This is a genomic window from Neomegalonema sp., from assembly GCF_028688855.1.
Classification (GTDB): domain Bacteria; phylum Pseudomonadota; class Alphaproteobacteria; order Rhodobacterales; family Rhodobacteraceae; genus Neomegalonema.
This window is the reverse complement of the sequence record NZ_JAQTXI010000010.1, coordinates 1-109,975: the sequence shown is the minus strand read 5'-3', so window position 1 is coordinate 109,975 and position 109,975 is coordinate 1. Positions and strand designations below refer to the sequence as shown.

At 69.6% G+C, this 109,975-nt stretch carries 107 protein-coding genes and 1 tRNA gene (1 of these 108 cut by a window edge); 46 read left to right on the top strand and 62 right to left on the bottom strand.

Annotated features, from left to right (window positions below):
- Positions 1–695 carry the end of a heparinase II/III family protein gene (locus PHN62_RS09575; RefSeq protein ID WP_300149626.1) on the top strand. The gene continues 1,114 nt to the left of window position 1, outside the view, so 695 of the gene's 1,809 nt are visible here — the last part of the coding sequence; the start codon falls outside the window, past its left edge; it ends in the stop codon at positions 693–695.
- Positions 696–795: 100 nt separating this feature from the next.
- The gene (purH, locus tag PHN62_RS09570; protein ID WP_300149625.1) at positions 796–2,388 is read left to right on the top strand and encodes a bifunctional phosphoribosylaminoimidazolecarboxamide formyltransferase/IMP cyclohydrolase; all 1,593 of its coding nucleotides are present in this window, start codon (positions 796–798) and stop codon (positions 2,386–2,388) included.
- Here purH and PHN62_RS09565 read toward each other — a convergent pair.
- The 11 genes from PHN62_RS09565 to petA all read right to left on the bottom strand — a co-directional run bounded on the left by PHN62_RS09565 (position 2,306) and on the right by petA (position 13,076).
- Complete coding sequence (locus PHN62_RS09565; RefSeq protein ID WP_300149622.1) at positions 2,306–2,929, bottom strand: hypothetical protein; 624 nt, start codon at positions 2,927–2,929, stop codon at positions 2,306–2,308. The genes purH and PHN62_RS09565 overlap by 83 nt on opposite strands.
- A gap of 4 nt (positions 2,930–2,933) precedes the next feature.
- Positions 2,934–3,656: a CDP-alcohol phosphatidyltransferase family protein gene (locus PHN62_RS09560; protein ID WP_300149620.1), complete on the bottom strand. Its 723-nt coding sequence runs from the start codon at positions 3,654–3,656 to the stop codon at positions 2,934–2,936.
- A gap of 177 nt (positions 3,657–3,833) precedes the next feature.
- Complete coding sequence (locus PHN62_RS09555) at positions 3,834–5,471, bottom strand: CAP domain-containing protein (RefSeq protein ID WP_300149618.1); 1,638 nt, start codon at positions 5,469–5,471, stop codon at positions 3,834–3,836.
- A gap of 163 nt (positions 5,472–5,634) precedes the next feature.
- Complete coding sequence (radC, locus tag PHN62_RS09550; RefSeq protein ID WP_300149616.1) at positions 5,635–6,552, bottom strand: DNA repair protein RadC; 918 nt, start codon at positions 6,550–6,552, stop codon at positions 5,635–5,637.
- Between the two features lie 4 nt (positions 6,553–6,556).
- On the bottom strand, positions 6,557–7,378 hold the full coding sequence (gene map / locus PHN62_RS09545; protein WP_300149614.1) for a type I methionyl aminopeptidase: 822 nt from the start codon (positions 7,376–7,378) through the stop codon (positions 6,557–6,559).
- Positions 7,379–7,420: 42 nt separating this feature from the next.
- Entirely contained in the window at positions 7,421–8,506 is a 1,086-nt protein-coding gene (locus PHN62_RS09540; protein WP_300149611.1) for a hypothetical protein, read from the bottom strand.
- Entirely contained in the window at positions 8,497–9,165 is a 669-nt protein-coding gene (locus PHN62_RS09535) for a DUF1007 family protein (protein WP_300149609.1), read from the bottom strand. The genes PHN62_RS09540 and PHN62_RS09535 overlap by 10 nt, the downstream gene beginning before the upstream one ends.
- Positions 9,162–10,265, bottom strand: coding sequence for a chorismate synthase (gene aroC / locus PHN62_RS09530; RefSeq protein ID WP_300149606.1), 1,104 nt, complete (start codon positions 10,263–10,265; stop codon positions 9,162–9,164). Before aroC ends, PHN62_RS09535 begins: the two co-directional genes overlap by 4 nt.
- Before the next feature lie 111 nt (positions 10,266–10,376).
- A complete protein-coding gene (locus tag PHN62_RS09525; RefSeq protein WP_300149604.1) occupies positions 10,377–11,156 on the bottom strand; it encodes a cytochrome c1 in 780 nt (259 codons plus the stop codon).
- Positions 11,157–11,175: 19 nt separating this feature from the next.
- A complete protein-coding gene (locus PHN62_RS09520) occupies positions 11,176–12,483 on the bottom strand; it encodes a cytochrome b N-terminal domain-containing protein (RefSeq protein ID WP_300149601.1) in 1,308 nt (435 codons plus the stop codon).
- Between the two features lie 14 nt (positions 12,484–12,497).
- Positions 12,498–13,076: a ubiquinol-cytochrome c reductase iron-sulfur subunit gene (gene petA, locus PHN62_RS09515; protein ID WP_300149598.1), complete on the bottom strand. Its 579-nt coding sequence runs from the start codon at positions 13,074–13,076 to the stop codon at positions 12,498–12,500.
- 325 nt (positions 13,077–13,401) lie between these two features.
- On the opposite strand from petA, the gene ssb reads away from it, so the two are divergent.
- The 3 genes from ssb (at position 13,402) to PHN62_RS09500 (ending at position 16,077) form a co-directional block, all read left to right on the top strand.
- On the top strand, positions 13,402–13,977 hold the full coding sequence (gene ssb, locus PHN62_RS09510) for a single-stranded DNA-binding protein (protein ID WP_300149595.1): 576 nt from the start codon (positions 13,402–13,404) through the stop codon (positions 13,975–13,977).
- A 216-nt stretch (positions 13,978–14,193) separates the two neighbouring features.
- Positions 14,194–14,979, top strand: coding sequence for a hypothetical protein (locus tag PHN62_RS09505; protein WP_300149593.1), 786 nt, complete (start codon positions 14,194–14,196; stop codon positions 14,977–14,979).
- 384 nt (positions 14,980–15,363) lie between these two features.
- A complete protein-coding gene (locus tag PHN62_RS09500; protein WP_300149590.1) occupies positions 15,364–16,077 on the top strand; it encodes an aquaporin in 714 nt (237 codons plus the stop codon).
- Between the two features lie 60 nt (positions 16,078–16,137).
- On the opposite strand, the gene purB is transcribed toward PHN62_RS09500, so the two are convergent.
- Positions 16,138–17,442 carry an adenylosuccinate lyase gene (gene purB / locus PHN62_RS09495; RefSeq protein ID WP_300149587.1) on the bottom strand — a complete coding sequence of 435 codons (1,305 nt, stop codon included), beginning with the start codon at positions 17,440–17,442 and terminating at the stop codon, positions 16,138–16,140.
- 168 nt (positions 17,443–17,610) lie between these two features.
- On the opposite strand from purB, the gene PHN62_RS09490 reads away from it, so the two are divergent.
- From PHN62_RS09490 to PHN62_RS09475, 4 genes are all read left to right on the top strand, one after another.
- Entirely contained in the window at positions 17,611–18,036 is a 426-nt protein-coding gene (locus PHN62_RS09490) for an MAPEG family protein (protein ID WP_300149584.1), read from the top strand.
- Complete coding sequence (locus PHN62_RS09485) at positions 18,033–19,247, top strand: RsmB/NOP family class I SAM-dependent RNA methyltransferase (protein ID WP_300149581.1); 1,215 nt, start codon at positions 18,033–18,035, stop codon at positions 19,245–19,247. Before PHN62_RS09490 ends, PHN62_RS09485 begins: the two co-directional genes overlap by 4 nt.
- Positions 19,248–19,324: 77 nt before the next feature.
- Positions 19,325–21,745: a response regulator gene (locus PHN62_RS09480; protein WP_300149577.1), complete on the top strand. Its 2,421-nt coding sequence runs from the start codon at positions 19,325–19,327 to the stop codon at positions 21,743–21,745.
- Between the two features lie 30 nt (positions 21,746–21,775).
- Positions 21,776–22,267, top strand: coding sequence for a DUF2867 domain-containing protein (locus PHN62_RS09475; RefSeq protein ID WP_300149575.1), 492 nt, complete (start codon positions 21,776–21,778; stop codon positions 22,265–22,267).
- Positions 22,268–22,270: 3 nt separating this feature from the next.
- Here PHN62_RS09475 and PHN62_RS09470 read toward each other — a convergent pair whose 3' ends face one another.
- From PHN62_RS09470 to PHN62_RS09445, 6 genes are all read right to left on the bottom strand, one after another.
- A complete protein-coding gene (locus PHN62_RS09470) occupies positions 22,271–22,681 on the bottom strand; it encodes a hypothetical protein (RefSeq protein WP_300149572.1) in 411 nt (136 codons plus the stop codon).
- Positions 22,682–22,738: 57 nt separating this feature from the next.
- Positions 22,739–23,410 carry an SDR family NAD(P)-dependent oxidoreductase gene (locus tag PHN62_RS09465; protein WP_300149569.1) on the bottom strand — a complete coding sequence of 224 codons (672 nt, stop codon included), beginning with the start codon at positions 23,408–23,410 and terminating at the stop codon, positions 22,739–22,741.
- A complete protein-coding gene (gene purF / locus PHN62_RS09460; protein WP_300149567.1) occupies positions 23,407–24,933 on the bottom strand; it encodes an amidophosphoribosyltransferase in 1,527 nt (508 codons plus the stop codon). The genes PHN62_RS09465 and purF overlap by 4 nt, the downstream gene beginning before the upstream one ends.
- A gap of 151 nt (positions 24,934–25,084) precedes the next feature.
- Positions 25,085–25,681: a CvpA family protein gene (locus tag PHN62_RS09455; RefSeq protein WP_300149565.1), complete on the bottom strand. Its 597-nt coding sequence runs from the start codon at positions 25,679–25,681 to the stop codon at positions 25,085–25,087.
- 102 nt (positions 25,682–25,783) lie between these two features.
- The gene (locus PHN62_RS09450) at positions 25,784–26,359 is read right to left on the bottom strand and encodes a GNAT family N-acetyltransferase (RefSeq protein WP_300149562.1); all 576 of its coding nucleotides are present in this window, start codon (positions 26,357–26,359) and stop codon (positions 25,784–25,786) included.
- A complete protein-coding gene (locus PHN62_RS09445; RefSeq protein ID WP_300149559.1) occupies positions 26,356–26,976 on the bottom strand; it encodes a TIGR00730 family Rossman fold protein in 621 nt (206 codons plus the stop codon). Before PHN62_RS09445 ends, PHN62_RS09450 begins: the two co-directional genes overlap by 4 nt.
- Positions 26,977–27,179: 203 nt before the next feature.
- Between PHN62_RS09445 and PHN62_RS09440 the strand changes: the two genes are divergently transcribed.
- A complete protein-coding gene (locus PHN62_RS09440) occupies positions 27,180–27,773 on the top strand; it encodes a hypothetical protein (RefSeq protein WP_300149557.1) in 594 nt (197 codons plus the stop codon).
- A 90-nt stretch (positions 27,774–27,863) separates the two neighbouring features.
- On the opposite strand, the gene PHN62_RS09435 is transcribed toward PHN62_RS09440, so the two are convergent.
- The 8 genes from PHN62_RS09435 to PHN62_RS09400 all read right to left on the bottom strand — a co-directional run bounded on the left by PHN62_RS09435 (position 27,864) and on the right by PHN62_RS09400 (position 36,453).
- Positions 27,864–28,208, bottom strand: coding sequence for an Hpt domain-containing protein (locus PHN62_RS09435; RefSeq protein WP_300149555.1), 345 nt, complete (start codon positions 28,206–28,208; stop codon positions 27,864–27,866).
- Positions 28,209–28,454: 246 nt separating this feature from the next.
- The gene (gene atpC, locus PHN62_RS09430) at positions 28,455–28,859 is read right to left on the bottom strand and encodes an ATP synthase F1 subunit epsilon (protein WP_300149553.1); all 405 of its coding nucleotides are present in this window, start codon (positions 28,857–28,859) and stop codon (positions 28,455–28,457) included.
- 76 nt (positions 28,860–28,935) lie between these two features.
- Positions 28,936–30,363: a F0F1 ATP synthase subunit beta gene (gene atpD, locus PHN62_RS09425; RefSeq protein WP_300149552.1), complete on the bottom strand. Its 1,428-nt coding sequence runs from the start codon at positions 30,361–30,363 to the stop codon at positions 28,936–28,938.
- 34 nt (positions 30,364–30,397) lie between these two features.
- Complete coding sequence (locus tag PHN62_RS09420; protein WP_300149551.1) at positions 30,398–30,940, bottom strand: DUF2939 domain-containing protein; 543 nt, start codon at positions 30,938–30,940, stop codon at positions 30,398–30,400.
- On the bottom strand, positions 30,940–31,830 hold the full coding sequence (locus tag PHN62_RS09415; RefSeq protein ID WP_300149548.1) for a F0F1 ATP synthase subunit gamma: 891 nt from the start codon (positions 31,828–31,830) through the stop codon (positions 30,940–30,942). The genes PHN62_RS09420 and PHN62_RS09415 overlap by 1 nt, the downstream gene beginning before the upstream one ends.
- 28 nt (positions 31,831–31,858) lie before the next feature.
- Complete coding sequence (atpA, locus tag PHN62_RS09410) at positions 31,859–33,397, bottom strand: F0F1 ATP synthase subunit alpha (protein WP_300149546.1); 1,539 nt, start codon at positions 33,395–33,397, stop codon at positions 31,859–31,861.
- Positions 33,394–33,957: a F0F1 ATP synthase subunit delta gene (locus tag PHN62_RS09405; protein WP_300149543.1), complete on the bottom strand. Its 564-nt coding sequence runs from the start codon at positions 33,955–33,957 to the stop codon at positions 33,394–33,396. Before PHN62_RS09405 ends, atpA begins: the two co-directional genes overlap by 4 nt.
- 303 nt (positions 33,958–34,260) lie before the next feature.
- Complete coding sequence (locus PHN62_RS09400; RefSeq protein ID WP_300149541.1) at positions 34,261–36,453, bottom strand: primosomal protein N'; 2,193 nt, start codon at positions 36,451–36,453, stop codon at positions 34,261–34,263.
- 111 nt (positions 36,454–36,564) lie between these two features.
- Here PHN62_RS09400 and fsa point away from each other — a divergent pair, with 111 nt between their 5' ends.
- From fsa to nth, 3 genes are read left to right on the top strand one after another with little or no spacing between them, the layout of a single operon-like run.
- Positions 36,565–37,218 (top strand): fructose-6-phosphate aldolase, encoded by a 654-nt coding sequence (gene fsa, locus PHN62_RS09395; RefSeq protein ID WP_300149539.1) that lies wholly within the window; start codon positions 36,565–36,567, stop codon positions 37,216–37,218.
- Positions 37,219–37,273: 55 nt separating this feature from the next.
- Complete coding sequence (locus PHN62_RS09390) at positions 37,274–38,002, top strand: DUF484 family protein (RefSeq protein WP_300149536.1); 729 nt, start codon at positions 37,274–37,276, stop codon at positions 38,000–38,002.
- Between the two features lie 14 nt (positions 38,003–38,016).
- Positions 38,017–38,649, top strand: a complete 633-nt coding sequence (gene nth, locus PHN62_RS09385; protein WP_300149533.1) for an endonuclease III — start codon at positions 38,017–38,019, stop codon at positions 38,647–38,649.
- On the opposite strand, the gene PHN62_RS09380 is transcribed toward nth, so the two are convergent.
- The 6 genes from PHN62_RS09380 to PHN62_RS09355 all read right to left on the bottom strand — a co-directional run bounded on the left by PHN62_RS09380 (position 38,646) and on the right by PHN62_RS09355 (position 44,862).
- Positions 38,646–39,263, bottom strand: a complete 618-nt coding sequence (locus PHN62_RS09380; protein WP_300149531.1) for a flavin reductase family protein — start codon at positions 39,261–39,263, stop codon at positions 38,646–38,648. The genes nth and PHN62_RS09380 overlap by 4 nt on opposite strands.
- A gap of 56 nt (positions 39,264–39,319) precedes the next feature.
- On the bottom strand, positions 39,320–41,536 hold the full coding sequence (locus PHN62_RS17430) for a prephenate/arogenate dehydrogenase family protein (protein WP_367187022.1): 2,217 nt from the start codon (positions 41,534–41,536) through the stop codon (positions 39,320–39,322).
- Positions 41,533–42,666 (bottom strand): histidinol-phosphate transaminase, encoded by a 1,134-nt coding sequence (gene hisC / locus PHN62_RS09370; protein WP_300149528.1) that lies wholly within the window; start codon positions 42,664–42,666, stop codon positions 41,533–41,535. Before hisC ends, PHN62_RS17430 begins: the two co-directional genes overlap by 4 nt.
- Positions 42,667–42,807: 141 nt before the next feature.
- Positions 42,808–42,884 (bottom strand) — tRNA-Pro (locus PHN62_RS09365).
- An 88-nt stretch (positions 42,885–42,972) separates the two neighbouring features.
- Positions 42,973–44,226, bottom strand: coding sequence for a tetratricopeptide repeat protein (locus PHN62_RS09360; protein WP_300149525.1), 1,254 nt, complete (start codon positions 44,224–44,226; stop codon positions 42,973–42,975).
- A 63-nt stretch (positions 44,227–44,289) separates the two neighbouring features.
- Positions 44,290–44,862, bottom strand: coding sequence for a hypothetical protein (locus tag PHN62_RS09355; RefSeq protein WP_300149522.1), 573 nt, complete (start codon positions 44,860–44,862; stop codon positions 44,290–44,292).
- A 317-nt stretch (positions 44,863–45,179) separates the two neighbouring features.
- Between PHN62_RS09355 and yajC the strand changes: the two genes are divergently transcribed.
- The 3 genes from yajC to PHN62_RS09340 all read left to right on the top strand — a co-directional run bounded on the left by yajC (position 45,180) and on the right by PHN62_RS09340 (position 48,674).
- Positions 45,180–45,515 (top strand): preprotein translocase subunit YajC, encoded by a 336-nt coding sequence (yajC, locus tag PHN62_RS09350; RefSeq protein ID WP_300149519.1) that lies wholly within the window; start codon positions 45,180–45,182, stop codon positions 45,513–45,515.
- Positions 45,516–45,570: 55 nt separating this feature from the next.
- Positions 45,571–48,153, top strand: a complete 2,583-nt coding sequence (secD, locus tag PHN62_RS09345; RefSeq protein WP_300149515.1) for a protein translocase subunit SecD — start codon at positions 45,571–45,573, stop codon at positions 48,151–48,153.
- Positions 48,154–48,299: 146 nt separating this feature from the next.
- Positions 48,300–48,674 (top strand): Mth938-like domain-containing protein, encoded by a 375-nt coding sequence (locus tag PHN62_RS09340; protein ID WP_300149511.1) that lies wholly within the window; start codon positions 48,300–48,302, stop codon positions 48,672–48,674.
- A 77-nt stretch (positions 48,675–48,751) separates the two neighbouring features.
- On the opposite strand, the gene PHN62_RS09335 is transcribed toward PHN62_RS09340, so the two are convergent.
- Positions 48,752–48,913 (bottom strand): hypothetical protein, encoded by a 162-nt coding sequence (locus tag PHN62_RS09335; protein ID WP_300149508.1) that lies wholly within the window; start codon positions 48,911–48,913, stop codon positions 48,752–48,754.
- A 177-nt stretch (positions 48,914–49,090) separates the two neighbouring features.
- Complete coding sequence (locus tag PHN62_RS09330; RefSeq protein WP_300149506.1) at positions 49,091–49,777, bottom strand: response regulator transcription factor; 687 nt, start codon at positions 49,775–49,777, stop codon at positions 49,091–49,093.
- A gap of 184 nt (positions 49,778–49,961) precedes the next feature.
- Between PHN62_RS09330 and ribA the strand changes: the two genes are divergently transcribed.
- The 3 genes from ribA to dnaE all read left to right on the top strand — a co-directional run bounded on the left by ribA (position 49,962) and on the right by dnaE (position 55,225).
- Positions 49,962–51,080, top strand: a complete 1,119-nt coding sequence (gene ribA / locus PHN62_RS09325) for a GTP cyclohydrolase II (RefSeq protein WP_300149503.1) — start codon at positions 49,962–49,964, stop codon at positions 51,078–51,080.
- An 85-nt stretch (positions 51,081–51,165) separates the two neighbouring features.
- Entirely contained in the window at positions 51,166–51,741 is a 576-nt protein-coding gene (locus PHN62_RS09320) for a DUF2239 family protein (RefSeq protein ID WP_300149500.1), read from the top strand.
- Between the two features lie 58 nt (positions 51,742–51,799).
- On the top strand, positions 51,800–55,225 hold the full coding sequence (gene dnaE, locus PHN62_RS09315) for a DNA polymerase III subunit alpha (RefSeq protein WP_300149451.1): 3,426 nt from the start codon (positions 51,800–51,802) through the stop codon (positions 55,223–55,225).
- 79 nt (positions 55,226–55,304) lie between these two features.
- Here dnaE and PHN62_RS09310 read toward each other — a convergent pair whose 3' ends face one another.
- The 3 genes from PHN62_RS09310 to hflK are packed head-to-tail and all read right to left on the bottom strand — an operon-like array spanning position 55,305 to position 59,242.
- Entirely contained in the window at positions 55,305–56,792 is a 1,488-nt protein-coding gene (locus PHN62_RS09310; RefSeq protein ID WP_300149449.1) for a Do family serine endopeptidase, read from the bottom strand.
- Positions 56,793–56,823: 31 nt separating this feature from the next.
- Entirely contained in the window at positions 56,824–58,029 is a 1,206-nt protein-coding gene (locus PHN62_RS09305) for an SPFH domain-containing protein (RefSeq protein ID WP_300149445.1), read from the bottom strand.
- 1 nt (position 58,030) lies between these two features.
- A complete protein-coding gene (hflK, locus tag PHN62_RS09300) occupies positions 58,031–59,242 on the bottom strand; it encodes an FtsH protease activity modulator HflK (RefSeq protein ID WP_300149442.1) in 1,212 nt (403 codons plus the stop codon).
- A 460-nt stretch (positions 59,243–59,702) separates the two neighbouring features.
- On the opposite strand from hflK, the gene PHN62_RS09295 reads away from it, so the two are divergent.
- From PHN62_RS09295 to PHN62_RS09285, 3 genes are all read left to right on the top strand, one after another.
- On the top strand, positions 59,703–60,191 hold the full coding sequence (locus PHN62_RS09295; RefSeq protein ID WP_300149439.1) for a DUF2799 domain-containing protein: 489 nt from the start codon (positions 59,703–59,705) through the stop codon (positions 60,189–60,191).
- Positions 60,188–60,721 carry a DUF2799 domain-containing protein gene (locus PHN62_RS09290; RefSeq protein ID WP_300149436.1) on the top strand — a complete coding sequence of 178 codons (534 nt, stop codon included), beginning with the start codon at positions 60,188–60,190 and terminating at the stop codon, positions 60,719–60,721. Before PHN62_RS09295 ends, PHN62_RS09290 begins: the two co-directional genes overlap by 4 nt.
- 100 nt (positions 60,722–60,821) lie before the next feature.
- Positions 60,822–61,220, top strand: a complete 399-nt coding sequence (locus PHN62_RS09285) for a hypothetical protein (RefSeq protein ID WP_300149433.1) — start codon at positions 60,822–60,824, stop codon at positions 61,218–61,220.
- 70 nt (positions 61,221–61,290) lie between these two features.
- Here the strand turns inward: PHN62_RS09285 and PHN62_RS09280 are convergent, their stop codons facing one another.
- The gene (locus PHN62_RS09280) at positions 61,291–61,875 is read right to left on the bottom strand and encodes a MarR family winged helix-turn-helix transcriptional regulator (RefSeq protein ID WP_300149431.1); all 585 of its coding nucleotides are present in this window, start codon (positions 61,873–61,875) and stop codon (positions 61,291–61,293) included.
- Between the two features lie 449 nt (positions 61,876–62,324).
- Between PHN62_RS09280 and PHN62_RS09275 the strand changes: the two genes are divergently transcribed.
- The 3 genes from PHN62_RS09275 to PHN62_RS09265 are packed head-to-tail and all read left to right on the top strand — an operon-like array spanning position 62,325 to position 64,860.
- On the top strand, positions 62,325–63,368 hold the full coding sequence (locus tag PHN62_RS09275) for a PilN domain-containing protein (protein ID WP_300149428.1): 1,044 nt from the start codon (positions 62,325–62,327) through the stop codon (positions 63,366–63,368).
- Positions 63,365–63,949, top strand: coding sequence for a GspMb/PilO family protein (locus tag PHN62_RS09270; RefSeq protein WP_300149425.1), 585 nt, complete (start codon positions 63,365–63,367; stop codon positions 63,947–63,949). Before PHN62_RS09275 ends, PHN62_RS09270 begins: the two co-directional genes overlap by 4 nt.
- Positions 63,946–64,860: a hypothetical protein gene (locus tag PHN62_RS09265; RefSeq protein ID WP_300149422.1), complete on the top strand. Its 915-nt coding sequence runs from the start codon at positions 63,946–63,948 to the stop codon at positions 64,858–64,860. Before PHN62_RS09270 ends, PHN62_RS09265 begins: the two co-directional genes overlap by 4 nt.
- A 65-nt stretch (positions 64,861–64,925) precedes the next feature.
- Here PHN62_RS09265 and PHN62_RS09260 read toward each other — a convergent pair whose 3' ends face one another.
- The 6 genes from PHN62_RS09260 to PHN62_RS09235 all read right to left on the bottom strand — a co-directional run bounded on the left by PHN62_RS09260 (position 64,926) and on the right by PHN62_RS09235 (position 72,003).
- Positions 64,926–65,993 (bottom strand): glycosyltransferase family 4 protein, encoded by a 1,068-nt coding sequence (locus PHN62_RS09260; RefSeq protein ID WP_300149419.1) that lies wholly within the window; start codon positions 65,991–65,993, stop codon positions 64,926–64,928.
- Positions 65,994–65,997: 4 nt separating this feature from the next.
- Complete coding sequence (trpA, locus tag PHN62_RS09255) at positions 65,998–66,825, bottom strand: tryptophan synthase subunit alpha (protein ID WP_300149416.1); 828 nt, start codon at positions 66,823–66,825, stop codon at positions 65,998–66,000.
- Positions 66,822–68,045, bottom strand: a complete 1,224-nt coding sequence (trpB, locus tag PHN62_RS09250) for a tryptophan synthase subunit beta (RefSeq protein WP_300149413.1) — start codon at positions 68,043–68,045, stop codon at positions 66,822–66,824. Before trpB ends, trpA begins: the two co-directional genes overlap by 4 nt.
- Before the next feature lie 147 nt (positions 68,046–68,192).
- On the bottom strand, positions 68,193–69,404 hold the full coding sequence (locus PHN62_RS09245; protein WP_300149411.1) for a serine protease: 1,212 nt from the start codon (positions 69,402–69,404) through the stop codon (positions 68,193–68,195).
- 107 nt (positions 69,405–69,511) lie between these two features.
- Complete coding sequence (locus tag PHN62_RS09240; RefSeq protein WP_300149408.1) at positions 69,512–70,000, bottom strand: cytochrome c-type biogenesis protein; 489 nt, start codon at positions 69,998–70,000, stop codon at positions 69,512–69,514.
- Entirely contained in the window at positions 69,997–72,003 is a 2,007-nt protein-coding gene (locus PHN62_RS09235) for a heme lyase CcmF/NrfE family subunit (protein ID WP_300149406.1), read from the bottom strand. The genes PHN62_RS09240 and PHN62_RS09235 overlap by 4 nt, the downstream gene beginning before the upstream one ends.
- A 331-nt stretch (positions 72,004–72,334) precedes the next feature.
- Between PHN62_RS09235 and PHN62_RS09230 the strand changes: the two genes are divergently transcribed.
- The 4 genes from PHN62_RS09230 (at position 72,335) to PHN62_RS09215 (ending at position 76,043) form a co-directional block, all read left to right on the top strand.
- Positions 72,335–73,120, top strand: a complete 786-nt coding sequence (locus PHN62_RS09230) for an enoyl-CoA hydratase-related protein (RefSeq protein ID WP_300149404.1) — start codon at positions 72,335–72,337, stop codon at positions 73,118–73,120.
- Entirely contained in the window at positions 73,107–73,904 is a 798-nt protein-coding gene (locus PHN62_RS09225; protein WP_300149401.1) for a DUF817 family protein, read from the top strand. Before PHN62_RS09230 ends, PHN62_RS09225 begins: the two co-directional genes overlap by 14 nt.
- 60 nt (positions 73,905–73,964) lie before the next feature.
- On the top strand, positions 73,965–74,558 hold the full coding sequence (hisB, locus tag PHN62_RS09220) for an imidazoleglycerol-phosphate dehydratase HisB (protein WP_300149398.1): 594 nt from the start codon (positions 73,965–73,967) through the stop codon (positions 74,556–74,558).
- 114 nt (positions 74,559–74,672) lie between these two features.
- Positions 74,673–76,043 carry a glutamate--cysteine ligase gene (locus PHN62_RS09215; protein WP_300149395.1) on the top strand — a complete coding sequence of 457 codons (1,371 nt, stop codon included), beginning with the start codon at positions 74,673–74,675 and terminating at the stop codon, positions 76,041–76,043.
- 60 nt (positions 76,044–76,103) lie between these two features.
- Here PHN62_RS09215 and PHN62_RS09210 read toward each other — a convergent pair whose 3' ends face one another.
- A complete protein-coding gene (locus PHN62_RS09210) occupies positions 76,104–77,435 on the bottom strand; it encodes a TIGR03013 family XrtA/PEP-CTERM system glycosyltransferase (protein WP_300149392.1) in 1,332 nt (443 codons plus the stop codon).
- Positions 77,436–77,607: 172 nt separating this feature from the next.
- Between PHN62_RS09210 and PHN62_RS09205 the strand changes: the two genes are divergently transcribed.
- The 6 genes from PHN62_RS09205 to PHN62_RS09180 all read left to right on the top strand — a co-directional run bounded on the left by PHN62_RS09205 (position 77,608) and on the right by PHN62_RS09180 (position 84,382).
- Entirely contained in the window at positions 77,608–80,232 is a 2,625-nt protein-coding gene (locus PHN62_RS09205; protein ID WP_300149389.1) for a hypothetical protein, read from the top strand.
- A gap of 219 nt (positions 80,233–80,451) precedes the next feature.
- A complete protein-coding gene (gene murJ / locus PHN62_RS09200; protein ID WP_300149386.1) occupies positions 80,452–81,993 on the top strand; it encodes a murein biosynthesis integral membrane protein MurJ in 1,542 nt (513 codons plus the stop codon).
- Positions 81,994–82,085: 92 nt separating this feature from the next.
- On the top strand, positions 82,086–82,643 hold the full coding sequence (locus PHN62_RS09195; protein ID WP_300149383.1) for a NifU family protein: 558 nt from the start codon (positions 82,086–82,088) through the stop codon (positions 82,641–82,643).
- On the top strand, positions 82,640–83,302 hold the full coding sequence (gene tsaB / locus PHN62_RS09190) for a tRNA (adenosine(37)-N6)-threonylcarbamoyltransferase complex dimerization subunit type 1 TsaB (RefSeq protein ID WP_300149380.1): 663 nt from the start codon (positions 82,640–82,642) through the stop codon (positions 83,300–83,302). Before PHN62_RS09195 ends, tsaB begins: the two co-directional genes overlap by 4 nt.
- On the top strand, positions 83,292–83,768 hold the full coding sequence (locus PHN62_RS09185) for a GNAT family N-acetyltransferase (RefSeq protein WP_300149377.1): 477 nt from the start codon (positions 83,292–83,294) through the stop codon (positions 83,766–83,768). Before tsaB ends, PHN62_RS09185 begins: the two co-directional genes overlap by 11 nt.
- A gap of 182 nt (positions 83,769–83,950) precedes the next feature.
- Positions 83,951–84,382, top strand: a complete 432-nt coding sequence (locus PHN62_RS09180; protein WP_367187018.1) for a MucR family transcriptional regulator — start codon at positions 83,951–83,953, stop codon at positions 84,380–84,382.
- A gap of 90 nt (positions 84,383–84,472) precedes the next feature.
- Here the strand turns inward: PHN62_RS09180 and PHN62_RS09175 are convergent, their stop codons facing one another.
- Positions 84,473–84,658, bottom strand: a complete 186-nt coding sequence (locus PHN62_RS09175; protein ID WP_300149373.1) for a lipoprotein — start codon at positions 84,656–84,658, stop codon at positions 84,473–84,475.
- Positions 84,655–86,094 carry an argininosuccinate lyase gene (gene argH, locus PHN62_RS09170; RefSeq protein ID WP_300149370.1) on the bottom strand — a complete coding sequence of 480 codons (1,440 nt, stop codon included), beginning with the start codon at positions 86,092–86,094 and terminating at the stop codon, positions 84,655–84,657. Before argH ends, PHN62_RS09175 begins: the two co-directional genes overlap by 4 nt.
- Positions 86,095–86,174: 80 nt before the next feature.
- Here argH and PHN62_RS09165 point away from each other — a divergent pair, with 80 nt between their 5' ends.
- On the top strand, positions 86,175–86,867 hold the full coding sequence (locus tag PHN62_RS09165; RefSeq protein WP_300149367.1) for a TlpA disulfide reductase family protein: 693 nt from the start codon (positions 86,175–86,177) through the stop codon (positions 86,865–86,867).
- 6 nt (positions 86,868–86,873) lie between these two features.
- Here the strand turns inward: PHN62_RS09165 and PHN62_RS09160 are convergent, their stop codons facing one another.
- A complete protein-coding gene (locus PHN62_RS09160) occupies positions 86,874–87,137 on the bottom strand; it encodes a hypothetical protein (RefSeq protein WP_300149363.1) in 264 nt (87 codons plus the stop codon).
- A 166-nt stretch (positions 87,138–87,303) separates the two neighbouring features.
- On the opposite strand from PHN62_RS09160, the gene folE reads away from it, so the two are divergent.
- The gene (gene folE / locus PHN62_RS09155) at positions 87,304–87,912 is read left to right on the top strand and encodes a GTP cyclohydrolase I FolE (RefSeq protein ID WP_300149360.1); all 609 of its coding nucleotides are present in this window, start codon (positions 87,304–87,306) and stop codon (positions 87,910–87,912) included.
- Here the strand turns inward: folE and PHN62_RS09150 are convergent, their stop codons facing one another.
- Entirely contained in the window at positions 87,913–88,800 is an 888-nt protein-coding gene (locus tag PHN62_RS09150) for an SDR family oxidoreductase (protein WP_300149357.1), read from the bottom strand.
- A gap of 100 nt (positions 88,801–88,900) precedes the next feature.
- On the opposite strand from PHN62_RS09150, the gene PHN62_RS09145 reads away from it, so the two are divergent.
- Positions 88,901–89,281 (top strand): helix-turn-helix domain-containing protein, encoded by a 381-nt coding sequence (locus PHN62_RS09145; RefSeq protein WP_300149356.1) that lies wholly within the window; start codon positions 88,901–88,903, stop codon positions 89,279–89,281.
- A gap of 140 nt (positions 89,282–89,421) precedes the next feature.
- On the opposite strand, the gene PHN62_RS09140 is transcribed toward PHN62_RS09145, so the two are convergent.
- The 5 genes from PHN62_RS09140 to PHN62_RS09120 all read right to left on the bottom strand — a co-directional run bounded on the left by PHN62_RS09140 (position 89,422) and on the right by PHN62_RS09120 (position 94,552).
- Positions 89,422–90,195, bottom strand: a complete 774-nt coding sequence (locus tag PHN62_RS09140) for an enoyl-CoA hydratase (protein ID WP_300149354.1) — start codon at positions 90,193–90,195, stop codon at positions 89,422–89,424.
- 3 nt (positions 90,196–90,198) lie between these two features.
- Complete coding sequence (gene mmsB, locus PHN62_RS09135) at positions 90,199–91,080, bottom strand: 3-hydroxyisobutyrate dehydrogenase (protein ID WP_300149352.1); 882 nt, start codon at positions 91,078–91,080, stop codon at positions 90,199–90,201.
- 12 nt (positions 91,081–91,092) lie between these two features.
- Positions 91,093–92,241 carry an acyl-CoA dehydrogenase family protein gene (locus tag PHN62_RS09130; protein WP_300149350.1) on the bottom strand — a complete coding sequence of 383 codons (1,149 nt, stop codon included), beginning with the start codon at positions 92,239–92,241 and terminating at the stop codon, positions 91,093–91,095.
- Positions 92,242–92,357: 116 nt separating this feature from the next.
- On the bottom strand, positions 92,358–93,524 hold the full coding sequence (locus PHN62_RS09125; protein WP_300149348.1) for a YeeE/YedE family protein: 1,167 nt from the start codon (positions 93,522–93,524) through the stop codon (positions 92,358–92,360).
- 77 nt (positions 93,525–93,601) lie between these two features.
- Entirely contained in the window at positions 93,602–94,552 is a 951-nt protein-coding gene (locus tag PHN62_RS09120) for a sulfurtransferase (RefSeq protein WP_300149346.1), read from the bottom strand.
- A 263-nt stretch (positions 94,553–94,815) separates the two neighbouring features.
- On the opposite strand from PHN62_RS09120, the gene PHN62_RS09115 reads away from it, so the two are divergent.
- Complete coding sequence (locus PHN62_RS09115; protein WP_300149344.1) at positions 94,816–96,060, top strand: MFS transporter; 1,245 nt, start codon at positions 94,816–94,818, stop codon at positions 96,058–96,060.
- 105 nt (positions 96,061–96,165) lie between these two features.
- Here PHN62_RS09115 and phaR read toward each other — a convergent pair whose 3' ends face one another.
- Complete coding sequence (phaR, locus tag PHN62_RS09110) at positions 96,166–96,777, bottom strand: polyhydroxyalkanoate synthesis repressor PhaR (RefSeq protein WP_300149341.1); 612 nt, start codon at positions 96,775–96,777, stop codon at positions 96,166–96,168.
- 189 nt (positions 96,778–96,966) lie between these two features.
- Here phaR and PHN62_RS09105 point away from each other — a divergent pair, with 189 nt between their 5' ends.
- The 3 genes from PHN62_RS09105 (at position 96,967) to phbB (ending at position 100,365) form a co-directional block, all read left to right on the top strand.
- Positions 96,967–98,364, top strand: a complete 1,398-nt coding sequence (locus PHN62_RS09105; protein WP_300149338.1) for a hypothetical protein — start codon at positions 96,967–96,969, stop codon at positions 98,362–98,364.
- Between the two features lie 29 nt (positions 98,365–98,393).
- Positions 98,394–99,569: an acetyl-CoA C-acetyltransferase gene (locus PHN62_RS09100; protein WP_300149335.1), complete on the top strand. Its 1,176-nt coding sequence runs from the start codon at positions 98,394–98,396 to the stop codon at positions 99,567–99,569.
- Positions 99,570–99,639: 70 nt separating this feature from the next.
- Positions 99,640–100,365, top strand: coding sequence for an acetoacetyl-CoA reductase (gene phbB, locus PHN62_RS09095; RefSeq protein ID WP_300149332.1), 726 nt, complete (start codon positions 99,640–99,642; stop codon positions 100,363–100,365).
- 123 nt (positions 100,366–100,488) lie between these two features.
- Here the strand turns inward: phbB and PHN62_RS09090 are convergent, their stop codons facing one another.
- Positions 100,489–100,968: an iron-sulfur cluster assembly scaffold protein gene (locus PHN62_RS09090; protein WP_300149329.1), complete on the bottom strand. Its 480-nt coding sequence runs from the start codon at positions 100,966–100,968 to the stop codon at positions 100,489–100,491.
- A 73-nt stretch (positions 100,969–101,041) separates the two neighbouring features.
- Positions 101,042–101,488: a hypothetical protein gene (locus tag PHN62_RS09085; protein ID WP_300149327.1), complete on the bottom strand. Its 447-nt coding sequence runs from the start codon at positions 101,486–101,488 to the stop codon at positions 101,042–101,044.
- A gap of 583 nt (positions 101,489–102,071) precedes the next feature.
- Between PHN62_RS09085 and hisI the strand changes: the two genes are divergently transcribed.
- Genes hisI through PHN62_RS09070 form a run of 3 tightly spaced genes read left to right on the top strand, consistent with a single transcriptional unit; the run spans position 102,072 to position 103,837 of the window.
- Positions 102,072–102,437 (top strand): phosphoribosyl-AMP cyclohydrolase, encoded by a 366-nt coding sequence (gene hisI / locus PHN62_RS09080; protein WP_300149326.1) that lies wholly within the window; start codon positions 102,072–102,074, stop codon positions 102,435–102,437.
- A gap of 3 nt (positions 102,438–102,440) precedes the next feature.
- Positions 102,441–103,433, top strand: coding sequence for an Ldh family oxidoreductase (locus PHN62_RS09075; RefSeq protein ID WP_300149323.1), 993 nt, complete (start codon positions 102,441–102,443; stop codon positions 103,431–103,433).
- Positions 103,430–103,837 carry an ACT domain-containing protein gene (locus PHN62_RS09070; RefSeq protein WP_300149321.1) on the top strand — a complete coding sequence of 136 codons (408 nt, stop codon included), beginning with the start codon at positions 103,430–103,432 and terminating at the stop codon, positions 103,835–103,837. The genes PHN62_RS09075 and PHN62_RS09070 overlap by 4 nt, the downstream gene beginning before the upstream one ends.
- A 57-nt stretch (positions 103,838–103,894) precedes the next feature.
- Here the strand turns inward: PHN62_RS09070 and PHN62_RS09065 are convergent, their stop codons facing one another.
- Together PHN62_RS09065 and PHN62_RS09060 are read right to left on the bottom strand one after the other, a co-directional pair.
- Entirely contained in the window at positions 103,895–105,100 is a 1,206-nt protein-coding gene (locus PHN62_RS09065; RefSeq protein ID WP_300149318.1) for a pyridoxal phosphate-dependent aminotransferase, read from the bottom strand.
- Between the two features lie 85 nt (positions 105,101–105,185).
- Complete coding sequence (locus PHN62_RS09060) at positions 105,186–105,776, bottom strand: UbiX family flavin prenyltransferase (protein WP_300149316.1); 591 nt, start codon at positions 105,774–105,776, stop codon at positions 105,186–105,188.
- Between the two features lie 138 nt (positions 105,777–105,914).
- On the opposite strand from PHN62_RS09060, the gene PHN62_RS09055 reads away from it, so the two are divergent.
- Entirely contained in the window at positions 105,915–106,082 is a 168-nt protein-coding gene (locus PHN62_RS09055) for a DUF465 domain-containing protein (RefSeq protein WP_300149314.1), read from the top strand.
- A gap of 3 nt (positions 106,083–106,085) precedes the next feature.
- Here the strand turns inward: PHN62_RS09055 and PHN62_RS09050 are convergent, their stop codons facing one another.
- The 3 genes from PHN62_RS09050 to PHN62_RS09040 all read right to left on the bottom strand — a co-directional run.
- A complete protein-coding gene (locus PHN62_RS09050) occupies positions 106,086–106,997 on the bottom strand; it encodes an EamA family transporter (RefSeq protein WP_300149311.1) in 912 nt (303 codons plus the stop codon).
- Position 106,998: 1 nt separating this feature from the next.
- Positions 106,999–107,727: a gamma-glutamyl-gamma-aminobutyrate hydrolase family protein gene (locus PHN62_RS09045; RefSeq protein WP_300149309.1), complete on the bottom strand. Its 729-nt coding sequence runs from the start codon at positions 107,725–107,727 to the stop codon at positions 106,999–107,001.
- Positions 107,728–108,161: 434 nt separating this feature from the next.
- Positions 108,162–109,975, bottom strand: a 1,814-nt coding sequence (locus PHN62_RS09040; RefSeq protein ID WP_300149305.1) for a DUF4175 family protein, incomplete at its 5' end; no start/stop codon positions are given.

The window sequence follows — 109,975 nt, the reverse complement described above, 5'->3', positions numbered from 1 at the left end:
GCGGCTCGGGCGCGCATATGGATCCGCAATGGGACATCGCCTGCCGGGGCGCCGCGGCCCATTCGACGCTCTGTCTCGACGAAGCCTCGCCCGTGACCTTCTCGCCCGGCGAGAACGAACACAAGCGCCTGATCGTCTCCGGCCCGAGCCGCATGGAGAACGAACGCCGCGACGAATCCGAAGGCTCCTGGGCGTTGGGCGGCCATGACGGCTATCTGGACCGCTTCGGCTATCTGCATTACCGGCGGCTCTTCCTGGCGGCGGACGGCGCCGATCTGCGCGGCGAGGACACCTTGCTGCGTCCCGACGATTCCCGCCACGTCTCGCGCCGCGAGAAGATCCCCTTCGTGATCCGCTTCCATCTGCATCCCGAGGTCGAGAGCGAGCTCGACCCCGAGCGGCGTTTCGCGCTTCTGGCTCTGCCCAGCGGCGACGCCTGGGTGATGCGCCAGCTCGGCGGGCGGCTGGAGATCGAGGACAGCGTCTATATCGGACGCGCCGCCGCGCCGCGTCCCACGCGCCAGATCGCGGTCTACGCCGAGGCGCGCGGCCCCTCGTCTCAGGTGAAGTGGAGCTTCCGGCGCGCTCTGGAGGGCGGAGCCTCGCCGCGCGACTTCACCCCCGTGGACATGCGTTGGGCCGCCGATCCCTCGGAAGAGGCTCTGGCTCTGCCGCCGCCGCCCTTCCGGGGCTGAATTTCCGCGACGGCGCGGCGCTTCGCCCTCTGGCCGGATGCGCCGCGATATGCTTTGTCCGGCGCGACTTGCCGATTCTCAGCCGGGGGGCTTCTCCATCATGACCGACGTCGCGCCTGTGCGCCGCGCGCTGATCTCCGTTTCCGACAAATCCGGGTTGGAGGATTTCGCCCGCGCCCTCGTCGCCAGAGGCGTCGAGATCCTTTCCACGGGCGGCACCGCCAGAGCGCTCGCCGCCGCCGGAATTCCCGTGCGGGACGTCTCGGAGGTCACGGGCTTCCCCGAGATGATGGACGGACGCGTCAAGACGCTCCATCCCAAGGTGCATGGCGGGCTTCTGGCCCTGCGCGGAAACGCCGAGCATGAAGCCAGCATGGCGGCCCACGAGATCGGCCCCATCGACCTTCTGGCGGTGAACCTCTACCCCTTCGAAGCCACGCTGGAGAGCGGCGCGGGCTTCGACGACTGCGTCGAGAACATCGACGTGGGCGGCCCGGCGATGATCCGGGGCGCGGCCAAGAACCATGCGCATGTGGCCGTGGCCGTGGAGCCCGAGGATTACGCCGCCATCCTCGCCGATCTGGAGGCTCTGGGCGGCACCGGCGCGGCGCTGCGTCGGCGTCTGGCGGCCAAGGCCTTCGCCCGCACCGCGAGCTATGACGCGGCCATCGCCACTTGGCTGGAGGCCGAGACGGCCCGGCCCGAGGATCCGGCGCCGCGCTTCGCGGCTCTGGGCGGACGGCTGGCGCAGAGCCTGCGCTATGGCGAGAATCCGCATCAGCGGGCGGCGCTCTACCTCACCGCCGACACGCGCCCCGGCGCGGCGCGGGCCCGGCTGATCCAGGGGAAGGAGCTCTCCTACAACAACCTCAACGACGCCGACGCCGCTTATGAGCTGGTCGCGGAATTCGCGGGCGGAGCTCCGGCCTGCGTGATCGTCAAGCACGCCAATCCCTGCGGCGTGGCTCTGGGGGGCAGCCTGGTCGAGGCCTATGAGCGCGCCCATGATTGCGACCGCACTTCGGCCTTCGGCGGAGTGGTGGCGGTGAATCGTCCGCTGGACCGCGCCGCCGCCGAGGCCATCACCCGGATCTTCACCGAGGTCGTCATCGCGCCCGAGGCGGATGCAGAGGCTCGGGCCGTCTTCGCGGCGAAGAAGAACCTGCGCCTGCTGATCGCCGGGAGCCTGCCCGATCCGAGCGCGCCGGGCTGGGTCTACAAGCCCGTCGCGGGGGGCTTCCTGCGTCAGAACCGCGATTCGGGCCGCCTGATCCTCGCGGATCTGAAGATCGTCACGAAGCGCGCCCCCACCGAGGCCGAATTGCGCGACATGCTCTTCGCCTGGCGGGTGGCGAAACATGTGAAGTCCAACGCCATCGTCTATGCGAAGAACGAGGCGACCGTGGGCGTGGGCGCGGGCCAGATGAGCCGCGTGGACTCGACCCGCATCGCCGCCCGCAAGGCCGAGGACATGGCCGAGGTTCTGGGCCTGAGCGAAGCCCCGACCCGGGGCTCGGTGGTGGCTTCGGACGCCTTCTTCCCCTTCCCCGACGGCCTGCTGACGGCGGCGGCGGCGGGCGCCACGGCGGCGATCCAGCCGGGCGGCTCGGTCAAGGACGCCGAGGTGATCGCGGCGGCCGACGATGCGGGGCTCGCCATGGTCTTTTCGGGAATGCGGCATTTCCGGCACTGAATCCCGAGTCGCGCGCGGGAGGCCCGAGGCTTCTCCGCGCGCGGATCGCCAGAATCTGGAGGATCAGCCAGATCCCCAGAGTTATGACCGCGCCCTCCGCGCCCAGGCCTTTGAGCAAAGGCCATGCGGAGGCCGGACCGAAGATCAGCGCCACGGAGAACATCCCAAGCGCCAGCGGCAAGCCTCCGCTCAAGCCCGGCAGGCCCCCGTAAAATCCGAGGCCGAGCAGGCCCGCGAATCCCACCCCGACGCATTGAGCGCCCAAAAGAACCGCCAGCGGGAAGCTCCAGAGCGCGCGCAGCCAGCCTCGTCCGCCCTCGCGCCCGAAGCCGCCGGACAGCAGGACCCCGGAGGCGAATCCCGCCAGACCGGAGACCAGCGCCAGTTTGCGCAGCTCCTCAGGCCCGGATTCCGCCGCGACTCCCGTCAGAGCGCCGAGGGCGGCGCCCGCCAGAGCGGTCAGCGCGCCCATGGCGAGGCGCAGCCTGAAGCCGCCCTCCTCGCGCCATGGTCCGCCCCAGGCTTCGCGCCGCGACTCCATCGCCTCAGCGCGCCGCGCCCTTGGGCTTCACGCGGAAATAGCCGAGCCCCAGGAAATAGACGCCGATCACACAGAGGATCCACACCACCCAGGGCGCCGGATCCATGTTCTCCCAGATGGCGTAAAGCGCCAGAACCGACCACACCCCCATGAGGCTCAGCGTCAGCCCGCGCAGCATCTTCACCCGGAAGAGATGCACGAACATGTAGCGCGAGAAGGTGAAGACGCTCAGGAAGGCCACCACGACGAAGGTCGCCCAGGACGGCGGATCCAGAAGGAAGACGTAGAAGACCACCAGATTCCAGACCATCGGAAAACCCTGGAACCATCCGTCTTCGGTCTTCATCTCCTGATCGGCCATGTAGAAGGCGCTGGTCAGCAGGATCATGGCGGCGGCTGCGGCGTTCCAGCCCGGCGCGAGGTAGTCGGTCTGCATCAGCGCGAAGACCGGAACGATGGCGTAGGTGAAGTAATCCACGAGGCAGTCGATGGCCTCGCCCGAGAAACGCGGCGCGAAACGCTTCACGTCATAGCGCCGGGCGAGCGACCCGTCCACGCCGTCCACGAAGAGCGCGGCCGCCAGCCACAGGAACATCGCCCGCCAATCCTGACGCGCGGCCGCCAGAAGCGCCATGAAGCCCCAGACCGTTCCCGTGGCGGTGAAGATGTGGATAGCGAGGGCGCGATTGCGTTCGAAGGGCGTCCCCTGAGGCGAAGGCTCGTTCATGGCGCGGCGACCCCCTGTTCTATGGCGAATGGGCCGCGTCATGACATTGAACGCGCGTCGGGCGCAAGACCGCAATTCGGCCTTGCGCCCGCCAGGAGCTCTCCGGGACGCAGGACCGGAGCCCTCCCCGACCGGAAGATCGGGACAGGCTCCGGACCCGCGCCAGAACGCGCAGGATCAGTTGAAGAAGCCGATCAGCCCGCCGCCCGCGTCGCCGCTGGCGACCACGGTGGTGACCCGCCGCGTGACCCAGCCCCGACGCTCGGAGACCGGAGCCTCGAGGCGGCGCTCGACCGCGATCTGCACCGCGGAGCCGTCGTAGACCGGCGTGACGACGCGCGTGGTCGTGGTCGTGGTGGTCGTGACGGAGGGCGAGGCCTGGGCGATCTGGACCGGCTCGTAGAAGGGCGCCGGACGCGGAGTCGGCGACGTCCGGGGCGCCTGGGCGATCTGGACCGGCGCCGGATCATAGACCGGAGCCGCCGCCACGCGGACCGGAGCCGGATCATAGACCGGAGCCGCGACGAAGCCGCGGCTTCCGCGCACGCCCGCGTCGCCCGGCTCGTAGACCGGCAGCGAGGCCACCTGATGCGTGGGCAGGCTCAGCCCGCCGATGGAGCCGGTCTGAAGATCGGAGAAGCCGTTGAAGGCCAGGTCGTAGACCGGCGCGACCGGCGCCTGCGCGAGCTGGATCGGAGCATGGACCGGCGCGGCGGAGGCGAAGCTCGTGGCGGGCTGTCCGGTCCGGGCGGGCGCGCCGACGAAGCCGCCCGCGCCGTCGGTGAAGATCGCGGCGAGGCGCACGCCGCCGTCCACCACCTCCACCCCGAGCCCGACGCTGGCGTAGGAGCCGTCGAGCAGGGCCTGCATGTTGCTGGGCTCGCGGGCCCAGGTGTCGAGCATGGTCTGCGCGAGGTTCTCGGCGGACCAGGCGACGTTGTCGCCCTTCCAGACCGTGGCGGCCACGCGGCGGGCGCCGGTGGCGGCGCTGGCGCGTCCGAGCAGTCCGCCGTCGGCGTCCATGCGTCCGGCGCGGCCCATCTCGCGGCTGCGGTCGCGGGCGAAGCCGGCGAGGCGCTGATCCACCTGGAGCGCCGCAAGCCCGTTGCGGGCCCGCACGGCGTTGATGGCGCTCAGGGCCGAGGCCTCCATGGAGGAGCCGAAGCCCGCCGGCGCGACGACCGGCTGCGCCTGCTGCGGGGCGGCGGCCATGAGCGTCTCGCCCGCGGCTCCGCCGCCGGCGGCGCCGTAGAGCATGGTCACGTAGATGGCGTCGCCGCGCTGGCTGACGCCGACGCCTGCGGCGACGAAGTCGCGCTCGAGCAGGTTGCGGCGATGTCCGGGGCTGTCGAGCCAGTTCTCGACGGTCTGCTGCGAGACGCTGGCGGGGCTCCAGTCGATCTTGCCGCGGGCGGTCCAGAGGTTTTCGGCGGCCCGGCCGAGGCGCTGCATATGTCCGCCAAGACGGCTTTTCAGGGTGGAGCCGTCCGGGGAGACATGGTCGAAGAAGCCTTCCGCCATCATCTTGCGGCTGTATCCGGCCGCGACCGCGTCGAGCGCGGCGTCTCGGCTGAGGGGCCCGAGTCCCTGACGGGCGCGAGCCTGATTGGCCGCAGCCATCACCTCGTCGACCATCCGCGCCTCGAAATTCGCCGTGTCCCTCGGCGGCGGGGCGAAGCGCGCGACTTCCGCTGCGGTCAGCGAAACGGTCTTCGACCAGAGTTGCGGATCCGCCTGCGCCGGAGCGGCCAGGAGACACGCCAGCGTCAGAGCCGCCGTCGCGCCGCCGGTCGTCCTGAGAGAGCCGCAGGTCATGGAGAAGATGACTCTTTTCTGCATCACTGTGCCTATTTTAATCCGAAGTCCTTGACTTCGTTTGGCTCCCGTCCCTAGCGTCGTTTAGGCGAAGTCTTTCGACTCCGTCAAGACCATCCAAAGGGCGCGTCTTCATCCGTAGGAGGCCGAAGACTTGGGGTTTTCAAAGCAAATCCCGGGCCCTCAGGCTGACGTCCGCCTTTTTTCCCACAATAATATGATCGATCAGTTGAACCCCGACCGCTTCGAGCGCTTTTTTTACGTCTTTCGTCGTCCGGACGTCTGCGGCTGAGGGGCTGGGATCGCCTGTGGGGTGATTATGGGCCATGACCACGCCCGAGGCCCGCAACTCGACCGCCCTTTTGGCGACCTCTCTGGGATAGACGGGCGCATGATCCACCGTCCCCCGATTGCGGGCTTCGTCGGCCATGAGGGCGTTCTTCTTGTCGAGAAAGAGCAGCCGGACCTCCTCCACGGGCAGATGCGCCATGCGGGTGCGGCAATAGGCCACGATCTCTGACCATTGTGCGAAGACGGGACGGCCGATGACTTTCGCCTGAGCCAGGCGATGCGCCGCGGCCTCGACGATCTTGAATTCGACGATGGCCGAATCACCCAGACCCTTCACTTCGCGCAGACGGGCGGGCTCCGCCGACAACACGCCCTCCACGTCATGGAAACGTCCGAGCAACGCCTTGGCCAGGGGCTTGACGTCGCGGCGGGGGATCGCCCGGAACAGAAGGAGTTCGAGAAGCTCGTAATCATGCACCGCGTCCAGGCCGCCCTTCAGGAAGCGGGCCCGCAGACGGTCGCGATGTCCGGCGTGGAGCGGGATCTCGGAGGATTTCGTGGAGCGTTGCGGAGATCCGCGCCCGGATTCTCCAGCTTCTTCTCCGGCTTCCGGATCCTCGTCTTCGCCCTCCTCCTCCTCCTCGCGGGAGGCGGCGGAGGCGGGCGCGACGCCCCCGACCCTGGAGGGCGCGGCGTCCTCGAAGCCGGGCGAGGAAGGATCGGAAGGCTCCTCCGTCCCCTCCGCGCCGCCTTGCGGCGGGCCCTTGCGCCTTCCCCCCCTTCCCGTCATGGGTTCAGCGCAGCCAAGGAGGCGTGAAGCGTCCGGCGGGGGAGAGGGTGAATATCTCCACGCCCTGGTCCGTCACGCCGACGCTGTGTTCGTATTGCGCCGAAAGCGACATGTCGCGCGTGACGGCGGTCCAGCCGTCGGAGAGGATCTTGGTCTCGGGGCGGCCGAGGTTCAGCATGGGCTCGATGGTGAAGAACATGCCCGGATGGATCCGCTCGCGCGTTCCGGGCTTGCCGTAATGGAGCACGTTGGGGGAATCATGGAAGACCCGCCCGAGTCCATGACCGCAGAACTCGCGCACCACCGAGCAGCGCCGCGCCTCGGCGTAGGTCTGGATGGCGGCGCCGATGTCGCCGAAATGGCCGCCGGGGCTCACCGCCTCGATTCCGCGCATCAGCCCGTTATAGGTGGTTTCGATCAGGCGCTTCGCCTTCACGCTCGGCTCGCCCGCGACGTACATCCGCGAGGAATCGCCATACCAGCCGTCGACGATCACCGTCACGTCGATGTTGAGGATGTCGCCATCCTTGAGCGCGCGCTCGCCGGGGATGCCGTGGCAGACCACGTGGTTGATCGAGATGCAGCTCGCATGCCTGTAGCCGCGATAGCCGATGGTGGCTGAGGTCGCGCCGCCGGCCCTGACGAACTCCTCGCAGAGCCTGTCGAGCTCCGCCGTCGTGATTCCGGGGCGCACGTGATCCTCGATCATGTCGAGAACCTCCGCGACGGTCCGTCCGGCGCGGCGCATGCCCTCGAAATCCTCGGGCGCGTAGATGCGGACGCCTTCCGGCGAACGGGCGGCTTCGGTCTTCATCGCTTTCTGCATTCTCCTTCACCTGCGGAAGTGTGGTCCAGATCCGGCGGTCGATCAAGTCGTTTGGCGCGCGGCGCCCAGCAGGGCCGGGCCCGAGGGCGGAGCGCTCAGGGCGGCGGCGAGCGTCAGCCCGCCCATCAGCGCCAGAGCCAGCCCGAAGGCCATGGCGAGTCCGCCCGCCCATCTGCGGGCTCCGGCGGCGCGTCGGGCGCCGAGCCTCTCGGCCAGTCCGAGCGCGCCCGCGAAGCCGAGCGCCACGCCGCCCGTCGCGGCCCCCACGCCGAGGCCCATGGCCAGAGCCGCGAGGACGCCCGTCCAGGGCCATCCCATGGCCCAGGCGGCGGTCAGGATCATCAGCGCCCCCGTGCAGGGCCGGACCGCCGTGGCCGCGATCACCGCCAGACGCGCGCGCCATGTGTCGGCGGCGGCGGCCCGGGCGGGGTCGGGACCATGGGCGCAGCCGCATTGCGGGCCATGCTCGTGCGCCTCGGCGACGGCGGGAGGAGGCGCGGCCTGGGCCGCCATATGGGGAGCCTCGGGCGCGAAAGCCAGAGTCAGCGCCCGTCCCGAGACGGCGCCTCCCCGGGGCGCGGCCAGCCGGAAGGCCGCAGCGGGCGCAGGCCGGGCCTCAGGCGCCGATGCTCCCGAGCGCCAGATTCCGCGGCCTCTCCAGGCCAGCCAGAGCCCGAGCCCGATCATCAGCGCGGCGGAGAGCGGCGTGAAGACGCCCTCCACCAGCCCGACGGCCCGACGTCCGCCCCGGTCGAGGATCAGCAGCAGCCCGTAGACCAGGGCCACCGCGAAGACCGCCTGAGCCAGAGCCGCCGTCAGGGCGAGTCCTGCGGCGCGTCGGGCGTCGGCGCGGGTGGCGGCGGCGTAGGCCGCGACGAGCGCCTTGCCATGTCCGGGCCCGAGCGCATGGAGAACGCCGTACAGGAAGCTCGCGCCGACGAGGCTCGCGCGTCCGCCCCAGGGGTCTTCGCGCATCAGCCTCAGCCCCGCGGTGAGGCTCCGGTGGGCCTCCTGCTGGCGCATCTGCAGCCAGAAGGCGGCGTCGCTCCAGCCGAAGGCCGCAGCCGCCGCAGGCGACAGGACCAGAACCCCCGCCGCGCCCAGCGCCAGAAGCCCCCTCATCCGCATGAGAGGCCGATCCGGTCGGCGAAGACGAAGCCCGGCTCCTCCACGCCCTCGATCTCGGGAGTCTCCTCGGCGGCGAACTCCAGCAGGCGCTTCTGCAGGGCGCGGTCGACATGGGCGGGGGCGCGGGTCAGGCGGCAGCCCTCGACGTCTTCGGGTTCGAGCGTCGCGCCGTCCTCGGCGTCGAGCAGCTTGATGGAGGCGTAGAAATAGGGGTCGTAGATCCGCAGCTCGACGCCCTCGCCCTCCAGAGCGGCGGGCTCGGCCAGAGGCGCGACGTAGGAGAGCGCGAAGCGGTCGCCGATCTGCATGGCGTGGGCCTCCTCGGCGGGCCTGAGCGCCAGCTTCGCGCCGCCCCCCGCCGGACGCAGATGCACATACCAGTTCCACATGTCGAGGCCGTTGAGATTCTCCTCGGCGGCGAAGATCTGCTCCTCGTCGGTCCAGACGCCGTCCTTGTCGGCGTCCAGCTCCAGAGCCTCGGCCATGTAGGCGGTGTAGATTTCATCGAAGACCAGATGCAGCCGCACGCCCGTCAGGCGGCGCTGATCGTCGAGGAGAAGCTCCGCCTGGGCGTCCGCGAAGACATGCGGATGCGCCGCCAGAGGCCCCCCCGCCAAAGCCGCCGCCAGAGCCGCAGCCGCTCCCGTCCGCCTGCTCATCCGATCCGCCCTCCGCCGTTCTCGCCGACCTGTCCGCGATGGAGCAGCAGATGGTCGGCCAGAGTCAGGGCCATCATGGCCTCGCCCACCGGCGCGGCCCGGATCCCCACGCAGGGATCATGGCGCCCTTTGGTGATCAGCTCCACCTCCCGTCCGGAGAGGTCGATGCTGCGCCGGGGCGTGAGGATCGAGGAGGTGGGCTTGACCGCGAAGCGCGCGACCACCTCCTGTCCGGTGCTGATCCCCCCGAGGATTCCGCCCGCCCTGTTCGAGAGGAAGACGGGGCCTTCGTTCCCCATGCGCATCTCGTCGGCGTTTTCGGAGCCGGTGAGCGCGGCGGCGGCGAAGCCCTCGCCGATCTCGACGCCCTTGACCGCGTTGATCGACATCAGCGCGGCGGCGAGATCCTGATCGAGCTTGCCGTAGATCGGCGCGCCCCAGCCCGCCGGGACGCCCTCGGCGACCACCTCCAGCACGGCGCCGATGGAATCTCCGGATTTGCGCAGGGCCTCCAGCTTCGTCGCCCAGCGCTCGGCGGCGGCGGCGTCGGGCGACCAGAAGGGATTGCGCTCGGTCTCCTCCCAGTCCCAGGCGGCGCGGTCGACGGCGTCGGCGCCCATGGCGACCATCGCGCCGCGGATCCGCACCCGGGGCGCCAGAGCCGCGAGGATCACGCGCGCCACCCCTCCGGCCGCCACGCGGGCGGCGGTCTCGCGGGCGGAGCTGCGTCCGCCGCCGCGGGGATCGCGGATCCCGTATTTGGCGAAATAGGCGTAATCGGCGTGGCCGGGACGGAACTGCCGCGCGATCTCGCCGTAATCCTTCGAGCGCTGATCCTCATTGCGGATCATCAGGCTGACGGGCGTTCCGGTGGTCTTCCCCTCGAAGACGCCGGAGAGGATCTCGACCTGATCCCCTTCGCGGCGCTGGGTGACGTATTTGCTGGTGCCGGGCTTGCGTCTGTCGAGCCAGGGCTGAAGGTCGGCCTCGCTCAGGGTCAGGCCCGGCGGGCATCCGTCCACCACCGCGCCGAGGGCCGGGCCATGGCTCTCGCCCCAGGTGGTCACGCGCAGCAAGCGGCCGAAGCTGTTGACGGACATTCCGCCTCCCCATCAAACCAAAGAGGCCCGGGACGGCCTGTCAGCCTCCCGCGCCCCCTGTTTCCGAACCCTGGACGCCCCCGGACCAGCCGGAGGCGCGATCCCGCAGGCTCACGCCTCCGGATGCTTGATCTTCTTCCAGATCTTCTTGTTGGTGATCCAGAGGAGCAGGCTGAAGAAGGCCAGGAAGAGCACGTTGCGCAGACCCGCGCTCTTGCGGGCGACCATGTCGGGCTCGGCCGCCCAGGCGAGGAAGACCGAGACGTCATGGGCGTATTGCTCGACCGTGCGCGGCACGCTCTCGTCGGCGTATTCGACCACGTCGTCCGACAGCGGCGGCGACATGCTGAGGGCGCCGCTCTCGAAGGCGTGGTTCTCGTAGAGGATCGAGCCCGCCTGTTCGATCTCCTCGCCGGTGTAGCTGGTGAGGAGCGAATAGATGTAGAGCGGGCCGTTCGGACGGGCCTTGGCCATGAGCGTCAGGTCGGGCGCTCCCGCCGAGGTCACCGCCGGGAAGTTGTCCGAGAGCAGCGCCGTGCGCAGATCGCCCGGCTCGCCTTCGAGGTTGGGCACCTCGTAATGGCCCGCCATGGCCTGAGCCTGGCCGCGCGAGAAGCGCGGACCCTCGGCGTTGCCGAGTCCGGTCTGGTTCTCGTAGGCCATGATGTCGCGGATCGGCAGGTATTTCAGGCCGTGGCAGGCCTTGCACACCACGTCGTAGACTTGGAAGCCGCGCTGGAGCTCGGCCTGGTCGTAATGGCCGAGCGCCCCCTCGAAGGAGAAGCTCTGGTCCTTCAGCTGCGCATGTCCGCCAGCGGCGGAGGCGGCGGAGGCCGCGCCCAGACCGAGCGCAAGGCCCAGGGCCGCCGCGGAGATCGACGCTTTCGTCATTGTCCTGTCCCTCTGGCGCTTAGTGGCTGTGGCTGGGGCTGGCGGCGACCGGGGCCGGAGCCTCCGGCTTGTGGGCCGGCGGATGCTTGGCGGCGAAATCCGCCTCGATGGACTCGGGCAGGGGCTTCGCCTTCTCGATCATCCCGACGACCGGCATGACGATGAGGAAGTGGATGAACCAGTAGGCGGTGGCGAATTGCCCGATCAGGATGTAGGGCTTCTCCGCCGGCTTGCCGCCGACCCACATCAGCAGGAAGAAGTCCAGCGCGAGGAGCACGAAGAACCAGCGGTAGATCGGACGATAGCGCGTGGAGCGCACCCGCGAGGTGTCGAGCCAGGGAATGAAGGCCAGAACCGCGATGGCGCCGAACATGGCCAGCACGCCGCCGACCTGAGAGGGGATCGCGCGCAGGATCGCGTAGAAGGGCAGGAAGTACCACTCCGGCACGATGTGCGCGGGCGTGACCAGCGGGTTGGCCTCGATGTAGTTGTCGGGGTGCCCGAGGTAGTTCGGCGCGAAGAACACGAAGGCCGCGAAGACGGTCAGGAAGACCATGACCGCGAAGAGGTCCTTCACCGTGTAATAGGGGTGGAAGGGAACGGTGTCCTTCTTGACGTTCTCGAGGCTGTCCTTGCGGACCTCGACGCCGGTCGGGTTGCCGTTGCCGACATGGTGGAAGGCCCAGACGTGCAGCACGATCAGGCCGGCCAGCACGAAGGGCAGCAGGTAATGCAGCGCGAAGAAGCGGTTGAGCGTCGGATTGTCGACCGAGAAGCCGCCCCAGAGCAGCGTGCGCGCGTAATCGCCCACCACCGGCAGGGCGCCGACGATGTTGGTGATCACGGTGGCGCCCCAGAAGCTCATCTGGCCCCAGGGCAGCACGTAGCCCATGAAGGCGGTGGCCATCATGATCAGGTAGATCACGACGCCGATGATCCAGACCAGCTCGCGGGGGGCCTTGTAGGATCCGTAGTAGAGCCCGCGGAAGATGTGGGCGTAGACCGCGATGAAGAAGAAGGAGGCGCCGTTCGCATGGGCGTAGCGCAGCAGCCATCCGCCGTTCACGTCGCGCATGATGTGCTCGATGGAGGCGAAGGCCTTGTCGACGTGCGGCGTGTAATGCATGGCGAGGACCACGCCCGTGACGATCTGGTTGACCAGCATCACCACCAGCGCCACGCCGAAGATCCAGGCCCAGTTCAGGTTCTTGGGCGTCGGAAAGGCCATGAAGTCGCGCGCGAATCCGATGATCGGCAGGCGCTGTTCGAGCCAGCCGGCGGCCGAACCGGGCGCGGCTTCGTAATGCTCTTGCGGAATCGTTCCCATCTGGCGGTCCCCCCTCAGCCGAGCTTGATCACGGTGTCGCTCACGAAGATCGCGGGCGGCACGTCGAGATTGCGGGGAGCGGGACCCTTGCGGATGCGTCCGGCGGTGTCGTAATGCGAGCCGTGGCAGGGGCAGAACCAGCCGCCGAAGTCGCCCGCCTCGCCCAGCGGCACGCAGCCGAGATGCGTGCAGACGCCGAGCATCACCAGCCATTCCTCGCGGCCGCCCAGAGAGCGGTTGACGTCGTCGGCGGGGGCGTCGGCGGGCAGGTTCTCGTTGCGCGCGACGCGGTCGGGCAGATCGGCGACCGGCGTGGCCCGCGCGGCGGCGATCTCCTCTGCGGTGCGGCGGCGGATGAACACCGGCTTGCCGCGCCACTTCACGGTGATCTGCTGACCCGGCTCCACGGAGCCGACGTCCACCTCGATGGAGGCGAGCGCCAGCACCGAAGCGGCGGGATTCATCTGGTCGACGACCGGCCAGGCCACCGCTGCGGCGCCCACGACGCCCGTCGCCACCGTCGCCACATAGATGACGTCGCGCCGGGTGGGCTCCGCCCCCTCATGCGCTTTCGCCCCGTGAACATTCGCCATATTCAGCCGGCTCCCTTCCTTGGCCCATTCGATCGGCCTCGGGTCCCTCCCCCGTAGCTCCGTGACGCTTGCGCATGCGCTCGCGCGCGGAGACGGCGGCCCGCTTCCTTTCGCGTTCATAACCAGAAGCGGGGATCGGGTCTAGGGGGCGCGGGAATGAAATGGTCCCGTCGGGCGCGGCTTGCCGCCGCAACGCGCCGCCGCGAGCCGAAGACCGGAGCGAGGGCCGCAGGGCGCCTTTCTTCTGGCTTCCGGGCGCGGGGGAGGCTATCTTTCCTGAGAGAACATTCCAAGCACGCATTTCAAGCACGAGAGAACGGGAATCATGGCCGGCAGCGTCAACAAAGTCATCCTCATCGGGAATCTGGGGGCGGATCCCGAATCCCGGCAGACGCAGAACGGCGGACAGATCGTGCGCCTTCGCCTCGCCACCTCCGAGAGCTGGAAGGACAAGGCCACCGGCGAGAGACGCGAACGCACCGAATGGCACAGCGTGGTGATCTTCTCCGAGGGCCTCGCGCGGGTGGCGACGCAATATCTGCGCAAGGGCAGCAAGGTCTACGTCGAGGGCCAGCTCCAGACCCGCAAGTGGCAGGACAAGGACGGCGCCGACCGCTACAGCACCGAGATCGTCCTCCAGGGCTTCAACGCCACCCTGACCATGCTCGACGGCCCCGGCGGCGGCTCGGGCGGCGGCGGACGCGGCGGCCAGGGCGGCGGCTTCGGCGGCGACGACTTCGGCGGCGGCGGAGGCTCCTTCGGCGGCGGCGACGATTTCGGCGGAGGCGGAGGCGGCTTCGGCGGAGGCTCGGGCGGCGGCGTCCGGGAGGGCGGCGGACGCGGCGGCCAGGGCGGCGGACGCGGCTCGGGCGGCGGGCTCGACGACGAGATCCCCTTCTGAGGACTCCCCCCGGATTCCCGATCCGGCGGAAGCCCGATCCGGCGGAATCCGGATCTCCGGGAAGGCGCGGCGCTCGCGTCCTCCCGGTCGGGCGCGGGTCGGGCGGGTTTTAAAAATACGGCGTTCCACTTCCGCGTTAGATATTTATCCGCCTTTGTCGCGCCACAATCCGCCCGAGGATTCGCAGAAAAACGCGAGCGGGACGGAGCAGAACTCATGAGCGAGAGGGCGGAGGCCTGGCGAGCGGCGAGCGCCGCCGTGGCGGACATGGCGGCCAAGGTCTGCAGGGACGACGCGGGAGAGACTCACTGGCCTTCGGTCGTCGCGGCGCTGGGCGCCCTGACGGGCGAGGCCGCCCTGATCGCCTGCGAACGCGAACTGCCCCTGCAGGGGCCGGTGCTCAGCCAGAGGGCGAACGCGCTGTTCTACGACGAAACCGAATCGCCGGCGACCCTCTCGGGCTATCTGCGTCAGGCGATGATCCTGGGCATGGGCATGCCCGCCGCCGCCGCGCCCGATCCGGTGCATGCGATGCGTCGGGTGGGGGCTTCGATGGGCTCGCGGCCCTTTCCGCCCCTGCCGCCCGACGCCGCCCACTGGCCCCGGTTCTGGCCGCTCAACGCCGGACCGCGCCTGAGGCGCAACGCTCATGCGGCCATGGCCGGCTTCGGGCTCAAGCGCCATGAGGCGATGTTCGCCCTCAACGGCGCGCTGGTGGCGGCGATCCTGCGCGCCCGCGCGAGTCTGCCGCCGACCGCGGCGGCGATGATCGGACTCGAGGCCATGGCGGCGGCCCTGCGCTGGGCGCCCCAGATCGAGGAGGCGCCCGAAGAGGACCTCGCCTATCGGCCCGCCGGAGCTCCGGCGGTGACGGTGCTCTCCACGGACCTGCTCTGGGGCGGCCTCGACGGCCCGGAGGACGGGGCCCTCGGCGCCGAGGCTGGCGCGGAGGCCGATTCCGACGCCGCGCCCAGACGCGCCTTCGGCCGTCGGCGCACCTGAATCCTGCGCCGGAGACGGACGTGATTCGCTCCGGAGCGCGGGCTCCGGGGCTTCCGGGACGGCCCCTTCGCGGAGCGGGATTCCCGCCTTGCGCGACGGTCCTTCGGCGCCTTCTCCCGGGACGGAGCGGCGCGCGGGCGGCGCCTGCGGAGGCCTTCGGGCGCCCTTTTGCTCCGCTTTCATTTCAACCTCATGATCCGGAAGGCGTTTTCCGGGTTTCTCCGCGACAGCGCCCTGCGCCGCGCCCTGTTCCTTCGGCCAAGGGGCTGGCGCCGCAGCATTTTCAAGCTTCCTGAAACGGGACGCTTCGGCGATACTGCCCGCCGCTGAAGACCAAGCCTTCACAAGGCATTGATGAAGGCGTCATCTTTAAGGTTTGCGGACATGCAGAAAACTCTGGCCGAGTTCATCGGCACCTTCACGCTCGTCTTCCTCGCTTGCGGCGCGGCGATCATCGGTTCGGGCTTCGCCGGTCTGGGTCAGGCGGGCATCGGTCTGCCGGGCGTCAGCCTCGCCTTCGGCTTCGCGCTGATCGGCGCGGCCTACGGCATCGGCGCCATCTCGGGCTGCCACATCAACCCGGCCGTGAGCTTCGGCGCCCTGATCGCCGGACGCATGACCGTGGCCGAGTTCATCCAGTACGTCATCGCGCAATGCGCGGGCGCCATCGCGGCGGCCTTCGTGCTCTACGTCATCGTGCAGGGCAAGGACGGCGGCTATGCGGGCGGCTTCGCCACCAACGGCTGGGGCGGCCCGGGCGGCTACAACATGGTTTCGGCCTTCATCTTCGAAGCCGTCGCGACCTTCATCTTCCTGGTGGTGATCCTCGGCTCGACCCATCGCGCTTCGCATGGCGCCGTGGCGGGTCTGGCCATCGGCCTCGTGCTGGTGGCGATCCATCTGGTGGGCATCGGCGTCACGGGCACCTCGGTCAACCCCGCCCGGAGCCTCGGCCCGGCGCTGATCGACGCCCTGCGCGGCAATGGCGCGGCCCTCGGCCAGCTCTGGCTCTTCATCGCGGCTCCGCTGGTCGGCGCGGCGGTGGCGGGCTTCCTGTTCCGCGCCGAGCTGCTCTTCCACCGCGACCTTCCGAAGTAAGCTTCGGTCTTCTCGCGCGAGACATGGCCCGCTCCCGGAAGGGAGCGGGCTTCTTCATGCTCAGGCTTCGCCGAAGACGCGGGCGAAGATGGTCTCGACATGGCGGGTGTGGTGGCCGAGGTCGAAGAAGCCTTCGAGCTCCTCGGGGCTCAGGGCCTTCGTGACCTCGGCGTCGGCCTTGAGTTCGGTGAGGAAGTCCTTGCCCTGCTCCCAGACCTTCATGGCGTTGCGCTGCACGAGGCGATAGGCGTCTTCGCGGCTGACGCCCTTCTGGGTCAGGGCCAGCAGGATCCGCTGCGAATGCACGAGGCCGCGGAACCTGTTGAGGTTCTCCATCATCCGCTCGGGATAGACGATGAGCTTGTCCACCACGCCGGTCAGGCGCGCGAGGGCGAAATCGAGGGTGATGGTGGCGTCCGGCCCGATGAAGCGCTCGACGGAGCTGTGGGAGATGTCGCGCTCATGCCAGAGGGCCACGTTCTCCATGGCCGGAACCACGGCGCTCCGCACCACGCGGGCGAGGCCGGTGAGGTTCTCGGTCAGCACGGGATTGCGCTTGTGGGGCATGGCCGAGCTGCCCTTCTGGCCCGGCGAGAAATATTCCTCGGCCTCCAGAACCTCGGTGCGCTGGAGGTGGCGGATCTCGACGGCCAGCCGCTCGACGGAGGAGGCGATCACGCCCAGGGTCGCGAAGAACATGGCGTGACGGTCGCGCGGAATGACCTGGGTCGAGACCGGTTCGATCTCCAGCCCGAGCTTTTCGGCCACATGGGCCTCCACGCGCGGATCGACGTTGGCGAAGGTGCCCACGGCGCCCGAGATGGCGCAGGTGGCGACTTCGGCGCGCGCTGCCAGAAGGCGGGCCTTCGCCCGCGAGAACTCGGCGTAATAGCCCGCGAGCTTGAGGCCGAAGGTCACCGGCTCGGCGTGGATGCCGTGGCTGCGGCCCATGGTGGGCGTGTCCTTGTGCTCGTAAGCCCGGCGCTTGATCGCGGCCAGCAGGGCGTCGAGATCGGCCAGCAGAAGGTCGCTGGCGCGCACGAGCTGCACGTTGAGGCAGGTGTCCAGCACGTCGGAGCTGGTCAGCCCCTGATGGACGAAACGCGCCTCCGGCCCGACATGCTCGGAGAGATGGGTCAGGAAGGCGATGACGTCATGCTTCACCTCGCGCTCGATCTCGTCGATGCGGGCGACGTCGAATTCGACGTCCTTCGCCTTCCAGACGGCGTCGGCGGCGGATTGCGGCACCACGCCGATCTTCGCCAGGGCCTCGGTGGCGTAGGCCTCGATCTCGAACCAGATGCGGAATTTCGTCGCCGGCTCCCAGAGCGCGGTCATTGCGGGACGGGAATAGCGCGGAACCATGACGAGGCCTTTCAATCAGCGGAGAGGGCGGCGGAGAGGCGGAAGACGCCGCCGCGATAGCAGAGCCGCGCGAAGCCCGCAATCCGCCTCGCCCTCCCCGCGTCTTGCCTTTCGAGCCGGGGAGCGGCATGTTTCCGGCCTCTCGGATCAACCGGAAAGGCGCTCGCCGTGACCGCTCCCGCTCTCGTGCTTCTGCTCTCCGCCGCCTTGCAGGTCGCGCTGACCTTCGCGGTCTACGTCGTGCTCGCCCGACGCCGGAGCGCGGCGATCAAGGCGGGCCTCAAGCTTCAGGACACCGCTCTCGATGCGAGCCTCTGGCCTGCTCCGGCGCGTCAGGCTCAGGCCAATCTGGCCAATCAGTATGAATTGCCGGTGCTCTTCTTCGCGGGGGTGGGGATCGCCTTCGCCATCGGCTCGGCCAACTGGCTGCTGGCGATTCTGGCGCTGGTCTTCGCGCTGACGCGGGTCTGGCACGCCTCCGAGCATCTCGGGGCCAACATCGTGAAGCGTCGGGGTCTGGCCTTCGGACTCGGCTTCGCGGCTCTGGGGCTGTTCTGGGCGGCTCTGGTCCTGCCTGCGCTCTTCTTCGCATGACGCCCGCGGCGCGGCTCTCCGCCGCCATCGAGATCCTCGACCACTGGCTGGAGAGCGGCGGGCTGATCGACCGGATTCTGGTCGACTGGGGCCGCGCCCGCCGCTTCGCCGGATCGCGCGACCGGGCCGCCATCGCGGATCTGGTCTATGGAATCCTGCGGCGTCGGCGCTCTCTGCTCTGGCCGCTCGGGCTGGAGGAGACGGGGCGCAGCCTCGTGCTCGGGCGGGTTCTGGCCGAGGGCGGCGCGCCGGAGAGCCTCTTCACCGGAGAAGGCCACGCGCCCCCTGCCCTGACCGCCGCCGAGACGCGGGCCCTCGCGGCCCTGCGCCCTCTGGCCGAGGCCCCCGCTCCGGTGCGCCTCGACTGGCCGGACGCGCTCTGGCCCGAGGCGCAGGCCTCTCTCGGGGCGGATCTGGAGGCGACTCTCGCGGCCCTGCGCGAGCGGGCCCCGCCGGATCTGCGGGCCAATCTGCTGAAGGCCTCCCGCGAGGAGGCCCGCGAGGCCCTGCGCGAGGAGGGGATCGAGACGGAGCCTCTGGCGATCTGCGCCACGGCCCTGCGCGCGCCGGAGGGCGCGAAGATCCACGCCTCGCAAGCCTATCGGGAGGGGCTGGTGGAGATCCAGGACGCAGGCTCCCAGGCCGTGGCGGCGGCCAGCCTTCCGCTTCCCGGCGAGACCCTCGTGGATTATTGCGCGGGCGGCGGCGGCAAGGCTCTGGCTCTGGCGGCGCTGATGCGGGGCGAGGGCCGGATCTACGCCCATGACGTCGCGCCGCGCCGCATGGCCGAGATCCCCATGCGGGCCGAACGCGCCGGAGCGCGAATCACGCTCCGCCCCGATCTGCGCGGGCTGGAGGGGACGGCGGATCACGTTTTCGTGGACGCCCCCTGTTCGGGTTCGGGCTCCTGGCGGCGCGATCCTGAGGCGAAATGGCGCATGACTCCCGGGAAGCTGGCGGAGGTCTCCCGCCTTCAGCTGCGGATCCTGGAGGAGGCGGCGCGGCTGCTGCGTCCGGGAGGGCGTCTGTCCTATGTGACCTGCTCGCTGTTTCAGGCGGAGAATCAACGCGTGGCCGAGGCCTTTCTCGCCCTGAGGCCCGATCTGCGCGCCCTGCCCTCCGGCCCGGAGGGGGCGTCCTCCGGCTGGAGCCTCGCGCCGGGCGCCCTGAACACGGATGGTTTTTATCTGGCGCGCTTCGGGCATGGTTAAGAGAGCGTTCAGCGATTGGCTTTACGCTCTTCCTTAAGACGCCTCTGACAAATGACTTTCTCCTCAGGGTTTTTCACATGGCCGACTTCCTAGCCAGCCAGCCCCCTTCGCGCCCGGTCGGTCCGGGCGCAGGATGGCGCGTGGCGCTCGCCGCCGCCGCGGCGGGCCTGGGAGCAGGCGCGGCCGTCTGGATCGGCGCCGCCGGCCCCGCCGACCCGAGCCTGCGGGTGCTGCTCATGAGCGGCGCGGCGGCGCTGGGCGCGGCCACGGCGGCGGGCGTGGGCTGGAGCCTCGACCTCGCCCGGCGCGGACAGAACACCCTCGAAGCCATCTACGCCCTCGAAGAGGCCGCCGACGCCTATGTGCTGGTGGACGATCTCGGGGCGGCTCTGGGCGCCAACCGCGCGGGACGGCGGCTCTTCGCCCATGTCGCTTCGGGCCCGGGAGGGCGGCGGCGTCTGGCGGTGATGCTCGGGTCGGATTCCGACGCGGAAGGCCGGATCTATCGTCTGATCCGGGGCGCTCTGGACTCCGGCGCCGCGGAGGACGCCTTTCAGGCGCCCGGCGGCGCGCGGTTCCATGCTTCGGTCTCGCGCCTGGCGCGCGGCAAGGGGGAGACCCTCTGGCGCATCCGCCGCGAGGAGCCCGCTCCGGCGCCCGTCGCCGAACCCGAGGCGGCGGCGGTCGGGGCTCCGCTCTGCGCGGATCTGCCCATCGGCTATTACCGGGCGGATCGCGGCGGCGCCCTGCTGGAGGCCAATCCGGCGCTTCTGGCCCTCGCGGGCCGCGCCCCCGGCGACATGCCCGCCCGTCTCGAAGACCTCTTCGAGGAAGGCGCGGCGGCCCTTTCGCCCGCCCTCGCCCCCGAGAACGAAGAGATCCGCGTGGGGGCCCGTCTGCGCGGCGGCGGCGCGGCGGAGGTGGCCCAGCGCCTCCTGCGCGGCCCCGAAGGCGCCGCCGAGGCTCATGGCTTCGTGATGCGCGCCGCCCGCGCCCAGGCCCGCGCGCCGGGCGCGCCGCGTCTGCCGCAATATTTCGAGGCCGCGCCTCTGGCCATCGCGGTGGCCGACGCCGAGGGCCTGGTCATCGAGTCCAACGACCACATGCTGCGCCTGACTCACGGGGCGCTGAATCCGGGAGCCTCCCTGGCGGCGGCGGTGAAGCTCGAGGACCGGCGCGAATTCGACGCGGCCCTGCGGGCTCTGGCGGCGGGAGAGGCGGTCAAGCCCTTCGAGGCCCATCTCCCCGACCGCGAGGGCCCCCCGCGCATCGCGCAGATCTTCATGGCCCGCGAGGGCGGAGATTCCGGCGCGATCCTCGCCTATTTCATCGACGTCTCGGAGCAGCGTTCGCTGGAGCTGAAATTCGCCCAGTCGCAGAAGATGCAGGCCATCGGACAGCTGGTCGGCAATCTGGCCCATGACTTCAACAATCTGCTGACGGTCATCATCGGCCATTGCGACCTTCTGCTCCAGACCCACGAAGCCGGAGATCCCGGCTTCGCCGACATCAACCAGGTCAAGCAGACCGCCAATCGCGGCGCGGCTCTGGTGCGGCATCTTCTGGCCTTCTCGCGTCAGCAGACGCTGAAGAAGCGCCCCGTGCGGCTGGCGGAGTACTTCTCCGAGAACATCCACATGCTCCACCGCATGAGCAGCGAGCGCATCCGCTTCGAGGCGCCCCATTACGCCCGCGACCTCTGGCCGGTGAACATCGATCCGGACGCCTTCTTTTCGGTGCTGATGAATCTGGTCATCAACGCCCGGGACGCCATGCCTCAGGGGGGCTCCATCGCGATCTCCTCGCGCAACGTGGCCCGCGAGGAGGCCGCGCGGCTCGACAATCCGATCCTGCCGCCCGCCGACTACGTGCTGATCGAGGTGCGCGACACGGGCACCGGCATCCCGCGCGAGAATCTCGGCAAGATCTTCGAGCCCTTCTTCAGCACCAAGGGCGCGAACGGCACGGGGCTCGGGCTGGCGAGCGTCTACGGCGCGGTGAAGCAGATGGACGGCTTCGTCTTCGTCGAGAGCGAGCTCGGCCAGGGCACCTGTTTCCGCATCTTCCTGCCCCGCCACGCCCATGAGGCCGCCGCCGAAGCCGCCCTGGCTCCCGCGACGCGCGATCTCTCCGGCAAGGGGCTGATCCTGCTGGTCGAGGACGAAGCCGCCGTGCGCAGCTTCGCTTCACGGGCTCTGGAGGTGCGGGGCTATCAGGTGCTTCAGGCCGCCTCGGGCGAAGAGGCGCTGGAGCTGCTCGCCGACGAGAGCCAGAAGATCGACCTCATCATCTCGGACGTGGTGATGCCGAACATGGACGGCCCGACCCTGCTCGGGCGCATCCGCGAATTGGGCCGCGACACGCGGATCCTCTTCATCTCGGGCTACGCCGAGGAGGCCTTCCGCAAGAATCTCCGCAGCGGCGAGGAATTCCTCTTCCTGCCCAAGCCCTTTTCGCTGAAGGATCTGGCGCTGAAGGTGAAACAGGCGCTGAGTTAGGATCTCGCGAGGCGCCGGAGGAGTCCGGCCATGATCCTGCATGAAGGCCTGCCCGTCCTGAAGACTCCGGCGGAGCTGTATTACCATGACAGCCGCTCCGCGCTCCTGCCCCGCGCGCTCGCGCCCCTGGAGGCGTGGAATCTCCTCATGGAGCGGCCCCATCCCCTGCTGAAGGCGGCCTTCCGCGTCAGGGACGCGATCTCCGCGCGCTTCGGCGTGAAGCGGATCGGCGGATTCTCGGGCGAGCCCCGGACGCAGGTCGCCGTCGGCGATCATCTGGATTTCTTCCTCGTGGAGCACCTCGACCCGCGGATGCTGGTCCTCACCGAGCGGGACAGGCATCTCGACGTGATGATCTGCCTCTCCGTCGAAGGGCGCAGGCTCACGATCACATCCTCGGTCGTGACCCACAACGCCTTCGGACGCGCCTACATGCTGCCGGTCGGCCCCGCCCACAGACTGATCGTGGGCGGGATGCTCAGGCGCCTGAAACGACGCCTGGAGGCGGAGGCGGGCGGCTGAAGCTCAGAGCCGCCGCAGCGCGCGCCGACGCCACAAGGCCAGAGCCGCCAGAGCCAGAGCCAGAGCCGCAAGGACCACGCCCGTGACGGCGGGATCGGGCGCGCAGCCCTCGGCGCCCATGGCGAAGTCGGCGGCCTCCGTGCGCAGGAAGCGCAGCGCGGCCACGACGGCGCAGAGCCCCGCCGCCAGACCCAGCAGCCAGGCCCTTCCGAACATCAGCGCCACGCAGACCACGATGATCACGCCCAGACCCGGCGGCGTGATGAGGAACTCCACCAGATCCACGCGCCACGGAACCGGCAGGCCGTCCCAGTCGGGCTTGCGCTCGGCGCAGACCTGAGCCCAGGCCGGAGACGCCGTCAGAACGCCCGCCGCAAGACCCGCCGCCCGGGCGCCCCATCCCTTCACGATCATCTCCCCGCGTCTCCCCGCTCCGCATGGAGCTTCTTCAGTCGCACCGGAACCGCGCCCTCAGATGGCGAGCAGCTTGCCCACCACGTCGGCGGCCACCTGACGCGGCTTGGCGAGCTTGCTGCGGTCCTCTCCCGGATAGAACCGGCCGCGCAGGGCGGTCGGCATGGCGGGCGGCGCGTAGATCTCCACCTTGACCGTTCCCGATTCCTTCTCGGCGCGATAGGCCGCCGCGAAGGCCGCCCCCGCCGCCTTGGAGGCCGCATAGGGCCCCCAGTAGGCGCGGCTGGTCTTGTCGTCGGTCATGAAGAGCGCCCGCGCCGAAGGCGCCGCCGAAAGCAGAGGATCGAAGGCCCGCACCATGCGCTGGACCGCCAGGGCGTTCACCCCGAAGGCGCGGTCCACGTCCTTGAAGGAGGCGTGGCCCACCGGAGTCAGCGGCGGCGCATGGGCCGCGCAGTTGACCAGGATGTCCAGACGGCCCCAGCGCTCGAAGATCGCCGCGCCGAGACGGTCCAGAGCGGCGGCGTCCATCAGGTCGAGCGGCGCCTGCACCAGAGGCGGCCCGCCCGCGTCCTTCACCACGTCGTCGAGCTCGTTCAGGGCGCCCACGGTGCGGGCCGAGGCGATCACCTGAGCCCCCGCCTCGCCCAGCTCCTGGGCGATGGCCCGGCCCAATCCGCGCGAGGCCCCGAAGACCAGCGCGACCCTGTCCGCGAAACGCTTGCTCATGAGGCCTTCCTCGTCACCAGGATCGGCCGTTTCGGCGCGCAGCCCGGCCCCGTGAGCCCGGCCTCCGCGTCGCGCGGACGGATCGGATAATCGCCCGAGAAACAGGCGTCGCAGAATTGCGGCGCGGCGGCGCGGCGGCCCTCGGCTTCGCCGCAGGCCCGGTAGAGCCCGTCCAGCGAGATGAAGCCGAGGCTGTCCACGCCGATGAAGCGGCGCATGCCCTCGACGTCGTGATGAGCCGCCAGCAGCTTGTCGCGCTCGGGCGTGTCGACGCCGTAATAGCAGGGCCAGGAGGTCGGCGGCGAGGCGATGCGGAAATGCACCTCCCTGGCGCCTGCGTCGCGGACCATCTGCATGATCTTCAGCGAGGTGGTGCCCCGCACCACGGAATCGTCGACCAGGATCACCCGCTTGCCCTCGACGAGCGCGCGGTTGACGTTCAGCTTGAGCCGCACGCCCATATGCCGGATCTGCTCGCTCGGCTCGATGAAGGTGCGGCCGATGTAGTGATTGCGGATGATGCCGTAATCGAAGGGAATCCCCGACTCCCGGGCGTAGCCGATGGCGGCGGGCACGCCGCTGTCGGGCACGGGACAGACGATGTCGGCGTCCACGGGCTGTTCGCGGGCCAGCTCCTCGCCGATGCGGCGGCGGGTCTCGTAGACGCCGCGCCCGTCCACGAAGCTGTCGGGGCGCGCGAAATAGACGTATTCGAAGATGCAGAAGCGCCGCGCGGCCGGCGGGAAGGGCCGCGAGCTGCGCAGGCCCTCTTCGGTGATGGTGACCATCTCGCCGGGCTCGACGTCGCGCAGATATTCCGCGCCAATGATGTCGAGGGCGCAGGTCTCGGAGGCCAGAACCCAGGCCTCGCCCCGCCGCCCGATCACCAGAGGCCGCATCCCCAGAGGATCGCGCACGCCGATCATCATGCCCCGCGTCAGGGCGACCACCGAGAAGGAGCCCTCCACGGCGCGGAGGGCGTCCTCCATGCGCTCGCGGATCGGGCCCTGAATCGAGCGCGCCATGAGATGGATGATGCATTCCGTGTCCGAATCGGACTGGAAGATCGATCCGCGCTGGGTCAGATAGCGCCGCAGATGCACCGCGTTGGTCAGATTGCCGTTATGAGCCACCGCGCAGCCGCCGGGCTCGAATTCGGCGAAGAGCGGCTGGACGTTGCGCAAGGCCGTCTGGGTGCCCTTGCCGCCCGCCGTGGAGTAGCGGACATGGCCGATGGCCTTGTCTCCGGGCAGGGCCTCGATGGCCTCCTTGCTGGTGAAGTTGTCGCGCACCAGCCCGAGGCGGCGCTCGGCGTGGAATTCGCTGCGGGCCTCGTCGTAGACGACGATTCCTCCCGCCTCCTGTCCGCGATGCTGGAGCGCATGCAGCCCCAGCGCCACCAGAGCCGAAGCGTCGGCGGCTCCGAACACGCCGAAGACGCCGCACTCCTCGCGCGGCGCCTCCCCGTCCAGATTCCCTGTCCCCGAATCCCAGGGAGCGCCTTCGCGCGCATCGCGGGTCATGAGCGTCATCTCCTTGGAGCGCGGCCCCGACCCGAAAGGCGGAAGCGCCGTTCGAAGCGGCCGCGTCGCGTCATTAAGGAAGCGCGCCCCCGGATCCACAAGAGCCGACCCGGGGAATGGAGAGGGACGACCCGAAGGCCGTCCCCGCGCCTCACAGCTGTTCGGCCCCGGTCCCGACCGGAGCGGGGGCGGAGGTCGGCGCGCAGGTCGAGAGCAGCCCGTCCACGCGGCCCGAGGCCCAGCCGGGAACCTCGGTCGGCAGAGCCTTGGCCAGACCGTCGCGCAGATCGTTCAGGAAGCCGCCCGTGCGGGCCTCCTGCAGGGCGAGGCTGTCGGTCAGCCCCAGAGCATGCAGCGCCCAGGCCGCCACCGCCACCAGAAGCACGCCGCGCGCCGCGCCGAAGAGAAAGCCCAGCGCCTTGTCGAGACCCCCGATGGCCGATCCGCGCACCGCGTCGCCGAGCGACGGGGTGAGGATCCCGAGGATCGCCAGAATCACCGCGAAGGCGATCAGGAAGGCCGCCCCGAGCGTGAAGGTGCAATTGCCGGTCAGCATCCCGCCGACCACCGGCAGCCCCGTCATGTAGGGCATCAGCAGAGGCGCGGCCGCCGCGGCGCCCAGGGCGGCCAGAGCCCAGCCCACCAGCCCGAGCGCCTCGCGCGTGAATCCTCGCGACCAGGCGAGGATCGCCGAGACGAAGATCACGCCGATCACGACGCCGTCGATCACATTCGGAGAAATATCCATCAGACCTTATCCTGAAGCGACTCGCCGCTTTCGCGCGCAGAGGCATAACATAAATCGGCCGCTCGCCAAGAGCCGCGGGGCCGCAGGGCGCCCGCCGCCCGCTCAGAACCCGAAGATTTCCGGATCCATGAAGCGACGCGTTCTTTCGGCCCGTCCCGTCGGGACGAAGCCGGCTTTCTGATAGAGCGCCAGCGCGCCCGGATGATCGAGCGTGCAGGTCTCGACCTTCAGGCGGCGGAGCGGCCTCTCCCAGGCGCGCGCCAGAGCCGCTCCCAGAAGCCAGCCGCCCAGACCCAGACCCCGCGCCGACTCCACCAGACCCAGATAGGACAGCTCGCAAGATCCGGGCCCTCCGGCTTCGCCCTCCGGGTCGCGGAAGTCCAGCATGAAGAATCCCGCCGGAACGCCCTCGCGATGCAGGACGAAGGTCTCGACCTGCGGATGGCCCGCGAAGGCCTCGGCCTCGGCGCGCGGACGGGCGAGCCAGTCGCTCCATTGCCAGCGCCCGCCCACCGCCCGGTAGAGATAGAGGAAATAGCTCGCCGGAGGCTGCTCCGCCTTCATCAGCGCGAGACTCCCCACCCGCGCCCCCGCCGGAGCCGGAGCCGAAGGCCGCGCAGGCCGCTCCGTCATCTCCAGGAAGGTCACGACGTAGCTCAGAAGCTCGCCCCCGTTCATCCGCGCGGCTCCCTGCGGCGCGGCGGAGCGGAGGCCCGCAGGGCCTCGGCGCCGCGGATCAGCTCGCGCGCCGCCGTCTCGGGATCGGGCGCGAGGAAGAACCTCTCCCGCGCGCGCGGCGAGACGAAGCCTTCCTCCACGGCGTGATCGAGGAACTTCAGCAGCGGATCCCAGTAGCCCTTGACGTCCACCAGAGCCACGGGCTTGGCGTGAAAGCTCAGATCGCCCCAGACGAGGATCTCGAAGAATTCGTCCAGCGTGCCGATTCCTCCCGGCAGGGCCGCGAATCCCTCGGCGTTGGAGGCCATCACCGATTTGCGCGTATGCATGGATTCGACGATCAGAAGCTGAGTCAGATCCTTCTTGGCCCATTCCCGCCGCACCATGGTCCGGGGGATGACGCCGATGGCCTCGCCTCCGGCCTCCATGCAGGCGGCGGCGGCGGCGCCCATCATGCCGTCTCCGCCTCCGCCGTAGATCAGCCGCGCGCCCGACTCGCCCAGAGCCCGTCCGAACCGACGCGCCGACTCCAGATAGGCGGGGTCCTTCCCGCCGGAGGCGCCGCAATAGAGGCAGATGTTGACCGGAGGCACGGCGTCGGGCTCGGATCGGGACATGGGGCCGCCTTGGGAATCAGCTGGAGAGCATCCGTCTGGGCATAGGAAGCTTGCCCCCGCCGAGGCAAGCGCAAAACCTGCGCCTCCGGATAAGGCCTTGGTCTGACGGCGTCCAGTCCGGCTTTCGGCGCGGAACGCTTTGCAGCCTCGCCCCGAGCCCCTATCTCTCCCTCAGGCGCCTGACGCGCCTTGAGGAGGAATCCATGTCCAAGCTTCCGCGTTTCCTGCTGGCCGCGAGCCTCGCCGCCTTCGCCGCCGGCCCCCTGCGGGCCGAAGAGCCCGCCGCCGCGCCCAGGGTCGAGGCCGGAGCGGCCGAGAAGGCCGCGCCCGAGGCCGCAGAGGCTGAAGCGGCGACGCCCGAGGCCGCAGAGGCCGAAGAGGCCGCGCCCGCCAGCGAGGCCACGGAAGAAAACCGGGCGCTCGCCGCGCGTTACCTCCGCCTGCCCGCCATCCAGAAGATGAACGACGATCTCTACGGCGGCAACGTGATCGATTCGATGATGGCCATGCAGGACACCCTTCCCGAGGAGATCCGCGCGCAGCTCGTGTCGATCCTCACGGAGGAGTTCGCGAAGATCCGCCCCGGCATGGAGGAGGCCATGATCGAGAGCGCCGCCCTCACCTATTCCCCGGCGGAGCTCCAGGCGATGATCGATTTCTACGAATCGCCCGAAGGCGCGGGCGTGGCCGCCAAGACCGCCCCCTTCACCCAGAAGACCTTCGAGATCTTCGGGCCCCAGATGGAGGAGTTCCAGCAGGCGGTCGTCGCGCGCCTGATGGCCGAGATGCCGAAATAGGCTTCCCTGTCCTCCGGAGCGGCCGCTTGCGGGCGATGGGCCGAGGCCCCCGTCCGGAATCCGGCCGCGAAGGCCTCGCCCGGCGAGGCTTCAGGCCGCGCTCTCCTCCAGATAGCGCAGGGCGGCGAGGCGGGACTCCTCCAGCGCCGCCGCCAGAGCCTCCGCCGCCTCGGGTCGGGGCGACGAGGCCTCGGCCTGGGCGGCGCGGCGCGCCAGACGCGTCAGCCCCAGCGCCAGAGAGGCGCCGCGCAAGCCGTGAGCGGCGGCCGTCCAGGCCTCCGCCTCGCGCGCGACGACCGAGTCCCGCAGCATGTCGAGATAATGCGTCGCCTGATCGAAGAAGATCTGGAACAATTCGGCCTGCAGGCCGCGGTCGGACATGGTGTTGTCGTTCAGCGCCTGAGCGTCCAGCACAGGCTGCGCGGATTCGGTCATCTGTATCAGCCCCCGCCGTCAGGATCCTGGGGGCAGGATGGCGCGGGCGCCTTGCGGGGAGATTTATTCGTGCGCCGTCCGTCCGTCGCGCCGGGCGCGAGATGGCTAAAATGCGATCCATTCCCGCAGACCATTCCCCCCGGAAAGCCGGGCGAGGCGGCGGCCTGCGCAGGCCCCTCCCGATGCGAAAACCCCCTCCCGCAGGGCGGAAGGGGGCGAAGGATCGTCGGGGTTCCGGGCGGCGCGTCAGGCGCGGACCAGGATCTCCAGATTGCGCAGGTCGTTGAGCCGGGCCTCGGCGGCGCGGCGGGCGTCGCTGCCGTCCTCCAGCGAGGCCGCGAGCTTCTCCTGCTTCGCCACGAGATCGGCCACCCGGGCGGCGTCGAAGCCCTCGCGGGGTTCAGCCTCCTCGGCCAGCACGGTCACGCTGTCGCCGGAGATCTCGGCGAAGCCGCCGATCACCAGATAGGCCTTTTCGCCCTCGGCGGAGAAGGCCCGCACCAGACCGGGACGCAGCGTCGCCACGGTGGGCGCATGGCCCGGCATGGCGGTCATGTCGCCCGCCGCGGAGGGAATCACCACCTGCGAGACCGGGAAGGAAGCCAGCTTCCTCGCGGGCGAGACCAGATCGAAAGTCAGGCTGTCGGCCATGGGGCGTCCTCTTCGTGAGCGCGCGTCGCGTCGCGGCGAGGCGCCGGAGCGCCCCGCCTCGGGGGTTCAGGACCGGTCAGGCGGCGTCCTTGGCCAGCTTCTGGGCCTTGGCCACGGCGCTGTCGATGTCGCCGACCATGTAGAAGGCGGACTCGGGCAGATGGTCGTATTCGCCGGCCACGAGGCGCTTGAAGCCGTCGATGGTCTTCTCCAGCGGCACCTGCACGCCGGGCGAACCGGTGAAGACGGCGGCCACGTCGAAGGGCTGCGACAGGAAGCGCTGCACCTTGCGGGCGCGCGACACGGTCAGCTTGTCTTCTTCCGAGAGCTCGTCCATGCCGAGGATGGCGATGATGTCCTGCAGCGACTTGTAGCGCTGAAGGATGTTCTGGACGTCGCGGGCGACCTGGTAGTGCTCTTCGCCCACGACCAGCGGATCAAGGATGCGCGAGGTGGAGTCGAGCGGATCCACGGCCGGGTAGATGCCCAGCTCGGAGATGGCGCGCGAGAGCACGGTGGTCGCGTCGAGATGCGCGAAGGAGGTGGCCGGCGCCGGGTCGGTGAGGTCGTCGGCGGGCACGTAGATCGCCTGCACCGAGGTGATCGAGCCGTTGCGCGTCGAGGTGATGCGCTCCTGAAGGGCGCCCATGTCGGTGGCGAGCGTCGGCTGATAGCCCACCGCCGAAGGAATGCGGCCCAGAAGCGCCGACACCTCGGAGCCCGCCTGCGTGAAGCGGAAGATGTTGTCGACGAAGAACAGCACGTCGGTGCCGGACTGGTCGCGGAACTGCTCAGCGAGGGTCAGGCCGGTCAGGGCCACGCGCTGGCGGGCTCCGGGGGGCTCGTTCATCTGGCCGTAGACGAGGGCCACCTTCGACTTGGAGAGGTCGTCCTTGTTGATGACGCCCGAGTCGATGAACTCGTGATAGAGGTCGTTGCCCTCGCGGGTGCGCTCGCCGACGCCGGCGAAGACCGAGAAGCCCGAATGCACCTTGGCGATGTTGTTGATCAGCTCCTGAATCAGAACCGTCTTGCCCACGCCCGCGCCGCCGAAGAGGCCGATCTTGCCGCCCTTGGAGTAGGGCGCCAGCAGGTCGATGACCTTGATGCCGGTGGTGAGGATCTCGGCTTCGGTGGACTGCTCGGCGAATTCCGGCGCCGGGCGATGGATCGGCAGACGCAGGTCCGAGCTGACCGGACCCTTTTCGTCGATGGGCTCGCCGACGACGTTGAGGATGCGGCCCAAGGTGGCGTCGCCCACGGGCACCGAGATCGGCGAACCGGTGTCGCGCACTTCCTGACCGCGCACGAGGCCGTCGGTGGTGTCCATGGCGACGGCGCGCACGGTGCTCTCGCCCAGATGCTGCGCGACCTCGAGGATGAGGCGCTGGCCGTTGTTGTCGGTCTCCAGCGCGGTGAGGATCTCAGGCAGTTCGCCGTCGGCGAACTGCACGTCCACGACGGCGCCGATGACCTGCGTTAGTTTCCCGATGGCTTTCGTCACGGTTGATCTCCGATCCCAAGTTGTCCGTCGTGGTTCACAAGCTGAAGTTCTGCGGCAGATCGACGTCCGACAGCTTCCAGACGAAGCCGTCGAGCCTGAAGCGCAGCTTCACGATTTCTTCGCGGTCCGCCCTCGGCGCCAGATCGACGACGAAGGAGGTCGGGCTTTCGAAGAAGGCCCATTTGACGTTCTCGCGCGAGAATTTCGCGGGAATGATCCCTCCGGGCCCCGCCGTCCGGCCCGCCCCGCCCGCAGAGCCGCCGCTCTTCGAGCGGGCGATCATCTCGGAGACGGCCTGAGGGGTCAGGGCGGCGTCCACCGCCTGCCCCACCAGCGCCGAACCGAGATCGGCCGCGCTCGGGCCGACTCCGAGGCCGCCCAGGGCGCCTTGCGCCGCCATGAGGGCGCCGCCGACCTCCTCTTTCGCCGAGGTCCGCAGCGCGGGCCAGTCCACGTAACGCTCGAGCGCCGCGCGGTCTCCCGTCTCGGCCCCTTTGGCGAGGCTGTAAGCGCACCAGTAGGGCCAGGCGAGATAGCCCAGGGCCGCGACCGCGACCAGGAGGAGGAGGCGCCTCATCAGAGCGCCTCGGCGCCCGAGATGATCTCGATGAGCTCCTTGGTGATCGCCGCCTGACGCGAACGGTTGAACTCGACCGTCAGCTTCTTGATGATGTCTCCGGCGTTGCGCGTGGCGTTGTCCATGGCGGACATGCGCGCGCCCTGCTCGGAGGCGGCGTTCTCCAGGAGTCCCCGGAAGATCTGGGCGGTGAGGTTGCGGGGCAGCAGATCCGAAAGGATCGTCGCCTCGTCGGGCTCGTATTCGTATTGCGCCGAAGCGCCGCCGGTCTCCGCGCCTTCCGGCGCGGGGGGGATCTCGGCGGGGATGACGCGCAGGGCGGTGGGCTCCTGGGCGATCACCGACTTGAAGGTGGCGAAGAAATAGGTCGCCACGTCGAAGTCTCCGGCCTCATAGCCCGAGAGCACGCGGTCGGAGACCTGCTGCGCCTGGGCGTAGCCGACCGACTTCAGGCCCTGGAAGTCGATGGGCTTGCCGTAGAAGGCGTCGCCGAAGTCGCGCTTGAGGGCGTCGCGGCCCTTCTTGCCGACCGGCAGGATCTTCACGGTCTTGCCCTCGGCCTTCAGACGCCGGGCGTGCTCGCGCGCCAGGCGCACGATGGAGCTGTTGAAGGCGCCCGCGAGGCCGCGCTCGGAGGTGGCGACCACCAGCAGGTGGACCTTCTCCTCGCCCCGGCCCGCCAGCAGCGGATGAGCATCCGCGCCGGACTTGGCCGAGCCCGCGAGATTGGCCAGCACGGCCGCCATGCGCTGGGCGTAGGGCCTGGCGCTTTCGGCGGCCTCCTGGGCGCGACGGAGCTTGGCCGCCGCGACCATCTGCATGGCCTTGGTGATCTTCCGCGTGGACTTCACGCTGTTGATCCGGTTCTTGAGACTTTTCAGACTCGGCATGGCCGCCTCCCCTCTCGGTCAACAGGCCTCAGGAGAAGCTCTTGGCGTAGGCGTCGAGCGCGCCGCGGATCTTCTCTTCGAGCTCGCCCTTGACCGCGCGGTCGTTGGTGCGGATGTCGTCGAGGAGATCCTTCTTCTGCGTGCGCAGATAGCTCAGCAGGCCCTTTTCGAAGCGGCCCACGTCCTTCACCGGCAGCTTGTCGAGGTAGCCGCGGGTGCCCGCGAAGAGCACGATCACGGTCTCGGCGTTGGTGAGGGGCGCGTATTGCGGCTGCTTGAGCAGCTCGGTCAGGCGGGCGCCGCGGTTGAGCAGCTGCTGGGTCGCGGCGTCGAGATCGGAGCCGAACTGCGCGAAGGCGGCCATCTCGCGATACTGCGCGAGCTCCAGCTTGATCGAGCCCGCGACCGACTTCATCGCCTTGGTCTGGGCCGAGGAGCCGACGCGCGACACCGAAAGGCCGACGTTCACCGCCGGGCGCACGCCCTGGAAGAACAGTTCGGTCTCGAGGAAGATCTGACCGTCGGTGATCGAGATCACGTTGGTCGGGATATAGGCCGAGACGTCGCCAGCCTGGGTCTCGATGACCGGCAGGGCGGTCATGGAGCCGTTGCCATGGTCGTCGTTGAGCTTCGCGGCGCGCTCCAGAAGGCGGGAGTGCAGATAGAACACGTCGCCCGGGTAGGCTTCGCGGCCCGGCGGACGGCGCAGCAGAAGCGACATCTGGCGGTAGGCGACGGCCTGCTTGGAGAGATCGTCGTAGATGATCAGGGCGTGCATGCCGTTGTCGCGGAAATACTCCGCGATGGCCGCGCCGGTGTAGGGCGCGAGGAACTGCAGCGGCGCCGGATCGGAGGCGGTGGCGGCCACGACGATGGAGTAGTCCAGCGCGCCCTGCTCTTCGAGCTTGCGCACGAACTGCGCCACGGTGGAGCGCTTCTGACCGATGGCCACATAGACGCAATAGAGCTTCTTGCTCTCGTCCGAGGCGTAGGTCTCGTTGTAGGACTTCTGGTTCAGGATGGCGTCGAGCGCGATGGCGGTCTTGCCGGTCTGACGGTCGCCGATGATCAGCTCGCGCTGGCCGCGGCCGATGGGGATCAGGGCGTCCACCGACTTCAGGCCGGTGAGCATGGGCTCATGGACCGACTTGCGCGGGATGATGCCGGGGGCCTTGACCTCGGCGCGGGCGCGCACGACGTCCGTCAGGGGGCCCTTGCCGTCGATGGGGTCGCCGAGGCCGTTGACCACGCGGCCGAGCAGGCCGCGGCCCACGGGCACGTCCACGATGGCCTTGGTGCGGCGGGCGATGGCGCCTTCCTTCACGCCGCGGTCGTCGCCGAACAGCACGACGCCGACGTTGTCGGCCTCGAGGTTCAGCGCCATGCCGCGCAGGCCGCCGTCGAATTCGACCATCTCGCCGGCCTGGATGTTGTCGAGGCCGTAGATGCGCGCCACGCCGTCGCCGACGCTGAGGACGCGGCCGATCTCGGAGACCTCGGCTTCCTGGCCGAAATTCTGGATCTGCTCCTTCAGGATCGCGGAGATCTCTGCGGCCTGGATGTTCATCTACCGACCTCTTTCATGGCGAGTTGCAGGCGGGCGAGCTTGGCGCGCAAGCTGGCGTCGATCATTTTGCTGCCGATCCTGACCACGAGGCCGCCCAGCAGCGCGGGGTCGACGCGGGTCTTCAGCGAGACCTTGCGCCCTTCGGAGGCTTCAAGGCTGCGGATGAGTTCGGCCTTGCGCGCTTCGTCCAGCGGGCGGGCGGAGGCCACTTCGGCCTCGACGATCCCGCGATGGGCGGAGAGCAGGGTCTTGAAGCCTTCGAGCGCGGCGGGCAGCAGGTGGAGGCGGCCCTTGCCGGCCATCAGCCCGACGAACTTGCGCGACAGCTCCGAGGCGTTCAGCCGGTCGAGGATGGAGGCCATCACGCGGCCCTGATCCTCCCGGCTGTAGGCGGGGCTGGAGACCACGCGGCCCAGATCGGGGTTGGTGGCGATGAGTTCGCCCAGGCCAGTCAGCTCGCGTTCGACCGCGTCAAGCGCTTTCGCCTCGTCGGCGAGATCGAAGAGCGCGGAGGCGTATCGGCCGGCGGCTCCGGCGAGCGTGGCGGTTCCTTGCGTCACATGCGCCCCTTTCCGAAAGATCGCGCCAATCAAAGATCGCGTCGATCGCGGAAAATTGCGCGACTGCGCGCGGAGCGCCGCTTGCGCCTCGCTTTTCCCCCGATCCGGGCGCTTGCTAACACAAGGTTTTTCGGGTGGCAACGGGGGGCGAGCCGAAAGGATGGACTCAGGAGAGGGAAATTCGCCGCAGCCGGGTCTGCGCCCGAGCCTCCAGGGCGCCGCCAGGGCGCCTGCGCCGAGTCGCCTCCTGCGCGATTCCGCCGGAATTCACGAAGGATTCGCAAAAGCTTCAGACGAAAGAAGCTAGAGAAAGGATTGCGGATCAACGTCGAAGACGATCCGCACCCCCGGAGCGGGCTTCACCCGCGCCCGCCAGGCCCGCAAGGCGTTCTGCGGCGAAAGGGCGCGCTCGAAGCGGGCCAGCAGCCGCATGCGCCATTTTCCGCGCAGGCGCGCGAAAGGCGCAGGCGCGGGGCCGTAGAGAGTCGCCCCGAGATCGAGAATCGGGTCCGCCCGCCGCGCCAGATCCTGAGCCGCCGCCCGGACCTCCTCTTCGGATTCGCCCGCCACGATCACCGCCGCCAGACGCCCATAGGGCGGATCCTCGGTTTCGCGGCGCAAGGCGGCCTCGGCGCGGCGGAAGGCCTCGCCGTCTCCCGAGAGGATGGCCCGCATCACCGGATGATCCGGCGCGGTGGTCTGGAGGAAGGCGCGGCCCGGCTTTTCGGCCCGGCCCACGCGCCCCGCCGCCTGCAGCAGCAATTGCACCGTGCGTTCGCCCGCGCGCAGATCGCCGCCCTGAAGGCCGATGTCGGCGTCCACCACGCCCATCATGGTGAGATTCGGGAAGTTGTGCCCCTTGGCGACGATCTGGGTGCCGACGATCACGTCGGCTTCTCCGGCGGCGATTCGGGCGATCTCGGCGCGCAGGGCGGCGCCGTCCGGCATGAGGTCCGAGGAGAGCACCGCCAGACGCGCTTCCGGAAACAGCGCCTTCGCCTCCTCCGCGACGCGCTCCACGCCGGGGCCGACCGGAACGATCTGGTCCTCGGCTTCGCATTTGGGGCATTTGGCCGGAATGGGCTCGGCGTGGCCGCAATGATGACAGACGAGGCGTCCGCGCGCGCGATGCTCCACCAGCCAGGCCGAGCAATGGGGGCATCCGGCCCGCCAGCCGCATTTGCGGCAGATGGTCAGAGGCGCGTAGCCCCGGCGGTTGAGGAAGAACAGGGCCTGTTCGCCGCGCGCCAGAGATTCCTTCGCCGCCTCGACCAGCTTCGGACTCAGCCAGCGCCCGCGCTCGGGAGGATCGAGCCGCAGATCCACCGCGAGGATCTCGGGCGGTCTGGCGCCGCCGTGACGGGTCGGCAGCCTCAGGCGGCGATAGCGCCCGGCTTCGGCGTTGGCCCAGGTCTCCAGCGAGGGCGTCGCGGAGACGAGGACCACCGGAAAGCCTTCGGTCGCGCCGCGCAGCACCGCCATGTCGCGGGCGCTGTAGAGGACGACCTCCTCCTGCTTGTAGCTCGAATCATGCTCCTCGTCGACCACCGCCAGACCCAGATTCGCGAAGGGCAGGAACAGCGCCGAACGCGCCCCGATCACGAGTTGGGTCTCGCCCTCGGCGACGCTGCGCCAGAGCCGCGTCCTTTGCGGACCGCTCAGGCCGGAATGCCATTCGGCGGCCCTGGCCCCGAAGCGCCTTTCGACGCGGGCGGCGAAATCGGCGGTGAGCGCGATCTCGGGCAGCAGCACCAGAGCCTGACGCCCCTGACGGATCGTCTCGGCCACGGCTTCGAGATAGGTCTCCGTCTTGCCCGAGCCCGTCGCGCCGTCGAGGAGGATCCCCTGATAACGCCGCTCCGCAGCCGCCAGACGCAAGGCCGCGGCGGCCTCGGCCTGATCGGGGTTGAGCTTCGGCGGAGCGTGATCGGGCTTCAGCCCGGCGCCCGGCGCCTTGCGGGCCATGGCCTCGGGGACCAGAGCCCCGATCTTGACCAGCCCCTGGATCACGCCTGCGCTGACTCCCGCCGCCATGGCGATCTCCGAGGAGCTGAGCGCCCGCATGGGGCCCGTCTCGAAGACCGCCAGCACGCGCCTGCGCGCCGAAGTCGACTCGACGTCCGGCGGCGGAGTCTCCGCCAGACGCCAGCCGCGCTTCTCCTGAGGCGGCGCCTCCAGACCCGGGGCGCGGGCGCCCAGCCGCAAGGCCATGCCCAGAGGAGTCAGGGTGTAATCGGCCATGCGCTCCAGGAAGCGGCGGGTCTCGGCGCGCATCGGCGGCAGGTCCAGAGCCCGCAGGATCGGCTTGAGCTTCGACTCCGGCGGCCTGCCCTCCTCGCTCTGCGGCGGATCCCAGACCACGCCGAGGGTGCGGCGGCCGAGGATCTTCGTCTCGATCCAGGTTCCCGGCGCGAGGTCCAGCCCCTCGGGCGCGAGATAATCCAGAGGCCCCTCGAAAGGCAGAGGCAGCAAGACCGGAATCCGCGTCCCGCTCATCTGGCCGCCCCTTCGCGGAAGGAGAAGCTCTCTGGCGAAGCTCCGTCGAATGGCTTAGAAGCCGGGAAAGCGGCCTTGCGCCGCGCCCTGCGGCCGATCAGGAGAGCCTCCATGAAATTCTTCATCGACACGGCGGAGATCGCCGAGATCCGCGACCTCGCCGCCACCGGCATGGTCGACGGCGTGACCACCAATCCCTCGCTGATCGCGAAATCGGGCCGCCAGTTCCTCGACGTGATCGCCGAGATCTGCGACCTCGTCCCCGGCCACGTCAGCGCCGAAGTCGCCTCCACCGATTTCGAGACCATGCTGAAGGAAGGCCGGAAGCTCGCGGCCATCGCCTCCAACGTGGCGGTGAAGGTGCCCCTGACCTGGGACGGCCTCAAGACCTGCCGCGCCCTCTCCGACGCCGGGACTCCGGTGAACGTCACGCTGTGCTTCTCCTCGGCTCAGGCGCTGCTCGCGGCCAAGGCGGGCGCGGCCTACATCTCGCCCTTCATCGGGCGGCTCGACGACATCGGCCTCGAAGGGATGGAGCTGATCGCCGACATCCGCGAGATCTACGACAACTACCGCTTCAGGACCCAGATTCTGGCCGCCTCGATCCGCAACGTCAATCACGTCCAGCAGGCGGCCAAGATCGGCGCCGACGTCGCCACCATTCCGCCGAACGTGGTCAAGCTGCTGGCGAACCATCCGCTGACCGACAAGGGGCTCGCGGCCTTTGTTGCGGACTGGGCGAAAACCGGGCAATCTATCATTTAAGGAAGAGTTGACGGAGCCCGGGGGCTTCGGGGGCGGGGCTTCGAGGGGAGCATCGATGCGCGACGAACAGGCTCGGGACGTTTCTCTGCGCGAGGCCAGACGCCTCGATCCGGAGGCCGTCCGCAGCTTCCTGAAGATCCACCCCGGCATCTTCCGGGACGACCCCGATCTGGCGCGGGCCGCTCTGGAGGTCCGCAGCCGCCAGAGCGGCGACAACGTGCTGAGCTATGAAAGCGCCGCCATCCGGCGGCTCCAGCAGCGCGTCGCCGAACTGACCGCGCTGCGGGACGACCTGATCGAGACCATCGAGCTGAACGCCCTCGCGGCGGAGTCCATGCGCGCGGCGACCCTCGCCGTGCTGGACGCGGCCAGCTTCGCCGGCTTCGTCGAGGCCGCCACCGAGGGCTTCCGGACGATCTTCGATCTGGAATCGGTGGCGCTCTGCCTGGAGCGGGGCCTTCCGGCCCTGCCGGGCGGAGGCGGCGCCCGCTGGATCGACGCGGCGGCTCTGGCTCGGCTGATGGGCGCCTCGGGACAAGGCTGCGTGCTGCGTCCCGCCCTGCGCATGACTCTGGGCCTGCACGACCAGGGCGCGCCCATCGCGACGGAAGCTCTGGTGCGGCTCGACTTCGGCCCCGGACGCCCCGGCGGCCTGCTGCTCTTCGGCTCGGCGGCGCCCGACCGCTTCACCGAAGAGATGTCGGCGGATCTGGTGGCCTTCCTCGGCGGCGTGACCAGCCGAGCCGGACGCCGCTGGTTCGAACTCGCGGAGGCGGGGCGCTGAGCCTTCCCTCCCTCATGACTCCGGACCGGATCGACGAATTCTTCGCCCGGCTCGCGGCGCAAAGGCCCGAGCCGAAAGGCGAACTCGATTTCGTCGATCTCTATACGCTGCTGGTGGCGGTGGTCCTCTCGGCCCAGGCCACCGACAAGGGCGTGAACAAGGCCACGGGGCCGCTCTTCGCCAGGGTCCGGACGCCGCAAGCCATGCTCGCGCTCGGCGAAGAGAGCCTGACCGAGGCCATCAAGTCCATCGGGCTCTACAAGACCAAGGCGAAGAACGTCCTCGCCCTGAGCCGCCGCCTCGTCGAGGATTTCGGCGGAGAGGTTCCCGAGGATCGCGCGGCGCTGGAATCCCTGCCGGGCGTGGGCCGCAAGACGGCCAACGTGGTGCTCAACATCGGCTTCGGCTGGCCCACCATCGCCGTGGACACCCATGTCTTCCGGGTCTCGAACCGGACGGGTCTGGCGCCGGGGAAGGACGTCGCGGCGGTGGAGGCGGCCTTGGAGCGGGTCGTCCCGGAGCGCTGGCGGCTCCATGCGCATCACTGGCTGATCCTGCATGGCCGCTACGTCTGCACGGCGCGCGCGCCGAAATGCGGAATCTGCGTGGTGCGGGATCTCTGCGGCTTCGCGGAGAAGACGGCCTAATCCTGCGGCTTCCTGGGCCGGGGGATGGCGAAGACCCGCTCCACCGCCGCATATTCCTGATAGCCCAGCCGCGCCAGAGGCTTGATCCGGGCGAGATCCAGATGTCCCTCGGTGAGGGCTTCGTCGCGGATATGGACTCCGACGATCTCGCCCAAGATCATGGCCTCATCGGGATTCATCAGCGGGACCATCCTCCAGAGCCGACATTCCAGCGCGACCGGCGCCGCCTCCAGATGCGGCGTGCGGATCTCGCGGCCCGGCGCCAGAGCCAGCCCCAGAGCCTCGGCCTCGCTGGTTCCGGCGGCGTAGGCGGCGCTGCTGAGGCTCACGGCCTCGCGCTGATCCCAGGTCGCCATGTTGACGACGAACTCCCCCGCCGCCTCGACGTTGCGGCGCGTGTCCTTGGCCTCGTCGAGGCCCGGCTTGCGCCCGTTGCACGAGATCATGAGCGTCGGCGGCGCGTCGGAGACCATGGCGAAGAAGCTGAAGGGCGCGAGATTCACGACGCCAGCGGCGTCCAGACTCGTCACCCAGGCGATGGGGCGCGGCGCGACGCAGGCCTTGAGCGGATCATGCGGCAGGCCGTGCGGATCGCGGCCGGGACGGTAGAACATGGGAATCCTCATAGAGAAACCCCCTCGCCTTGCGGCGAGGGGGCGTCTTCATTCACTCACTCGTCGTCGCGACGGAAGGGAGGCCGACGCGGGCCGCCGAAACCGCCGCCGCCCCCGCGAGGACCGCCCCGGTCGTCGCGCGGACCGCCGAAGCTGCGTCCGCCGCCGCCTTCACGCGGGCCGCCGAAGGACCGGCCGCCGCCGAAGCCGCCGCCGCCGCCGAAGCCGCCCGGCTTGCGGAAGGGACGATCCCCGCCGCCGCCCTCACGCGGACGGAACGGACGGTCGCCGCCGCCCTCGAAAGGCTTGCGGAAGGGACGGTCGCCGCCCTCGCCGTCGCGCGGACGGAAGGGACGATCGCCGCCGCCCTCGCGCGGACGGAACGGACGGTCGCCGCCGCCCTCGAAAGGCTTGCGGAAGGGACGGTCGCCGCCCTCGCCGTCGCGCGGACGGAACGGACGATCGCCGCCGCCGAAGGGCTTGCGGAAGGGACGGTCGCCGCCCTCGCCGCCCTCACGCGGACGGAAGGGACGATCGCCGCCGCCGAAAGGCTTGCGGAAAGGACGGTCGCCGCCCTCGCCGCCCTCACGCGGACGGAAGGGACGATCGCCGCCGCCGAAAGGCTTGCGGAAAGGACGGTCGCCGCCCTCGCCGTCGCGCGGACGGAAGGGACGATCGCCGCCGCCCTCGCGCGGACGGAACGGACGGTCGCCGCCGCCCTCGCCGCCCTCGCGCGGACGGAAGGGACGTCCGCCCTCGTCGTCCTTGCGCCAGAAGCTCTTGGGCGCGCCGCCGAAACCGCCGCCGCCGCCGCCGAAGCCGCCGGGCTTGCGGAAGGGACGATCGCCGCCGCGGTCGTCGCGGCCGCGATAGCCTCCGCCGCCTTCACGGTCGAAGCTGCGGGGCGGACGGGAGTCGCCGTCGCGGTCGAAGCTGCGGCGGGGACGGTCGGAGAAATCGGAGGGACGGCCGAAACGGCCGCCGCCGCGGTCCTCATGATCGGGCCGGCGGAAGCTGCGGCCGGCGTCGGCCTCCTGCGGACGGGGCGTCGGCGCCTTGCGGCCGGCCTGGCCATGGGGGCGTCCGAAATCCGCCGAGGCCACGTCCTGGCCGGCCTGCACGATCCCCCGACGGATCTCGCGGGTGCGCCGGAAGTGGTTGAGCATGTATTCGCCGTCGCCCGAGCGGATCGCCCGGCGCAGCGCCACCAGATCCTCTTCGAGACGCCCGAAGGCCTCGAGCAGGGCCTCGCGGTTGTTGAGGAAGATGTCGCGCCACATCACCGGATCCGAAGCCGCGATGCGGGTGAAGTCGCGGAAGCCCGAAGCCGAATACTTCACGATCTCCGCCTTGGAGACGTCTTCGGCGTCCGAGGCCGTGCCCACGATGGTGTAGGCGATGGCGTGGGGCAGATGGCTGACCAGAGCCAGAGCCCGGTCGTGATGGGCGACGGTCATCTCGTCCACGTTCGCGCCGAGCTTCTCCCAGAAGCCGCGCAGCACCGCGACGGCCTCGGGATCGGCGCCCTCGAGCGGCGTCAGGATGGCCCAGCGGCCGTCGAAGAGCTCCGCGAAGGCGGATTCGGGACCGGAGTTCTCCGTGCCCGCCAGAGGATGGGCCGGAACGAAATGCACGCCCGGCGGCACCAGAGGCGCCACGGCCTGCGCCACCGCGCCCTTGACCGAACCCACGTCCGAGAGGATCGAGTCCTGAGCCAGCGCGGGCGCCACCTCGGCGGCGACGGCGGCCATGGCCCCGACCGGAACGCAGAGGATGGTCAGATCCGCGCCTTCGGCGGCGGCGGCGGGGGTGTCGTGGATCGAATCCGCGAGGCCCAGCCTTTCGGCGGCTTCGCGGCTTTCGGGGGTGTGGGCGTATCCGGCGACATGCGCCGCCAGGCCCGCCCGACGCGCCGCAAGCGCGATGGAGCCGCCGATGTGGCCCAGCCCGATGATCGCCAGACGGCTCATGCGGGGACCCTGGGCGTTCAGCGCCTTCGCGACGACGGCGGCGGCTTCGGCCTCGAGGTCTTCGTCCTCGTCGTCGCCGTCTTCGTCTTCGTCGTCCTCGTCGTCTTCACCATCCTCGTCGTCGCCGTCTTCGCCCTCTTCCTCGAAGTCTTCTTCGGAGAGCTGCGCGACTTCGGCTTCTTCCTCTTCGTTCAGGGCCTCGTCCTCGTTTTCGGGACCGATGGCGTCCAGATCCTCGTCCAGCCGCTCCGCGGCGATACGGGCGGCCTCAAGGTCCACGCCCGTCTTCTTCTCGTTCGTCACTGATGATTTTCCGTCATGAATTGCGCGAGCGCTTCGACCACCGCGCGGTTGTCTTCTTCGCGGCCGATCGAGAGCCGCAGCCGGTCGGGGAGGCCGTAGCCCTCCATCCGCCGCAAGATGTAGCCCCGCTCCTGCAGCCAGGCGTCGGCGGCGGGGGCGCTTCGGGGTCCTTCCGGATCGAAGCGCAGGAGCAGGAAATTGGCTTGGCTCGGCGTGACTTCCATCCCGATTCCGCCGAGCGCCTGCGCGAGCCAGCTCCGCCAGCGCAGCACATGGTTCCGGGAGGCCTCGACATGCGCCTTGTCCCGGATCGCCGCCGCCCCGGCGACCTGCGCCGGGATGGAGACGTTGAAAGGCCCTCTGATCCGATGCAGGGCGTCCGCGACGGCGAGGGGCATGTAGCCCCAGCCCACGCGCAGGCCCGCAAGCCCGTGGATCTTCGAGAAGGTCCGCGTGACGACGAGATCCTCGCGGGTCTCGACCGCCTTCAGCATCGAGCCGAAATCGCCCGCCTCGGCGAATTCGGCGTAGGCCTCGTCCACGACCAGCAGCGTTTGCGCGGGAAGCCCCGCGCGCAGCCGCTCCACCTCCGCGACGGGGAGATAGGTCCCGGTCGGGTTGTTGGGATTGTCGAGGAAGACCAGCTTGGTGCGCGGCGTGCAGAGATCGAGGATCTTGTCCACGTCCGCGCGCAGGCCCGTCGTCCTGGCGACGACCGGATCGGCCCCCGCGGCGAGGGCCGAGATCGGATAGAGCGAAAAGCCGTGTTCGGCGTAGATCACCTCGTCGCCTTCGCCCGCATAGGCTTTGGCGAGCAGCGAGAGGATCTCGCCCGAACCCAGGCCGCAGAGGATGCGGGCGGGATCGAGGCCTTCGACCTCCGCGATGGCTTCGCGGAGGAGTCGCGCGCTTCCGTCGGGATAGATCGGAAGGTTTCGCGCTGCGTCTTCATAGGCGGCCTTTGCGGCCGGGCTGGCTCCAAGCGGATTTTCATTGGCCGAGAGCTTGACGGCGGGCTTGCCGTTTCTGGTCTGCGCCGCTCCCGCGACGTAAGCGTGGATGCGCAGGACGCCGGGCTTGGGCTGGGGGCCGGAGGCTCCCTGATTTACGTTCCCGTGATTCTGGGTCATTTGGCGGCGTCCGAGAGAGGCCCCGATCCGCGACGGGGCGTCAGAATGAGAAGAAGAAGCGCCGAGGCGGGCGCGGCTGGAGAGATTCCGAAGATTGAAGATTCCGCCGGGAGAGGCTTTGCGGCTTCCGCTCGACGGTTCTGGTCGGGGCGGCGAGATTCGAACTCACGACCTACAGTACCCAAAACTGTCGCGCTACCAGGCTGCGCTACGCCCCGACCCGCCGGAGATACATCACTTGCGCCAAAGCCGCAAGGCGCGCGCGGCGCGAAGGGTCAGGGGTGGGCGGATTTGAAGCGGGCCCGCCTAGGCTTCGGGCAAGGCGGCGGCCCGGCGGCGCAGGGCCTCGCCGGAGACGCCCCGCGCCTCCAGAACTCCCGCGAGGCTCTCCAGAGGCGGCCGGACTTCGGCGCTCTCCGGCCCGAAGACCTCCGAGACGATGTCAAGGGTCTGGCGCAGCAGGCTTTCCGCCTCGGCGTGTTCGCCCTTTTCCGCGAGCAGGTCGGCGAGGGCCTGCAGATTGCTCGCATGGGAATAGCTGCGCGCGAAATCCTCTTTCGCGGTGATGGCCGCGCAACGCCGATACAAGGCTTCGGCCTCCGCGAGGGCGCCCTTTTCATGGAGCAGCCCGGCCAGATTCTCGAGCAGTTGCTCCAGTCCGACGCTTTCAGGCCCCGCCTCCTTCTCCTCCAGAGCTATCGCGCGCCGATAGAGCGCCTCGGCTTCGGCGGCGTCGCCCCGCCCATGCAGCAGGACCGCCAGAGAATTCAGGTCATGCGCGAGCCCGGGATCCTCCGGCCCGGACGCCCGCTCCCGCGCGGCGATCAGGCGCCGATAGAGCGCCTCGGCCTCGTCGGAGGCCCCCCGCGCGCGCAGCAGCCCGGCGAGCGCGTCCCCGGCGGAGAAGAAGTTCGGCCAGGCCTCGGCCTGACGCCCCTCGACCCGAGCCAGAGCCCGCCGATAGAGCGGCTCCGCGCCGGAGGCGTCGTCCAGGGCGTCGGCGATGAGCGCCGCGCCGTACAGGTAATCCTCGTTTTCGGGCTCGCGGCCATAGGCGGCGTCGAAATCGGCGCGCACGCCCGGATCCGACCAGAGCGGCCGCCCCTCGGCGTCGAGGGCGCCGCGCCGGTGCGCGGCCTCCAGAGCGGGCGTGATCGCGGCTCTGGCCCTCGCCATGGCCTGAGGGCCCGCCTCGGCCGCGCCGTCCCGAGAGCCGCCGCCCGACAGCCCCCCCAGAGCCGCGCGCGCCTCGTTCAGCTCCGCGAGCATGGCCTGATAGGCGCCTTCGACGTCGGCGAGCTTGCGGGCGACCTCTTCGCGCTGATGGCGCAGCAGGTCCCTTTCAGCGCCATGGGCCCGCTCCAGATCCTCGCGGAGGCCGGCCTCGCGCCGTTCGAGCCCTTCCTGATAATCCCGCAGGCCGAAGCCGGCGGAAGGCGCGGAGCCCGAAGAGGCCTCGCCGCCCTTCTTCGGCCAGATCGCCACGAGCACCGAGACGATCACGCCCAGAGCCCCCCATCCGGCCCAGCCCCAGCCCTTCCAGTCGAAGAATCCGTCCATGGGTCCTCCCTGCGCTCAGGTCGGCGTAACGCGACGCGCGCGGGAGGACAAGGCCGAAGACTCTCAGAGCTTGCCGAAGTCGTCGTCCAGGCGGGGGGTGTTCTGGGGCGAAGGCGCGCCCGGACGCGGCGCCCTCGGGGCGGCGGAGGGGGCCGCAGGAGCTCCGGGCGCCTCTCCCTCTCCGGAGGTCGGGCGTCCGCCCTTGAACATCCCCCCCGCCGCAAGCGCGCGCGGAGGGAAGGGGCGCGGAGAATTCGTCGGCGCCGCCGGAGAGATCGGAGAGGCCGGCCGCGCCGTCTGGACCGCAGGAGGCTCCTGGGCAGGCGCGGGGACGGCGGCGACGGGCGCCGCGGCGGGCGTGCGCATCTCCATCATGCGCTTCACCGGCGCGCTGGCCTCGCGGGGGCGGCGGAAGATCAGCACGGCGAACTCCGCCGTCTCGACCCTGCCGAAGAGCCCGGCGCGGTCGGGCGTCGAGAACTCCTGGACGCCCATGTACTCCCAGCCCTGGGCCTGCTCGCCGTTGAGGGCCGAGTCGAGCACTCCGGCCACGAAATCGGCGGCGCTCTGACGCCGGGCGCGCGGGCCTTTCAGCAGGCGCGGCAGGGCGAGGGTCTTGTATTCGTAGCCGGACATGAATCCCCCGTCGGTGCGGACCTCTGACAGGAGTTCAGCTACAATCCCCGCGCCCCCATGTCCAGAAGCATGACGGGCCCGGAAGGTCGTTTCGCCCTGCGCGAAAGGCTTGCGGCGAAACGCCCCGCCTCCTGCCCAAGCCCCCTGCGGAGCCCCTTCCGGAGCCGTTTCCAGAGCCCCGGAACGGGCTTTCGGGCGCGGTTGCAAATGACGTCCGGGGATATATAGTCCGCCGATCCTCTGGCGGCGGGCCGTCGCCGGACCCATATCCCTACCCGCCGCATCCGAAGCCCGTCTTCGGACCTCCGGAGACAAGCATGTTCATCACTCCCGCTTTCGCGCAGACCGCCGGCGCCGCTCCGGCGCCCAGCATGATCTCCATGCTGCTGCCCATGGTGCTGGTTTTCGGCATCATGTACTTCCTGCTCATCCGTCCGCAGCAGAAGCGCCTGAAGGAGCATCGCACGATGCTGACGGCGCTGCGTCGGGGCGACATGGTCGTCACGGCGGGGGGCCTCGTGGCGAAGATCTCGAAGATCGGCGCCGAGGGCGAGGACGAGATCGAGCTGGAGATCGCCGACGGCGTGCGCGTGAAGGCCCTGCGCTCGACCCTCTCCGCCGTGCTCAAGAAGACCGAACCCGCCGTGAAATGACCCGTCGCGGCGGGTCCGGGCGCCGGACCCGTCGGGACCAAGCCGGACGCCCCCCATGCTGCATTATCCGTTCTGGAAAAAAGCCCTCGTCATCATGATCTGTCTGCTCGGGGCGGTGATCGCCTCCCCGAACCTGATCGACAGGGAGGCCCGCGAGCGGCTGCCTGCATGGATGCCCTCCCAGGGCATGAATCTGGGGCTCGACCTCCAGGGCGGCGCGCATCTGCTCGTCGAGACCAGGGTCGAGGACGTCTGGAGCGCCCGCATGACCCAGGTGTCTCTGGATCTGCGTCAGGCGCTCTCCGACGCGGGCGTCACGCGGCGCGGCGTGCCCCAGACCCAGGCCGACGGCGCCATCCTCATCGAGATCCCCCTCCCCGAGGAGCAGGCGAAGGCGCAGACCGCGCTCGAAGGGCTTTCCCAGCCCATCGACGGCTCGCTGGGCGGCGCGCGCGACCTCTCGGTGACGCGCGTGGACGACCGGACCTTCCGCGTCGCCCTCTCGGACGCCGCCAAGACGGACCTCGCCGCCCGCACGCTCCAGCAATCGCTGGAGGTGGTGCGCCGCCGCGTCGATCCCGACGGCACCACCGAAGCCACCATCACCCGCCAGGGCGACCGCCGTATCCTGATCCAGGTGCCCGGCGCCGAGGACGCTGACGCCATCAAGGCCCTGATCGGCGATCCGGCGGTGCTGAGCTTCCACACGGTCAATCAATCCGTCTCTCAGGCCGATCTGGACGTGGGCATCGCGCCTGCGGGCTACAAGATCCTGCCCGAGGCCGATAATCCCGAAATCCTCTGGGCCGTTTCGGTCACGCCGCTGATCGCGGGCACCGAGGTCGCCACGGCCAGCCAGGGCTTCGACTCCAACACCAACGAACCCATCGTCGCCTTCCGCTTCACCACGGCGGCGGGCAAGAAATTCGCCGACTTCACCCGCGCCAACGTGGGCAATCCCTTCGCCATCGTGCTCGACGGCAAGGTGCTGTCGGCGCCGCGCGTGAACGAGCCCATCATGGGCGGCTCGGGCCAGATCACCGGCAATTACACCGTCGACAGCGCCCAGCGCTTCGCGACCCAGATCAGCGCGGGCGCCCTGCCCGCCTCCATGGAGTTCCTCGAAGAGCGCACCGTGGGCCCCGAGCTCGGCGCCGACTCCATCGACGACGGCAAGAAGGCGACCTACATCGCCTCGGCGCTGGTGGTGGTCTTCATGATCGTCATGTACGGGCTCTTCGGCGTGATGGCGAGCGTGGCGGTCGCGGTGAACGTGGTCCTGATCTTCGCGATCATGTCGGTGATCGGCGCGACGCTCACCTTGCCCGGCATCGCGGGCGTGGTGCTGACCATCGCCTTCGCCGTCGACGCCAACGTGCTCATCTACGAGCGCATCCGCGAAGAGCTGAAGGCGGGCAAGAGCATGCCCCGCGCCATCGACCTCGGATTCGAAAAGGCGCTGGCGGCCGTGGTGGACGCCAACATCACCACGCTGATCGCGGCGGGGGTGCTCTACAGCCTCGGCGCGGGTCCGGTGCGCGGCTTCGCCGTGACTCTGGCCATCGGCGTGGCGACCTCCATGTTCACCGCCGTGAACCTGACCCGCCTGATGGTCGTGACCTGGTATAACTGGAAGCGCCCCAAGACCGCCAAGATCGCGCTCTTCCACATGGTTCCCGACGGCACGAAGTTCAGGTTCATGAAGATCTGGCGCCCGGCGCTGATCATCTCGACCCTCCTGACCATCGGCGCCATCGCGATCCTGCCGATCCGCGGCGTGAACATGGGCATCGACTTCGCGGGCGGCGCGGTGATCCAGGTCCGCGTCGAGCCTCAGGCCGACGTGGGCAGGATCCGCGAGGTGATGAACGGCCTGAACGTCGGCGAGGTGGCGGTCCAGGGCTTCGGCGATCCGCGCGACGTCATGGTGCGCGTCGCCGCCGCCGAAGACGAGGCCGCCATGAACGAGGTGGTCCGGCGCTCCAGCGAGGCGCTCGCCGCCGAGGTGCCCGGCCTGGCCGTCCAGGGCGTGGACGTGGTGGGGCCGAAGGTCTCGGGCGAATTCGTCTGGACGGGCGTCGCGGCCATCGGCGTCTCGCTGCTCGGCGTGATGATCTATCTGTGGCTGCGCTTCGAATGGCAATTCGCCGTGGGCGCGGCGGTGGCCACGCTGCATGACGTGGCCGTGGCGGCGGCGATCCTCGCGATCACGGGGGTGGAGTACAACCTCACCCTGATCGCGGCCCTGCTGACGCTGCTCGGATTCTCGCTCAACGACACGGTGGTCATCTATGATCGAATCCGCGAGAATCTGCGCAAATACAAACAGATGTCCCTGTCCGACCTGATCGACCTCTCGCTGAACGAAACCCTGTCCCGCACGCTGATGACCACCTTCACCACGCTTCTGGCTCTGGTGGGGCTCTATTTCTTCGCCGGCGAGACCCTGCGCGGCTTCTCGCTGACGATGTTCTGGGGCTGCTTCATCGGCGTCTATTCCTCGATCTACATCGCGGCGCCGATGCTGCTGCTGCTCGGGGTCAAGCGCGACTGGAGCAAGGAAGCCGCCGAGAAGGCCGCCGGAGGCCCTGCGGGCATCCGCTTCGGCGGCGACGAGCCCCCGCCCGCCAGCAACTGAGGCGAGGGGCCCGTCTTGTGAAATCCGGGAATCCGGGGGGCGTCGCCTCCCGGATTTTTTTATGCGGCCCGGCCTTTCCAGAGTGGGCGGAAAAGCTCTATTCCCTGTCCGGACGCGATTCCGCGAAGCCTGAGGGAGAACGCCCCATGCGCATGACCGAAACCCCTTTCGAGAGCCCTCCGGGGGGCGCGCGGCCCATCGACGCCTATGGCGCGGGAGGCTTCCGCATCGGCGGGACGCGGCGCGAGGGCTCGCTGATCCTCCTGGAGACGGGCGAGGCCCTGCCCTGGTCGGGCGAACTGACGCCCGAGGCTCTGGCGCCGCTCTGGGCGGCGGCGGGCGACGTGATCCTGCTGGGATTGGGCCTGCGGCTCGAGGCGCCGCCTCCGGGAGCGCTGCGGGAGGCCGCGGAGGCGGCGGGCGCAGGGCTCGACCCCATGTCCACCGCCGCGGCCTGCCGGGCCTACAACGTGCTGATCTCGGAAGGCCGCCGGGTCTCGGCGGCGCTGAAGGCGGTCTAGAGCCTCGTCCGGCGAAGCCGATCAGGTTTCGCGTCGTGGAAATGCGGCCACACGGAAACCCGGAGCGTCTGAACGCTTCAGGCGCTCAGGCGGGTTGGGGGGACCGGCCCGCAGATCTCGACCAGCAGGCCGTTCAGATCATCCACCCCCAGGGCGACGGCGATCCGGCGATCCGGCGCGAAGCCCTGCATGAGATCTTCCCGCGCGAAGGCCGGAGCCTTGGCGCGGGTCTCCTTCATCTCGGCGCAATCGGCCCCGCAGGCCGAAGGCCTTGTCGCAGAGCGCCACGGTCGCGGCGAGGTCGGGCGCATGGAGGACCATCTGGCCGAATCCCGGCCTCGCCTCCCTTTGCTTCGAACATCAAGGGAACGGCAAGGGGAGGTGAAACGGGATCGTCCAGCGCCGCCGCCTCGGGCTCAGGCGATCAGGCGATAGCCGCCCGGCTCGGTCACGAGGATGCGGGCCTCGCCGGGCTCGCGCTCGATCTTCTGGCGGAGGCGGTAGATATGCGTCTCCAGCGTATGGGTCGTGACGTTGGCGTTGTAGCCCCAGACCTCGTGAAGCAGAACCTCGCGCGCGACCATGCGGTCGGCGGCGCGATAGAGGAACTTCAGGATGCTGGCTTCCTTCTCCGTCAGACGGATCTTCTTGCCCGACGCGTCGGTGAGCATCTTGGTGCTGGGCTGGAAGCTGTAGCCGCCGATGCTGAAGATGGCGTCTTCGTTCTGCTCGTGGGTGCGCAGCTGAGCCCGGATGCGCGCCAGCAGAACCGCGAACTTGAAGGGTTTGGCGACGTAGTCGTTCGCGCCCGCGTCCAGCCCGAGGATGGCGTCGGCGTCCGAGGCGTGGCCGGTCAGCATGAGGATCGGCGACTTCACGCCCGCCTTGCGCATCATGCGGCAGAGTTCGCGGCCGTCCATGTCGGGCAGCCCGACGTCCAGCAGCACGAGGTCGTAATGGTCGCTCTTGACCATCTCCAGCCCCCGGGAGGCGGTTTCGGCCTCGAAGACGTCGAATTCCTCGGTCAGGACCAGCTGATCCGCGAGGGCGCCGCGCAGATCGGCGTCGTCGTCCACCATCAGGATGCGGCGTATGGCGGCCATGTCGTCTGCTCCTTGTTCTTGCGGCGCTCCACGCCGGAGCGGCCGGAAGGCGCTTCCCGCTTTCCGGCCCGCGCTTCTGGGGATAGGAAGGCGACGGAACGGCTTTCGTCAAGGCGCGGCGGCGCATGGTCGCGCTCTCGCCAAGCCTCCCTACCTTTTGCGCCCTCGGAAAGGGAGTCCCTTCATGGCCGAAGACCTCTGGCTGACGCCTGCGGAGCGTCTGGCGCGCGCGGGCGCCGATCTGCGGGCCGGAACGCCCCTGCTGCTGGTTCAGGAGGGCGCGGCGCCGGTTCTCGTCGCGGCGCTGGAGGGCGTTTCGGGACGGGCTCTGGCTCTGGCGCGGCGACTCGGGCGGCCTCTGGCGGCGCTGAGCGCGCGGCGGGCCTCGGCGCTGAAGATCCGGGCCTATGACGGAGACCTCGCGCGGATTCTCCTCCCGGCGGCGACGCAGCCCGATCTGCTCGCGGCTCTGGCGGATCCGGCGCAGGATCTGGCCCATCCCCTGCGCGGCCCCTTCGAGACCCTGCGCGGCGAAGCTGAAGGCCTGCCCGAGGCCGAAGCCGCGCGTCTGGCGCTGAGGCTCTGCGCGCGGGCGGGGCTTCTGCCTGCGGCGCTGCTGGCCTCGGTCCCGGGCGAGGCGCCCCCCGATCTCCTGAGGATCGAGGCCGCGGAGCTGCGCGAGGCTCTGGACGCCGAGAAGCTGACCCTGCGGCCTCTGGCGGCGGCGCGGGTGCCTCTGGCTCTGGCGGGGATGACCGAGATCCACGCCTATCGCCCCTCGGACGGCGGGCCGGAGCATTACGCCGTGGTGGTGGGTCAGCCGGATCTTGCGCAGCCGGTTCTCGTGCGGCTGCATTCGGAATGCCTCACGGGGGATCATCTGGGCTCTCTGAAATGCGATTGCGGACCTCAGCTGCGGGCGGCTCTGGCGCGCATGGCCGTGGAGCACAAGCAGGGAAGCGGCGGCGGAATCCTGCTCTATCTGGCCCAGGAGGGGCGCGGCATCGGCCTCGCCAACAAGCTCCGCGCCTACGCCCTCCAGGATCAGGGCTTCGACACCGTGGAGGCCAATCACCGGCTCGGCTTCGAGGATGATCTCCGGGATTTCCGCGTCGCGGCCCTGATGCTGAAGGATCTCGGCGCGAAGCGGCTGCGTCTGATGACCAACAACCCCCGCAAGATCGCCGCTCTGGAGAAACAGGGCCTCGAAGTGGTCGCCCGCGCGCCCCTGCGGGTGGGCGAGACCGAACAGAACGCCGGTTATCTGGCGGTGAAGGGCGCGAAGAGCGGGCATCTGCTGTGATGGAGATGATTTCATCCGGATGAAACTTGACGCGCGGATTTCATCCGGGTGATAAGAGGGCCTGATCCTTTCAGGAGCCCCCTCCATGACCCTCTCCGAATCTCCCCGCTGGACCGCCTTCCTTGACGGAAAGCGCCTCGCCTCCGGCGCGCCGGGCTGCGTGGTCAAGGCCGCGCGCAAGGCGCTGGACGCCGATCCCTCCCCTGGTCCGGGCGCCGAATCCCGTCTGAGCTTCTTCTCCGACGAGACCGGCCGCCCCCTCGACGCCGATCTGCGCGGAACCCCCGACGAAGCCGCCCAACGCGTCGAGCCGCAGAAATCGACCAAGCCCGGACGCCCCAAGCTCGGCGTCTCTCCCCGCGAGGTGACGCTTCTGCCGCGCCACTGGGACTGGCTCTCCGTGCAGCCCGGCGGCGCCTCGGCGGCCCTGCGGCGGCTGGTCGAGGAGGCCCGCAAGGATCCCCGGGCCGAAGCGAAGCGCGCTCAGGCCGCCGCCGGAAACTTCATGACCGCCGCCCTCGGCGACGCCCCGAACTACGAAGAGGCCTCGCGGGCGCTCTACGCGAAGGATCAGGCGCGCTTCCTCGCCCTCACCGAGGCCTGGCCCGAGGATCTGCGCGATCATGCGCGGCGTCTGGCGGCGCCCGGCTTCGAGGCGTGACCCCGGGCCCTTTCCGCTCTAGTCTCGCGGCGTCCTCCCTCGCCGCGAGACCCCGACCATGACCGAATCTCCCGCTCCGCTCGCCCTGATCCAGCCGCGCTTCATTCCGCTGCGGCTGCACAGCAGCTACTCCATGCTGGAAGGCGCGATCCATGTGAAGGCCATGGCCAAGCTCTGCGAGAAGGCGGGAGTCCCGGCGGCGGCCCTGACCGACCATGGCAATCTCTTCGGCGCGCTGGAGTTCTCGGAGACTCTCGCCAAGGCGGGCGTCCAGCCGATCATCGGCTGTCTTCTGCCGCTGCGTCTGGAGTCGCCGGGGAACGCCGCCGCCGATCCGACGATCCTCCTGCTGGCGCAAAGCGAAGCGGGCTATCTCCATCTGCTGAAGCTGACCTCCAAGAGCTTCCTCGAATCCGGCGCCGATTCGCCGCATGTCCTGATGGAGGATCTCGCCCGCTGGAGCGAAGGGCTGATCTGCCTCACGGGCGGCGCCGACGGCCCCGCCGGAAGGCTGCTGCGCAGCGACCGCCGCGCCATGGCCGAGGCCCATCTGGAGGATCTGGCGCGGCTCTATCCGGATCGGCTCTACGTCGAGATCCAGCGCCACGGGACCGAGGGCCGCAAGCGCGCTCCCGACGAGGAGGAGACCGAGGCCGCCTTCCTGGAGATGGCCTATGCGCGGGATCTGCCCATCGTGGCGACTCAGGACACGCTCTATGCGGCCGCCGAGATGGCCGAGGCCCATGACGCCATGCTCTGCATCGCCTCGGGCGCGCGGGTGGAGGACGCCGAGCGCGTGCGGCTGACTCCGGAGCGTTACTTCAAGTCTCCCGAGCAGATGGCGGCGCTCTTCGCCGATCTGCCGGAGGCTCTGGAGGCCACGGTGGAGATCGCCCGGCGCTGCGCCCACCGCCCGAAGACCCACAAGCCCATCCTGCCCCGCTTCGCTCCCGACGAGGTCGAGGAGGCCAGGCGCCAGGCCGAGGAAGGCCTCGCCCGACGCCTCGCCACCGGCCCGCTCTACGCCGCGCGCGAGGCTTACGAAGAGCGCCTGGCCTACGAGCTGTCGATCATCGCGCGCATGGGCTTCTCGGGCTACTTCCTCATCGTCTCCGACTTCATCAAATGGGCCAAGGAGCAGGGGATTCCGGTGGGTCCGGGACGCGGCTCGGGCGCGGGCTCGCTGGTGGCCTGGTCGCTGCTCATCACCGATCTCGATCCCATCCGCTACGGGCTGCTCTTCGAGCGCTTCCTGAACCCCGACCGCGTCTCCATGCCGGATTTCGACATCGATTTCTGTCAGGAGAAGCGCCATTTCGTCATCGACTACGTGCAGCGGAAATACGGCCGCGATCAGGTGGCCCAGATCATCACCTTCGGAAAGCTCCAGGCCCGCGCGGCCCTGCGCGACGTCGGGCGCGTGCTGAACATGCCTTATGGGCAAGTCGACAAGCTCTGCAAGATGGTGCCGAACAATCCCGCCAAGCCGGTCACCATCGAGGAGGCCGTCGCCGGAGAACCCCGCCTGCGCGAGGAGATCCGGTCTCATGCGGCGGTGGCCAAGCTCTTCGACATCGCCACGAAGCTGGAGGGGCTTTATCGCCACGCCTCCACCCATGCGGCGGGCGTGGTGATCGGCGACCGGCCGCTGGACGAACTGGTGCCGCTCTATCTGGACCCCCGCTCCGAGATGCCGGTCACCCAGTTCAACATGAAATGGGTCGAGCCGGCGGGGCTGGTGAAGTTCGACTTCCTCGGGCTGAAGACCCTCTCGGTGATTCAGGAGGCTCTGGAGCTGATCCCGGCGCCGGTGGACATCTCCGCCATCTCGCTGGAGGACGACAGGACCTACGCCCTCTACAGCCGGGCCGAGACGGTGGGCGTCTTCCAGGTGGAAGGCACCGGCATGCGCGACGCCCTGCGCCAGCTCCGCCCGACCAGCATCGAGGACATCATCGCCCTGGTGGCGCTCTATCGCCCCGGCCCGATGAGCAACATCCCGCATTATTGCGCCGTGAAGCACGGCCGCGAGGAGCCGGAATATCTGCACCCCAAACTGGAGCCGGTGCTCAAGGAGACCTACGGCGTCATCATCTACCAGGAGCAGGTGATGGAGATCGCCAAGCTCCTGTCGGGCTATTCGCTCGGCGAGGCCGACCTCCTGCGCCGCGCCATGGGCAAGAAGATCAAGGCCGAGATGGACCAGCAGCGCAGCCGCTTCGTCGAGGGCGCGGTGGAGCGCGGACTCGACCGCGCCAAGGCCGACGAGATCTTCGACCTGCTGGCGAAATTCGCGGATTACGGCTTCAACAAGTCCCACGCCGCCGCCTACGCCCTGGTGAGCTACCAGACCGCCTGGCTCAAGGCGAATCATCCGCTGGAGTTCATGGCCGCCACCATGACCTTCGACATGCACAACACCGACAAGCTCGGCGTCTACAAGCAGGAGCTGGACCGGCTCGGGATCAAGCTCTCTCCGCCCGACGTGAACCGCTCGGGGGCGAAATTCGTCACGGGAGAGGGCGAGATCCTCTACGCCCTGGGGGCGGTGAAGAACGTCGGCGCCGAGGCCATGGAAGGCGTCGTCCGCGAGCGCAAGGCCAACGGCCCCTTCCGGGACGTCTTCGACTTCCTGCGCCGCATCGACCCCCGGCAGGTGAACAAGCGGGCTCTGGAGAATCTCGTCCGCGCCGGCGCCTTCGACAAGCTGGAGCCCAACCGCCATAAGCTCTTCGTGAATCTCGATTCCCTGCTCGCCTATGCGCAAAGCTCCGCCGCCGACCGCGCCAGCGGTCAGAATTCGCTGTTCGGCGGACCTGCGGCGGCGGCTCCGCCCCGGCTCAAGACGCAAGAGGATTGGCCCGCCATGGAGAAGCTCGACGAAGAGCAATCCGCCATCGGCTTTCACCTTTCGGGCCATCCGCTGGACGACTTCGAAGCGGCGCTGCGGCGCAAGAAATTCCTGACCCTGCGCGATCTGGAGCATTCCGGTGCGGCGGGGGGTCGGGTGGCGGTGGTGATCATCAGCCGTCAGGAGAAGAAATCGCAGTCGGGGCGGATGTTCGCCTTCGTGAAGTTCTCCGACCGGACGGGGATCTCGGAGGGCATGGCCTTTTCGGATCTGCTGAACGCCAGCCGCGACCTGCTGGAGCCCGGACGCCTCGTGGCTCTGGCGGTGGAGGCCGACCGCAACGGCGAACAGATGCGCCTGAAGCTTCAGGCCGTCGAGGATCTGCGCGAGGCGACGGCGGGCGCGGCGGCGGAATGCGTGCTCATCCGGCTGACGCCCGAAGCGGCGCCTCTGGCGCTGAAGGCGCGGCTGGATCCGGCCCGGACGACGCGCGGCGCGGAGGTCCGGATGACTCTGGAGACGACGGCGGGTCCGGCGCAGATCCGCCTGCCGGAGCGCTACGCCATGACTCCCGACCTCATGAGCAGCCTGCGCAGCGCCACGGGCGTTCTGGGCGTCGAGGAGGTCCTCTAAGCCGGGGGCTGGCCCATGTGAAAAAGGCGGGCGGCCTTGCGGCCCCCGCCTCATTTCTTCCGGCCCAAGCCCGCAGACTTCAGGGCGTCTCTTCGTTCAGCCGCAGCGAGACGAAGCGCAGGTCTCCCGCCCGGCGGACGAGCAGCAGCATGGAGGTGCGGCCCTCGTCGCGCTGGGCCTGGACCCGCGCCACGAGGTCTTCAGGCGACGTCACGGGCTCGCGGGCGGCCTCCACCACCACGTCGCCGATGCGGATTCCCTTCTGCGCCGCCGGGCCGGTCGAGGCCACGTCCGTCACGAGGGCGCCCTCCAGATCCTCCGGCAGATCCCGCGCGGCGCGGTTCTCGGCGGTCAGCGCCTCCAGGGCCATGCCCAGCGTCATGCGCGAGAGGCTCGCGGCGGCCTCGCCCTCCTCGGCGGCCTCGACGCGGCGACGGCGGATCTCCGGCGTCTCCTCCTCCAGCAGGCCCACGGTCACCTCGAGCGCGACCTCCTCGCCCGCGCGATTCACCCGCACCTCGACGGGCGCGTCGATCCGCGCCCCCGCCACGATGCGCGTCAGGGCGCGGGAATCGGCCACTTCATGGCCGTCGAACTTCAGGATCACGTCGCCTTCGAGCAGCCCGGCTCTGGAGGCGGGCGCCTCCTCGGTCACGGCCGAGACCAGAGCCCCGCGCGGCCGCGAGAAACCCAGCTCGCGGGCCTTCTCCGGCCCGAGGTTGCTCGTGCGCACGCCGATCCAGCCGCGCCGCGTGACGCCATGTTCGCGCAGCTGCTCGACCACTTCGGCGGCGATGTTCGAGGGCGTCGCGAAGCCGATGCCCACCCATCCGCCGGTCGGCGAATAGATGGCGGTGTTCACGCCGATCACCTCGCCCCGCAGATTGAACAGCGGGCCGCCCGAATTGCCGCGGTTGATGGCCGCGTCCGTCTGGATGAAGTCGTCATAGGGCCCCACGTCGATGGAGCGCCCCCGCGCCGAGACGATGCCCGCCGAAACCGAACCGCCCAGACCGAAGGGATTGCCGATGGCCATCACCCAGTCCCCGACGCGCAGGGTGTCGGAATCGCCGAAATCCACCGTCGTCAGGGGATCGACGGGCGCCTCGACCAGCTTGAGCAGCGCGAGGTCGGTCTTGGGGTCGCGGCCGACGATCTCGGCTTCCGCCGAATCGCCGTTGGGGAAATTCACCGTCACCTCGTCCGCGCCCTCGATGACGTGATTGTTGGTGACGATGTAGCCCGCCGCGTCGATCACGAAGCCCGAGCCCAGGGATTGCGCCGTGCTCGGGCGGTCTCCGTCGCCGAAGAAATCCTTGAAGAACTCCTCGAAGGGGCTGCCCGGCGGAAAGTCCGGCGCCCGGTCGAAGGCCGAGCGCTCGATGGTCTGCCGCGTGGAGATGTTCACCACGGCGGCGGAGTGGGCGCCCGCCAGATCGGCGAAGCTTTCGGGCGCTCCGGCGGGCCGGGCGCTCGCCGGAGCGAGGCCTCCCGAGCCGGAGAGCGCCAGAAGAACCGCCGCCAGAATGGCCGCCGGACGCGGCTTGCGGATCGGAATCTGCGTCATGAGGCGCCTCTCGCGGTTGCGACGGTCAGGTTCAGAGCGGCGCGGGCGCCGCCTCCTCCCCGCTCTCCTGCGGGGCGGACCCGCCGTCCAGCGGAGCGGGCTCGGGCGTCCCGGCTTCGGGAGCCGCCCCCAGCTCCGGCGCGGGCTCCAGGCCCGGCGCGGAGGGAGCGGGCGGCGCGAGCTCCAGCAGCGAGCCGTTGAAGCCAGATCCTTCGCCCGTCGGGGCCGGGAGCAGGCCCGGCGCTTCGATCACCGGCGCCTCGATGGCCGGGGCGCGCGGGAAGCTCGGCGGGACGTAGCCGCCGGGGATCTCGGGCAGGGGCGGCAGATCCGCGATCGGGTCCGAGCCTCCGGCCATGTCCTGGAAATAGCGCAGGAAGGGATTGCTCTCGGGGCTCAGCACCGCCGAGGTCCCGCCCGAGCCCTCGCCGAAGACGCGCTCGTAGGCCAGCATGTGGCGATAGAAGCCGTAGAACTCGGGGTCGCCGCCGAAGGCCTCCGCGAGGATGCCGTTGCGGGCGGCGTCGGCCTCGCCCCGGATGTATTCGGCGTCGCGGCGGGCGTTGGAGACCAGCTCCAGAGCCTGACGGTCGGCTTCGGCGCGGGTGATCTGCGCCGCCTCCTGACCCTTGGCGCGGAAGTCGGCCGCCTCGCGCTGACGCTCGGTGTTCATGCGGTTGTAGGTGGCGACGAGGTTGGCGTCCGGCAGATCGGCGCGGCGGATGCGCACGTCGATGATGTCCACGCCGAAGGCCGCGCTGGAGTCGCGCGCCTCATTGCGGATCTGGTTCATGGTGGTGGCGCGGTCGGCGGTGAGCAGGGCCGCGAAGTTCTGGCCCGAGAGCACCCGCAGCAGCGCCGTGTTGAGATTGGCCGAGATGCGCTGTTCGGCGGTGGGGATCGCCCGCACCGACTGATAGAACTTCAGCGGATCGGTGATCCGCCAGAGCGCGAAGGAATCCACCACGAGGCGACGCTGGTCGCGCGAGATCACTTCGCGCGAAGGCGTCTCCAGCCGCAGGATGCGGTCCTCGAAATAGAGCACGTTGTTGAAGGGCGGCGGCAGCTTGAAATGCAGCCCCGGGTCCTTGACCACCTCGCGGGGCTCGCCGAAGGCCAGCACCAGCGCCTGTTCGCGCTCGTCGACGGTGTAGGTGCAGAAGTAGATCACGGCGGCCGCCACGGCCGCGCCGATCAGGCCGAAGCGCAGGGCGCGTTGCGAAATCATGGTCGCCATCTCAGCGTCCCTCCCTCGACGGAGTCATCTGGTTCAGCGGCAGGAAGGGCACCGCCCCGCCGACGCCGTTCTGGTCGAGGATGACCTTCGGCGCGCCCGAGAGCGCGCGCTCCATGGACTCGAGATACATCCGCGTGCGCACGATGGCGGGAGAATCGCGATATTCCAGATAGATCGCGCCGAAGCGCGAGGCCTCGCCCTGGGCTTCGGCCACGACCTGGGCCCGGTAGCCCTCGGCCTCCTGCGCGACCTGCGCCGACTGGCCGCGCGCTCCGGCGAGCTTCTGGTTGCGATAGGCTTCGGCCTGGTTCTGGGCGGTCACCTGATCCTGCTGCGCGGCCTGGACGTCGCGGAAGGCCTCGATGACGGCGGCGGGCGGATCGGCCTTCTCCAGCTGGATGTCGTCGGCGATGAGGATGCCGGAGTCGTAGCTGTCGAGGGTGGTCTGGATGACGTCGCGGACCTCCTGCATCACCAGCTGACGGCCCGTCGTGCGGACGAATTCGGCGTTGTTGCGCCCGACCACCTCGCGCATGGCGCTTTCGGCCACGGCCTTCACGGTGGTTTCGGGATCGCGCAGGCTGAAGAGGTATTTCGGCGCGTCGCCGATGCGCCATTGCACCTTGAAATGCAGGTCGATGATGTTCTCGTCGCCGGTGAGCATGAGATTCTCGCCGTCGTCCGCCGAGACGCGCGGATTGCGGAAGCTCGCCGGGCCCGAGGTCTCGCCGCCGATGTTGATCTGACGCACCTCGGTGACGCGCACCTTCTCCACCGTGTCGATGGGCCAGATGCGCATGTTCAGACCGGGGGTGGCGGTCGCGTGGAACTGGCCGAAGCGCAGGACCACGGCCTCTTCGCCCGCGTCCACGGTGTAGATCGAGAGGAAGAGCCAGACGCCCAGCGCCGCAAGTCCGCCCAGCAGGAGCCCGCCCGCCGTCAGATCGCCGCCGGAGAAGGGCGAACCGCCCCCGCCGCCCGATCCGCCGCCGGAGCCGCCCCCGCCGCCCAGAGCCGAGCGCATGCGCTCGCGGCCGCGACGGAACAGCTCCTCGACCTCCTTCTGGGGGTCGCGGTCTCCTCCGCCGCCCGATCCGCCGCCGCCTCCGCCGGAGCCGCCGCCCGAAGGCCCGGAGCCCCACGGGCCGCGCCCGCGGTCGCCCTGACCGCCTTTTTTCCCCCAGGGGCCGCCCGAATCATTGCTCCAGGGCATGAACGCTCCTTCGCTCAGGCGCGCGGCGGAGGCCTGGCCTCGCGGATCCGCGCGCGGGATGTCTCGCTCTTGCGATGGGTTCGCGCCTCCCCGCGGAGACGCCAAGCCGCTTATAGGCCCCCGGGCCGCCCGGCGCAACGCGACCGGAGGGCTCGGAGAGGGGGCGGCGTGGCCGATGGAGCCGGACCATAAGGTCAGGCTCCGCCTCGGGAGATTCGGGATCGCCGGATCGCGTCCACCGATTTGGGCGCTCGGGCGGAGGACGTCAAGGAAGCGGAGATCACGGGGCCGTCACGGAGCGCCCGCCGCATGATCGCGGGAGGAGGCGACGGGGCGGAGAACCCCAAACGTGAAGGGAGGAGAGGGACCCGACGGATTTTCGTCCTGATCTCGCCACATATGAGGGCATGATGGAGAGAGGATCGGGAAAGCAGGCGATGATTCGGAGGTCGAGCGCTCGATGACAACAGCGAATCGTGCGAATCCGCGAGGTCTCGGGCTGGCGGCGGCCTGCCTGGGCGGCGCGCTTCTGGCGGGCTGCGCCTCGCTGCCGCCCGCCCGACCCCTGAGCCAGGCCCAGTGCGCAGCCATCGACTGGCGGGGCGTCGGCCATGACGACGGCGCCGCAGGCGCGCCCTCCACCGAGTTGGCCCGCCATGTCGCGGCCTGTCCGGGCCTGCCGCAGGAGGCCTGGGCTCAGGGCCGGGCCCAGGGGCTCATGAGCTATTGCACGGCGGAGAACGGCTATCGGCTCGGCCGCTCGGGACGCGAATATTTCGGCGTCTGCCCGGCGGGACCGGCCGAAGTCTTCCTGCGCGAATACGAGCGCGGCCTCGACTTCCGCCGTCCGACGGTGGTCTACGCCCCGAGCTTCGGCTACGGCTGGGGCGGACGCGGCCCCCGCATGGGCTGGGGCGTGGGCTGGGGCTGGCGGAGCGACTGGTGGTGAGCGCGCGCTCCCGGAGCGGCGGGCTGGCCGCGCTGCTGCTGGCGCCCTGGCTGCTGACGGCCTGCGCCACGCTCTCGCCGGAGGAATGCCGCGTCGTCGACTGGAGCGAGCAGGGATTCCGGGACGGCTCCGCAGGCGCCTCCGAGAGCCGCCTGAACGCCCACGCCGAAGCCTGCGCCAGGGCGGGGATCCTCCCGGACGCCCCCGCCTGGTCGGCCGGACGCGCGGAGGGCCTGAGGCTCTATTGCGTCGCCGAGGTCGGCTATCGCGAGGGTCTGTCGGAGCGCCCCTATGCGCGGGTCTGCTCGGGGCCCGCCGAAGCGGAGTTCCTCGCGGGCTATCGCGCCGGAGAGGACGAGGCCTATGTCCGCCGCCGCCATCAGGAGGCGCGCGACGATCTGCGCCGGGCCGAAATGGCCTATTCCGCCGCCGGCACCGACGAGGAGCGCGCCCGCTGGGGCTACGAGATCCGGCGGCTGCGCTCGCGCCTCGACCGCATCGACGGCTTCGGTCCCGGCTGGTTCTGGTGAGGCGCTCCCACGGCGCTCCTTCCATCTTCCGCGTCTTTCGTTCCCGCTTTCCGCACGCGCCTCGCGGCCGCGTCGGCCAGAACCTTCCAGGGAGGATTCCATGACCCCGACCAGAACCGTCCTCGCCCTCGTCTTCGCCTCTTTCGGTCTGGCGGGCTGTCAGGCGACCGTCGCGAATTCGGGGCCGGACTTCAGGCCCGGCTTCGGCGGACGCCCGCCCGCCGTCGTCTTCGCGGAGCGCGGCTTCCAGGATGGTCTGAACGGCCGCCCCTGGCCCTGCGAGCGCGAGGCTCAGGTCTGCGGCGCCCGCAGCCCCGATCCGCGCGGGGCCTTCGTCGCCTATCAGGACGGCTGGCGCGAGGGCTGGCGCAGGCTCTGCGCGGGCGAGGTCCGGGGTCGGGACGCGCGCCGCGCCTGCTCCGATTTCGCCGCGCAGGACGGCGGAGGCCGCAACCGCGACGACCGCCGCCGCGACGATTTCTTCCGCTTCGGCCGCTGACCGGCCTTCCGGACTTGATCGGGCCCGACGCGCCCTCCGGCTTCCGGAGGGCGCGCGCCGGAGGGCGGCTTCAGTAGATGTAGCGGATCCGCTCGCCCCAGAAGCGTTCGAGGTCGCGCATCACGGCGGTCATGCGCGCGAGGCTCTCGGCGTTCAGCGCGCCCTCCTCCGGAGAGAAGGCCGCGACATGAGTTTCATAGAGCCCGGCCACCCGACGCCTCAGCGCCTCGCCCTTTTCGGTCAGGCGGATGCGCACCGCGCGCCGGTCCACCTCGCTGCGTTCATGGTGGATGTAGCCGCCTTCAACCAGCTTCTTGAGGTTGTAGGAGACGTTGGACCCCTGGTAATAGCCGCGCGACTTGAGTTCGCCTGCGGTCAGCTCGTGGCCCGCGATGTTGAACAGCAGCATCGCCTGCACGCTGTTGAGGCCCTCCTGGCCCAGGCGTTCGAATTCATCCTTGATCACGTCCAGCATCAGACGATGCAGACGCTCGATGTACGACATGGCCGCCACATAGGCCTCGTAAGGGCCTTGCGGGGGCTGCGATTGGTCCGGCGCCGACGACCCGTCCTCCGCGCCCTCAAGGGCGGCTTTTTCGACGGGCTCCTCCAGAAAGGGGGAGGAATGCGGCGCGGTCGTCAAAGGGGGGGGCATGACGCGCCTCCAAACAAACTGCTCCGCCCTGGATTGTTCTCTGTTTTTCCTAAGGCTTGCTCAACGTAAAGGCGTTTTTGATCAGCTTGAGGATGAATTCTCCCCTTTCCGGCGACTCGAAGCCCGGCATCTCCCCTCCGGAGGCCGCGCCGCCCCGAGTCCGTCCCGAGTCCGGGCCCCTCGCGCCAAAAGAGCCCCGAATCGGAAGATTTCACGCGGGACAGGCTTGAGGAAGGGTTTTATAATGCTGTGTAAACCAGGGTTGAAAAACTGCGGCGGACTCCGGAAGGCGACCGCGGCCGTTCTCCGATCCCGGATGAAGAAACGGATGCGGCCGACGCCGGAACCTCACGGGGAATCCGGCGCGGCCCCAGGGCGCAGAGGCGCGCCCGATCCCGCCGACGCGCAGGCGTCGTGTTCCGGATGATGTCGAGCGACGAGGCCGCCCAATGACGGCGTTGACGAGATTCTGGAGATGGTGGACAGGGGAACTGTCCGACATCTGGCGCGGCAGAGGCGCCGATCCCCCCCTGGCCCTGGTGCTCGGGGCCGAAGAGGTGCATCTGGTCGAGAGCTCGGGCGGGGCGGCCATCGCCAGCGCCCGCATCGGCGCGCTCGACTGGTCCGAGCAGCTCGACGCCCTGCGCGAAGCCGCGGAGCGCAGGGTGGGCGCGCCCGCCTCGGTGGACGTGGTCCTGCCGCAGGATCAGACCTTCCTCAGCGAGGAGCGCTTCGAACCCCGCGAGATCGCCGCCCTGCGCGCCGCCGCCCTGCTGAGGGTCGAGCGTCTGGCGCAGCAGTCGGGCCAGCTTCTGGCCTTCGATCTGGCGCCCGCGCCGCGCAAGACTCCCGACGACGTCTATTCGGAAGTGGCCGTCGCCCCCGAGAAGACCGTCCGCGAGGCCGCCGAATACGCCGAACGCTGGGGCTTCCGCGCCGCGCGGGTCTCCGGGCCCTCCCACTGGCGCGAGACCGACGCCCGGCCCGTCTTCCTGCGCGACGAATCCCCCGATCCGGCGCTCAAGCCCCTGAGGCGGGCGGCGGCGGTCTTCGCCGTGATCGCCGTGGCCGGAGGCGCCTTCGGCGCGGCGCGGGCGCTCGCGGCGCGCTCGGCGCTGGTCGAGCAGACCAACGCCGCCTCCATCGCCAGCGCCCGCGACGAGGGCGCCCTCGCCGGAAGGGCCGACGCCCTGGAGCGGCTTTCCGCCGAGGCGCTGCAGCCCTCCAGCCAGCGGCGCACCTCGCCCGAGATCTCGACCCTGGCGGCGGCGGCGGCGGCGGCGCTGCCTCCGGCGGCGCATCTCGACAAGCTCTGGATCGAGAACAGCAGGATCCAGATGGAGGGCCGCGCCTCCGACACCCGCGGCATGCTGGAGGCCGTCGACGCCTCGCCCTATTTCGAGGGAGCGCGCTTCGTGCGCTCCAATTCGACCTCGACGGCGGGAGTGACGCAATTCACCCTCGAAGCCGCCGTGAAATGGAGCGGACGATGAGCTTCAAGCGCGGAACTCTGGCCAGCCGCTTCGCCGCCCTCGGGCTGGCCGCGACGCTGGGTCTGATCCTGGCGGGTCTGGCGGCGGCGCCGCTCTGGCGGGCCTGGAGCGCCCAGGGCGAGGAGATCCTCGCCCGCCGCGCCGAGACCCAGGAGGCCCGCAGCCTCGACGAGGCCGGACGACGCCTCGGCCTGGAGGAAGGCGAATGGCGCCGCCATGTGCGCGATCCGCGTTCGGGCTTCTCGCCGGAGGACACCGCCCAGCTCGCCGCCGACAGCGCCATAAGGCGCATCCGCAGCCTGATCACCGCCGCCGAAGGCCGCTGGGACGAAGGCGGGCTGATCGAGGTGGCCAAACAGGGCCAGCGCATCGAGAAGGTGCGCTTCTTCGCGAAGGGCGCCTTGCCCGAGTCGCGTCTTTCGGCTTTCCTCACGGCTCTGGAATCGGAGCCGCCCTTCCTCTTCCTCGACAAGTTCGGGGCGGTGGTGGAGAGCCGCCCGAACGGCCGTCCGCCCGTGCTGGCCCTGACCATCGAGGGCGAAGTGCAGCGCATGAGCCTAGAGGAGACGGCGGCGCGATGAAGCGGGAAACCTGGCTGGCGGTCACGGCGGCGCTCGCGCTCGCGGCGTTCGGAGGGGTCTGGTTCGCGATCAAGGCGCCTGCCCTGGCGGACCCCGGCGAACCCGCCGGGCGGCCTCAGGATCCTCTGAGCGGCCTGCGCGCGCCGCCCTCGCGGCGCTTCTACGCCCCGAGCGTGGATCACGCCCTCATGGAGATCGCCGCGCGGCGTCCGCTGTTCAACCAGCGGCGCGAGAGCTATGGCACGGCGGCTTCTCTGGCGCTGCATCCGGTGGCGAGCCCTGATCCGGGCTTCACCCTCGCGCCGCTGCGCGAGCCGACCGCGCGGCCGCTGACCGGCGCCGCAGGCCCCCCGGACGCCCTCGCCGCTCCGGCCCCGGACAGCGGCGGCGCCGTGATCGAGACTTCGGCGCTCTCTCCGCCCGCGACCGCCACGCCGCCGCCCGCGACCTCGCCCAACGCGACGCTGAGGGTCAATCTCGGCCCGACGACCGCCCAGCCTTCGGGCTCCTCCGCCACGGCGACGCCCGCCCCTGCGATCCGGACGCCGCCGCCCACGACCCCCGTCGCGCAGACGCCGCCGACCGCCGTCGCGGCCGCGACGCCGGTCCAGACTCCGGCTCCGACCGCGCCGCCTCCGGTCCCGACTCCGGCGCCCTCGGCGCCTGCGGCTTCGGGTCCGCCGCCCTCGGGGCCTTCGATTCATCCGGCCTCTCTGGCTCTGGCGGCGGTCTTCCCCCGCGAGGGCGGACGCAGCGCCGCCCTGATCCGCCTGCCGGACAACAACATCGTGGAAGGCGGCGTCGGCGCGACCGTGGCCGGATGGCGCATCGAGGGCATGACCGCAGGTCCGCCCTCCTCGGTGACGCTCTGGAACGGCCGCGAAAGGGTCGTGCTGCGCGCGGGACGCTGAAGCTTTCCCCGGCTGCGCGGAAACGCGGCCAGCTGAAGGATGGGAGCGCCCCCTCCGGCGAAGCCTCAGCCCCGCGCCCAGACCCGCTCATAGACGGCGTTGAGCGCCGCCGCCTCGACGGAGATGTCGAAGCGCGCCAGAGCCCGCGCCCGACCCGCCCGGCCCGCCGCTTCGCGGGCCTGGTCGTCGTCCATCCAGCGCGCCATGGCGGCGGTCAGGGCCTCGAGGTCGTCCACGGGAACGAGCGAACCCGTCTCGCCCTCGACCACCAGCTCCGGGAAGGCGCCCGCCATGGTCGCGACCACCGCCGTCCCCGCGCCCATGGCTTCGAGCGGCGTGACGCCGAAGCCCTCATGGCGCTGAGGCGCCACGTAAAGATCCGAAGCGGCGTAGGGCGCGGGCATCTCGGGACTGGGGCGCTCTCCGGCGAAGCGGATGCGCTCCGCGAGCCCCGCCGCCCTGACGCGCGCTTCAAGCTCGGCCTCGAAAGCCCGATGCTCCGCCGTGGCGCGGCCATAGACCACCCCCATCCAGCCCGGACGCTCCGGCAGAAGCCGGATCAGGGCCTCGACGAAGAGATCCGTCCCCTTCTGGCGGCGGATGCGCCCGAAACAGCCGACCATCTTCAGATCCGGCGGCAGCCCGAGGCTCGCCCGCAAGAGGGCGCGATCCTCCGCCGGGGCGTAGGCGGAGAGGTCTATGCCGTGCTGGACGACCGTCGCGGGGACTTCGAGATAGGCCGCCGTGCGGTCCGAGGTGGCGATCACGGACTCCATGCGGCGGATCAGGAATTTCGTCCAGCGGCTATGCTGGCGCTGCGAGGCGCTGGTGAAGACGCAGCGCAGTTTCATCCGCAGCAGATCGCGCAGAATCAGCCCCGCCAGCATCTCGACGTTGCGTCGGGCGTGCCAGATGCGGAAAGGACGCCCCTCGGGCGCCCTCCAGAATTTCAGAAGATCCCGGAAGCGAAGGCGCGGCGCGGCCTCGGAGAGCCCCGGCCCGAGAGTCGCGACTCCCACGCCGAGCGCCCTTTGCGCCGGGACCACCCGCTCGATGGTGGCGGTGACGCCCGAAAGCCGCCGCTTGAAGTTGGTCGCGACGACCTGCGTCGACTCCGCCGGAACGAAGCCCATCCCCTCAGGCCGCCCGGGCCTTGCGCACGGCCTCGGCGAGCGAGGCCGCCACGGCGGTCACCTTCTTGAGGAAGCCCGCGCGAGGCGTCCCCTTGAGCGTCAGATTCGCCTCGATGGCCGAGACGATGGCCGAACCCACCACCACGGCGTCGGCGTGTTTGGCGAGGGCGGCGGCGGTCTCGGGGGTGCGCACGCCGAAGCCCACGGCCACCGGCAGGCCCACGCCCTCGCGCAGACGCTTCACGGCGGCGCGCACCTCGGCGGGTTTGGGGACGGCGGCGCCGGTCACGCCCGCGATGGAGACGTAATAGATGAAGCCCGAAGTATTGGCCGCCACCCTGGGCAGGCGCTTTTCATCGGTGGTGGGGGTCGCCAGCCGGATGAAGTCCAGACCCGCCGCGCGGGCGGGGAGGCAGAGCTCGGCGTCCTCTTCGGGCGGCAGATCCACCACGATCAGACCATCCACGCCCGCCGCCTTCGCGTCTTCGAGGAAGCGCGCCACGCCATAGCTGTAGACGGGATTGTAATAGCCCATCAGCACCACGGGCGTTTCGGCGTTCTCGGCGCGCAGGGCCCGGACCATCTCCAGAGTCTTGGCGAGGGTCTGGCCGCCCTTGAGCGCCCGGAGTCCCGCCGCCTGGATGGTGGGGCCGTCGGCCATGGGATCGGTGAAGGGCATGCCGACCTCGAGGACGTCCACGCCCGCGCCCGGCAGCGCCTTGATCAGCGCCAGAGAGGTGTCGTAATCGGGATCTCCGGCCATGACGAAGCTGACGAAGCCCGCCCGGCCCTCGGCGGCGAGGGCCTCGAAACGCGCCTGAATGCGGCTCATTGGCCCATCTCCCAACCCAGATGCTTGGCGGCGGCGAAGACGTCCTTGTCTCCGCGCCCGCAGAGATTCATGACGAGCAGATGATCCTTCGGCAGGGAAGGCGCGATCTTCGCCACATGCGCGAGGGCGTGGGCGGGCTCGAAGGCGGGAATGATCCCCTCCTTGAGGCTGCAGAGCTGGAAGGCCTCCAGGGCCTCCTTGTCGGTGACGGCGACATATTCCACGCGCTTCCTGTCGTGGAGCCAGGAATGCTCCGGCCCGACGCCCGGATAATCGAGGCCCGCCGAGATCGAATGGCCTTCGAGGATCTGGCCGTCTTCGTCCTGGAGCAGATAGGTGCGGTTGCCGTGCAGCACGCCCGGACGTCCGCCCGTGAGGCTGGCGGCGTGCTCGGAGCCCTCGAGGCCCTTGCCGCCCGCCTCCACGCCGATGATCCGCACGCGCGGATCGTCGAGGAAGGGATGGAAGAGCCCGATGGCGTTGGAGCCCCCGCCGATGCAGGCCACCAGACTATCCGGCAGACGGCCTTCGCGCTCCAGCATCTGTTCGCGGGTTTCGAGCCCGATGATCGACTGGAAGTCGCGGACCATGGTCGGATAGGGATGCGGACCCGCCGCCGTGCCGATGCAATAGAAGGTGTCCGCGACGTTGGTGACCCAATCGCGCAGGGCCTCGTTCATGGCGTCCTTGAGCGTGCCGCGTCCGGCGGTCACGGGGCGGACCTCGGCCCCGAGCAGCTTCATGCGGAAGACGTTCGGCGCCTGGCGCTCGACGTCGGCGGCGCCCATGAAGACCACGCATTTCAGCCCGAAGCGCGCGCAGGCCGTGGCGGTGGCCACGCCATGCTGTCCGGCGCCGGTCTCGGCGATGACGCGGGTCTTGCCCATGCGCCGCGCGAGCAGGATCTGACCCAGCACGTTGTTGATCTTGTGCGATCCGGTGTGGTTCAGCTCGTCGCGCTTGAAGTAGATCTTCGCGCCGCCGAAATGTTCGGTCAGCCGCTCGGCGAAATAGAGCGGCGAGGGACGCCCCGCGTAATGGCGCCAGAGATGGGTCATCTCGGCGGCGTAGGCGGGATCCTTGCGGGCGGCCTGCCAGGCGGCCTCAAGATCGAGGATCAGCGGCATGAGCGTCTCGGCCACGAAACGCCCGCCATAAATGCCGAACCGGCCTTCGTCGTCGGGGCCGGCGCGATAGGAATTGGGCTGGTCTGAGGCCATGACGTCCTGTCCTGATCGGGTGAGGCCCCTACATGCCGCGTTTTATCCGCCATGGGAAGGGGGAATGCGTCCATGGCGGAGGAACCCCTCCGGCGAAGCGGCGGAAATCCTTCGCCTCATGAGCCTTCAGGGCCGCAGGAAGGGAGATCAGGGCCTCTCCGGCGCGCTTCCGGCTTCGGGATCTTCAGCTGGATCTTCGGCGGGCGCCTCGGCGGAGGCCGGGGCTTCGGGCGGCGGAGGCGGCTCTTCGGGCCGGGCGGCGAAGGCGAAGGGGATCTTCGGCGCGCCCGTCTCGACCACCGCCTCCTGATCGACGGCGGGCGCCTCCTCCTGCGGGTCCTGCGGGCCTTCCAGGATGCGCGGCGAGCGGGCGGGCTGGATGCGGCGCTTGAAGCAGTCGATGCGGGCGAGGGAGGGCGTCGCGAGGGCGTAGAGCTCTTCGCCGGTGAGTTCGGGCCCTTCCTCGGGGGCGACGTGGTAGGGCGCCTGCGCGCGGTTGAGGAAGGCCAGCAGCTCGTCGCGGGCCAGCATCACGCCCATCTCCTTGAGCAGCCTTCCGCTGCGCCGCCAGGCCTCGACGGAATCCACCTTGGCCTTGAGCAGGCCCGTCACGCGGCCCTGACTGTCCATGACGGGGCCGCCGGAATGGCCGCGCCGCACGTCGCCGCGCAGACCCGTGGCGCCGTCGCGCTCGGGATGGGCCACCGAGTGATCCAGATGCACCGGAGTCAGACGCGCCCTCAGAGGGATCATCCCCTCGTGGGGAAAGCCGAAGAGCGCCGCCGGATCTCCGTCGGGGGCGTTGCGGGGCGCGAAGCGCACGGGCGAGGCGCCGGGCGGCGGAGAATCCAGGCGGCCGATGGCGAGATCGCGCTCGGCATCCATGGCGAGCACATGGAAGGGCGTCAGATCCAGCCCCGCCGGACGGGCTCCGAGGGCGTCGCAGCCCATGACCACATGCGCCGAAGTCAGCACGTCGCCGGATTCGTTGATGAGGAAGCCCGCTCCGGCGCTGGCGAAGGCGAGCCCCGCCGCCTGAGCGGCCTCCTCGCGGGCGAGGGCGGCGCGCATCCTGTCGAGGCGGCGCTGACGGATCTCCTCGTCGAGGGCGAGGCCCGCCGCGTCGGAGAGGACGACGCCCTTGCAGTCGGCGCGGGAGAGGGGCTGGACGAGATCGCGCGGCGCGTCATGGCACCAGACGAGCTCGGAAGCCGCAGAAGCAGGAGTTTGCGCGGCGGCCGACCCGCCCGGAGCCGCCAGGAGGATCAGACCGATCCCCAGAGCGCCGGCCCGGAGGCCTCGCCGCGGTCCGCATGGATCCGGAGACGCCGTCTCCTGCGTTGATGAACCTCGCCGCATGCGCCCGCCCCGCTCGCTCCGCCCAGGCCATGAAACGCCATAATGCTTAACAAGATCTTCCCGGATTCAGGTTTTCCCAGGGCGCGCAGGGCGCTTCGGGCCGGTTTTCACGAGCCCTTTCCGCCCTCCTCGCCGAGCAGTTCGCGCAGCCGCTCCCGATCTTCCTCCGTCAACGGAGCTTCGGGCTCCGGCGCGAGGGCTCCGGCCCGGCGGCGCATGATTCCCCGCGCCAGCAGGATCCCCAGGCCCAGAACCCCCAGAGGCCCGAACCAGAGCATCGCCGTATGGGCGCTGAAGCGCGGCCTCAGGAGCACGAACTCCCCGTAGCGCGAGACGAGGAACTCCTTGACCTCGGCGTCGCTGTCGCCCGCGGTCAGGCGCTCGCGGAGCAGGATCCGCAGATCCCGCGCGAGGGGCGCGTTGGAATCGTCGATGTTCTCGTTGCGGCAGACGAGGCAGCGGACGTCTCTGGAGAGCGCGCGGGCGCGGGCCTCCAGCGCGGGGTCGTCGAGCATCTCGTCGGGCTGCACCGCGAAGGCCGGAGCCGCCAGAGCGAGCGTCAGCGCCAGAACCAGAGCGCGCGATCCCCCCTTCATTCGGCGGCCTGCATCGCCGGAGGAGCGGCCGCCGGAGCGCGGGCCTTCTTCGGAGCCGGAGCTCCGACCCTCAGCCGCCGGTCGGCCAGACTGAGCGTCCCGCCCAGAGCCATCACCAGAGCCCCGATCCAGATCCAGTTGACCCAGGGCTTCTCGTAGGCCCGCACCGCCCATGCGGCGCCGTCGGGCTGGCGGTCGCCGAGCACGACGTAGACGTCGCCGCCCAGACGCGCCCGGATCGCCGCCTCGGTCGTCGGAGAGCCCTGCACCGGATAGATGCGCTTCTCGGGACGCAGCACGTCGATGATCCGTCCGTCCTTCAGCACCGTGAATTCGCCGATCTCGGCGAGGTAGTTGGGGCCGCGCTCGCGGTCCACGCCCTCGAAGCGCATCTCGTAGGCGCCCACCTGGAAGCTGTCGCCGGGACGGGCCGCGCGGATGGTCTCCACCTCCCAGGCCGAGACGGCCATGATCCCGAAGAGCGTCAGACCCACCCCGAGATGCGCCAGAGCCGCCCCCCAGGCCGAACGCGGCAGATTGGCCAGACGCCGCAGCGACTCCCCGGCGGAGACCTTGCCGACCTTCGCCCGCTCGCCGAGATCGGCGACCGCGCCCCCGCCCACCCAGAAGGCCAGAGCCAGGCCGAGAGGCGCGCCGAGGCCCCGTCCGCCCCCCTGAAGAAGCGCGACCGCCGCCGCGACCAGCAGGGCCCCCGCCCCCACCCACCAGAGCTTGGTCAGCGCCTGGCCGAGATCCGCGCGCTTCCAGGGCAGCATCGCCCCGAAAGGCAGGCCGATCAGCAGGGGCAGCATGGCCGCGCCGAAGGCGCTGTCGAAGAAGGGCTCGCCGACCGAGATCACTTCGCCGGTCATCAGCTCCAGAGCCAGAGGCCAGAGCGTGCCGATGAAGACCGCCGCCGTCGCCACCGAGAGGAAGAGATTGTTGAAGACCAGGGCGCCCTCGCGCGAGACCGGCTTGAAGACGCCGTCCGAGACCAGCAGCGGCGCCCTCCAGGCGTAGAGCGCGAGGGCTCCGCCGGTGGCCGCCGCCAGCATCCCGAGGATGAAGACGCCGCGCGTCGGATCGCTGGCGAAGGCGTGGACCGAGGTGATGATTCCCGAACGCACGATGAAGGCGCCCACCAGAGACAGCGAAAAGGCGAGGATCGCCAGAAGCGTCGTCCAGGCCTTGAGCTCGCCGCGCTTCTCGACCACCACGGCGGAATGGATCAGCGCGCCGCCGATCAGCCAGGGCATGAAGCTGGCGTTCTCCACCGGATCCCAGAACCACCAGCCGCCCCAGCCCAGTTCGTAATAGGCCCAGTAGCTGCCGAGCGCGATCCCGAGCGTCAGGAAGATCCAGGCCGCCAGAGCCCATGGCCGCATCCAGCGGGCCCAGGCCGAATCGATGCGCCCCTCGATCAGCGCCGCCACCGCGAAGCTGAAGGCCATCGAGAAGCCCACATAGCCCAGATAGAGAAAGGGCGGATGGAAGGCCAGGCCGGGGTCTTGCAGCAGGGGATTGAGGTCGCGTCCGTCCAGCGGCGGGTCGGCCAGCCGCAGGAAGGGATTCGACGTGAAGAGGATGAAGGCCCCGAAGCCCACCCCGATCAGGCCCTGAATCCCGAGCACCCGCGCCTTGAGCGTCGCCGGGAGGTTGCGGCCGAAGACCGCCGCCAGAGCGCCATAGAGCGTCAGGATCAGCAGCCAGAGCAGCAGCGAGCCTTCGTGATTCCCCCAGACGCCCGACCATTTGTAGAGCCAGGGCTTGGCGCTGTGGGAATTGGCGGCCACCAGGGCCACCGAGAAATCCGAGGTCAGGAAGGCCCGGGTCAGGGCGGCGAAGGCCAGCGCCGTGAGCAGGAATCCCGTCACGGCCAGAGGCGCCGCCGCCGCCATGGCGCCGCCATGGCCTTTCTGCGCGCCCCAGAGCGGAAGGAGCGTCTGGGCGATCGCCAGAGCGAAGGCGAGGATCAAGGCGAAATGGCCCAGTTCGGCGATCAAGGCGGCTCTCCTCGGCGCTTGGAGCGTCTTGCGGTCACGCCGGACCGCTCGGACGCTCCAGGTTTTCATGTGGTCGCATTTTCACGACGCGAAGCCGTTTCGGCTTCGCAGGAAAACGCTCCGGCGGCTCGGGACGTGGCTGAGGCGAAGCATAAGCCCCTCAGCTCCATGCGCAAGCCGGGCTCAAGCGGCTGTGAGCCGCAGCCCCTGCGACCTTCGACGGAGAAGCCGCCGGGAGGGGCCTCCCCCCTGACCTCAGGGCGCCGTTTCCGGCGGGCGCGGCCTCTGGTATTCAGGACGCCGCACAAGAAATTCCGAGGGAGGAAGCGCCATGAGCGAGCGTTACGAGGCGATCCGGTATGCGCGGGCGGGCGACGTCGCCATCGTCTCGCTGGACCGCGCCGACACCCTGAACAGCCTCAACGGACGGATGCGCCGCGAACTGACCCGCGCCTTCGTCCAGGCTCCCAAGGAGGGCGCGCGGGCGGTGGTGCTCACCGGCGAGGGGCGGAGCTTCTGCTCCGGACAGGATCTCGGCGAGGCGCAGCGTCAGGGCATGCCGGACATCGGCCGCACCCTGCGCGAGGAATACGTGCCCATGCTGCGGGCCATCGCGGAATGTCCCGTGCCGACCATCGCGGCGGTGAACGGCGTGGCGGCGGGCGCGGGCGCGGGTCTGGCGCTGATGGCCGATCTGACGATCTGCGGGAAGTCCTCGCAATTCGTGATCGCTTTCGCGCGCATCGGCCTGATCCCCGACGCCGGGCTGACCTATCTTCTGCCGCGTCTGGTGGGGCTTCAGCGGGCCATGGGCCTGACGCTCACCACCGAGCCCCTGACCGGCGAGAAGGCCGAGGACTGGGGCCTCGTCTGGAAGGCCTTCGACGACGACAGGCTGAACGACGAGGCCATGGCTCTGGCGCAGCGTCTGGCGGCGGGCCCGACGCTCTCCTACAAGCTGGCGAAGCAGGCTCTGCGCGCGGGCTGGGAGGAGTCGCTCGCGGCGCAGCTGACCCGCGAATCCGAGCTTCAGACCGAGGCGGGCCGCAGCCGCGACTTCGCCGAGGGCGTCATGGCCTTCCTCGAAAAGCGCAAGCCGGCCTATGAAGGCCGCTGAAGCGTCGAAGGCGGCCTCCGGCTTCGGCTGGCGGGCCTTTCTGGCCTTGCAGATCCGGGCGGCGGCTTTCGGAATCCTCCTGCTGGTCCTGATCGGGCTTTCCGTGGCGATTCCCACGCCGGAAGGCCCGCTGACCCGTCTCGACTGGCTGTTTCTGGCGGCTTTCGGGCTTCAGCTCGGGCTGATCCTCGGCGGCTGGGAGACCCGGGGCGAGGCTCTGACCATCCTCGCCTTCCACCTCGCGGGGACGGCCATGGAGATCTTCAAGGTCTCGCAAGGCTCATGGCTCTATCCGGATCGCGGGATGTTTTCGCTCTGGGGCGCGCCGCTCTTCACGGGCTTCATGTATGCGGCGGTGGGAAGCTATCTGGCGCGGTTCTGGCGTCTGGCGGACTGGCGTCTGGAGCGGGCGCCGCCGCTCCGGGCGATCTGGGGCCTCGGGGCGGCGGCCTATCTGAACTTCTTCGCCCATCACTTCCTCCCGGATATCCGGATGGCGCTCTTCCTGCTGACGCTCCTCATCTTCGGCCGGACGATCCTGACTCTGGACTGGGGCCATGGACGCCGACGCATTCCCTTCCTCCTGCCCTTCACGGCGGCGGCGGGGCTGGTCTGGCTGGCGGAGAACTTCGCCACGGCGGCGGGGATCTGGCTCTATCCGCATCAGACGCAGGTCTGGCGCATGGTGTCGCTGAGCAAGTTCGGCAGCTGGTTCCTGCTGCTGCTGCTGACTTTCGCGCTGGTGGCGGCCTTGCGCTTCCTTGAGGAGAGACGGCGGGCTTGACGAAGGGCGGCGCCCTGGAGTTTCTGCGCGACGGACCCCTTTCCTGACGGAGAAGCCTTCATGCGCAGCGCCAGCGTCGAACGCGCGACCACCGAAACCCGCGTCTCCGTCTCGGTCGAGCTGGACGGAACGGGCCGTTACGACGTGAAGACCGGCGTGGGCTTCTTCGACCACATGCTGGAGCAGCTCGCGCGCCACAGCCTGATCGACATCACGGTGCGGGCCGAGGGAGACCTCCATATCGACGACCACCACACCGTCGAGGATGTGGGAATCGCCCTGGGACAAGCTCTGAACAAGGCCGTCGGGGATTCCAGAGGGATCAACCGTTACGGCTCCTGCTATCTGCCCATGGACGAGGCCCTGACGCGGGCGGCTCTGGATCTGTCGCGGCGTCCCTTCCTCGTCTGGAAGGTGGAGTTCCCCCGCGACAAGATCGGAACCTTCGACGTCGAGCTGGTGCGCGAATTCTTCACCGCCTTCGCGATGAACGGCGGGATCACGCTGCATGTCGAGACGCTTTACGGGGCCAACGCCCATCACATCGCCGAGAGCGTGTTCAAGGCGGTGGCGCGGGCTTTGCGCGTCGCGCTGGAGACGGACCCCCGCAAAGCCGATTCCGTGCCCTCCACCAAGGGGGTTCTGGGCTCCTGAATCGCGTCGCCCTCCTTCTTTCGGTTGATCCGCTCAGGGGCTTGCCCGAGTCCGGCGAAGGCGAATAAGACAAGATCCGCGCCTCCGCCGGGGGCGGGCTTCGCGGGGTTCTTCATGTCCATTCCTCAGCAAGGCGGCGGCTTGATCGACAGCCGCGCGCAATTGGCGGCTTATCTCGAAGCCGGCTGCAAACCCCGCTCCGCATGGCGCATCGGGACGGAGCATGAAAAGATCGGCTTTCGTCAGGCCGATCTGAGCCCCGTCCCCTATGAGGGCGAGGCGGGAATCCGCGCCCTGCTGGAGGGGCTGAAATCCCGCTTCGGCTGGGAGGGGCTCTACGAGGGCGAGATTCTGGTGGGGCTCAAGCGCGGGGCCGAGAACGTCAGCCTTGAGCCGGGCGGACAGCTCGAGCTCTCCGGCGCCCCTCTGCGCAGCCTGCACGAGGCCCGCACCGAGCTTGAGAACCACCTTGAGGAGGTCCGGGCGGTCGCCGGGCCGATGGGGCTGAATTTCCTCACTCTGGGCGCTTCGCCGCTCTGGACCCGCGCCGGGACTCCCGTCATGCCGAAGGGCCGCTACGGCCTGATGACCCGCCACATGCCGACCGTGGGCGGCTCGGGGCTCGACATGATGTTCCGCAGCTGCACGGTTCAGGTGAACCTCGACTTCGACAGCGAATCCGACATGGCCCGCAAGCTGCGGGTGGGCTTCGCCCTGCAGCCTCTGGCGACGGCCTGGTTCGCCAACTCGCCCTTCACCGAAGGCAAGCTCAACGGCTATGAATCCTGGCGCGGCGCCATCTGGGCCGACACCGATCCGGCCCGCACGGGAATCCCCGCCTTCGCCTTCGAGGGCTCCGGCGCGAGCTTCGAGGCCTGGGTGGACTACGCCCTCGATACGCCGATGTATTTCGTCTATCGCGAGGGCCGCTACATCGACGCTCTGGGGCAATCCTTCCGCGATTTCCTCGCGGGCCGCCTGCCCGCCCTGCCCGGCGAGCGCCCGACCCTCTCGGATTGGGCGGATCATCTGACGACGCTCTTCCCGGACGTGCGGCTCAAGAAGTTCATCGAGATGCGCGGCGCCGACGTGGGCGACGCGGCCCACACCCTCGCGCTTCCGGCGCTCTGGACGGGGCTGCTCTATGACGCCGCCGCCCTCGACGCCGCTTGCGACCTGGTGAAAGACTGGACCCACGCCGAGGTGCTGGCTCTGCGCGCGGCGGTCCCGACTCAGGGCATGGCGGCGCAGATCGGCGGCCGCGATCTCTGGAGCGTGGCGGATGAGGTCTTCGCCTTCGCCGAGGCGGGTCTGGACGCCCGCACAGCCGAGTTTGGGGCGGGCGTCAGCGAGGCGGCCTATCTCGCGCCGCTCCGCGAGATGCTGGAGCGCCGCGAGACGGCGGCGGGTCGTCTGATCCGGCTCTACAGGACGGAGTGGAAGGACAGCGTCCGCCCGGCCTTCAGGAGCGAAGTCTTCTTCTGATCTGGCTGGTCGCGCAATTCATCCGAAAACCGGCTCCCAGTTTTCGGATTGCGCTCCGGCTCACCTCACGCCGTCGGGCCAGAGCACCACGCGGGCCGTCTTCATGAGGATGTAGACGTCCAGGGCGAAGCTGGCGTTCTTCATGTAATAGAGGTCGTATTCGAGCTTCACCCGGGCGTCGTGTTCGGTGGCGCCGTAGCGGTAGTTGATCTGCGCCCAGCCGGTCAGGCCAGGCTTGACGCGATGACGTTCGGCGTAATGGGGGATGGTCTCCGCCAGCTTGCCGACGAAATAGGGGCGTTCGGGGCGCGGCCCCACGAGGCTCATCTCGCCCTTGAGCACGTTCCAGAGCTGCGGCAGCTCGTCGATGCGGGTGCGGCGCAGGAAGGCGCCCACCTTCGTGACGCGCGGATCCGACTCGCCCGCCCATTGCGGCTGTCCCGAGGCTTCGGCGTCGATCCGCATGGAGCGGAACTTCACGATCTCGAAGGGCTCGCCGCGCAGGCCCACCCGCGTCTGACGATAGAGCGCCGGGCCCGGGCTGTCCCGACGCACCGCCAGAGCCGCCCCCGCCAGCAAGGGCGAAAGCAGGATCAGCGCCAGACCGCTCACCACCAGATCCCCCGCCCGCTTGAGCAGACGCCCGATCTGGGTGTGGGCGCTGGTCTCCATGAAGACGAAGCGCTGCGGATAGAGATTGGCCAGATCCACCCGCCCCGTCTCGCGCTCGTGGAAGGCGGCGAGGTCGATCACCCGCAGACCTGCCATGCGCGCGTCGAGCAGGGTCTCGACGGGCAAGGGCGTCTCGCGGGTCGAGACCGCCACCACGATCTCGCCCGCGTCCAGCTCCGCGATCGCGGCGGCGAGGCGGCCCGGCTCGGCGGCCTGCTCCAGCGTCAGACGCAGGGCGTCGCGCTTGTCGCCGGGCATGGCGTCGAAGCGCGCGAAGCCCCCGGAATCGCCGACCAGGATCAGCCGCCGCTGCAACCGCGCCAGAGTCCGGCTGCGCATCACGAGGAAACGCGTCCCCGCCGCCGCGCCATAGGCCACCGAAGCCGCCGCCAGAGCGTAGAGCGGCGAGATCCACAGCGGACTCAGCAGATAGAGCGCCAGATAAGCCGCCGCGCCGCCCAGCAGGCTGGCCACCGCCAGACGCTCGCGCATGGCGGCGTAGCGGGCGCGGGCGTCGGGATCATAGACCCCGAGCGCCACCATCAGCACGAGAATCGCCGCCGTAGGCGCCAGCACGGCCTCGCTCAGGGCGACGGAGCGCCCCGGCGAAGGCACGAAGACCGTCGCCAGAATCCCCACCCCGACGAGAATAGCCAGTCCTTCCATGGTCAACAGCGTCCGGACGCGCGCCCGCGTCATGTGGCTGAAGGCCTGAGTCATGCCGTCAACTCCCCCCAAATTCCCCCAAGGAGCGCGGAAAAAACCTTACATCATAAGGCGTTGGGCGCTCACCCAATTGAAACCGCTTTTGGTGCAGAACCGGTTGACGATTGTGAAGAAGCGCCGCCGGACGCTCCATCCGGCCCGGCGCCCTCGTGAGGACGACGACGCCATGACGACCGCAGCGCGCGCTCCGATTCCGGCTCTGGCTTCGGCCCTGGCTCTGGTCCTCTTCGCGGGGGCGGCGCTCCCGACGGCGGCCCCTCCGGCGACGGCGGCGCCTCTGGCGGTCGATCCTCTGGCGCCCGCCGTCCCGAGGCCCCGGGAGGAAGGGGGGATCGTCGGGCTGAAGCTGGTCGAGCTCTCCGGCCGCGAAGGCGCGGTGCTGACCATCGGACAGGCCTTCCGCCGGGGCGACTGGCCGCAGGGCTCGGGTCTGCGCGCGACTTCCGGCGGGCGCCCGATTCCTCTGCAAGCCGACGTCAAGGCGCGCTGGGCGGACGGCTCCGTGCGCCATGCGGTCCTGAGCTTCGCCGCGCCGGGCGGCCGCGCAGCGGAGATCCTGCTCTCGCGCGGCCCCGCCGAGCCGCCGCAGCCCGCTCAGGGGGCGGCCTCCCTGACGGGGCTTCTGGAGCGCGGGCTCGATCTGACCGTGGAGCTCGCGCCTCGGGGCGGGGCTCCCGTCCGGCTGGAGGCCGCCCGCATGATCCGCGCGGCTCTGGCTTCGGGCGCGAAGCCCTGGCTCGACGGCCCCCTGGCTCAGGAGATCCGCGCGACCGAGACCCTGGCGAACGGCCTGACCGTGATCCTCGACCTGCGGGCCCAGGCCGACGGCGCGGCGCGGCTCTCGGTGGGCTTCTCCGCCGACCGCGCGCCCCTCGGCGAGGGCCCCCAGCCGCCCCTCGATCCGGTCTACGGCTTGCGGATCCTGCTCGGCGGACAGACGGTCCATCAGGCCGAGGCCTTCGCCCATCGCCGCTTCTCGCGCTGGCGCAAGGTGGTCTGGGCGGGCGCGGCCCCCGAGCCGGGACGCGCCGTGATCGACTACCCCTACCTCATCGCGGCGGGCGCGGTTCCGGCCTATGATCCCGAACTCGTGGTCAGCCCGCGCTTCTTCGAGGAGCAGGCCCGCCCCTTCGCCGAGGCTCAGGCGCGCGGCGATTTCGAGCCTCTCGGGCCGGGGACCATCTCGAAGGCCATGCCCAACACCGGCGGACGCGCCGACATCGGCCCGGTCCCCTACTGGATCCTCGCCCATCTGCGGCTCCAGAGCGCCGAGACCCGCCGCATGATGCTGGCGAACGCCGAGGCGGCGGGCTCCATTCCGTGGCGTCTGCGCGACCCGGCCACCGGCGAGCCCCCCACCCTCGACGCCTGGCCGAAGCTCTGGTTCGACGGCCGCGCCACCCTCGCCGAGAACGGCCATGGCCCCCTCGAAGCCAACGTCGAGGGCTGGCGGCTCGACAACGCCCATCAGCCCGATCCGAGCTACGTCCCCTATCTGCTGACCGGAGACCGCGTCTATCTCGACGACCTGAAGGCTCAGGCGGCCTATGCGCTGCTGCGCTACAATCCGCGCTATCGCGGCGACGCGGAGGGGAATCTCCGCAACGAGGAGGTGCGCGGCCAGGCCTGGGCCAATCGCGCCCACGCCAACGCCGCCTTCATCCTGCCCGACGACGACCCGGGCAAGGCCTCCCTCGCGCGCAAGCTCGGCCAGCGCTTCGCCTGGTATGCGCGGGCCTATGGCGAGGACGACGCGCTCGGCGGCCCGGCCTCCCACGAGACCTCGGGCTGGATCCAGGGCGCCAACGCCGAAGGCCTGGTCTCGAACTGGCAGCAGGACTACTTCCTGACCACCCTCGCCCAGGCGGGCCGCATGGGCTTCTCCGCCGAGGCGGCGCCGGTCTGGCGGCGGATCCGGCCCTATTTCCTCAACCGCTTCCTGCGGACGGACTTCAATCCGCGCTGGTCGACGGTCTATCAATACCGCACCCGCGACGACTCGGGCGCGCCGATCCCGACCTGGCGCCAGATCGCGGCGGCCAACCTCATGGGCGAGAAGCCCGCCTTCGAGGCCGATCCGCAGCATCAGGCGGGCGGCCATGACAAGGGATGGGATTACGCCTCTCAGGCGCGTTCGGGCTATGCGGCGGGAGTCTCGGCCTTCTTCGACCCCAACCTCGCCGAGGCCTACGCCTGGCTGGCGAAGGAGACCATCCCCGCCCTGCTCGACCCGAAGAACGGCAACGGCGCCGCGCAATATCCCATGTGGACGCTGGTCCCGGTCTTCCCCGACGGCTCGACCCTGGCGATGTCGCGCCACGCCTCGGCCTCGGGACGCGGGAGGGCTCCGGAGAGCTTCCAGGGCGATTCCGAGAACCGCCTCTTCATCGGCGGCGAGGCCGGAGACCGCATCCGGGGCGGCCCCGGCAACGAGATCCTCGTCGGCTGGGACGGCGACGACGAAATTTCGGGCGGCGGCGGCTACAACCTCATCGCGGGCGGACGCGGCGACGACTCGATCCGCATCGACGGCGGCGTGAACGCGGTTTCGCTCGGACTGGGGGCGGATCGGCTCTGGCTCGGCCATGACGGAGTCTGGGGCTTCACGGTGGTCTGGGATTTCGATCCCTCGCATGATCTGCTCATCCTGACCGCCCAGGGCGCGGCGATCCTGCGTCAGGCCCTGCGCGACGGGCCCGAAGGCGCGCGGGCGGATCTCGGCGAGCATCAGGGCGTGATCTTCCGGGGCCGCCCGGCGGCGGAGATCCTGCGGGCGATCCGGATTCAATAGCCGGATCCCCGACGGGAGAGCCGCCGCCGCCCATTCCTCCGCCCAGTGGCTTTTCGAGGCTTTCCGCTGTAAGCCCATGCGCCAGCCCGGAGCAGCTTCCGATCCCGCCGGATTCGGAAACCGCTCCGGGTCTTGATTCTGTCGCGTTTTCGCGACGCGCGGCCTTGTCGGCTGCGCTGGAAAACGCTTTGTGCGGCGGTTTGCGCGGGAGCCTCCCCTTTGAGTCTCGGAAGAGCCATGGCCGCCTTCGGCGGCGTCACCCTGCTGAGCCGCGTGGCGGGCCTCGCGCGCGACGTGATGATCGCGCGCTATCTGGGCGCGGGCCCCGCCTCGGACGCCTTCTTCGCGGCCTTCCGGCTGCCGAACATGTTCCGGCGGATCTTCGCGGAAGGCGCCTTCACCACGGCCTTCATGCCGATGTTCGCCAAGGCTCTGGAGCGCGAGGGCCCCGAAAAGGCCCGCGATTTCGGATCCCAGGCTCAGGCGCTGCTGGGCTCGGTTCTGGTCGGGGTGACGCTGATCGCGCTGATCTTCATGCCGGTTCTGGTCTATGTGATCGCGGCGGGCTTCGGCGAGGATCCCGACAAGCGCGACCTCGCCATCCTGCTGGCGCGGATCATGTTCCCCTATCTGGCGCTGATCTCGCTGACGGCGCTCTATTCGGCGATGCTCAACGCTCTGGGGCGCTTCGCGATCACGGCGGCGGCGCCGATCCTGCTCAACGTCTTCATGATCCTCGGGATGGTGCTGGCGGCGCGCTTCGACTGGCCCATGGCGCAATCTCTGGCGATCTCCTCGCTTCTGGCCGGATTCGGACAGCTCTGGATCGTCTGGCGGGCGGCGCGGAAGCTGGGGATGAGCCTCGGCCTGCGGCGTCCGCGCCTGACGCCCGAGATGAAGGGCATGGCGCGTTTCGCCCTGCCTGCGGCGATCTCGGGCGGCGCCATGCAGACCAACATCGTCATCGGCACGACCATCGCCAGCTTCTTCGCCGGCGCGGTCTCCTGGCTCTCCTCCGCCGACCGGCTCTATCAGCTGCCGCTCGGACTGGTGGGAGCGGCCATCGGCGCGGCGCTTCTGCCCGAGCTCTCCCGACGCGCCGCCGCCGAAGACGCCAGAGGCGCGCAAGAGGCCCTCAACCGCGCCATGGAGTTCGGCCTTCTGGGGGCTCTGCCTGCCGCGACGGCCCTGCTGGCGATTCCGGGGACGCTGATCTCGGTGATGTTCGAGCGCGGCGGCTTCGGCCCCGCCGACACTCTGGCGACGGCTCAGGCGGTGGCGCTCTACGCTCTGGGCGTGCCCGCCTTCGTGCTGCTCAAGGCGGTGGCCCCCATCTATTACGCCCGCGAGGATTCGAAGACTCCCCTGCGCTATGCGCTGCGGGGCATGGCGGTGAACACGATCCTGTCTCTGGGCGGCGTCTGGCTCTGGGACTGGCGCGCGATTCCTCTGGCGACTTCGGTCGCGGCCTGGGCGAATCTCTGGATGCTCTGGCGAGGGGCGGCCCATGACCCCGCCCGCGTGATCGACGCCAGGCTGAGGAAGCGCGGGCCCCTCTTCCTTCTGGCGGCGCTGATCATGGCGGCTCTGGCCTGGGGGGCGGATCGGGCGCTCATGCCGGAGCTGGAGGGCTCTTCGCTGCGGTATCTCGGGCTGGCGGGGATCGTGCTGGGCGCGATGGCGGCTTATGGCCTGTCGCTCATGGCTCTGGGGGCGGGCTCTCTCGCCGAGGTGAAGGCGGCGCTGCGACGCAGGGCCTGACCCGCCTTGCTTTCCGCCCCCGGAAGCTTATCTTGAACTGGAATTGTTCCAAAGTAACGCTTCGTCGCCGCGCGGCGTCGGGAGATCCCCCAATGTTCATCCAGACCGAATCCACGCCCAATCCGGCCACGCTGAAGTTCCTGCCGGGCCGCGAAGTCCTGCCGGAGGGCTCCGCCGACTTCCCCGACGCCGCTTCGGCGCGGCGCTCGCCTCTGGCCGAGCGGCTCTTCGAGATCGAGGGCGTGACCGCCGCCTTCTTCGGCGCGGACTTCATCACCGTCGCCAAGAGCGACGACCTCGAATGGGTCCACGTGAAGCCCGCCGTTCTCGGGGCGATCATGGACCATTTCACCTCGGGCGCGCCGATCCTGCGCGAGGGCGCGACCGACGGCCATCGGGAAGGCGCCGAAGACGGCCCCGATTCCGGGACCATCGCCCAGATCAAGGAGCTGCTCGACAGCCGGGTGCGTCCGGCGGTGGCTCAGGACGGCGGAGACATCACCTTCCACGGCTTCGAGAAGGGCGTGGTCTATCTGCACATGAAGGGCTCCTGCGCGGGCTGCCCCTCCTCGACCATGACGCTGAAGATGGGCATCGAGAACCTGCTCCGGCATTACATCCCCGACGTGCTGGAGGTCCGGCCGATTTGAGCCTGATCCTCGTCCTGGATGCGGCCTCCTCCGGAGTCTCGGCGGCGCTTTTCGAAGGAGAAGCGCCGCTCGCCTTGCGCCGTCTGGATGAGGACCGCGCCGGGGAAGGCCTCGCGCCGCTCGTGGCCGAGCTCTTCGCCGAGACGGGCCGCAAGCCGCAGGATCTCGCGCTGATCGCGACCACCACCGGACCCGGCAGCTTCGTCGGGGCGCGGATCGGCCCCGCCTTCGCGCGGGGGCTGGCTCTGGCGACGGGGGCGCGGGCCGTGGGAATCTCGGTGCTGGAGGCTCTGGCCGAAGGCGCCGGAGAGTCCGGGCCGCTGCTCGTCGCGCTCGACGCCAGAAGGGACGCGCTGTATCTGCAAGCCTTCCGCGCGGGCGCGCCTCTGGAGGAGGCCCGGGAAATCCCGCTGACGCAGGCCCCTCAGGCCGCGCCGGGTGGAGACTTCGCCCTGACCGGCTCCGGCGCCGCGCTCTGGCTGGCGGCTGCGCCCGAGGCCGCCCTCCGCGCCCGCCGCCTGCCCGAAGCCTTCGACCTCGTGCGGCCCGAGGCTCTGGCGCGGATCGCCCTGCGCCGCGCCGCCGCCGGAGAGAGCGCCCCGCCCTCGCCGCTCTATCTGCGCCCGCCCGACGCCAAGCCGCCCGCCGATGCGGCCTGAGCGCGTCCCCGCGCTCGACGCGGAGCTTGCGGCGGCTCTGGCCGAGATCCACGCGGCGGCCTTCGCCGAGGAGGGCGCGCGCGGCTGGAGCGCCGCGGAGCTTCTGGGGCTCTGCGCCCGTCCGAGCGCCCGCCTCTGGGTCTCCCGCGACGCAGAGGGCGAGCCTTGCGCCTTCCTGCTCTGCGACCTCGTGCTGGACGAAGCGGAGATCCTCACTCTGGCGACGGCCCCCGAAGCCCGCCGCCAAGGCGCGGCGCGCGGATTGCTGACTCTGGGCGGCGCGGATCTGCGCGCGGAAGGGGCGCAACTCCTGCGTTTGGAAGTCGCGACGGACAATATTTCCGCATCAGGACTTTATCAATCTCTGGGCTTTCAAGAAATCGCACGTCGAAAGGCGTATTTCCAGCGCCCCGACGGGCGAATCGACGCCAGGATATTTCTGCTGGATCTACAGGGCTTCGCCTGATTCAGGACTTTTCGTGTTCTCCAGAGCAGGAATTCCTGATGAACGACGGATTTTGCAGCTTGTTCGCAAGAAGAAATTCTGTCAGAAATATTCATCCTTGAAATCTGGGGATGCAGACGCGCGCATCTGCGCGACAGTCATTCGTTTTTCGTTTTTGAATCACGATTCATTTGGGTGCATACATGACCGAAGCCGCCTTGAGCCGCTCCGAAACTCTGGAGCTCACCGCGGAGATCGTCGCCGCTCACGTCGCCAACAATTCCGTGCCCGTCGCGGATCTTCCTGCCCTGATCCAGAGCGTCTTCCATACGCTGGCGAATCTCGGCGAAGAGAGCGTCGTCGTCGTCGAGGAGATCCAGGAGGAGCTGAAACCCGTCGTGCCGATCAAGAAATCGGTCACGCCGGACTACATCATCTGCCTCGAAGACGGCAAGAAGCTGAAGATGCTCAAGCGGCATCTCAAGACCGCCTACAACATGTCGCCCGACGACTATCGCGCGCGCTGGGGTCTGCCCGCCGATTACCCGATGGTCGCCCCGAACTACGCCCAGAAGCGTCAGGAGCTGGCCAAGCGCATCGGCCTCGGCCGTCACCGCAGCAAGGCCGAGGCCTGATCGCCGCTCGGCCTTCCGCCGCGCGGCGGAAGGCGGAAGGCGCCTCCTTCGAAAGGCCGGAGCGGTCGACGCCGCTCCGGCCTTGCGCGTTCAGCCGCCGATCTGGAGATCCTCCTCCACCGCCCAGTCTTCGCGGCGCTCGGGATCGACCACGGTGGGCCTGATCGGCTCGACCGCCGAGGCCGGAGGCGGCGGCCCCTGACGCACCAGAGGCCCCTTGCGGCCGCAGCCCGCCAGAGCCAGCGCCGTCATGAGCGCGAGAACCGCCGCCCTCATGCGAGCAGCCCTGTCCAGCGGGCGATCTGGGCCCGGACCTGATCGGGCGCCGTGCCGCCGTAGGAGACGCGCGAGCGGATCGAATTCTCGACGCCGAGGACTTCGTAGACCTCGGCCTCGATGCGCGGCTCGACGGCCCGCATCTCGTCGAGGGAGAGCTCCTCCAGCCCGATTCCCTTCGCCTCGGCGGCCTTGACCAGAGTCCCCGTCACGTGATGCGCCGAGCGGAAAGGCAGACCCAGCCGCCGCACCAGCCAGTCCGCCAGATCGGTGGCCGTGGCGTAGCCCGCCCCCGCCGCCTTGCGCAGAACCTCGGCGTTGGGCTGCATGTCGCGGACCATGCCGAGCGTCGCGCCGATGGCGAGATCCAGAGCGTCGGCGGCGAGGAAGGTCTGCTCCTTGTCCTCCTGCATGTCCTTGGAATAGGTCAGCGCGAGGCCCTTCATCACCGTCGAGAGCCCGACGAAGGCGCCGGTCACGCGGCCCGTCTTGGCGCGGACCAGTTCGGCGGCGTCCGGATTGCGCTTCTGCGGCATGATGCTGCTGCCGGTCGAGAACTTGTCGCTGAGGCGCACGAAGCGGAATTGCGCCGAAGACCAGATGACGATCTCCTCCGCCAGGCGGCTCAGATGCATGGCGCAGATCGAGGCCGCCGCGAGGAACTCCAGGGCGAAATCGCGATCCGAGACCGAATCCAGCGAATTGGCCGTCGGGCGGTCGAAGCCCAGCGCCGAGGCCGTGGCGTGGCGGTCGATGGGGAAGCTCGTGCCCGCCAGGGCCGCCGCCCCCAGAGGCGATTCGTTGAGCCGCGCGCGGGCGTCGCGGAAGCGGCCCCTGTCGCGGGCGATCATCTCGACATAGGCCATCATGTGATGGCCCCAGGTCACGGGCTGGGCGCTCTGCAGATGGGTGAAGCCCGGCATGACCAGATCCGCCCCGGCCTCGGCCTGAGCCAGAAAGGCGCGCTGCAGATCGGCCAGAGCGCGGTCGGTGCGGTCGATCTCGTCGCGGACCCAGAGGCGGAAGTCCACCGCCACCTGATCGTTGCGCGAACGCGCCGTATGCAGACGCCCCGCCGGTTCGCCGACGATCTCCTTCAGCCGCGCCTCGACGTTCATGTGGATGTCTTCAAGAGCGCGCGAGAAGGGAAAGGCTCCGGATCTGATCTCCGTGATCACCTGATCCAGCCCGGAGACCAGAGCCTCGGCGTCGGCGGCGGAGATCACGCCCTGGGCGGCCAGCATGCGCGCATGGGCCTTCGACCCCGCAACATCCTGTTCCGCCATGCGTTTGTCGACGTCGATGGAGGCGTTGATGGCCTCCATCACGGCGTCGGGACGCTCGGCGAAACGCCCGCCCCACATCTCGTTCGAGACCTGAGCGGAGGCTTGCGGCGCGGCGGAGGCTGTGGAGGAATTCGAGGAATCTGCGGTCATGATGCGGCGTTCCGGCGCTTGGGAGGTCAGACTCCGGCGTCTATATCAGGCCGGACGGCGGAAGGCAGGGAGTTTTCACCATGATCGGATCCATCGGAGCCTGGGGCGGCGCGAAGCCTTTCGGCGTTCTGGCTCTGGGGGCGCTGCTGCTCGCAGGCTGCGAGGAGCGCGCGACGCCCGCCGCCCAGACCGCAGCCAGTCCCGCAGCCGCGGTCTCCTCCGCCCCGACGCCCGTCCTTCCGGCGCGCTGGCGCGGCCTCGACGAGGCGGCCCGCGAAGAGCTGCGCGGCCTCGCCAGGGGGCCCATGGCGCGTCTGATCGTCCATCCCGAGACGCGGCCCTTCTGGGAGAAGGGCTTCGCTTCGGAATCCGGCGCGCCGATGGATCTGACCGCCTTCCGGGGCCGCGTGACGCTGCTGAACTTCTGGGCGACCTGGTGCACGCCCTGCCGCGCCGAGATGCCCGCCCTCGACGCGCTTCAGCGCGACCTCGGCGGCCCGGATTTCCACGTGGCGCCCCTCAGCGTGGATCGCGGCGGCGCCGAGAAGTCGCGCGCCTTCTACGAGGAGATCGGCCTGAAGGATCTGCCGCTCTATCTGGATCCGCGCTCGACCCTGGCGAAGGAGTTCGCGGTTCTGGCCCTGCCGGTGACGGTGCTGCTCGACCGCGAAGGCCGCGAGGTCGCGCGCCTGACCGGAGACGCCGACTGGCATTCCTCCGAGGCTCAGGCGGCGATCCGCCACCTCATCGCGGCCACGGCCCCCGCGCCCTGAGACGCTCTAGGCCAGCTTCCAGACCGCCAGAGCGGCGGCGACGAGCGGCGCCCCCGCCACGATCAGCAGGATGGGGGCCTCCTGCGCGACGCTGTAGCCCGCCCTGGTCACGCCCACCCACATGTTGACCAGCGCGACCAGAACCCAGACCGGCATGAAGAGCCGCGCCCCCCTGGCGACTCCCGCGAGGTCATGGCCCCAGAGCCAGCCGAAGAGCCCGAAGACGCTCAGCAGCAGAAGTCCGGCGAAGATCACGAGCAGCATGTGCATGAAGGCGGCCCCGTCAGCGGATCGAGAGCTCCCATCATGCGGGCCGGACGACCCGGCGCGCAAGATGGAAACCCTCCGCAGGCGTCCTCTGAATCGGTTTGCCCGCCGCCGTTCCGGAGTTACAAGGGCGCTTGCGACCCCCTGATCTTTCGGAGAGCCCTCCGCCATGAATCCCAAACCCGATCTGCAAGCCCGCCCCTCCCGGGAGGAGGCCGAAGAGGCCGTGCGCACCTTGCTGCGCTGGGTCGGCGAGGATCCCGGCCGCGAAGGTCTGCGCGAGACTCCGGCCCGGGTGGCGAAAGCCTATCTGGAATGGTGCGGGGGCTATGGCGAGGATCCGGCGCAGCATCTCGAACGCAGCTTCGGCGAGGTCGAGGATTACGGCGAGATCGTCCTCCTGCGCGACATCCGCTTCGAAAGCCTCTGCGAACATCACCTGGCGCCCATCGTGGGCAGGGCCCATGTGGCCTATCTGCCTTCGGGCGGCAGGGTGGTCGGCATCTCCAAGCTGGCGCGGGTGGTGGAAGCCTTCTCGAAGCGGCTTCAGGTGCAGGAGAAGCTCACCGCCCAGATCGCCGATTGCCTTGAAGAGGTCCTCAAGCCGCGCGGCGTGGCCGTGGCCGTCGAGGCGGAGCATCACTGCATGACCACCCGCGGCGTGCGCAAACATGGCGTGGGCATGATCACCACCCAGCTGCGCGGAGACTTCCGCGCGGATGCGGCGCTCCGCGCGGAGTTCATGGGCTTCGTGAACGGGCCTCGCAACAGGCTCTGATCAGACCTTGAGCAGTTCTTCCACCGTCTGGGCCAGCGAGGTCGAGGGGCGGCCGGTCAGACGGCGCAGGGCGTCGCCCTTGTCGTCAAGCGCGCCTTTCGCGATCTCGCCTTCCCAGCCCGCGAGCATGTCGGCCACGGCCTCGGGCAGGCCGAAGGCCTTCAGCAGGGCGGCGTACTGGGGCACGGGCAGATTCTTGTAGACCACGGGGCCGCCCCTGACGCGGGCGATCTCCACCGCGAGATCGCCGAGCGTCCAGGCGCGGTCTCCGGCGAGTTCGAGCGTCTCGCCCGGCCTGGCCGCGCCGAGCAGAGCCTGAGCCGCCGCCAGCGCGAAATCCGCCCGCGAGGCCGAAGCGATGCGGCCTTCGTCCGCCGCGCCGGCGAATTCGCCGGTTTGCGACGCCTGACGGATCGCGTCGGAGTAATTCTCGGTGTACCAGCCGTTGCGCAGGATCACATGGGGCAGGCCCGAGGCCTTCAGCGCCTCTTCGGTCTGGATATGCTCCGGCGCGAGGCTCAGGCCGGAGACCGGCGCATGCAGAAGGCTGGTGTAGACCACCAGACGCACGCCCGCCGCCTTGGCCGCCGCGATGACGTTCGCATGCTGGGCGAAGCGCTTGCCGATCTCGTTGGAGGAGACCAGCGCCAGGCGGTCCACGCCGCGCAGAGCCGCGTTCAGGCTGGCGGGGTCTTCGTAATCGGCCTTGCGCAGGACGACGCCCTGCGCAGCGAGGTCGAGGGCCTTGCCGGGATCGCGCAGCAGGCCGACGATCTCGGCTTCAGGGGCGGCCTTGCGCAGGTCTTGCAGGATCAGGCGGCCGAGCTGGCCGGAGGCGCCGGTGACGGCGATGGTCGTCCTGGGGGTCGTCTGGGGGGAGGCGTTCATGAGAGGCTCCTGTGAGGCGGGTTGCTCCGCGCTGTCTGGAACTTTATATAAATTAGCAGCTTCCTTTCCGGAAGCACGCACATTTCAGGAAGTTTTGAGGATGGACTCCCCGATCACCCGAACCCCCGCCGAGGACAGAGGCGATCTGTTCGCCGCCGCCTGCTCTTCGCGTCAGGTTCTCAAGCATCTGAGCAGCCGCTGGGGCCTGCTGACGCTCCGGGCTCTGCTGGAGGGTCCGCGCCGCTACAGCGACTTGCGGCGCAAGCTTCAGGGGGTCAGCGAAAGGATGCTCGCCCAGACCCTGCGCGAACTGGAGGCGGACGGCCTGCTCACCCGGCGTTCATGGCCGGAGGTTCCGCCGCGCGTGGAATATGCGCTGACGCCTCTCGGCCATGAGGCGGCGGAGAAGCTGCGGCTGCTGGCGGAATGGGTGGAGGAGAATCTCCCGCGCTTTCAGCCTCAGGCCGCGCCGGAAGTCTGAGCGCGAAACAAAGGAGGGGCCGAAGCCCCTCCCCTGATCTTCCAGAGCGTTTTCCGATCTCCGGGATCGTCCAGACGCTCCGGGTTCTTGTGATCGCGTTTTCACGACGCGAAGCCCAGGCGGCTTCGCTGGAAAACGCTTCAGCGATGGGTGAACTTCGCCGGGCGCTTCTCGACGAAGGCGGCCATGCCCTCCTTCTGGTCGGCGGTGGCGAAGAGCGCGTGGAAGATCCGGCGTTCGTAGCGCACGCCCTCCGCGAGCGTCAGCTCCTGAGCCCGGCGCACGGCGTCCTTGGCGGCGAGCGCGGCGGTCAGCGGCATCTCGGCGATGGCCTTCGCGGCGGCGAGGGCCTCCTCGCGGAGCTTCTCCGTCGGCACGACCCGCGCCGCAAGGCCCGAGCGTTCGGCCTCCTGAGCGTCCATCATGCGGCCCGTGAGGCACATGTCCATCGCCTTGGCCTGGCCGATCAGGCGCGTCAGGCGCTGGCTGCCGCCCATGCCGGGGATCACCCCGAGCTTGATCTCCGGCTGACCGAATTTCGCGTTTTCGGCGGCGATGATGAAATCGCACATCATCGCGACTTCGCAACCGCCGCCCAGCGCATAGCCCGCCACCGCCGCCACGCAGGGTTTGCGCAGCCGCGTGAACTCCTCCCAGATGGAGAACCAGTCGGCGAGGTGCATGTCGGCGTAGCTCTGCGCCTGCATCTCCTTGATGTCGGCGCCGGCGGCGAAGGCCTTCTCCGAGCCGGTCAGCACGAGGCAGCCCACGCCGGGATCTCTTTCGGCTTCGGTCGCGGCGGCCACCAGTTCGGTGGCGACCTGCAGATTCAGCGCGTTCAGCGCCTTGGGACGATTCAGCGTGATCAGCGTCACGCGGTCGATGCGCTCGACGAGCAAGGTCTCATAGGCCATGGTTCAGAGCTTCCCCCGCAGGAAATTGATGATCCCCGAGAAATCCTGACCGCCATGGCCGAGCTTCTCGAAGATGCCGTAGAGCTGGGCGGCCTCGGCGCCGAGCGGCGTCTGGACTCCGCGCGCCAGAGCGGCCTCCTGCGCGAGCTTCAGATCCTTGAGCATCAGCGCCGCGGCGAATCCGGGCTTGTAATCGCGATTGGCGGGCGAGTTTGGCACCGGGCCCGGCACCGGACAATAGCTGTTCACCGACCAGGATTGCCCCGAGGAGGTCGACAGCACGTCGAAGAGCGCCTGATGGGTCAGCCCGAGCTTCTCGCCGAGCGCGAAGGCCTCGCAGGCGGCGATCATCGAGATGCCGAGCGCCATGTTGTTGCAGATCTTCGCCGCTTGTCCCGCCCCCGCGCCGCCGCAAGGCACGATGCGTCCGGCCATGGGTTCGAGGATGGCGCGGCCCTTCTCCAGAGCCGCCTCCGAGCCGCCGACCATGAAGGTGAGCGTCCCGGCCTCGGCGCCGCCGACGCCGCCCGAGACCGGCGCGTCCAGCGTCAGGGCGCCGCGCGCCGCGAGCAGCTCATGCACGGCCACGGCGCTGTCCACGTCGATGGTGGAGCTGTCGATGGCCACCGTCCCCACGCCGAGATTCTGCGCGATCTCCGCCCAGACCTTGCGCACGATGGCGCCGTTGGGCAGCATGGTGACCACGGCTTCGGCCTCGCGCAGGGCCTCGGCGAGAGTCCCCGCGACCGTCAGGCCCCGTGTGACCGCCGCCTGACGCGCGGCTTCGGTCGCGTCGAAGCCGATGACCCGATGTCCGGCCTTGACCAGATTGGCGGCCATGGGCGCGCCCATGTTCCCCAGACCCACGAAGGCGATCTTCGCCATGTCCTTCCCCCCTTACTGCTGTTCTTCGACGAGCGCCCGCGAGACGACCAGACGCATGATTTCATTGGCGCCTTCGAGGATGCGATGCACCCTCAGGTCGCGCAGGATCTTTTCAATTCCATATTCCGAAAGATAGCCGTAGCCGCCATGCATCTGGAGCGCGGAATCCACCACCTCGAAACAGGAATCGGTGATGAAGCGCTTGGCCATGGCGCAGAGCTTGGGCGCGTCGGGCGTTTTGGCGTCGAGCGCCGTGGCCGCGCGCCAGAGCATCATGCGCGAGGCCTCGACCTGGGTCGCCATGTCGGCCAGATCGAAACGGATGGTCGGCAGATCCAGCAGGGGCCCGCCGAAGGCCTTGCGGTCGCGCAGATAGGGGATGGTCAGATCCAGCGCCCTTTGCGCTCCGCCGAGCGAACAGGCCGCGATGTTGATCCGTCCGCCGTTGAGCCCCGCCATGGCGATGTTGAAGCCCCGCCCCTCCTGACCGAGCAGATTTTCGGCGGGAATGCGGACCTTGTCGAAATTCACGGTTCGGGTGGGCTGGGCGTTCCAGCCCATCTTCTTCTCGTTGGCGCCGAAGCTCAGGCCGGGGGCGTCGCCGGGCACGATGAAGGCGCTGATCCCTTTCGGCCCCTGCTCTCCGGTGCGGGCCATGACGACGTAGACCGCCGCCGATCCCGCGCCCGAGATGAACTGCTTCTGCCCGGTCAGCACATAGTCGTCGCCCTCGCGGACGGCCTTCGTCGAGAGCGCCGCCGCGTCGGATCCGGCGCCGGGCTCGGTGAGGCAGTAGCTCGCGAGATCCTGCATGGTCGCGAGCCTCGGGCACCATGCGGCGCGCTGGGCCTCGGAGCCATAGGCGTCGATCATCCAGCAGGACATGTTGTGGATCGAGATGTAGGCCGCGAGGGTCGGGCAACCCTTGGCCAGAGCCTCGAAGATCAGCGCGGCCTCCATGCGGCCGAGGCCGGTGCCGCCCACGTCGTCGCGGGTGTAGATCGCGCCGAGGCCCAGTTCGCCCGCCGCCGCCAGCACGTCGAGGGGGAAATGCTTCTCCGCGTCCCATTCGAGGGCCTTGGGGGCGATCTCCGCGAGGGCGAAGGCTTCGGCCATCTCGCGGATGGCGGCCTGCTCCTCGCTCAGGGTGAAGTCGATCATGGGCGCTCCTCCATCGCGTCTTTTCTTCTTTAGACGACGAACCGGAGCGCAAACCAAGGCGCATTTTCGAACAGAGCCTGACGAATCTCGCGCAGGCTCCGTTCATTTTCGCAGGGTCAGGCGGAGGCGCGCCTCCGGCCGCCCGTCCCGAGCCCGAGCCTCAAGCCCGCCCAGATCGCGAAGACCATCGCGAAGGTGAAGACCCAGCCCGAGACCGCTCCGGCCATCACGCCCGAAAGGGTGTTGCCGATGGTGCAGCCGAGTCCGGTCATGGCGCCCCAGCCGAGCAGAAGGCCGCCCGTCAGGCCGCGAAAGACCTGCGTTCCCGTCGGGAGCTTCGGCGCGAATTGCCCGCTCGCCAGAGCCGCCGCGAAGGCGCCGCCGACGATCCCCGCCACGAGCAGGGCGTTGGGCGTGCGCCAGAGCGCCTCCGTGATCACGGTGACGCAGCCGGCGAAGCCGTCCAGCCCGTCGAGGCGCTCGGGGATCCAGCCCCAGGCGTCTCCGAGGCCCCGCGCCCCGCTGCCGAGGGCCGCCGTCACGCCCAGAGGCCGCAGACGAAGGATCACCACGGCGGCTATGGCCCCGACGATCAGCCCGCCGACCCAGGCGGGCCAGCGCCCTTCGATCAGCCGCCGCGCCGCCTCGCCGAGACTCCGCGCCGGAGGCGGAGGCGCCTCCTTGCGGGGCCTCCAGATCAGCGCCGCGATGAGGAGGATCAGCGCCAGCTGCGCCAGAATCGCCCCGACATAGCCGAGCTTCTGCGGCAGCCAGAGAACCCGGGATTCCGCGATGGTCGCGGAATAGAGCGGATTCCACGTGTTGAAGCCGAGCAGGAATCCGCCCGCCGCGCCGATCAGGGCGAAAGGCGAAGTCGGCGAGCCCTCCCCGAGCCGATACCAATGGGCGCTGATGCAGGAGCCGGAGACCACCATCCCGAGGCCGAAGGCGAGTCCCGCCGCGACCAGAGCCCAGCTCACCGGACCGATATGGGCTTCCGGCGGCAGACGCCCCCCCTGCGGATCGGGCAGCCAGCCGCTGATCACCAGCAGCATCCCGAGAATCCCCACCGCCATGGCGAGCAGGATGGCCAGAAGCCCGCGCGGATCTCCGCCTTCGACATGATCGCGGGCGTGGCAATAGAAGCAGAAGCGCGCGCGTTGCAGCACGATTCCGAGAATCGTCCCGATCCCCAGCGCGAAGGCGAGGTTGCGTCCGCCCGGCGCGGCGCCCAGAGCCCGGACGCTCCAGGCCAGAAGGCCGAGGACCGCCAGAGACGCCAAGACGGGCCGCAGAAGCTTCCGCGGCCCGTCAGGCCCTCCGCGCGAGGCGGAGGGCGCATCCTTCGTCAGGGCTTCGATCACTTCGAGGCCCAGATGGTCCCCGAAGGATTGCTGATCGGCACGCCGACGGAATTGCCGTATTCGGTCCAGGAGCCGTCGTAATTGCGGGCGTCGTAGCCGAGGATCTTCGTCAGCGCGAACCAGGTGTGGCTGGAGCGCTCGCCGATGCGGCAATAGGTGATGATCGGCTTCGAGCCGTCGATTCCCGCCTCGGCGTAGAGCTCGCGCAGGGCCTCGGCGGATTTGAAGGTGCCGTCCTCGTTGACCGCCTTGACCCAGGGCACGTTGGCCGCGCCGGGGACATGGCCCGCCCGCACCGCCAGCTCCGCCGCGCCCGGAGGCGCGAAGATCTTGCCGGTGAATTCGTCGTTGGAGCGGATGTCCACCAGCTTGTCTTCGGCGCGGCCCTCGGCGACCTCCAGCACGTCGGCGAGACGGGCGCGCAGGCTCGGATCCGGATCCGTGACCTTGAAGCCCGTCGCCTCGTAGACCGGCGTGCGGTTGTCGAGGATGCGGCCCTCGGCCTCCCATTTCTTGCGGCCGCCGTCGAGCAGCTTGACGTCCTCCACGCCATAGAGGTCGAAGACCCAGGCGCCCCAGGCCGCGAACCAGTTGTTGTTGTCGCCATAGAGCACGATGGTGGTCTCGGGCGTGACGCCCGCCCTGGAGAGCAGGGTCTCGAAATCCGCCTGGCTCACCACGTCGCGGCGGACATGGTCGTTGAGATCCGCATGCCAGGAGAAGTTCACGGCGCCCGGAACATGGCCCTTCTCGTAGACGCCCGGATCGACGCTCACCTCGATGACGCGCAGATTCGGCGCGCCGAGGTTCCGTTCGAGCCATTCGGTGGTCACCAGCGCCCCGGAGGCGTCGGCGGCCCCGGCGACGAGGGCGGCGGGAGAAACGGAGGCCAGCCCGGTCAGGGCCAGAGCGGCGAAGGCGGCGCGGCGCCACGTCGTCGAGGTCATCATGGGCTCCATCATCGGAAATTCGGGGAGGAAGTGCTTGAAGCCAGGCTAGGCGCGTTCCGCGAGACGGAAAACCCGCCTTCTCCCGATAAGGAAATCCGGCTTCCGGAAAGGCGGCTCCGGCTCATCCGGAATGCTGGCGGAAATCCTGTGGCGCGGCTGGCGAGGGCGGTCTAAGCTTCTGCGGATTCCTCATGACGAGACGCCTCCAGCGACGCCGCAGCCGCCTCCGGGACGCCTCTTGTTCGAAAGGCCGCCTCCTCATGTCCGCCTCCGCTCCGCCCGTCTCCCGGGCCGCAGATCCGGCCGCGCCGATCTGGCCCGTCCTGCTCGCCGGTTCGGCGATCCTTCTGTTGTCCTTCGGCCTGCGCGCCGGATTCGGCGTGTTCCAGACGCCCATAGCCGAGGAGATGAACTGGCCGCGCGCGGAGTTCTCCTTCGCTCTGGCGATCCAGAATCTGGTGTGGGGTCTGGCGCAGCCGCTCTTCAGCATGGCCGCCGACCGCTACGGCGACCGCAAGGCCCTGACGGCGGGCGCGCTGTTCTATGCGCTGGGGCTCTGGGTCTCCTCCATGGCCCTGACGCCCGAAGGTCAGGCGCTGGGCGCGGGGCTTCTGGTGGGCATGGGCGTGGCGGGCACCGGCTTCGGCGTGGTGCTGGCGGTGGTGGGGCGCATCGCGCCGCCCGAGAAGCGCAGCCAGATCCTCGGACTCGTCACGGCGGCGGGTTCGCTGGGACAGGTGATCGTGCCGCCTCTGGCGGAATGGCTCCAGCGCCTCACCGACTGGCGCGCCACTCTGGCGGTCTTCGCGGGGCTGGCCCTGCTCATGCTCCTGCTGACGCCCTTCGTGAAGGGGCCGCCCAGGGCCGCCAGCGCCCGGGAGGAGCCCATGGGCCAGGTCCTCGGCCGCGCCTTCCGCGATCCGACCTACTGGCTGCTGTTTCTCGGCTTCTTCTCCTGCGGCTATCAGCTGGCCTTCATCACGGCGCATTTCCCGGCCTTCGTGACCGAGGTCTGCGGCTCGGCGGCTCTGGGGGCTCAGGCCATCGCGGTGATCGGCGTGATGAACGTGGTGGGGACCATCGTCGCGGGGAGGCTCGGGGCGAAATACAGCAAGAAATACCTGCTCGCCGGAATCTACGCCGCGCGCACCGTCATCGGGGCCTGGTTCATCATGACTCCCATGACCCCCACCACCGTGCTGATCTTCAGCGCCCTGATGGGCTCGCTCTGGCTGGCGACCGTGCCGCTGACATCAGGCATCGTGGCCGATCTCTACGGGCTGAAATACATGGGCACGCTCTACGGCGTGATCTTCCTGAGCCATCAGCTCGGGGGCTTCATGGGCGTCTGGCTGGGCGGCGCCTTCTACGACGCCTACGGCTCCTACACGCTGGTGTGGTGGGTGGGGGTCGGCGTGGGGGCCCTTTCGGCGCTGGTCCATCTGCCGGTGCGCGAAACGCCGCCGCCGGATCGGGGCGGCCGGGGCGGGCTCGCCCCCGCCTGATCCGGCGCCCGGAACGGACAAGGGGCGGCTCCAGGCCCGGAGCCGCCCCTTCTTCATGTCCTTCTCCGGCTTCCTGCGCCGATGCGCCGCCGGAGCGTCGGGGGCTCAGCCGCCCTTCTTCTCGGTGGCGATGGCCGCGAGGGCGGCCGCCATGGCCTCGACCTGAGCGCGCAGCTCCTCGATCTCCGAGCGCGAGGCCTCGCGCTTCTCGGCGGAGGGCGGCGGCGCGATGGAGGGCGCGCCCGGTCCGCCCATCATGCTGAAGGGGGCGAACATGCTCATGGTCTTCTGATACCAGTCCATGTTCTGGCGGGCGAGGTTCTGCATCGCCTGGAGGCCCTTTTCGGGGCTGAAGGCGCGGGTCATCTGCGAGCGGACCTGATCCTGATTATGCGTGAAGCTGTTGAGGCTCATTTCAAGATAGGCGGGCAGGAAGCCCTGGAGGCTGTCGCCGTAGAACCGGATGAGCTGGCGCAGGAAATTGATGGGCAGCAGGTTCTCGCCCTTGGCCTCTTCGTCGAAGATGATCTGGGCGAGCACGGAGCGGGTGATGTCGTCGCCGGTCTTGGCGTCGTAGACGACGAAGTCCACGCCCTCCTTGACCATGCCCGACAGAGTCTCCAAGGTCACATAGCTGCTGGCGGCGGTGTTGTAGAGCCGCCGGTTCGCATATTTCTTGATGGTGATCGGCTCGGACTTGGATGCGGCGGTTGACACGGCGGAGTTGCCCTTCTTGAACGGAGAACGCGAAGAGGCGCCCTGAAGCGGGATCCGGCGCGGGGGCGTTCGTGCGGGCGTTCGGCGGCGCGAAAACTATCTGCGAATCTCGCATTTGCGAGAGAAAATTGCAACAGGAAATCCCGATCCGCGCGACAGGGGCGCGGCGGCCGCAAGGATGGGAACGTCGTGACTCAAGGGGATTCCGCGCTGCGCGCCGCTCCGCCTGCCCGCGCTCCTCCCTTCGGGAGCGCCCCGGACGGCGAGGCGCCTTCGCGTCCGCCGCATGAGCTTCCCCCTCCCCTGCCGCCGGGCCGGGATCGGCGCGGCTGGCCCATCCCCATCGCGCTGGCTCTGCTCGGCCCCTTCCTCGCGCTGCGCGCCGAGGCCTGCGCCGATCCCTCGAAGGCGCCCCAGCGGCTCAAGACCCTGCTCGACGAGGCGGCGGCGGTGCTGGCGGGGGTCGAGGCCTATCAGCGCCATCCCCTGCCGCCGCGCCGTCTGGATCGGCCCGTCCTCTGGAGCGCGGGCGGCGCGCGGCTGCTGGATTACGGCGGAGAAGGCCCGGTCCTGGTGGTGGCGCCCTCTCTGGTGAACCGCGCGACGGTTCTGGACCTGCTCGACGAACGCAGCTTCATGGCGGGCATGGCCCGTTCGGGCCTGAGGGCGCTGCTGCTCGACTGGGGCGAGCCCTCGGCGGAGGACCTCGGGCTCGGGCTGGAGGGCTACGCCCGCGAGCGTCTGGCGCCGGCGCTGCGGGCGGCGGCGCGGATCGGCGGCGAGCCTCCGGCGCTGATGGGCTATTGCATGGCGGGAGCGCTCTGCGTCGGCGCGCTGTCGCTGGAGCCGGGGCTGGCGCGGCGCTTCGCGGCGACGGCGGCGCCCTGGGACTTCCGGCACATGCCCGGCCTGGAGGGGCTGAGGCGGAGGTCCGCCGAGATCTCGGCGGGGCTGGAGGCGGCGGCGGCGGTCTTCGGCGCGGCGCCGGGCGAGGCGCTCCAGACGCTCTTCGCGCTGCGCGACCCCTGGACGGCGGCCCGCAAGTTCCGCGACTTCGCCGCCCTCGACCTCTCCGGCTTCGAGGCGCGGCTCTTCGTGGCGCTGGAGGACTGGGCCAACGACGGCGTGCCTCTGGCGCCCCGCGTGGCGCGCGAGGCCTTCCAGGACTGGTTCCTGCGCAACAAGCCGAGCCGGGGGCTCTGGCGTCTGGGTCCCGACCGCGTGGATCCGCGCCGCTACGACCGCCCCGTGCTGATCGCCTCGGGGACGCGGGACGCCGTCGCGCCCCCGGCGGCCACGCGCCCCCTGCTGGAGGCCCTGCCCCGCGCCCGGCTGCTGGAGGCGAACGCCGGGCATGTCGGCCTGATCGTCGGCGGCGGGGCCGCGGAGAAGCTCTGGGGGCCTCTGGCGGCCTTTTTCGCAGAGCGTACGGGCGAGGATCGGGCCGCTCCCCCCCCGGGAGGCGACCCCGCGAAAAGGGAGTCCCGGCGCCAGAAACCCCCTTGCGGCTCCAGACGCCCTGACGCAGTATCCGCCCAGGCGAACGCAATTATCTTGCGCTCTTCAGGCGTGCTCCGGCGTTCCTGAAATGCGCCACCCTTGAGGGAGAAAGCTCAATGACGGAAGTGGTCATCGTCGGCGCGGCGCGCACGCCTGTCGGCAGCTTCGGCGGCGCCTTGTCGAGCCTGCCCGCGCACAAGCTCGGAGAGATCGCGGTCAAGGCGGCGCTCGAGCGCGCGCAGGTCAGCCCGGCCGATGTGGACGAAGTCATTCTCGGCCAGATCCTCACCACCGGACAGGGCCAGAATCCGGCGCGTCAGGCTTCGGTCAACGCCGGTCTGCCCGTCGAGACGCCCGCCTGGGGCATCAACCAGCTCTGCGGCTCGGGGCTCCGCGCCGTGGCGCTCGGCTACCAGCACATCCTGACCGGCGACGACGACATCGTGGTCGCGGGCGGCCAGGAGAGCATGAGCCAGGCCCAGCACGCCGCCTATCTGCGCAACGGCGTCAAGATGGGCGAGATGAAGCTCCTCGACACCATGCTCCGCGACGGCCTGCTGGACGCCTTCCAGGGCTACCACATGGGCACGACCGCCGAGAACATCGCCAAGAAGTTCCAGATCGGCCGCGCCGAGCAGGACGAATTCGCCCTGAAGAGCCAGCAGAAGGCCTCCGCGGCCCAGAAGGCCGGCAAGTTCAAGGACGAGATCGCGCCGGTCGTCATCCCCGGCAAGAAGGGCGACGTCACCATCGCCGACGACGAATACATCCGTCACGACGCCTCGCCGGAGAGCATGGCCAAGCTGCGCCCCGCCTTCGACAAGGAAGGCACCGTCACGGCGGCCAACGCCTCGGGCGTCAACGACGGCGCCGCCGTCGTGGTGATGATGTCCAAGGAAGAAGCCGCCAAGCGCGGTCTGAAGCCTCTGGCCACGATCCGCAGCTGGGCCACCACCGGCGTGGATCCGGCGATCATGGGCGTCGGCCCGATCACCGCCTCGCTCAAGGCTCTGGAGCGCGCCGGATGGAAGCATGAGGACCTCGACCTCATCGAGGCCAACGAGGCCTTCGCGGCCCAGGCCATCGCCGTCAACAAGGAGCTCGGCTGGGACACCAGCAAGGTCAACGTGAACGGCGGCGCCATCGCCATCGGCCACCCGATCGGCGCCTCGGGCGCGCGCATCCTCGTCTCGCTGCTCCACGAGATGCAGCGCCGCGACGCCAAGAAGGGCCTCGCGACGCTCTGCATCGGCGGCGGCATGGGCGTGGCGCTCTGCGTCGAGCGCGAGTGACCTTTCGACCTGCGGGGGCGGCCGAAGCCGCCTCCGCCAGATCTTCATAATTTCTGGGGAGGGACTGCACATGGCGAGAACGGCTCTTGTCACGGGCGGCACGCGCGGAATCGGCGCGGCCATCGCGAAGAAGCTCAAGGCGGACGGCTATACGGTCGCCGTGAACTACGGCGGCAACGACGAGGCCGCCCAGAAGTTCACCGCCGAAACCGGCATCAAGGCCTACAAGTGGGACGTCAGCGACTTCGACGCCTGCGCCGCCGGAATCGCGCAGGTCGAGGCCGATCTCGGCCCGGTCGAGGTGCTGGTGAACAACGCGGGCATCACCCGCGACGGCTTCTTCCACAAGATGACCAGGGATCAGTGGTCGGCGGTGATCCGCACCAATCTGGACAGCCTGTTCAACATGACCCGCCCCGTCTGGGAGGGCATGCGCAACCGCGGCTTCGGCCGCATCGTGGTGATCTCCTCGGTCAACGGCCAGAAGGGCCAGGCCGGACAGGTCAACTACTCCGCCGCCAAGTCGGGCGACATCGGCTTCGTGAAGGCTCTGGCGCAGGAAGGCGCCTCCAAGGGCATCACGATCAACGCCGTCTGCCCCGGCTACATCGGCACCGAGATGGTCCGCGCCATCGACGAGAAGGTGCTCAAGGAGCGCATCATTCCGCAGATCCCCGCGGGCCGCCTCGGCGAGCCCGAGGAGATCGCCCGCGCGGTGGCCTTCCTCGTCTCCGACGACGCCGGCTTCGTCACCGGCTCGACGCTCTCCGCCAACGGCGGCCAGTACATGATCTGATCGCCGCGCGGCGCCTCGCGAGGGGCGCCGGACGGGGTCCGCGGGAATCCCGCCGAGACCCGAGCCTCCGGAACGTTCGCCTGAAACGGGGGCTTCAGGACCGCAGGATTCAAGGACCGATCTTCACGCGCCGCTCCCGGCCTCCGGGGGCGGCGTCGTTTCTTGCGCGGCGGCGGCGGCTTCGGCGGCGGCCTCGAAGGCGAGCAGGATCGAGGCGTGGCGATTGGCGTAGCCCCGCGCGGCGGTCAGCACTTCGAGATCATGGAAGGGGCCTTCGGGCGGCGGCGCGCCCTGCTTGAGCATGGCCTTGAGGGCGTCGCGGGCGGCGGCGAGCTCTTCGGGGCTGCGGCCGAGGATCCCGCCGCCGAGGATCGCCGAGGAGGCCTGTCCGAGGGCGCAGGCTCTGGGCTCCTGGGCGAAGGCGGCCACGCGCCCGTCGGGTCCGAGGGAGAGGTCCACGGTGGTCGTCGAGCCGCAGAGCGGCGCGCGACGGCTCACGCTGGCTTGCGGCGCCTCCAGACGCCCCAGATGCGGAATGGCGGCGGTCAGCGCGAGGATGCGCTTCGAGTAGAGCGCCATGAGGTCGGCGGAGAGGTCGGACATGAAGAGCCCCTTGTCTTGAGGGCTCAGGATAAGCGCCTCTCCCCCCGATTCCCAGAGGGCGGATCGCCGGAGGTCAGGCCCGCTTCAGGGTCAGGCGTCCGAGATCCCGAACCCCGATCTTCTGCGCCTCCGTCTCCCAGACGGCGGCGGCGGTCCAGAGCGTCCGGCCTTCCGCCGAGAGCACGCGCAGCGTCAGGCGATGGCGCGCCCCCGCCGGAGCGTTGTGGGGGATCTCCAGGGCGAAGCCGCCCTCGGCGTCGAAATCGGCGAGGGTCAGGCGGCGCTCATGGACGAGGCGCGGCGCCTGCCAGGCGTCGAGGATCTCCACGCGGGCCGCCGCCATCCAGCCGCCGCCGACTCCGCCGGGGAGCGCGGGCTCCAGAGCGGCGCGCAGACGGAGGGACTCCTCGCGGGATTCCTCCAGAGGCGCGGAAGCGGCCTCGGCGCGCTCGGCAGGGGGCGCGAAGGAGGCCAGAGGGCCAAGAAGCAGCAGGGTCAGGAAACGGAACGAAAAACGCATGGCGGAGCCCTCGGAGTCTTGGGAGGCCTGGGGAGAGAACGCGAAAACGAAGGAGACGATCCGGCTGGCTTGTGGTCTGATCGGCCTTTCCGGCTGGTCGGATCCTGCAAAGATAGGGCCGCGCCGCGCCGGAGGAAACCCCGGGGCAGGCTGAAAATTCGCCCCTCTCTCATAAATTTGAGCAATGTTCATGGATCATCGCCCCGGTTCCGCCCGAATTCGCCTTTAGGGGGCGCCCCGGATCGGGAAGGGCGGCGTCCCGATCCGGCGATCCGGCCTGGCGCAGGCGACGCGCTGGACGGGAGCGTCTTCCGGCCAGATTCGGGGCGTTCAAAGGCCTCTCCCTTTTGTCCGGCCGCATGTTCGCGACGCGAGGCCGTTCCGGCTTCGCTGGAAAATCTTCCCATCGTCTGGTCGCATTTTCGCGACGCGAAGCCGTTCCGGCTTCGCTGGAAAATCTTCCCATCGTCTGGTCGCATTTTCGCGACGCGAAGCCGTTCCGGCTTCGCTGGAAAATGCTCTAAGCATCTGGCGGCCGCGATTCGCGGCGCTCGACTTCCGCATCCCTCCAGGAGCCGCCGCCATGCCCTCCCCCTTCGACCCGGCCTCGCTGACCTACGACTCGCGCGGCCTGATCCCCGCCGTCGCGCAGGACCACGTCAGCGGCGAACTGCTCATGTTGGCCTGGATGAACGCCGCCTCCGTCGCCGAGACGCTGCGCACGGGGCGCGTGGTCTACTGGTCGCGGTCGCGGGGGGCCTTCTGGCGCAAGGGCGACGACTCCGGCCATATCCAGGAGCTGGTCGAGATGCGCCTCGACTGCGACCGCGACGCGCTGTTGCTCCTCGTGCGCCAGACCGGCCCCGCCTGCCACACCAATCGCCGCAGTTGCTTCTATACGGCGGTGCGCGACGGCGCCGAAGTCGAAATCCTCCAGCCGGAGTCCTGAGCCATGACGCGCCTCAGCCTCGCCGCCGCCGAGGACCTCGGCTCCCGGGCCTTGCGGGCGAACCGCGTCGGCGCGCTTCAGGCCCGCTCGACGGCCCGGGCTCTGGTCGCCGCCGACGCCGATGGTCTGGAGACTCACGGCGTGGCCCGCGTGCCCGCCTACGCCGCTCAGGCGCGGGTCGGCAAGGTGGAGGGCTTCGCCGAACCGAAGCTCGAACGCCTGCGCCCCGGCCTGATCCGCATCGACGCCGGACATGGCTACGCCTTTCCTGCGCTGGATCTCGCGGTGGAGGCCCTGCCGGAGATCGCCCGAACCCAGGGGATCGCGGCGGCCTACATCGCCCGCTCGCATCATTTCGGGCAGGGCGGACGTCCTTGCGAACAACTCGCGGAGCAGGGTTTTTGCGCCTTGCTCTTCGGCAATGCGGGCAAATCCATCGCGCCCTGGGGCGGGAGAAAGCCTCTGCTCGGGACGAATCCGATCTGCTTCGCGGCGCCCCTGCCCGAGGGCGCGCCTCTGGTGATCGACATGGCGGTCTCGCGGGTGGCGCGGGGCAAGGTGATCCTCGCGGCCAGGCGCGGCGAGAGCATCCCTGACAATTGGGCCTTCGATCCCGAAGGCCGCCCCACCACCGACGCCAGGGCCGCCCTCGCCGGGACCATGGCCCCCATGGGCGAGGCCAAGGGCGCGGCTCTGGCGCTGATGGTGGAGGTTCTGGCGGCGGGTCTGGTGGGCTCCAGCCTGGGCGCCTTCTCCTCGGGCGTGGTGAGCGCCGAGGGCGGGCCTCCGGATCTCGGACAGACGCTGATCGCCGTGGATGCGGCGGCCTCGCCCGCCTTCCCCGAGCGCATGGCGGAGCTCGCGGCGCTCTACGCCGAAGACGGCGCCCGCATGCCGGGGACTCGCCGCCTCGCGGCCCGCGCCGAGGCCGCCCGCGACGGACTCGACCTCCCTGAGGAGCTGGTCGCCGAGCTTGAAGCTCTGGCGGCTTCATGAGCGGCCCCGTCCTCCGTGAGGCCCGCGCCATGATCGCGGGCCTGAACCCGAAGCTTCAGCCCGGCGCTTACGTGTTTTGCGCCCCGCCTGAGGCTCTGACGGGGGCCTGCGCGGCGGCGGCTCTGGCGAGTTTCCGCGAACCGGAGGGGCCGTCCTTCCTGCTGCCCGCCGCAACCGCCGAGGCTCTGGGCCTGGAGGCCTCGCCGCCCATGGGCTGGATCATCCTGAAGGTCTTCAGCTCCCTGGAGGGCGTCGGCCTGACGGCGGCGGTCGCTCAGGCTCTGGCGGCGCGGGGAATCCCCTGCAACATGGTCGCGGCCTTGCGCCATGACCATGTCTTCACGCCGCTGGATCGGGCCGAAGAGGCTCTGAAGATCCTCCGCGCCCTGCAAGCGGAAGCCTGAACACGGAAAACGCCCCCGGTCTCCCGGAGGCGTTTCCATCTTGAATCGTCAAAGGGCTTATTTCAGCGCGGCGCAGAAGCGCTGGATCCGCGAGCAGGCGTCTTCGAGCGCGGCGTCCGAGGTGGCGTAGGAGATGCGGAAGAAGGGCGAAAGCCCGAAGGCCGCGCCCTGCACCACCGCGACGCCTTCGCTCTCCAGCAGCTCGGTGACGAAATCCTCGTCGGTTTCGATCTTCCGGCCCGAAGGCGCGGTCTTGCCGATGCAGCCCGCGATGGAGGGATAGACGTAGAAGGCGCCTTCCGGCGTGGGGCAATGGATCCCCGCCGCCTGGTTCAGCATGCTCACCACCAGATCGCGGCGGCGCTGGAACACCTCGCGGGACATGGGAATGTAGTCCTGCGGCCCGTTGAGCGCCTCCACGGCGGCCCACTGGCTGATCGAGGAGGGATTCGACGTCGATTGCGACTGGATCTTGGCGATGGCCTTGATCACCATCTCGGGGCCCGCCGCATAGCCGATGCGCCATCCGGTCATGGCGTAGGCCTTCGAGACGCCGTTGACGGTCAGGGTGCGGTCATAGAGCTTCGGCTCGACCTCGGCGGGGGTGCAGAACTCGTAGGGCGCGAAGGCGAGATGCTCGTACATGTCGTCGGTCATCACCCAGACATGGGGGAAGTCCAGCAGCACGTCGGTGAGCGCCTTCAGCTCCGCGCGGGTGTAGCCGGCGCCGGTCGGGTTCGAGGGCGAGTTGAAGATCAGCCATTTGGTCTTGGGGGTGATCGCGCCGCGCAGCGCCTCGGCGGTGAGCTTGAAGCCGGTCTCCATGCCCGCCTCGACCACCACCGGAGAGCCCCCCGCCAGCAGAACCATGTCCGGATAGCTGACCCAGTAGGGCGCGGGGATGAGCACCTCGTCGCCGGGGTTCAGCGTCGCCATGAGGGCGTTGTAGAGCACCTGCTTGCCGCCCGTGCCGACCGTCACTTGGGAAGGCTTGTAGTCGAGGCCGTTCTCGCGCTTGAACTTCGCGCAGATGGCCTTCTTGAGGTCGGGGATTCCGTCGACGGCGGTGTATTTCGTCTTGCCCGACTGAATCGCCGCGATGGCGGCCTGCTTGATGTTGTCGGGCGTGTCGAAATCGGGCTCTCCGGCGCCGAGGCCGATCACGTCCTTGCCCGCCGCTTTGAGCTCCGCCGCCTTGTTGGTCACGGCGATGGTCGGCGAGGGCTTCACGCGGCTCAGGGACTCGGCGATGAAGGAGGACATATCCTTAAGACTCCGCTCGGGATCATTGACGGCTTTCTTTACGCCGCGTCCTCCGCCGCGACAAGCCAGACTCGCTGTCCTGTCTTCAGTCCTTCGGCGAAGCCTCGGGGGGCGCCTCGCCCCAGCGCCGCACCTCGGGGGAATCGAGCCCGAAGAGGTCCAGAGCCCGCCCCACCGTCTGGGCCACCATCTCGTCGAGGGTCCTGATCCCCGCATAGAAGGCCGGGACCGGCGGCATGATCACCGCGCCGTTCTCGGTGGCCTGGAGCATCATCTTCAGATGCCCCGCATGAAGCGGCGTCTCGCGGACCAGCATGACCAGGGGGCGGCGCTCCTTGAGCGTCACGTCGGCGGCGCGCGCGAGCAGCCCGGTGGTCAGGCCCGTGGCGATCTCCGCCAGGCTGCGCATCGAGCAGGGCGCCACCAGCATCCCCAGCGTCCGGAAGGAGCCCGAGGCGATGGAGGCCGCCAGATTCCGCGGCGAATGGACATGATCCGCCAGGCCCTTCCAGTCGCCGGGCCTGAAGCCCAGTTCATGAGCCGCCGTCAGGGCGCCGCCCTCCGAGACCACGAGATGGGTCTCCACCCCCAGAGCGCGCAGCATCTCCAGCGCCTTCACGCCGTAGACGCTGCCCGAGGCGCCCGAAACCCCCACGACCAGCCGTCGCGCGCTCATGGGCGCCGCCCGGCGCGGATCGGATCAATTCTCCGCATCATCCGCCCCCAGACCTTAGGATGTAGTCGGCGGACCATCGACAAGCCTGCGTCATCATGCTGTAATCTCCGGACCTGCCACAAAGAGGAGGACGACTCGATGAGCCTTGCGAATCATGTCAAGGAGCTTGAGAAGAAGCACAAGGCGCTGGAGGACGCCATTTCCGCCGCCGTGAACCGTCCCGCCGCCGACGACCTCGAAATCCAGAGCATGAAGCGCGAAAAGCTGCGCCTCAAAGAGGAGATCGCCCGCTACGCGCAGGCCTGACCTTCATTTCCGCGCATGACGACCGGCGCGGCTCGCGAGAACCGCGCCGATCACGATCAGGCCGCAGGCCGCCGCCGAAGACCAGCGCGGCGCGACGAAGCCGCCCAGAGTCAGGGCCGCCGTTGAGAGCGCGGGCGTCAGATAGGACAAGGCGCCGAGCGTCTGCAGATCGCCCTTCTTCACCCCGTAGTCCCAGAGGAAGAAGGCCGCGCCCATCGGCCCGAGCGCCAGGAGCATGAAGAAGCCCCAGGCTTGAGCATCAGCGGGCCAGACCGTCGCCGCTTCGAAGAGCAGGTGGCAGAAGGTCGCCAGAATCCCCGCCACGAGGCAGAAGGCCGCCACCGCCGCCGTCGAGGTCGCGCCATGGCGCCGCGAGAGCACCGAATAGCTCGACCAGATCAGCGCCGCCGCCAGAGCCCCCGCATAACCGGCGAGATGCTCCGGCGCGATCTCCAGATGGAAGCCCGATTCGGCGAGGACCGCCGTCGCCGCGCCCGCCAGCCCCAGCAGAGCCCCCACCAGAACCATCGGCCGCAGAGGCTCGCCGGTGGAGAACCCCGCCATCAGCACGATCAGCAGCGGCCAGAGATAGTTCAGCAGACTCGCCGCCACCGGCGGCGCATGCCCGAGCGCGAAGAAATAGCTCGCGTGATAGCCGAAGAGCCCGCCCACTCCGATGGCCCAGGCCCGGGGCGTCTGGGTGAAGACCCGCTTCAGCGAAACGCCCTTCGAGGCCAGCCAGGCCAGCCCGAGGGCTCCGCCGAGAATCATGCAGAAGGCCGTCCGCTGGAAGGGGGGCATGGCCCCCGAGCCGAGCGTCAGCAGCACCAGCAGCGCCCAGAGGACCACCGCGCCGAAGCCGACCAGAGTGCCGCGCGCCGTCGCATCCGGCGCTTCGTCCGTGCGCAGGGCCATGTCAGGCCGCCTGCGCGCGACGGCGCGTCAGGGCGTCGAGGGCGCGCCGGGCGAAGTCGAGGGCGTCGAGGCTTCCGCCGAGCGAGGCCAGCGCCTGAGCGCGCTGCGCCTCGGTGAGGCTCTCGCGATTGCGGATCAGGGCGCCTTCATAGGCGTCGTCGAATTCGGGATGGGCCTGGATCGAGATCGCCAGAGGCGATTCGGCGCCGCCATAGGCGAGGATCGCGTTGGGACAGAACTCGGAGCCCGCCAGAACCTCGGCTTCGGCGGGAGTCCGGACCACCTGATCCTGATGCACGGCGTTGAAGCGCAGCGAATCGCGCGCGCCTTCGAGCCAGCCGGGCTTGCGGGTCAGGGCGTAGTCCTGCGCGCCGATGCCCCAGCCGCGTTCGGACTTCACCACCTCGCCGCCCAGAGCCTCCGCGAGGATCTGATGTCCGAAGCAGACGCCCAGAATCGGCCGCTCGGCGGCGTAGGCCGCCCGCAGGAAGGCCTTGAGCGGCTCCATCCAGGGGAGCTTGTCGTAGACCCCGTGACGCGAGCCCGTGACCAGCCAGAGGTCGGCCTCTTCGGGGGCGGCGGGGATCTCGCCATGGACCGTCCGCCAGACCTGGAACTCCAGCGCGGGGTCCACCTGGCGGAAGAGGCGCATGAACATCTCGGGATATTCGCCGTGCTCGACGGCGAGGGCGGGATTCACCTCGCCCGTCTGCAAAACGCCCATCTTCATGGCGTGGCTCCTGAAACGGCCTGCGGCGCGCGATCGGCGCCCGGGCCGGAGACAAGACGAAAACCGGAACCAAAAAAAAGGCCGCCTGATGGCGGCCCGAGTCTAGGGAGGAAACGCCCAGGAAGGGCGGTGGTCAGCGACCACGAGGAAAATCTATGTTTGCGTTGCACAAAACGCAAGAGGTTTTTTCCTGCGACTTTAGGAGGATTTCCCCGGAGACACGGGACTGAGGCCGGAAAGCCACATAAACCTTCGTAAATTCGGGAAGAGAATAACATTATTGCTCAAACCCATGATGAAAAGGTGGCGGAAAAACCCGGTCCTCTGCGCTCCGCCCGCCCTTTTGCAGTGCAACATATCCTGAGCCGCCCATCCGCCGGACCCGCAGGTTCGGCTTCGGGAAACCGCGCGGATCCGGGGCCTCGGCGGACGACTCAGAAGGGGCGCTGAAGACGGTTGAGATAATCCAGCTCCTCCAGACGGCGCTCGCGCTCGCTGGAGCGGCGGCGGATCTCGCGCTGGACCTCCAGAGCGCGGTTGCTGGCGCGCTCCTCGGGCAGCTCGACGCCCTCGCCGTCGTTGGACCCGAGGGCCCGGCGCGGACGCCCGAAGGGATCGCTCGATTCGCCCCCCGCCGACTCGCCCTCGCCGCCCGGACGCGCGGCCCGGCGCTGCTCGGCCAGACGGCGCGCCCCGTCGCGCAGAGCCTCCAGAGCGTCGGACTGGGCGTCGAGCGCGCCGCGGGAATCTCCGTCGCGCAAGGCCTGCTCGGCGCGCTCCATGGCTTCGCGGGCGCGATCCAGCGGCGCGGCGCGTTCGGCGTCGCCCTCGCCGAGATCGCCGAGTTCGCCCAGGCCCTGGCGCAGCTCGCCCTGACGCTCCGCGAGGCCGCCCTGACCCGGCGATCCCTGACCGCCCTGGCCCCGGCCGCCCTGCTGTCGGCCGCCCTGTCCCTGCTGACCCTGACCCTGTTGTCCCTGACCTTGCTGTCCTTGCTGGCCCTGCCCCTGCTGACCCTGGCCTTGCTGGCCCCGGCCCTGCTGGAAGGTTTCGTCGGCGAGCTCCTGCTGACGGCGCATCATCTCCTGGAGGGCCTCGGCCTGAGGATCGCCGCCCTGCCCCTCGCCTTCGCCGCCCGAGCCGCCCGCCTGCATCTGGGGCCGCAGGTTCTCGAGCATCTCGGCCAGCATGTCGAGCATCTGCTGCGCGTCGCCGCGGGCGCCGTCGCGGGCGGTCTGCTCCATCTGGCGAAGCATGCGCTCCAGCTGCTCGCGGGTGGTCTCTCCGCCGCCGCCGCCCTGTTGCTGCTGCTGGCGGAAGGCCTCGGGATTCTGCTGGGCCATCTGGCTCAAGGCGTCGAGATATTCGTTCATCGCCTGGCGCATCTCTTCGGTCAGGCGGGCGATCTCCTCGTCGGAGGCGCCGCGCTCCAGAGCCTCCTCAAGGCGGCGCCTGGCGGCCTGAAGGGCGTCCCAGGCGTTGGAGAGGCCTCCCTCCTCCAGCCGCAGCGCGGATTTCCACAGCAGGCTCAGGATCTCCGGACGCGCCTGGAGGGCGGTCCCCTCCTCCACGCCGCGCGTGAGGCCGTGCAGCGCCACCGAAGCCGCCAGATAGGCCGTGGGGTCGGTGAAGTAGTCGCCGGGCTCGTCCATGGCGGCTTCGAGCAGATCCTGAGCCCGCGCGCCATACTCGAAATCCTGCGCGAAGCCCCGACGCTGCTCCACGATGGCCTTGGCCATGGGCTCGGAGAAGATGCGCTCCGGCAGCTTGAAGCGGACCGCCGGGCTCGCGCCGAGGTTTCCGGCGTCGTCCTCGGCGTAGGCGACGGCCTCGACCTCCAGCCCGACCAGCGGATGTTCGGTCAGATCCGTTTCGCCGACGCGCAGGTCGCGGTCCTTGCGGTCGGGCTCCAGATCGACGCGCGGCAGCTCCTCCGCTGCGACCGCCCGGGGACCGGGCGCCTCCACGGCGCGAAGCTCCACCCAGGAGCGGGCCACGCCGTAATCGTCGGTCGCCTTGACGCGGAAGGTCAGGGCCTGACGGCGCCCGTCGCGGGGAGTCTCGGCGAATTCGACCACGGGCGCCGCGTCGGGAATGACCACGAACTCCCAGGAGCCGAGCTCCTCGCCCTGATGCCGCGCCGAAGCGGGGCCGGAAGCCAGAATCTCCGCCTTGAGCGCGAAGACGCCGGGGCCGTCTTCGGCGAAGACCTCCGCCGAGCCGGGAAGCTCGCCCACAGGCGCCTCGG

Coding starts and splice junctions, on each gene's coding strand:
- purH (WP_300149625.1), top strand. CDS start 796: ATGACCGACGTCGCGCCTGTGCGCCGCGCGCTGATCTCCGTTTCCGAC.
- PHN62_RS09565 (WP_300149622.1), bottom strand. CDS start 2,929: ATGGAGTCGCGGCGCGAAGCCTGGGGCGGACCATGGCGCGAGGAGGGC.
- PHN62_RS09560 (WP_300149620.1), bottom strand. CDS start 3,656: ATGAACGAGCCTTCGCCTCAGGGGACGCCCTTCGAACGCAATCGCGCC.
- PHN62_RS09555 (WP_300149618.1), bottom strand. CDS start 5,471: ATGACCTGCGGCTCTCTCAGGACGACCGGCGGCGCGACGGCGGCTCTG.
- radC (WP_300149616.1), bottom strand. CDS start 6,552: ATGACGGGAAGGGGGGGAAGGCGCAAGGGCCCGCCGCAAGGCGGCGCG.
- map (WP_300149614.1), bottom strand. CDS start 7,378: ATGCAGAAAGCGATGAAGACCGAAGCCGCCCGTTCGCCGGAAGGCGTC.
- PHN62_RS09540 (WP_300149611.1), bottom strand. CDS start 8,506: ATGCGGATGAGGGGGCTTCTGGCGCTGGGCGCGGCGGGGGTTCTGGTC.
- PHN62_RS09535 (WP_300149609.1), bottom strand. CDS start 9,165: ATGAGCAGGCGGACGGGAGCGGCTGCGGCTCTGGCGGCGGCTTTGGCG.
- aroC (WP_300149606.1), bottom strand. CDS start 10,265: ATGTCCGTCAACAGCTTCGGCCGCTTGCTGCGCGTGACCACCTGGGGC.
- PHN62_RS09525 (WP_300149604.1), bottom strand. CDS start 11,156: ATGACGAAAGCGTCGATCTCCGCGGCGGCCCTGGGCCTTGCGCTCGGT.
- PHN62_RS09520 (WP_300149601.1), bottom strand. CDS start 12,483: ATGGGAACGATTCCGCAAGAGCATTACGAAGCCGCGCCCGGTTCGGCC.
- petA (WP_300149598.1), bottom strand. CDS start 13,076: ATGGCGAATGTTCACGGGGCGAAAGCGCATGAGGGGGCGGAGCCCACC.
- ssb (WP_300149595.1), top strand. CDS start 13,402: ATGGCCGGCAGCGTCAACAAAGTCATCCTCATCGGGAATCTGGGGGCG.
- PHN62_RS09505 (WP_300149593.1), top strand. CDS start 14,194: ATGAGCGAGAGGGCGGAGGCCTGGCGAGCGGCGAGCGCCGCCGTGGCG.
- PHN62_RS09500 (WP_300149590.1), top strand. CDS start 15,364: ATGCAGAAAACTCTGGCCGAGTTCATCGGCACCTTCACGCTCGTCTTC.
- purB (WP_300149587.1), bottom strand. CDS start 17,442: ATGGTTCCGCGCTATTCCCGTCCCGCAATGACCGCGCTCTGGGAGCCG.
- PHN62_RS09485 (WP_300149581.1), top strand. CDS start 18,033: ATGACGCCCGCGGCGCGGCTCTCCGCCGCCATCGAGATCCTCGACCAC.
- PHN62_RS09480 (WP_300149577.1), top strand. CDS start 19,325: ATGGCCGACTTCCTAGCCAGCCAGCCCCCTTCGCGCCCGGTCGGTCCG.
- PHN62_RS09475 (WP_300149575.1), top strand. CDS start 21,776: ATGATCCTGCATGAAGGCCTGCCCGTCCTGAAGACTCCGGCGGAGCTG.
- PHN62_RS09470 (WP_300149572.1), bottom strand. CDS start 22,681: ATGATCGTGAAGGGATGGGGCGCCCGGGCGGCGGGTCTTGCGGCGGGC.
- PHN62_RS09465 (WP_300149569.1), bottom strand. CDS start 23,410: ATGAGCAAGCGTTTCGCGGACAGGGTCGCGCTGGTCTTCGGGGCCTCG.
- purF (WP_300149567.1), bottom strand. CDS start 24,933: ATGACCCGCGATGCGCGCGAAGGCGCTCCCTGGGATTCGGGGACAGGG.
- PHN62_RS09455 (WP_300149565.1), bottom strand. CDS start 25,681: ATGGATATTTCTCCGAATGTGATCGACGGCGTCGTGATCGGCGTGATC.
- PHN62_RS09450 (WP_300149562.1), bottom strand. CDS start 26,359: ATGAACGGGGGCGAGCTTCTGAGCTACGTCGTGACCTTCCTGGAGATG.
- PHN62_RS09445 (WP_300149559.1), bottom strand. CDS start 26,976: ATGTCCCGATCCGAGCCCGACGCCGTGCCTCCGGTCAACATCTGCCTC.
- PHN62_RS09440 (WP_300149557.1), top strand. CDS start 27,180: ATGTCCAAGCTTCCGCGTTTCCTGCTGGCCGCGAGCCTCGCCGCCTTC.
- PHN62_RS09435 (WP_300149555.1), bottom strand. CDS start 28,208: ATGACCGAATCCGCGCAGCCTGTGCTGGACGCTCAGGCGCTGAACGAC.
- atpC (WP_300149553.1), bottom strand. CDS start 28,859: ATGGCCGACAGCCTGACTTTCGATCTGGTCTCGCCCGCGAGGAAGCTG.
- PHN62_RS09420 (WP_300149551.1), bottom strand. CDS start 30,940: ATGAGGCGCCTCCTCCTCCTGGTCGCGGTCGCGGCCCTGGGCTATCTC.
- PHN62_RS09415 (WP_300149548.1), bottom strand. CDS start 31,830: ATGCCGAGTCTGAAAAGTCTCAAGAACCGGATCAACAGCGTGAAGTCC.
- atpA (WP_300149546.1), bottom strand. CDS start 33,397: ATGAACATCCAGGCCGCAGAGATCTCCGCGATCCTGAAGGAGCAGATC.
- PHN62_RS09400 (WP_300149541.1), bottom strand. CDS start 36,453: ATGAGCGGGACGCGGATTCCGGTCTTGCTGCCTCTGCCTTTCGAGGGG.
- fsa (WP_300149539.1), top strand. CDS start 36,565: ATGAAATTCTTCATCGACACGGCGGAGATCGCCGAGATCCGCGACCTC.
- PHN62_RS09390 (WP_300149536.1), top strand. CDS start 37,274: ATGCGCGACGAACAGGCTCGGGACGTTTCTCTGCGCGAGGCCAGACGC.
- nth (WP_300149533.1), top strand. CDS start 38,017: ATGACTCCGGACCGGATCGACGAATTCTTCGCCCGGCTCGCGGCGCAA.
- PHN62_RS09380 (WP_300149531.1), bottom strand. CDS start 39,263: ATGTTCTACCGTCCCGGCCGCGATCCGCACGGCCTGCCGCATGATCCG.
- hisC (WP_300149528.1), bottom strand. CDS start 42,666: ATGACCCAGAATCACGGGAACGTAAATCAGGGAGCCTCCGGCCCCCAG.
- PHN62_RS09360 (WP_300149525.1), bottom strand. CDS start 44,226: ATGGACGGATTCTTCGACTGGAAGGGCTGGGGCTGGGCCGGATGGGGG.
- PHN62_RS09355 (WP_300149522.1), bottom strand. CDS start 44,862: ATGTCCGGCTACGAATACAAGACCCTCGCCCTGCCGCGCCTGCTGAAA.
- yajC (WP_300149519.1), top strand. CDS start 45,180: ATGTTCATCACTCCCGCTTTCGCGCAGACCGCCGGCGCCGCTCCGGCG.
- secD (WP_300149515.1), top strand. CDS start 45,571: ATGCTGCATTATCCGTTCTGGAAAAAAGCCCTCGTCATCATGATCTGT.
- PHN62_RS09340 (WP_300149511.1), top strand. CDS start 48,300: ATGCGCATGACCGAAACCCCTTTCGAGAGCCCTCCGGGGGGCGCGCGG.
- PHN62_RS09335 (WP_300149508.1), bottom strand. CDS start 48,913: ATGAAGGAGACCCGCGCCAAGGCTCCGGCCTTCGCGCGGGAAGATCTC.
- PHN62_RS09330 (WP_300149506.1), bottom strand. CDS start 49,777: ATGGCCGCCATACGCCGCATCCTGATGGTGGACGACGACGCCGATCTG.
- ribA (WP_300149503.1), top strand. CDS start 49,962: ATGGCCGAAGACCTCTGGCTGACGCCTGCGGAGCGTCTGGCGCGCGCG.
- PHN62_RS09320 (WP_300149500.1), top strand. CDS start 51,166: ATGACCCTCTCCGAATCTCCCCGCTGGACCGCCTTCCTTGACGGAAAG.
- dnaE (WP_300149451.1), top strand. CDS start 51,800: ATGACCGAATCTCCCGCTCCGCTCGCCCTGATCCAGCCGCGCTTCATT.
- PHN62_RS09310 (WP_300149449.1), bottom strand. CDS start 56,792: ATGACGCAGATTCCGATCCGCAAGCCGCGTCCGGCGGCCATTCTGGCG.
- PHN62_RS09305 (WP_300149445.1), bottom strand. CDS start 58,029: ATGGCGACCATGATTTCGCAACGCGCCCTGCGCTTCGGCCTGATCGGC.
- hflK (WP_300149442.1), bottom strand. CDS start 59,242: ATGCCCTGGAGCAATGATTCGGGCGGCCCCTGGGGGAAAAAAGGCGGT.
- PHN62_RS09295 (WP_300149439.1), top strand. CDS start 59,703: ATGACAACAGCGAATCGTGCGAATCCGCGAGGTCTCGGGCTGGCGGCG.
- PHN62_RS09285 (WP_300149433.1), top strand. CDS start 60,822: ATGACCCCGACCAGAACCGTCCTCGCCCTCGTCTTCGCCTCTTTCGGT.
- PHN62_RS09280 (WP_300149431.1), bottom strand. CDS start 61,875: ATGCCCCCCCCTTTGACGACCGCGCCGCATTCCTCCCCCTTTCTGGAG.
- PHN62_RS09275 (WP_300149428.1), top strand. CDS start 62,325: ATGACGGCGTTGACGAGATTCTGGAGATGGTGGACAGGGGAACTGTCC.
- PHN62_RS09270 (WP_300149425.1), top strand. CDS start 63,365: ATGAGCTTCAAGCGCGGAACTCTGGCCAGCCGCTTCGCCGCCCTCGGG.
- PHN62_RS09265 (WP_300149422.1), top strand. CDS start 63,946: ATGAAGCGGGAAACCTGGCTGGCGGTCACGGCGGCGCTCGCGCTCGCG.
- PHN62_RS09260 (WP_300149419.1), bottom strand. CDS start 65,993: ATGGGCTTCGTTCCGGCGGAGTCGACGCAGGTCGTCGCGACCAACTTC.
- trpA (WP_300149416.1), bottom strand. CDS start 66,825: ATGAGCCGCATTCAGGCGCGTTTCGAGGCCCTCGCCGCCGAGGGCCGG.
- trpB (WP_300149413.1), bottom strand. CDS start 68,045: ATGGCCTCAGACCAGCCCAATTCCTATCGCGCCGGCCCCGACGACGAA.
- PHN62_RS09245 (WP_300149411.1), bottom strand. CDS start 69,404: ATGCGGCGAGGTTCATCAACGCAGGAGACGGCGTCTCCGGATCCATGC.
- PHN62_RS09240 (WP_300149408.1), bottom strand. CDS start 70,000: ATGAAGGGGGGATCGCGCGCTCTGGTTCTGGCGCTGACGCTCGCTCTG.
- PHN62_RS09230 (WP_300149404.1), top strand. CDS start 72,335: ATGAGCGAGCGTTACGAGGCGATCCGGTATGCGCGGGCGGGCGACGTC.
- PHN62_RS09225 (WP_300149401.1), top strand. CDS start 73,107: ATGAAGGCCGCTGAAGCGTCGAAGGCGGCCTCCGGCTTCGGCTGGCGG.
- hisB (WP_300149398.1), top strand. CDS start 73,965: ATGCGCAGCGCCAGCGTCGAACGCGCGACCACCGAAACCCGCGTCTCC.
- PHN62_RS09215 (WP_300149395.1), top strand. CDS start 74,673: ATGTCCATTCCTCAGCAAGGCGGCGGCTTGATCGACAGCCGCGCGCAA.
- PHN62_RS09210 (WP_300149392.1), bottom strand. CDS start 77,435: ATGACTCAGGCCTTCAGCCACATGACGCGGGCGCGCGTCCGGACGCTG.
- PHN62_RS09205 (WP_300149389.1), top strand. CDS start 77,608: ATGACGACCGCAGCGCGCGCTCCGATTCCGGCTCTGGCTTCGGCCCTG.
- PHN62_RS09195 (WP_300149383.1), top strand. CDS start 82,086: ATGTTCATCCAGACCGAATCCACGCCCAATCCGGCCACGCTGAAGTTC.
- PHN62_RS09185 (WP_300149377.1), top strand. CDS start 83,292: ATGCGGCCTGAGCGCGTCCCCGCGCTCGACGCGGAGCTTGCGGCGGCT.
- PHN62_RS09180 (WP_367187018.1), top strand. CDS start 83,951: ATGACCGAAGCCGCCTTGAGCCGCTCCGAAACTCTGGAGCTCACCGCG.
- PHN62_RS09175 (WP_300149373.1), bottom strand. CDS start 84,658: ATGAGGGCGGCGGTTCTCGCGCTCATGACGGCGCTGGCTCTGGCGGGC.
- argH (WP_300149370.1), bottom strand. CDS start 86,094: ATGACCGCAGATTCCTCGAATTCCTCCACAGCCTCCGCCGCGCCGCAA.
- PHN62_RS09165 (WP_300149367.1), top strand. CDS start 86,175: ATGATCGGATCCATCGGAGCCTGGGGCGGCGCGAAGCCTTTCGGCGTT.
- PHN62_RS09160 (WP_300149363.1), bottom strand. CDS start 87,137: ATGCACATGCTGCTCGTGATCTTCGCCGGACTTCTGCTGCTGAGCGTC.
- folE (WP_300149360.1), top strand. CDS start 87,304: ATGAATCCCAAACCCGATCTGCAAGCCCGCCCCTCCCGGGAGGAGGCC.
- PHN62_RS09150 (WP_300149357.1), bottom strand. CDS start 88,800: ATGAACGCCTCCCCCCAGACGACCCCCAGGACGACCATCGCCGTCACC.
- PHN62_RS09145 (WP_300149356.1), top strand. CDS start 88,901: ATGGACTCCCCGATCACCCGAACCCCCGCCGAGGACAGAGGCGATCTG.
- PHN62_RS09140 (WP_300149354.1), bottom strand. CDS start 90,195: ATGGCCTATGAGACCTTGCTCGTCGAGCGCATCGACCGCGTGACGCTG.
- mmsB (WP_300149352.1), bottom strand. CDS start 91,080: ATGGCGAAGATCGCCTTCGTGGGTCTGGGGAACATGGGCGCGCCCATG.
- PHN62_RS09130 (WP_300149350.1), bottom strand. CDS start 92,241: ATGATCGACTTCACCCTGAGCGAGGAGCAGGCCGCCATCCGCGAGATG.
- PHN62_RS09120 (WP_300149346.1), bottom strand. CDS start 94,552: ATGACCTCGACGACGTGGCGCCGCGCCGCCTTCGCCGCTCTGGCCCTG.
- PHN62_RS09115 (WP_300149344.1), top strand. CDS start 94,816: ATGTCCGCCTCCGCTCCGCCCGTCTCCCGGGCCGCAGATCCGGCCGCG.
- PHN62_RS09100 (WP_300149335.1), top strand. CDS start 98,394: ATGACGGAAGTGGTCATCGTCGGCGCGGCGCGCACGCCTGTCGGCAGC.
- phbB (WP_300149332.1), top strand. CDS start 99,640: ATGGCGAGAACGGCTCTTGTCACGGGCGGCACGCGCGGAATCGGCGCG.
- PHN62_RS09090 (WP_300149329.1), bottom strand. CDS start 100,968: ATGTCCGACCTCTCCGCCGACCTCATGGCGCTCTACTCGAAGCGCATC.
- PHN62_RS09085 (WP_300149327.1), bottom strand. CDS start 101,488: ATGCGTTTTTCGTTCCGTTTCCTGACCCTGCTGCTTCTTGGCCCTCTG.
- hisI (WP_300149326.1), top strand. CDS start 102,072: ATGCCCTCCCCCTTCGACCCGGCCTCGCTGACCTACGACTCGCGCGGC.
- PHN62_RS09075 (WP_300149323.1), top strand. CDS start 102,441: ATGACGCGCCTCAGCCTCGCCGCCGCCGAGGACCTCGGCTCCCGGGCC.
- PHN62_RS09070 (WP_300149321.1), top strand. CDS start 103,430: ATGAGCGGCCCCGTCCTCCGTGAGGCCCGCGCCATGATCGCGGGCCTG.
- PHN62_RS09065 (WP_300149318.1), bottom strand. CDS start 105,100: ATGTCCTCCTTCATCGCCGAGTCCCTGAGCCGCGTGAAGCCCTCGCCG.
- PHN62_RS09060 (WP_300149316.1), bottom strand. CDS start 105,776: ATGAGCGCGCGACGGCTGGTCGTGGGGGTTTCGGGCGCCTCGGGCAGC.
- PHN62_RS09055 (WP_300149314.1), top strand. CDS start 105,915: ATGAGCCTTGCGAATCATGTCAAGGAGCTTGAGAAGAAGCACAAGGCG.
- PHN62_RS09050 (WP_300149311.1), bottom strand. CDS start 106,997: ATGGCCCTGCGCACGGACGAAGCGCCGGATGCGACGGCGCGCGGCACT.
- PHN62_RS09045 (WP_300149309.1), bottom strand. CDS start 107,727: ATGAAGATGGGCGTTTTGCAGACGGGCGAGGTGAATCCCGCCCTCGCC.